Here is a 115,343-nt window from a genome sequence, read left to right as displayed (position 1 = left end):
GCTCGATGCCGGCCGACCGGTACTTCCGCCTCTACTGCCGCGTCGCGGCGTTCCTGTTCGCGGGGTTCACCGTGTACCCCGTGATCACCAAGCTGGCGGAGCACCGGCTGGCGCACGACTGGGCACACAGTGCCCTGCACCTGCTCTTCTGCCTGCTCGCCGCCTACGCCGGGTGGGCGGCTCGGGATGCTCGGGCCGCACGCCTCTTCACTGGCGCGGTCGCGGTCATCTACGGGGTGCTGGGTGTGATCGGCTGGTTCGTCCCGGGCCTGCTGCTCGGCACTCCGGTGGCGATCCCGCTCGATCCCGTGGCCAACGTGTTCCATCTCGTGCTGGCCGTGCCTGCGCTCGTCCTCGTGACCCGCAGCGTGATCGGCAAGGTGTCCGGCAATCAGCAATCCGACCTACCGACCAACTGACAATCCGCCAGGCACCAGAGCTACGGTGGAGGCGTGGCCACCTACGACGACGTCGCCCGGCTCGCCCTTGCGCTCCCCGAGACCTCCGAGGGCACGAGCCACCGCGGCCGCGCCTGGTCCGTAGCGGGGAAGGGCTTCGTGTGGGAGCGCCCATTCAGCAAGGCCGACATCAAGCGGTTCGGCGACGAGCCCGTTCCGGCGGGCCCGATCCTCGGCGTCATGGTCGAGGACCTCGAGGAGAAGGAAGCGGTCCTGGCCGAGGTGCGACCGGGGATCTTCACCATCCCGCACTTCAACGGCTTCCCCGCGGTGCTCGTCCAGCTCGACGTCGTCGGCGACACCGACCTGCGAGAGGCGGTGGTCGACGCCTGGCTGGCAAAGGCGCCACCGGCCCTGGCGAAGCAGCACGCGGACGAACTGCGCTAAAGGTCCGCTCCGAGAACGACCTCAGGCACCGAATCCAGCTCGGATCGGTGCCTGAGGTCGTTCTCGAAGCGGACCTTCGCGCGCGGCTCAGATCACGTACTCGATGAGCTCCGACGGATCCTCGTGGCGCTCCCGCTCCGCGACCGGCGCCTTCGGCACCCGGATCCGCGCGGGAATGCCCACTGCGACAGCCCCGGCGGGGACGTCCTTCACGACGACGGCGTTGGCGCCGATCTGCGCGTCGTCGCCGATCCATACGGGGCCCAGCACCTTCGCGCCGGCCCCGACGGTCACCCGGTCGCCGAGCGTCGGGTGCCGCTTGCCCCGGTTGAGCGACCGGCCGCCCAGGGTGACCCCGTGATAGAGCATGACGTCGTCGCCCACCACCGCGGTCTCGCCGATCACGACGCCCATGCCGTGGTCGATGAACATCCGCTGCCCCAGCCGGGCGCCCGGATGGATCTCGATCCCGGTCGCCGCCCGCGCGAACTGCGAGAGCAGCCGCGCGGGCAGGCGCAGGAACGGGACCCGCCACATGCGGTGCGCCACGCGGTGCGCCCAGAGGGCGTGCACGCCCGGATAGGCGAGGGCGACCTCCAGGCGGGACCGCGCGGCCGGATCGTGGGCGCGCGCGGCGTCGAGGTCCTCCGCGAGGACCCCGAACAGCCCGCGCACCCCCGCCATCAGTCGACCAGACCCTCGAACAGCGGGGTGGACAGGTAGCGCTCGCCGAAGTCGGGGATGATCACGACGATCGTCTTGCCGGCGTTCTCCGGACGCTTCGCGACCTCGAGGGCCGCTGCGAGCGCGGCGCCGGAAGAGGTGCCGACCAGCAGGCCCTCCTCCTTCGCCGAACGGCGCGCGGTGTCGATGGCGGTGGCGAGGTTGATGTCGATGACCTCGTCGTACACCTTGGTGTCGAGGATCTCCGGCACGAAGTTGGCGCCGATGCCCTGGATCTTGTGCGGGCCGGGGGCGCCGCCGTTGAGGATGGGCGACTCCTCGGGCTCGACCGCGACGACCTTGATGTCGGGGTTCTTCGCCTTGAGCACCTGGCCCACGCCGGTGATGGTGCCGCCCGTGCCGATGCCGGACACCAGGATGTCGACGGTGCCGTCCGTGTCGGCCCAGATCTCCTCGGCGGTGGTCTCGCGGTGGATCTTCGGGTTGGCCTCGTTGGCGAACTGGCGGGCCAGGACGGCACCCGGACGCTCGGCGGCGATCTTCTCGGCCGCGGCCACGGCGCCCTTCATGCCCTCCGAGCCCGGCGTGAGCACGAGCTCGGCGCCGTACGCGCGCAGCAGTGCGCGACGCTCCTTGGACATGGTCTCCGGCATCGCCAGGACCACCTTGTAACCGCGGGCCGCGCCGACCCAGGCCAGGGCGATGCCCGTGTTGCCCGAGGTGCCCTCGACGATGGTGCCACCCTCCTTGAGCTCACCGGACGCCTCGGCGGCGTCGATGATGGACACGCCGATGCGGTCCTTCACGGAGTTGGCCGGGTTGTAGAACTCGAGCTTGCCGAGCACTGTCGCCTCGAGGCCATCGGCCAGGCGGCTGAGCTTGACGAGTGGCGTGTTGCCGATGAGCTTGGTCGCGTCTTCGTAGATGCGGGCCATTGTTCTTCCTTCGCTGTGTGGCGGGTCTGGCTGGCTGGAGTCGTGCGTGCCCGACGTCGGCGCCCGGGTCGTGCGGATGCGCGCCTCGGGTCTGGCGTGGAGCGTGTGGGGCTGGGGTCGGGGCTGGAGCGTCACGCCGGCGCCTGGGCCACGGCCGGCGAGCCGGTGTGGTCGGGCGGGGAGCGGACGCTCTACAGACAGCCTCTCGGGCAGCAGCCGGTTGCGCACATCAAGTGCGTGGCGGCCGGGCGGGGGGACATGGGGAGTGCGGAGCGCACGGTGCTCATGACGTCCTCCCTGCGTGTGGCGGACCGAGTGGCCGCGCGGCTGCGTGTTCCGTGGCGAGCAAGTGGCTCGCCTCGTGCAGATTACGCGGGCATGGACTGTGAGACAAGATCTGTCTCAGGTATCGATCATGTCGATGCTTCACGCATCGGCATGCAGAGCCAGTTCCAGCCGCGCGACGGGAAGATCGCGAGCCTGGTGCTCAGCTGATGCTTGCTCAGCTGATGCTTGCTCAGCTGATGCTTGCTCAGCTGGGGCGGGTCTCGCTGCGCATCCATTCGAGGTAGTCGGGTGCGCCGGTCAGGATCGGCAGGCTGACGATCTCAGGCACGTCGTAGGTGTGGTTGTCGCGGATGTGCTGAGCCAGGGCCTGGTACCGCTCAGTCGGCGTCTTGAGGACTACCCGCCACTCCTCCTCGACCTGGATCGCGCCCTCCCACCAGAATGTGCTCGTGATCGGGCCTTCCACCTGCGCGCACGGGGCCAGGCGGGCCTCGACGACGGCCCGGCCCAGCGCCTCGGCGTCGGCTCGTGACGAGCAGGTGGTCATGACTTGGCAGAACTCGAACGTGGCGGCGTCGTCGGTGGCCATGCCTGCCAGGCTACGGGCGCGACCGTTCAACGCCTCGGGACCAGACGGATGGAACGCATGGTTCGCTGGTACCCGTGCTTGTCGCCACAGTGCAGCTGCCGGTCGAAGCCCTCGCAGAACCCGCGGATCTGCGGAACGTCGCGGACCGCTGTGTCCGTGGGGGAGTGGACCTCCTGCTCGCGCCCGAGTTCGCGATCGGCGGTCTGCCCCACACGGAGCGGGACGCGAAGCGGCGGGCGGTCACCGTCGAGCAGCTGCAAGCGTCAGCGACGACCCTGCCGCGCGGCCTGACCGTCGTCCTCGGGTTCACCGAACGCGCCCGCGACGGTTTGTACAGCACGGCCGCCGTCATCACGGCGGGGCGGGTTGTCCACGTGGCCCGGAAGGTCTTCCCGCGGGAGCCCGGACTTAGCGCGGGAGACCTTGCACCGGTCATTCAGATCGGCGGCGTGATGGTCGGAATCCTCATCTGCGCCGACGCCACCCACCCGGAGCTGGCTGCCACCCTCGCGCGGAGTGGTGCGCAGGTCTTGCTGTGTCCGCTGAACAACGACATGAGCGAGGCCCACGCAGACCAGTGGGAGGAGCCGACGCGCACCGCGTTACGAATGCGGGCCCTCGAAGCCCGGTGCTGGGTGGTGTCCGCCGATGTTGGCGGCGTCCGGCCAGGACGTCGGGCGCTGGGTGCGACGCGGATCGTGTCGCCGACGGGTCGGACGGTCGCTGGGGCGGGAGGCCTGCTGGACTTTGTCGTTGCAGAAGTCCCGTGACGGCTCGCCAGGCCAGATTCCGCCGTTGGAGTGTGTTGCCTTTCCGGACGGAACGGCCCTACTCAGGCCGCCCCGTGAACGTCCGCACGTGCCACCAGATCACCAGCGGCACCACGAGCAGCTCGAGCACCAGCGCCCCGATGAACACCGGGTGCGGCCAGCCCGTGACCGCAATGGAGATGAGCCGCGGGATGGCGCCGAGCGACGCGACAGCGAGAATCACGCGCGTCACGGCCGCGCGTTCCTGAGGCCGGCGCAGGCTCCACCAGACGAGCAGTCCGCCGGCGAGCCAGAACACGTTGGTGAACCGGTACTCGCTGTCGACGGTGGCGTTCACCGATTGACCGGCGGGCAGCATCCCCGGCTCGCCCACGATCCCGAAGAGCCCGCTCAGCACGGGTACCGCACCGAGCACCGCTATGACCACGATCAGTGCCCGACGACCCATATGGGCAGTCTGTCACGGCCGTCCGGCCCCCCATCTGCGCAGGCGCGGCGGGCGCCGAGACCGCCACAGGATCTGGGACGACCTTGCTTCTATACGAGCGCTCTGATAGTCGTTCTCCATGACCTCGACCTCGAGCATCGGTGTGATGCTGCCGCGCGACTTGCCCGCGCACCAGGTGCTGAACTTTGCCCGGACGGCCGAGAACGTCGGGTTCGACGAGCTGTGGGTTGTGGAGGACCTCGGTTTCCGTGGCGGGTTCTCCCAGGCCGCGGCGGTGCTGGCCAGTACCGAACGCATCGGTGTGGGCATCGGGATTCTTCCCGCGGCCTCACGCAACCTCGCTTTCGCAGCGATGGAGATCGCGACGCTCGGTCAGCTCTTTCCCCGGAGAGTCGAAGTGGGGATCGGTCACGGCATGCCAGGCTGGATGCGGCAGGCCGGGTGCTGGCCGGAACGCCCGCTGACGTTCCTGAGCCAGTACACGGAAGGGGTACGCGCACTCCTTGCCGGCGGGGTACTGGACGGCATGGTCGCGGGCACTCGCCTTGAGGATGTGCGGCTGGCGCCGTCGTCGCTGCCCCAGGTGGTGCCGCCGCTCCTGCTCGGTGTCCGTGGACCGCGATCGCTCGCGGCGTCAGGGCAGGTAGCGGACGGAACGGTGCTGGCCGAGCCGGTCACGCCCGAGTACGTGGTCGCGGCGCGCGAGCAGATCGCCGCCCAAGGCGCGCATCGCGTCGTGGCGTACAACCTCGCTGCCGTCCATCAGGACCCGAACGTCGCCATCGCCACCGCGCGGCCGGGCCTCGAGTGGATCGGGGAACCGGACTGGGCGCCGCATCTGGAGCCGCTGCCGTTCGCGGCAGAGTTCGCGGCGCTGCGTGCCGACTGCGCCACTCGGCAGGAGTTCGTCGAGCGCCTGCCCTCGCACTGGGTACAGCAGCTCGCGCTTGCCGGAACGCCCGACCAGGTCCGCGCACGGATCGACGACCTGGCCGCCGCGGGAGTGACGTCGAACGTGCTCATACCAGCCGGCCCCGACGCGCTGGCCGCGCTGAAACAGCTCTCGACAGTGCTGTGAACCGCCCCCGGCGCACAGACCCCGGTCGGCGCGAGCGCATCCTGGACGCGGTACTGGACCTGATCGCCCGGGACGGTTCCGCCGGGGCGACCTACCGGTCGGTGGCCGAAGCGGCCGACGTACCGATGGGGTCGATGACGTATCACTTCCCGACCCGTGATGACATGCTGCTGGCCGCATTCGGGCGGCTGGCGGAGCAGATGCAGGAACGGTTCGACCAGATCATGGCCGAGCCGCTCGAGGGCGAGGACCCCCGCGAGCGGGTCGTCCAGCTCATCGCTACTCACGGCGCCGGATACGGACGCGACATGGTGCTGTCGGCAGAGCTTTACGCCCTGGCAGTACGCGACGAACGCTACCGGGTACTCATCCAGTCCTGGATGGAACGTTCCCGTGCATCGCTGCGCCGACACTTCTCCGCCGACGCGGCACCCGTCATCGATGCCCTGCACGAGGGACTGGTGCTGCACAGCCACATCTCGACCGAGCCGTTCGACGTCGACCGCGTTCGAAGCGCCGTGTACCGCCTGATCGAGCCTGCCCCGATCCCTCCCGCCGACGTTCCTGCCCAGGAGACCCCGTGAACATGCGCCCGTCCCCGGGTCGACGCCGGACCGCGCTGTTCATCGCGTTCTTCGTCACAGGCCTGTCCATGGCGTCCTGGGTCTCGCGCACGCCCGCGATCCGGGACGCGATCGACGCGAGCACGGCCGAGATGGGCCTGGTCATCGCCGGACTGTCCGCGGGGTCGATGATCGGCATCGCCGCGGCCGGTGCGCTGGTGGCCCAGCGCGGTGCGCGGTTCGTCGTGCTGTGGGGCATGGTCGCGATCGTCGCGGGGGTCGCGACCGTCGCGGTCGGTTCGGCGGCCGGGCTCGGATGGCTCGTCGCCGCCGGGCTCGCGTTCTTCGGGTACGGGATGGGATCGGGCGAGATCGGCCAGAACGTCGAGGGCGTGGACGTGGAGGCCGCGCTCGGCAGGGTGGTCGTGCCGGGCTTGCACGGGTGCTACAGCCTCGGTGTCGCGATCGGCGGCCTGCTGGGACTGGCCGCCGGCACGGTAGGCCTGCCGGTCGTCGCCCACCTCACCGCGGTGGCGGCGCTCACGGCTGCCGCGGCGATCTTCCTCGTCAGGAACCTCGCCCCGGCGGTCGGTCGGGAACCCGGCTCGGACCTGCGGCGACGGGTCCCGATCACGCAGAGCTTCCGTGCCGCCGTCGCGGTGTGGACCGAGCCCCGCACTGCGGCGATCGGCGTGATCGTCCTCGGCATGGCGTTGGCGGAGGGCTCCGCGAACGACTGGCTGCCGCTGATCATGGTCGACGGGTTCGCGCTGTCCGCGGCGGTCGCCGCGCTGGTCTATGCGCTCTTCGGCCTGTCCATGGCGATCGGCAGGTTCTCCGGGGGCTTCTTCCTGGACCGGTTCGGACGCACTCCCGTGATGATCTCCAGTGCAGTCCTCGCCGTCGTCGGGATCGCGACGGTGTCGTTCGCCCCGGGCGCGGCGCTGGGCGCCTTCGGTGTGGTCCTGTGGGGTCTGGGCGCCGCCCTCGGGTTTCCGGTGGCACTCTCTGCCGCCGGCGACGACCCCGTGGGAGCGGCCCGCCGGGTCAGTGCGGTCGCGACTGCCGGGTACACCGCCTTCCTGGTCGGACCACCTGTGCTGGGACTGATCGGCGAGCACGTGGGCCTGCGGTCGGCGATCATCGTGGTGCTCGTCGCAGTCGCCGTCTCCACCTGCTTCGCCCGGGCGGTCGCCAGACCGACGTCGCCCGTCGAACCAGGCGACCGGATCGATGCCCCATCGGACTGAAGGCGCCTGCGTGCGGGACGCTGAAGGCGACTGGACCGCTCGATCTCGTCCAGGTGACCACGCCCGTGCCTGGGTGAGTGCGTACGGAATGACCGCCCGGTGAGGCCATCGCCGATATCGGGGCACCGCCCGGGTAGCGGCGGGAGTCGTGGGTCGAGCCGGTGCTGTTCGACGGGTTGTCGGTCGAGCCAGTGCGGTAAGAACGGTTGCGCGACATGGTGTGCTCCGGAAGTCGTCGGTACTTGAGTTCCGGGCAGCACAAGTGCGCCGCCCGGCGGAAGCCGGCGGCGCGGGCACGCGCTGGGTGTGTGCGTTCCGCGCCGCTAGCGGGCGGAACGCTGCTTGATCATTGCGTTCATGACGGCGACGACTCTACGAACCGCGTCCCGGAGGGCGCCAAGGGTTTTTTCTGCGGTGGCTTGACACGGCGGATGCGTCGATGGTCACATTGCGCGACTGTTAACGTTCACATCTGCGAGGTCCCCGTGCAAAGAAGCACACGTCCTTCCCGGCTGCCCATTCGTGCGGTTGCCGCGAGCGCCGCCGTCGCGCTGCTCGGAAGCCTGATTCCGTTCCTACCGGGGGCGGCCCTCGCAACCGCCACCGCGGCCGACGTCAACGACGGGCTGCTGTTGAAGTACGACCTCACCCAGACCTCGGGCACCACGGTGACCGACAGCTCGGGCAACGGCCGCGACGGAACGCTGGTGGGTGGTGCCACCTGGACCGGGTCGGACCTGTCCCTCGACGGCGTCGACGACCACGTCAAGCTGCCGAACAACCTGATGACCGGGCTGTCGGCGATCACTGTGTCCGCCGACGTGTACGTCGCGACCGACCAGGCAGCACCGTTCTTCATCTGGGGTCTCGGCAACACGGCGACGTCGGGCTCGGGCACCGGCTACCTCTTCGCCAGCGGCAACGCGTTCCGGGCCGGCATCACGACGACGAACTGGGCGGGGGAGAAGGTGACCGCGAAGTCACCGAGCGGCAACCTTGCCCGCGGCGTCTGGAAGACCGTCACCTACACCCAGACCGGCACCACCGGCACCCTCTACGAGGACGGCGTCCAGGTCGGCGTGAACACCGCGGTAACGGTGCTGCCGAGCCAGGTGGGCAGCGGCGTGACGACGAACAACGTGCTCGGCGAGTCCAGCTACGCCGCTGACAACAGCCTCAAGGGCAAGCTGCGCAACTTCCGGATCTATGACCGTGCGCTCACCGCAGCCGAGGTCTCGTCGATCGCTGGCACGGCCGACAACCAGTCGAAGGCCGACGCCGCAGCCGCCGCGCTGACCATCGTGCACGCCGACGACGTGCGAGGACACCTCACCCTGCCGTCGTCCGGCCTCCACGGCGCGACGGTCACCTGGGCGTCTTCCGACCCTGCCGTGGTCGCCACCGACGGCATCGTGAAGCGCCCCGCGCACGGCGCGGGGGACACCCAGGTCACCCTGACCGGGACCGCCGACGTCGGCGGCGCGACCGCCACCCGCGAGATCGTCCTGACCGTGCGCGAGCAGCCTGCCGCAGCGCCGTACGAGGGCTACGCGTTCAGCTACTTCACCGGCAACTCGATCGCCGGCGAGAAGATCTACTTCGCTGCGAGCCGCGGCAACAACGCGCTCAAGTGGGACGAGCTGAACAACGGGCAGCCGACGCTCGAGTCGACCGCCGGCACCCTCGGCCTGCGCGACCCGTTCCTGATCCGCTCGCCCGAGGGCGACCGCTTCTTCCTGATCGCCACCGACCTCTCCATCGGCCGCAACGGCAACTGGGACGTCGCGCAGCGCCAGGGCAGCAAGTACCTGGAGATCTGGGAGTCCACCGACCTGATCAACTGGTCCGAGCAGCGGCACATCAAGATCTCGCCGGACACCGCGGGCAACACCTGGGCGCCGGAGGCGTACTGGGACGAGTCGCTCCAGCAGTACGTCGTGTTCTGGGCCTCGAAGCTGTTCGCCGAGGACGACCCGAACCACACCGGGAACGCGTACAACCGGATGCTCTACGCCACGACGCGCGACTTCGTCACGTTCAGCGAGGCGAAGATCTGGCAGGACCGTGGCGAGTCGCGGATCGACTCCACGGTGATCAAGGAGAACGACACCTACTACCGCTTCACCAAGGACGAGGGCGGCGGCGGCACCGGCTGCTCGGACATCATCCAGGAGAAGTCCCCGAAGCTGACCGCCGTCGACCTGCCGGGCAACCCGTCGTGGGCGTTCATGGACGCCTGCATCGGCCGGGACGCCGGCACCTCCGCCGTCGAGGGACCGACCGTCTTCAAGGCCAACCCCGGCGACACCTCCGGCTCCCCGTACTACCTGTTCGTCGACGAGTACGGCGGCCGCGGCTACATCCCGCTCGGCACTGCCGACCTCGAGAACCCGAACTGGCAGGTGGCGCCCGCCTACGACCTGCCCGCCAGCCCACGCCACGGCACCGTCATCCCGGTCACCGCGGCCGAGCTCGCGGCGCTGCGCGAGGGCATCGTGATCCCGGAGCCCGTCACGCCGGTCGTGGCTGACGAGAACGGCCTGGTCGCCCAGTACGACCTCGACGAGGCCGCCGGCACCGTCGCGGCGGACAGCACCGGCCACGGGTACGACGGCGTCGTCAGCGGCGATGCCACCTGGGCCGACGGCGCGCTGAACCTTGGCGGCACCAACGGCCACGTGAAGCTGCCGAACAACATGATGGCCGGGCTCGACGCGATCACCGTGTCTACGAAGGTGTGGCTGGACCCGGCCCAGGCGACGCCGTACTTCATCTGGGGCCTGGGCAACACCGACGGCGGCGGCACCGGCAACGGGTACCTGTTCACGACGGGCAACAACTACCGTTCCTCGATCGCGTCCGGGAACTGGAGCACCGAGCAGACCGTGACGTCCGGTTCGGCGCTGGCTCGCGGCGCCTGGAAGACGCTCACCTACACGCTCCAGGGCGGCACGGCCACGCTCTACCTCGACGGCGTGCAGGTCGGCCAGAAGACCGGCGTCACCATCAAGCCCGGCGACATCGGCGAGGGCCGGACCGCTGCCAACTACATCGGCCGCTCCAACTACACCGCCGACAAGTACCTCAAGGGCAAGGTGCGGGACTTCCGCATCTACAACCGCGCCCTGTCGGCCGACGAGGTCCGGGAGCTCGGGGCCGACCCGACCGCCATCACCGGCGCGCAGCTCGCCAGCCTCAAGGTCCCGGCAGTCATCGATGCCGAGACCTCGACGGTGACGCTGCCGGTGAAGCCCGGCACCGACCTGACCGCGCTCGAGCCGGCCTTCCAGGTCGTGTCCACGTCGACGGTCTCGCCGGAGGTGACGGGTCCCGTCGACCTGTCGACGGCGAAGACGTTCACGGTCACCGCCCAGGACGGCGCCACCCGGGACTGGACGGTGCGTGCCGTCGAGATGCGGTCCCCGGTCCTGCCGGGCCTGTACGCCGACCCGAACATCGTGAAGTTCGGCGACTTCTACTACATCTACGCGACGACGGACGGCGTCGCCGGCTGGGGCGGCAAGGACTTCTACGTCTGGAAGTCGGCCAACCTGGCCGACTGGGAGCGCTCGGCCGAGCCGTTCCTCACCCTCGACGGCGCCAACGGCGACGTGCCGTGGGCGAGCGGGAACGCCTGGGCGCCGACCATCATCGAGCGGGGCGGGAAGTACTACTTCTACTTCTCCGGGCACAACCCGACGTACAACCGCAAGACGCTCGGCGTCGCGGTGGCCGACAGCCCCGAGGGCCCGTTCACGGCGCAGCCGACCGCGATGATCCTGAACAACGAGGCGGTGACCTCCGGCCAGGCGATCGACCCGGCGGCGTTCCAGGACCCCGAGACCGGCAAGTACTACCTGTTCTGGGGCAACGGCGGGCCGTCGAACGGGCCGGTCTACGCCGAGCTGAGCGACGACATGCTGTCGATCAAGCAGGATACGCTCGCGAGGATCGGCGGCCTGACCGGCTTCCGTGAGGGCACGTTCCTCAACTACCGCGACGGTCTCTACCACCTGACGTACTCGATCGACGACACGGGATCGGCCAACTACCGGGTCGGCTACGCCACCGCCACCAGCGTCCACGGGCCGTGGACCAACCACGGCGTCATCCTGGAGAAGGACACGACGCAGGGCATCCTCGGGACCGGGCACAGCTCGATCGTCCAGGTGCCTGGGACCGACGAGTGGTACATCGCCTACCACCGGTTCGGGATGCCCGGCGGTGACGGGACGCACCGGGAGACGACCATCGACCGGCTGTCGTTCAACGAGGACGGCACCATGAAGAAGGTGGTGCCGACGCTCACGAGCGTCGACCCGCTCGCCTACGACGGCGTCCAGCCGGAGGCCCTGCGGCCGCCGCTGACACTGGGCAGGACGGTCGTCGGCTCGACGCTCACCGGGACGCCCGGCACCTGGGACAAGGACGGGCTGACGTTCGCCTACCAGTGGCTGCGGGACGGCGCACCGGTCGCCGGCGCGACCGGCCAGACGTTCAGGCTCACGAGCGCCGACGTCGGGCACCGCATGTCGGTCCAGGTGACCGCGGCGCGTCCCGGGGCGTACCCGGGCTCGGCGGTCTCCAAGGCCACCGCCGGCGTGACGGCCAAGAGCTAGCGGCAGGGACACAGCAGCGGAGGCCCTCACGACGAGGGCCTCCGCATGTTGTTCGCCAGAAATGGTAACGTCAACATTCGCGCAAGGAAGCGTACAGGAGCGATCGAATGAGATCTCGAAGCAGCATCCGCAGGGCGGCGGGGGCCGTGGCCCTTGCCGTCGTGGCCGTCACCGGCGTCGTCGTGCCGGCGGGCGCGGACGTGCCCACCGTCCCGGAGCCGGTGACGTACTCGTCATATCCAGCCGTCGCCGACCCCGGCAACACGTCGCCGAGCTACTTCCGGCCGTTCCTGTACGACACCGACGGGCGCCACGTCCAGGCGCACGGCGGTCAGATCGTCACGGGTACCGCCGAGGAGCTCGGGGTCGACGCCGGTGAGGCCGTCGCCGTGGAGGAGGGCGGCACGACGGTCTACTACTGGTACGGCGAGGACCGGTCGAACGGCTACTACGAGAGCCCGGGGGTCTCGCTGTACACGTCGACCGACACGTACAACTGGACGAACCGCGGCGTCGTGATGCGGTCGGTCACGTCGCGGCAGGATCTCGAGTCGGAGTACTTCGACGGGATCTACGACACGGTGGCGGACGACGGCACCCCTCGCACGGAGAAGATCGACGACCTGTTCTACTACCTCAACGTCAAGAGCACGACGGCCACGGGCGAGCCGCAGCTCAACTCGATCTTCGAGCGGCCCAAGGTGCTGCACAACGCACAGACGGGCAAGTGGGTCATGTGGTGGCACTCCGACGGGAGCACCACGCCCGGCGGCAGCAACTACGCGCGCTCGCTGGCCGCCGTCGCCGTCGCCGACTCGCCGACCGGACCGTTCGAGCTCCACGGCGCGTACCGCCTCTACAACGAGACCACGTACAAGACCGCGTGCAACCAGAACAGCGCCGTGCCCGGTGGCGCGCGCGACATGACGGTGTTCCAGGACACCGACGGCACGGCGTACGTCGCGTACTCCTCGGAGGAGAACCGGAGCCTCTACATCGCCCGGCTCAACGCCGAGTACACGAACGTCGAGAAGACGTCGGCGACCGACACGGTCGGCATCCAGTACTCCGCGGACGGGCAGTACCCGCGGATCTTCGCCGACGGGACGCAGGGCGCGCCCGTCGCCGGCCAGGACTACAGCATCGTGCGCCGGTGCGGCTTGCTCGAGGCGCCCGCGCTCTTCGTCCACGACGGCAAGTACTACGCCGTCACCTCCGGCGCGACCGGCTGGCGGCCCAACGCGCAGACGTACTACACGGCCGACTCGCTCGTCGGCTCGTGGATCCGGGGCGTGCAGCCCGACGACCAGTACGAGAACGTCGCGTACGACACGATCCCGGAGGGTGGCGACGGCCTCCTCTCCTACGGCGACACGCGCCGGACGAGCTTCGGGTCCCAGTCCACGAACGTCTTCCCGCTGGACGCGGCCGAGGGCAAGTTCGTCTACATGGGCGACCGGTGGAACAGCGGCGCCGCGGACTCGACGTACGTCTGGCTGCCCCTGACCTTCGGGGAGGGCGGCCGCCTCGAGATGCGTAACCCCGCCGCGCAGGACGCGCGGTGGGCGTCCGGCTGGACGGAGGAGTACTGGGCCGACAAGGGCGCCGGGCGTTACATCTGGCGGGTCACCGACGACCGTCTCCCGGACACGGTGCGCACCAACGAGGACCTCACGCAGGCGCTGCCCAGCACTGTGGCGGTCACCGCGAACGGCGTCACCACGGACGTCCCGGTCGCGTGGAGCCCGAAGCAGCTCGGCACGGCCGGGAAGCAGACGCTCACGGGAACGCTCGCCGGCGACGACCACTTCACGCCCGGACGGACCTTCCGCCGCACCGTCGAGGTGATCGCGCACGGGGTGCACAACTTCGCGCCCACCGCCAAGGTGACGGCGTCGAGCCGCCAGGACCTCGCCGCGACGACCATCGACGGCAGCCTCGGCAAGGGCTGGGACGACTGGGTCGGCGGGGGCAAGTACCCGCTGTCGAGCACCCTCGACTACGCGTGGCCCGAACCGCGGGCACCACGTGAGATCGCGGTCCACCTCTACAAGGACGGTTCGACGGCGACCTGGCCGTCGCGGGTCGCGGTCCAGTACCAGGACGCCTCCGGTGCCTGGCGGGACTCGGGCGTGACGGCCGACGTCGTCCAGGACGCCGCCGGACCCGCGCCGGTGGTTCGCCTCGACACGTCGTCGGTCCCGCCCACGACCGCCGTCCGCGTGCGCCTGACCACCGCGACGTCGACGTGGCAGTCCGTCGCCGAGGTCGAGATCCTCGGCCTCGCCCCGGCGCCCGGTACGGAGCTGGCGAGCCTGTCCGTGGACGGCAAGCCCGTCACCCAGTTCGACCCGGCGGTATGGGATCACACGGTCCTCGCCGAGAGCCCGACGCCGCTGTTGGAGGGCGTGGCGGCCGCCGCCGACGCGACCGTCACGGTCGACCCCGCGACGGCCGAGCGCCCTTGGGCGTTCGTCGTCGTGACGGCGACGGAGGACGGCAAGCCGGTGGCCGAGCGCATCTACCGGGTCCGGGTGCTCCATCCCGACAGCGACGCCCGCCTCGCCGGGCTCGCGATCGACGGTGTGCCGGTTGCGGGTTTCGCCGCGGAAACCCTCGGCTACCGCGTCGAGACCGGGCCGTGGGGCCCCGTCCCGGACGTGACCGCCGAACCGGTCCAGGACGGCGCCACCGTGTCGGTCGACGCGGACCAGGTCTCGGCGCGCGTCACCGTCGGCTCGCCCGACGGGAGCACCACCCGCACGTACACGGTGAGGTTCACCAGCCCCGGCTGCGCCGACCCCACCGTCACCGCGCCCTGGGCGTCGGCCGCGTGGGGCACCCGCCCCGCGTCCTTCTGCCAGGGTGAGGGTGCCTCGTTCCGGATCTCCGACGCCGGCGACGGCGCCTGGACGAACAAGGACAACCTCAGCGTCGTGTACCAGCCCGACCGGCTGCCCGTGGGCGGATCGGTACAGACCTACGCCGCGGCGATGGACCGCGGGCCCAACGGTGACCCGCGCAGCGGTCTGGTCGTGCGCAACGACCTGTCGGCCGCCGGCAAGGGTGCCTCGGACGGGTACGTCACCCTCATGGCGAGCCCGTCCGGCGCGTACCTGCAGTCGGACGCGAACGGCAACGGCTACATCGACACCCAGTCGAGCACCGTCGCGGCCGCGACGTGGCCGGTGTACCTGCGGCTCGAGCGCACGACGGACACCACCATGACGGGGTATTACCGCACCGCCGCCGACAAGCCGTGGACCGTGGTGGGCACGGCGTCGCTGCAGAGTGCGGACGCCCGCCTGGACGCCGGCGTCGTCGCGACCGGCAACAACGCCCAGGGGACGTCGACGGCCACCCTGCTCGGCGCGCGGTTCTGGGACGAGCCGGATGCGGCCGACGCCGTGCACGTCGGGACCGTGGCCGAGATGGCGCCGGTCCTGCCCGGGACGGTCGGCGTCACGCTGGTGGGCGGCGGCCGGATCACCGCTCCCGTCAGCTGGGAACCGATCGATCCTCTGGCCTACGCCGAGGCCGGGACGTTCACGGTCTCCGGACCGGTCGAGGGCACCGGGCTCGTCGCCAAGGCGACGGTGACCGTCGCCCCGCGGCCCGTGTACGCCGTCGTCGGCACCGAGACCACGTTCGCGGCGGGGGGCTTTGCCCCCGGCGAGGTCGTGCGTGTCGAGCTGGTGCCTCGCGACAAGGCGGGGAAGGCGCTGGCGCCGGTCCCGGTGGGCGACGCGACCGCGTCCGACGGCGGGGTGGTGAAGCCCAGCTTTGTTCTGAGCGGCGTCCGCGTCGGCACCCACGACCTGGTCCTCCGCGGAGCCGACTCGGGCACGAAGCTCGTGCTGAAGCTCGTCCTGGTCCGTGAGGAGGACGCGCCCCAGTAGCAGCGCACCCAACCCAAGGCGTGGGCTAGCGCCTGACGACCTGGTTCTCCCAGGCCCACGCCGCGATCTCGACCCGGTTGCGCAGCCCGAGCTTGGCCTGGATCGCCGCGACGTGACCCTTGACGGTGCTGAGCGAGATGAACATCTCCGCGCCGATCTCGAGGTTGGTGCGCCCGTGCGCGATCGCACGGACCACCTGAGTCTCCCGCTCCGAGAGCGGCCGGGCGGCATTCCCGCCGCCCGGCCGGCTCGGCGTCGGGGGCGCGGACGGCGCCGTCGTCAGGTGCCGTAGCAGCCGCACGGTGACCGACGGCGAGACCAGGGCGTCGCCGGCGTGTGCCGCCCGGACCGCCTCGACGAGGAGGGCGGGGCCGCCTTGAGGATGAAGCCGACCGCGCCGCCCCGCAGCGCCCCGTAGACGTACTCGTCGAGGTCGAAGGTCGTGACCACGACGACCCGGAGCGGGTCGGCAACACCGGGCCCGGCGAGCGTCCGGGTGACCTCGATGCCGTCCAGGCGGGGCATCCGGATGTCGACGAGGCACACGTCCGGCCGCAGGCGCCGGGCCAGGGCGACCGCCTCCGCGCCGTCGGACGCCTCGGCCACCACCTTGCTCGATGCGGTGCGGTGCGCCGTACCGCGTGAGGGCCGAGCCCAGCAGGAAGAGTCCCGGCACCAGGGCGAAGTGCCCCGCGCCCAGCAGCAGCGCGGCCGCCAGGCACACGGCGGCGAGGCCGGCCACGACCCATCGGGGCAGCCACGTGGACGGCAGCAGCACGAGCAGCCCGACCGCCGCGTAGACCGTGAGGATGTCGCCCGGCCAGAGCAGGAACATGTGCGCCAGGCCGACCGCGAGCAGCACGAGCAGACGGCGCAGCAGGATCAGGCGCGGTCGCGTCACGCGGGTCGCGGCCGAGTCGACGAGGAGCGAGAACCCGACGCCGAAGAGCAGGGAGAAGATCGGGAAGAAGCGCAGGTCGACGAAGACTTGCAGCCAGTCCAGGCCGGCGCCGGCGCTCGTGGCGGACGCGAGAGCGGTGGTCACCGGTGCGTCGGCGGCGACGGAGGCGCTGATCGGGATGACGTTGGCGACCAGGATCCCGCACAGCGCGAAACCGCGGATGACGTCGAGGGCGACGAGACGGGGGCGAGCTCGAGGAGATTCGACGGTTGTTGGAGGCATGCGTTCATGCCCGGTGCGAGGCGTGCGCCGCGATACCGGCCAAAAGTACTTTCGCGCCCAGCACCCTTTGGCTGTGGGCGCGATCGTTTCGCCCAAAACGGGCGTGTAGTCGCAACGGTCGCGCCCACAACCAAAGGTGCGCTGCTGGACCGGTAGAGTTGGAGGCTGTCGAGCGGGAGATGGGTGTGGGGTTGTTGCAGCGCGAACAGATCGGTGAGTCCCTGTGACGACCCTTACTTCCGACGCCCGTCCGGTCGAGATCGAGGCGGCGCGTCGACGCAGCATCGCCGTGATCTCCCACCCTGACGCCGGCAAGTCCACCTTGACCGAGGCCCTGGCGCTGCACGCCCGCGCGATCGACGAGGCCGGGGCGGTGCACGGCAAGGGCAACCGCGCCGGCGTCGTGTCGGACTGGCTCGAGATGGAGCAGAAGCGCGGCATCTCGATCACCTCGGCGGCGCTGCAGTTCGCGTACGGCGACGTAGTGATCAACCTGCTGGACACGCCCGGGCACGCCGACTTCTCCGAGGACACCTACCGGGTGCTGACCGCCGTCGACGCCGCGGTCATGCTCCTCGACTCGGCGAAGGGCCTGGAGCCGCAGACCCTGAAGCTGTTCGAGGTCTGCCGCCGTCGCGGGGTGCCGGTCATCACGTTCGTCAACAAGTGGGACCGCCCCGGGCGCGAGGCGCTTGAGCTGTGCGACGAGCTCGAGGAGCGCATCAACCTGCGCCCGACGCCGCTCACGTGGCCGGTCGGCGAGGCCGGGCGGTTCCTCGGGCTGCTGGACCGCTCGAACGGCGAGGTGCGCACCTATCGCCGCGCCCCCGGCGGCGCGTCGCTGGCCGAGGAGACGGTCCTGTCCCCCCAGGCCGCCGCCGACGCCCTCGGCGAGGACCACACCGAGGCCGTCGAGGGCGTACAGCTCCTCGATCCCGTCGACCGCGCCTCGTTCCTCGCCGGCACCACGACGCCGATGCTGTTCGGCGCGGCGCTCGCCAACATCGGCGTCCGCCAGCTGCTCGACGCCGTCGTCGACCTCGCCCCCGCGCCGAACGCGCGGCCCGACGTCGACGGCGGGGACCGCGACGTGGACCAGCCGTTCAGCGGGTTCGTGTTCAAGATGCAGGCCGGCATGGACCCGAACCACCGCGACCACGTCGCGTTCATCCGTGTGTGCTCGGGCCGCTTCGAGCGCGGCATGGTCGTCACGCACGAGCGCACCGGTCGGCCGTTCGCCACCAAGTACGCCCTGTCGGTGTTCGGGCGCGAACGCGCGACGGTCGAGGACGCCTACCCCGGCGACGTCGTGGGGCTGGTCAACGCCAGCACGCTCGCCGTCGGCGACACGGTCTTCGACTCCGCGGGCCCGCGCGTGCGCTTCCCTCCGATGCCTGTGTTCGCGCCGGAACACTTCGCCGCCGCCCGCGTCGCCGACCCGGGCCGCTCCAAGCAGTTCCGCAAGGGCATCGCCCAGCTCGAGCAGGAGGGCGTCGTCCAGGTCCTGATCTCCGAGGCGCGCGGCGACGGAAACCCGATCCTCGCGGCCGTCGGCCCGCTCCAGTTCGAGGTAGCCACCTTCCGCATGGAGCACGAGTTCTCCGCGCCGATCCGCATGGAGACGCTCGGCCTCTCGCTCGCCCGCGAGGCGGCGGCGTCCGACATCGAGACGATCGCCGGCTACCCGGGCGTGGAGGTCGTGCGGCGCGGCGACGGGACCCCGCTCGTCCTGCTGCGCGACGTGTGGCATGCCCGGGCCTTCGAGCGCGCCCACCCTGACGTCCCGCTGATCCCGCTGGTCGCCAGCGGCGTCTAGCGGCTTCGGGCCGGCGCGCCGAACCGACCGCGCGGAAGCACTGGCCCGCGGGGGAGCGGAGCACTACGGTCTGGACATGACGTCGCGCAGCTCGTCCGAGACCGGCGTGCCCGGCCCGGACGCGACGACCGGCCCGGACGTGCCGACCCGTCCCGGCGAGCCGGCCAATCCCCGACGGGCCTCGACAGATCAGCCCGCCGCGCCGCCCGGTGCCCCCGACTCACTGCGTCCGCCGCGCTGGCTGCCCCGGGCGCTGTTCATGGCCGTGGTGGCGGTGTTCGTCGGCATCTTCGCGTGGAACGCGATGGGGGCCCTGGAAGGGCTCTTCGTCAACGTGCTCATCGCGTTCTTCGTCGCGCTGGCCCTCGAGCCGGGCACAGTCTGGCTGGTGCGGCACGGCTGGCGCCGGGGACTGGCCGCCGCGGTCACGCTGCTCGGGTCGCTCCTCATGGTCATCGTGCTCCTGGCGCTGTTCGGCAACCTCTTCGTGCAGCAGCTCATCGAGCTGGCGCAGTCCGTTCCCCGGCTCTACGTGGGCCTGCAGGGTTTTGTCGCCGAGCGGTTCGACATCGACTTCCCCGACTCCGAGAACCTGCTGCGGCAGGCGCTCGGCGAGTTCGGCGGCGACGTGGCCTCCGGGGCGCTGGTGGTGGGCACCACCGTTGTGGGCGGGCTGCTCGCGACGCTGACGATCCTGCTCGTCTCCTACTACCTGCTGGCCGCCGGGCCCCGGTTCCGCGCGGCCGTGTGCGGCTGGCTGACGCCGGCGCGGCAGCACGAGATGCTGTACCTGTGGGAGATCACCCAGTCCAAGGTGTCCCAGTACATCGGCTCCCGGGTGGTCCTTGCCGCGGTCTCTACGGTGGTCACCTTCATATTCCTCGCGATCCTGGGGACGCCGTACGCCGTGCCGCTCGCCGTCTTCGTCGGTGTTGTGTCCCAGTTCGTGCCGACGATCGGTGCCTACCTCGGTGGTGCGCTGCCCATCATGGTGGCGCTGACCGCGCAGGGGTGGCCCCAGGCGCTGGGCGTGCTCGCCTTCGTGGTCGGCTACCAGCAGTTCGAGAACCTGTACCTGGCCCCGAAGGTGTCGGCCCAGGCGCTGGAGATGAACGCGGCGGTGAGCCTGCTGGCGGTGCTGGCGTTCGGCGCGGTCTTCGGGGTGCTCGGTGCCTTCCTGGCGCTGCCCGTCGCCGCGACGATCCAGGCGGCGGCGACCACCTATTTTCAGCGGCACGAGCTCGTCGAGTCGCACATGCTGCGGGACCCGGACTCGGCGTCGGGCGCTTGATGCACGCCGCCGGTGGCATGGTTTCGTAAGCGCGCCCAAGTTGGCGAGAATGATGCGTTCGCCGTCGAGCACGGCCCAGAGACGCGGTAACGGCGAGAGGTGACGAGGTGGCCGAGATCGTGCGGAGCGCAGCTGTGATCCAGCCGGGGATGGCGCAGCCCGGATCAGTGCGGGTGCGCGCCTACAGCTCGGGCGAGCTCGTCGCCGACGCGGATCCGCCGCTGCTGGTCTGGGAGCACCGCTACTACCCCCAGTACTTCTTCGCGCCCGATGACCTGAAGGCCGACCTGCGCCCGGCGGGTCCGGGTTCCCGGTCCAAGAGTCTCGGACCCAGCGAGCTGTTCGACGTCGTCCTGGGCGGCCGGCTGCTGGCAGGTGCGGCCCAGCGGTACCCCGAGGCCCCGATCGAGGGCCTGCGCGACGCGGTGACGCTGACCTGGTCAGCCTTCGACACCTGGCTCGCCGAGGAAGAAGTGATCCACACCCACGCGCGCGACCCGTACGTGCGGGTCGACGCGATGCCCTCCAGCAGGCACGTCCGCGTGGTGGCGGGCGGTGAGGTGGTCGCCGAGTCGCGCCGTCCGGTCGTCCTGACGCAGACCGGGCTGCCGCCGAGGTACTACCTGCCGCGGCTCGACGTACGGATGGACCTGCTGACGCCCACCGACACCGTGAGCTACTGCGCGTACAAGGGGACGGCGTCGTACTGGACGCTCAACGTCGGGGACCTGGAGCTGACCGACATCGCCTGGGGTTACGACACCCCGCTGCGCGAAGGGCTGCGGGTCGCCGGGCTGGTCTGCTTCTGGCCGGAAAAGAGCCCCGACCTGCAGTTCTACGTCGACGGTGAGCTGATCGAGGGGCCGTAGCGACGAACCTCGGTCGCAGCCTGCCGGAGACGCGACCGGGCCGGCGGCTACGGGTGGGTGGCGCTGATCTCGATCACCTGGTCGAGGCGCCGCAGGGCGGCCTGGAGGTCGTCGACCTTTGCCTGGATGCGCTCGCGCTCGGCGTGCAGCATGGCCCGCTGGTCGGCGTCGGTGTGCCCGGACTCCACGCACGGGAGCAGCTCCGCGATGTTGCGGCTGCTCAGGCCGGCGGCGTACATCTGCTGGAAGAACTGCACCCGGGCCACGGTGCCCCGCGGGTAGAGCCGCTGGCCGGACGCGCTGCGCTCCGCCACGAGCAGCCCCTGCTGCTCGTAGTAGCGCACGGCGCGCACCGAGACTCCGGCGCCGCGGGCGACCTCGCCGATGCGGATCAGCGGCTCGGTTGCCGCGTCTGTGACGGTCACGATGGCTCCCTTCCAGCAGGCCGGACGACAGGGACTTGCCCCTGACGTCAACGTCAGGTTCTAGCGTAGCCGACATGGACATCAAGAACTCAGTCGCCCTTGTCACCGGAGCCAACCGTGGACTGGGCCGCGCCTTCGCCCAGCGCCTGCTCGACCGGGGCGCACGCAAGGTCTACGCGACGGCCCGCCGGCCGGAGACCGTGGAGCTGCCCGGGGTGGAGGTGCTGCCCCTGGACATCACAGACCCCGCATCCGTACGGGCCGCGGCCGAGGCGGCCCCCGACGTCTCGCTGCTCGTCAACAACGCCGGCATCCAGACGGGGACCGACCTGGTGTCGGGCTCGCTGGACATGGTGCGGTCCGAGCTGGAGACCAACGTGTTCGGCCACTTGGGGATGATCCGGGAGTTCGCGCCGGCGCTCGCCGAGAACGGTGGGGGCGCGATCGTGAACGTCCTCTCCGCAATGTCGTGGTTCGGGGTGAACGGCGCCAACTCGTACCACCTGACCAAGGGCGCCGCTTGGGCCATGACCAACGGGGTCCGCCTGGAGCTCGCCGAGCAGGGCACGCTGGTGACCGCCGTGCATCTGGGCCTGGCCGACACCGACATGTCGGCCGGGTGGTCGGCGGACAAGATCACGCCGTTGGACCTGGCTGACGCCGCGCTCGACGGCGTCGAGAAGGGCTCCGCCGAGGTCCTCGCCGACCAGTGGAGCCGCGACGTCAAGTCGCGCCTACCTCTGAACCCGGACGACTTCAACGCCGCGATGGACCGCGCCCTGGCGGCCCTGGGCGCTGCCTGAGCTGGCCCCTCGGGCCGCGCTGACTTCGGTCGGTTGCCTTGAGATCGGTCAAATTAACCGACCGATCTCAAGGCAACCGACCGAAGTCACGGGATCTAGAGACCTTTCATCCTGGCCGTTGTGTCCGAAGTGTCCGTAACATCACGGGCAGGCTCGCCGGCCGTGAGGTGGGGACGGCGGTCGACTGCACACGCCAAGTTCCACCGAAGCGCGAGGGAGTTCTCATGGGGTTGTTCGGTCGCGGGCGCGCAAGGCGCCAGAGCGAGCACGACGTGGCGATCGCCCACTACGAGGCGATGGCCGCCCAGGCAGGAAACGCCGCAGAGGCGGAGGGTGCCTCCGGACGGTGGGACGACGCCCTCATGCTGAGCGAGGTGTCGCTGAAGGCCGTGGCGGCGTTGGCGCAGCTGGAGCCCGGCGATCCCCGGCACCTCCACGGGGAGGCCGCCTCGTTGTACTTCCACGCGTCGGCCCTCGGTCGCAACGGGCGCGTCGCCGATGCGGTGGACGCGGCCGACCGAGCAGCGGCGTTGTACCGACGGCTGCGGCCCCAGAACCCCGCGAGGTACGACGTGCTGATCGCCGACGCCGAGGAGCGGGGCGAGCGGTGGCGCGCCGAGCTGGCCGGGACGGCGGCGAGCGAGCCCGAGGACGACATCGTCGACCTTCTCCGCTCCGCCGCCGACCGCCTCCTGGGCGGGCAGCCGGTGAGCCCCGAGGTGGCGAGCGGGCTGTCGGCGCTCGGCATCACCCTGACCGGTGCAGGTTCCGGGCGCGCGGGGCTGGCACGGACCAACTTCACGCTCGCGGACCACATGAGCGCCAAGGCTCCCGACGAGGCCCTGACCATCCGGCAGCTCCGTCTGCGTGCGCACCAGCTCTTCGCCGAGGGTTCCGAGGCGCAGGAGGCCGAGATGCGGATCGGCTTCGGCGACTATGGGACGGACTGGGCGCGTACCCTGCTCGTCCTCGCCCGGCAGGACCAGGAGTCAGGCGACACTTCGTCGCTCCAGGAGCACTGCGGATGGCTCGCTGGGGTGCTGGGGCAGCTGAGGCCGTACACGCTCGTCGACGGTCCGACGGCGGCGCTCGTACAAGAGGCTGACGCGTTCCTCCAGGAGGCGGGCAGCTGGTGAACAGCCGGTAGCGCCGCCGGGGGGCCAGTCACTGCGTGATGCGGGCGGGGATCAGGTCGAGCACATCGGGCCAGGCCGCGGCGAACTCGTCGCGCGTCTGCTCATCGGGAAACCCGGACTGCGTCAGCTGAGCCTGGCTGCGATCGCCGGCCTCGGTGATCAGAAGTACTACGGCCGTCTCGTAGGTCCGACCACCCGCCTCGTGGATCGCCGCCGAGTACTCGAGCCGGTGCGGGCGGTCGATGGCCGTGAAGACCCGATGCTCCTGGAACGCGTCTGCGCCCGGCGGTCGAAAGGTGATGTCCCATACTCCGCCGACGCGAAGGTCGCGCTCCGAGTGCAGGACCCAGTCGGGTAGGGGCTCGTCGTAGACGGCGAGAAACGCGTCGAAGACGTTCCCCGCGGCCCCGTCGATGTCGCGCTCGACCTGTAGGTCGTAGTCCTTCGCGTTCATGTCGTCTCCTCTCGACATCAGCGCCGGCTCGGCGTAGTCGGCCTCACCACCACGGTCAGCCGTCGGAGTCGTCGACGCAAGAGATTGAGGACCTACCAGGACAGTGCGGGCTCAGCCGATCTCGGGCTTGCGCGCGGCGAGCCGCTCGACGATGCCCTTGTTGAACCGGTCGTGCCGCAGGATCGCGAGCCCGGCGGCCATGACATGCTCGATCGGCCGGCGCCGGAAGTGCTCGTTCTGGACTCGCACGCTGTACAGCTCGGCCAGGGCCTGGAGCGCCCGGATCGGCGCCGACGTGCTGACCACGTGATCGGCGAGCAGCAGCAGGCCGCCCGGACGCAGGACCCGCACCATCTCGTCGACGGCGCCGCGGTCGTCGGGCACCGCGCACAGCCCGAACGTGCAGACCACGGTGTCGAACGAGGCGTTCTCGAGCTCGAGCCGCTGGGCGTCGCCCACCCTGAGGTCGACCTCGCGGCCCAGCTCGGCGGCGCGCTTGCGGGCCAGGTCGAGCATGGCCGGGCTCAGGTCGATCCCGGTCACCGTGGTCTGCTCGGGGTACAGGCCGAGGTTGAGCCCGGTCCCGACCGCGACCTCCAGCACCTCGCCCGTGGCCTGTCCGCACACCCAGGACCGGGTGTCCCCGAACAACCGCTCGGCACGGTCCATCTTCTTGTCGTAACCCGCCGACTGCCGGTCCCAGTGCCGGCGCAGCCGGTCCAGGTTCGGTGATCTCGCCATGGTGCCTCACTCACAGGTTGATGAGGTCGATGGCTACACGGTAGTGCCGGCCGGACCGCTCGCGGCCGGGGCTTGACGCATGGCGGCGTCAGGTGCAAGATTTGGTCAATCGATTTAGCAGTCTCACACCGCCGTGAAGAGGAGGACGGAATGGCACGGGTTCGGATCTCCGACGTCGCCGCTGCGGCCGGTGTCTCTACGAGCACGGTCTCGCTCGTCCTCAACGATCGCACCGGGGCGCGAATCTCGGAGGAGACGCGGGCTCGGGTGCGGGAGGCGGCGGCTGTCGTCGGCTACACCCCCAACTCCATCGCGCGCGGCCTGCGGACGCAGCGGACGCGAACCATCGGCCTCGTCTCGGACGTGATCGCGACGACTCCGTTCGCCGGCCGGATGCTCGCCGGTGCGCAGGACGCGGCGCGGGAGCACGGGCACCTCCTCATCCTGGTGAACACGGATGCGGACCCGGCCGTGGAGCGGGACGCGATCCGCGCGCTGGTCGACCACCAGGTCGACGCAATGATCTTCGCCACGATGTGGCACCGGGTCGTGGAGACGCCGGAGGGCCTCCCGGACCGGACGGTCTTCCTTGACTGCCGCCCCGCGGACGGGACGCGTCCGGCTGTCGTGCCCGACGAGGTCGCCGGGGGCCGGGCTGCTGTGCGAGAGCTCCTGGCCGCCGGCCACCGGCGCATCGCCTGGCTCGACATCGACGAGCCTGACCCGCCCGTCGCGTCAGGGCTGCGCCACCAGGCTTACCGGGAGGTGCTCGCGGAGGCGGGCATCACACCCGATCCGGCCTGGCACGTCCGCGGTGACGGGACGACGGCCGCGAGCGGGCGGGCGGCGACGGATCGTCTGCTCGACCTGCCGCCGCACCGTCGGCCGACGGCGATCTTCTGCTTCAACGACCGGATGGCAGCGGGGGCGTACGTCGCCGCGCGTCATCGTGGGCTGGAGATCCCGGCCGACCTCTCCGTCGTCGGCTACGACGACCAACAGCTGGTCGCGGGCGAGCTCGACCCGCCCCTGACCACTATCGCTCTGCCCCACTACGAGATGGGGCGGTGGGCGGCCGAGGTCGCCCTCGGCGCCCGGGAACCCCCGGAGCCGGACCAGCCATACCTCATGCCGTGCCCGATCATCCGTCGGGACTCCGTGAGCTCGCCGCCGGCAGCAGCGCCAACTCCAGCCGGCGGCGAGCCTGACACAACCCCCTGACCGCCTCACGGCGGTCGAAGAGCGGTGCCCGACGCGGACGTCGGTCACCAGGAAAGGAATCCACCATGAACCGAGGATCCCTCGCAAAGATCCTATCCGTGTCCGCTGTGGGGGCCCTCGTCCTCACCGGGTGCGGCCAGGCCGGCCAGGGCGGCGGCAGCGCCTCCGGGGAGGGCCCCGTCGAGCTGACGATGTGGACCCACTCCGCGGGCAACCCGGCGGAGCTGGAGGTCTACGAGCAGATCATCGACGACTTCAACGCGTCGCAGGACGAGTACGAGGTGGTCGAGGAGTCGTTCCCGCAGGGCGCTTACAACGACGCGATCGTGGCGGCTGCCGCCGCCGACGACCTCCCGTGCCTGCTCGACATGGACGGCCCGATCGTGCCCAACTGGGCATGGGCGGGATACATCCAGCCGCTCGGCCTGCCGCAGGAGATCACCGACTCGCTGCTCCCGACCGCGGTGGGGACCTACCAGGACGAGATCTACAGCGCGGGCTACTGGGACGCCGCGCTCGCGATCTTCGCGCGCGAGTCGGTGCTCAAGGCCAACGACATCCGGATCCCGACGACGGACGAGCCGTGGACGCTCGAGGAGTTCGACGCCACGCTCGCCACTCTCAAGGCCGCCGGCTATGACACACCGCTCGACCTCGGCGCCGAGGACGCGGGCGAGTGGTGGCCGTACGCCTACTCGCCCATGCTGCAGAGCGCGGGCGGCGACCTGATCGACCGCGACACGATGCTGTCGGCCGACGGCACGCTCAACGGTCCTGAGGCCGTCGAGTACTTCACGTGGTTCCAGGAAGCGTTCGAGCAGGGGTACACGAGCAACGCGGGCACCGTCGGAAACGAGGAGTTCAACGCCGACGAGGTGGCGCTCAGCTACACGGGCGTGTGGAACGCGCTGGACTCGCTCGACACCGTGGGTGACGACCTGCTGATCCTGCCCCCGCCGGACTTCGGCACCGGTCCGAGGATCGGCGGCGGTTCGTGGCAGTGGGGCATCTCCTCGTCGTGCGACTCGCCGGAGGGCGCCCGCGCGTACCTCGAGTTCAGCTTCCAGGACAAGTACATCACCGCGTTCAGCGACAAGCAGGTGGTGATCCCGGCGACCGAGGGCGCCGTCGAGGCGTCACAGCACTTCGGGCCCGAAGGCGACCTGCGCCCGTTCGTCGAGCTGTCGCAGGAGTTCGCGCTGCTGCGCCCGCAGACGCCGGCCTACCCGGTGATCTCCTCGACGTTCGCGAAGGCGGGGCAGGACATCATGAACGGCGCCGACGTGCAGTCGACGCTCGACGGCGCGGTCGCAGAGATCGACGCGAACATCCAGTCCAACGACGGGTACGGCTTCTGAGCCGTCCCTCTTGACCGGCGTGGGCGGCTCGGCCGCCGGCTCGGCGACGCGACTCGCGCCGTCGGGCCAGGCCCTGGGCCGCCCGCGCCCGGACGGAGTCGACCATGACTACCTCTTCCAGCATCCCCACACCGCTCCTCGCGGCGCCCGAGCCCGGCGCCGCGGCGCCGCCCCGCCGTCGGCGCATCGCGGCGGCTCGCCGGAGCGAAGGCCGCTCGGGCCTCGCGATGGTGGCCCCGGCGCTGCTCCTGCTCGTGCTCTTCCTCGTGATCCCGGTGCTGCTTGCCTTCGGGCTCTCGTTCACCAACGCGCGCCTCATCTCGCCGAACCCGCCGAGGTTCGTCGGTCTGGACAACTTCGTGCGCGCGTTCACCGCGGACCCGGCGTTCCTGCGGTCGGCGATCAACACGTTCGTCTTCGCCGTGGTCATCGTGCCGGTGCAGGCGGGCCTCGGCCTCCTGCTCGCGGTCCTTGTGAACCAGAAGCTCCGAGGCGTGACCATGTTCCGGGTCATCTTCTTCGTCCCGGTCGTCACCTCGATAGTCGTGGTCTCGATCCTGTGGAAGTTCATGTACCAGAAGGACGGCCTGGTCAACTCGTTCATCGACACGATCACGTTCGGCGCGTGGCAAGGCACCGCCTGGCTGAACAACCCCAGCACGGCGCTCGGCGCGATCATCGTGCTGTCGATCTGGCAGGCGGTCGGCTTCCACATGCTCATCTGGCTGTCCGGCCTGCAGACGATCCCCGAGGAACTTTACGAGGCCGCCCGGATGGACGGGGCGACGCCGTGGCAGCAGTTCACCAACGTCACCTGGCCAGGCCTGCGCTCGACCATGGTCTTCGTGCTGGTGACCATCACCATCGCCGCGCTCGGCCTGTTCGTGCAGGTCGACGTCATGACGCAGGGCGGGCCGGTGAACTCGACGACGACCCTCGTCTACCACGCCGTGCGCAAGGGCTATCGGGAGATGGAGACGGGCTACGGGGCGACGATCTCGCTCATCTTCTTTGTGCTGGTGCTGATCGTCGCACTGGTCCAGCGGTTCCTCACGCGAGAAAAGGACTGAGCCATGGCCACAGCATCCCTCACGTCCCGGCCCGCTTCCCGGACCGCGGCCGACCCCGGCGAGCACGTCTTGCGCCGCCGTCGCAAGGTCTGGTCCTACGTCGCGATGAGCGCGCTCGCCGTCGTCTTCCTGTTCCCGCTCGTGTTCATGTTCGTGTCGTCCCTCAAACCGGACGCGCAGATCCTCGGGGACGTGGGCTCCCCGCGCGCGTTCCTGCCGGTCGGCGACATCAGCCTGGACAACTACTTCGGCGTGTTCGACCGGGTGCCGGTCGGGCAGTTCCTCGTCAACTCCGTGCTGGTGACGGTGCTGACGGTGGGGCTGGGCCTGGTCGTCAACTCGATGGCCGGGTTCGCGCTGTCGCGCATGCGCTGGAAGGGCCGCTCGGTCGTGCTGGCAATCGTCATCGCGACCCTCATCGTGCCCTTCGAGACGATCGCCGTCCCGATGGTGTACTGGGTCTCCAAGCTGCCGACCCTCGTCATGGAGGGCGGCATCCTGAAGTACGACTTCGGCTGGCTGAACAGCTACCACGTGCAGATCGTGCCGTTCATCGCGAACGCCTTCTCGATCTTCCTGTTCACGCAGTACTTCTCCACGATCCCGAAGTCGCTCGACGAGGCGGCCCGCATCGACGGCGCCGGCTGGTTCACGATCTACCGCCGGATCATCGTCCCGCTCGCCGGCCCGGCCTTCGCGACGGTGGCGATCCTGACGTTCCTGCCCGCGTGGAACCAGTACCTCTGGCCGCTGATGGTGGTCCAGCAGGAGGAGCTCCGCCCCGTGATGGTGGGCATGCAGTACTTCTTCCAGCTCAACACCGCCTGGGGCGAGGTCATGGCGTACACGTCGCTCATCACTCTGCCCGTCCTCATCGTCTTCCTGTCCTTCCAGCGGGCGTTCGTCTCGAGCGTCGCCGCGAGCGGGGTCAAGGGCTAGCAAGCCCGACCCGTCACACCTCCTGAAAGGCTCACATGTTTACTCTGCCCGACTCCTGGGTATGGGACTTCTGGTTCGCCGACGACGGCGAGCAGCACCACCTGTTCTTCCTCTACGCCTCGCGTGCGCTGCACGAGCCAGACGCGCGGCACTACCGCGCATCGATCGGGCACGCGGTCTCCGAGGACCTCGTGACGTGGACGCGTGTCGAGGACGCACTCGTCCGCTCCGATGTCGGTGGGTGGGACGACCTGGCCACATGGACTGGCTCCGTAGTGCGTCACCCCGACGGCACGTGGTTCCTGTTCTACACGGGCTCGACCCTGACGCCGGAGGGGAACGTGCAGCGCATCGGCTACGCGACGTCGTCGGACCTGATGACCTGGCACAAGGCCCCGGAGAACCCAGTGCTCGCCGCCGACGGCCGCTGGTACGAGACACTCGCAGACGGACAGTGGCACGACGAGGCGTTCCGCGACCCGTGGGTCTTCGCCGATCCGGGCGGGGACGGCTGGCACATGCTCATCACGGCGCGCGGCCGCACCGGTCCGGCGGACGACCGGGGCGTCGTCGGGCACGCGTGGTCGCCCGACCTGCGGACGTGGGAGCAGCGCCCGCCTGTCACGGAGCCCGGGCAGGGCTTCGGCCAGCTCGAGGTGACCCAGGTGGAAGAGGTCGACGGCATCCCGGTGCTGCTCTTCTCGTGCCTCGCGTCCGACATGTCTGCGGCCCGGAAGGTCGGCACGACCGGCGGCGTGTGGGCTGCGCCTGCCGTCTCCCTGCTCGGCCCCTACGACGTCGCCGCCGCGCAGCAGCTCACGGACTCCTCGCTCTACAGCGGCCGCCTGGTGCGCGACCACGCCGGGCAGTGGGTGCTGCTCGCGTTCCACCATGACGCGCCGGACGGGTCGTTCGTCGGCAGCGTCAGCGACCCGATGCCGGTGCGCTGGGCGGACGGTCGGCTCGTCGTCGACCGGGCTCGGGCACGCACGGGCAAGGACTGACCTACTTACACGCGGAGGAGAACCATGAGATCCGGACTGTCCACCATGTTGGCCACGGTCGCTGTGGCCGCCCTGACCGCAGTCGTCGGGGTATCGCCCGCGTCCTCCGTCGAGGACGTCACCGGCGACGGAGGAGTCCTGACGGAGGACTTCCGTCCGCAGTTCCACTACACGCCGGCCAAGAACTGGATGAACGACCCGAACGGGCTCGTCTACTACAAGGGCGAGTACCACCTCTTCTACCAGCACAACCCGGACGGCAACTCCTGGGGAAACATGTCCTGGGGGCACGCGGTGAGCACCGACCTCGTGCACTGGAAAGAGCTCCCGCTCGCTCTCTCGCACGACGACAAGGAGATGGTGTTCTCCGGCTCGGCGGTCATCGACTACGGCAACACCACGGGCTTCGGCTCCAAGGACGATCCGGCGATGGTCGCGATCTACACCAGCGCCCTGAAGGGCCGGCCAGGCCAGGACCAGTCGCTGGCCTACAGCCTGGACCGCGGCCGCACCTGGACCAAGTACGAGGGCAACCCTGTCCTCGACATCGCCAATGACGACTTCCGCGACCCGAAGGTGCAGTGGCACGAGCCCACCAAGAACTGGCTGATGACGGTCGTGAAGGCCAACGACCGGAAGGTCGCCTTCTACTCCTCCAAGGACCTCAAGACCTGGACCCACCTGAGCGACTTCGGGCCACAGGGCGCCGTCGGCGGCGTCTGGGAGTGCCCCGACCTGTTCCAGCTCCCGGTAGACGGCAACCCGCGCAAGCAGAAGTGGGTCCTGGTCGTCAGCCTCAACCCAGGGCACCTCTACGGCGGCTCGGGCACGCAGTACTTCGTCGGCGAGTTCGACGGCACGACGTTCACCCCCGACGACGACGGGTCCTATGAGCCACCTGCCGAGCTCGCCGTCGTCGAGGACTTCGAGAGCGAGACCTTCGAGAACTGGACAGCGACAGGCACAGCCTTCGGCACCGGTCCGGTCCCCGGGGCCGCGGCCGGCACCGATCAGGGTGGGGTGAGCGGCTACCGGGGTGAGCGGCTGGTCAACAGCTTCCATGGCTATGACGGGAGCACCGGCGCGCTGACGTCCCCGGCGTTCACCGTGGAGGAGGACTACCTGAACTTCCTCATCGGTGGGGGCAACCACCCGCACACGGCCGGCTCGGTGGTGGACCCACCCGTCCCGGTTCCGGCGACGATGATCGCCGACTTCGAGGGCGGCAGCTACGGCGATGGCTGGACCGCCACCGGTGAGGCGTTCGGCACCGCGCCTGCGACCGGCACCCTTCCCGGCCAGCAGGAGGTCACCGGCTTCGAGGGCGACGGCCTGGTCAACACGTTCGTCAACCAGGACGGCTCGGTGGGCACCCTGACGTCCTCCGAGTTCGAGATCACCAACGACTACATCAACTTCCTCATCGGTGGCGGCCACCACCCGATCTCGGGGGCCAACCCCACGGCGGTGAACCTCCTGGTCGACGGAGAGGTGCTGCGCACGGCGACCGGCAACGACGGCGAACGGCTCGCCTGGTCCTCGTGGGACGTCTCCGAGCTCCGCGGGCAGACCGCACAGCTCGAGGTGGTCGACCAGAACACCGGCGGCTGGGGACACCTCAACCTCGACTCGGTGATGCTCTCCGACACCCCGGCGCAGCCCGCTTCCAACGAGACCACGGTGAACCTGGTCGTGGACGGCGAGATCGTGGACAGCGAGACCGGAACCAACAGCGAGCGGCTGGACTGGGCCTCCTTCGACCTGCGCCGCTACCAGGGCCAGCAGGCCCAGGTGAAGGTGATCGACGCCAACAGCGGTGGCTGGGGCCACCTCCTGGCCGACCACTTCACCTTCTCGGACGCACCCGCGCGGTCAGTGGTGGAGCGTGCTGACTGGGTCGACTTCGGTGCGGACAACTACGCCGGGGTCTCCTGGGACAACGTCCCCACCGGTGAGCGGTACATGATCGGCTGGATGAGCAGCTGGCAGTACGCCGGCGGCACGCCGACCACCCCATGGCGCGGAGCCATGACCGTCCCTCACGAGCTGGCTCTGAAGACCATCGACGGCGAGGCGCGGCTCACCCAGCAGCCGGTCACGTCGCTGCGATCCCTTCGCGACGGCGAGGCGGTCGCGGCCCGAGACGTCACCATTCGTGAAGGGTCGATCCCCTTCGCGGACGGTCGAGCGGACGGCAAGGCGCTAGAGATCGACGCGACCTTCTCGCTGGCCGAGGCGGACCGGTTCGGCCTCAAGGTGGCCACCGGCCCAGGCCAGGAGACGGTGATCGGCTACGACGCCCTGACCCAGGAGCTGTACGTGGACCGCACCCGCTCGGGCGAGGTCGGGTTCAACCCCGGGTTCCCCGGCGTCCACCGGGCCCCGCTGCCTGCCCAGGACGGCAAGGTGCGGGTGAAGGTCCTGCTCGACTGGTCCTCGGTGGAGGTCTTCGGCGCCGACGGCGAGGTCGTTCTCACCGACCAGGTCTTCCCCGACCCGGGCAGCGACGGCGTCGAGCTGTTCGCCGAGGGAGGCACCGGCAGGCTCGAGGCGATCCGGGTCTGGCATCTGGCCTCGTACCGCCGCTGAGAGCGAGGTGGGCGGCGTCGGCCTCCGGTCGTGGTAGCCGATGCCGTCCCACAGCTCGCCCCTGGCCTCGGCTATGCGTTCGGTCGGGTGATGGTCCGCAGACGGCGCTGGAGGTACTGCTGCTCGGCGAGGTTGCGCGTCGCGCGCACGGCTCGGCGGTAGGCGTCGGCCGCCTCGATGCTCCGGCCCTGGCGCTCCAGCAGGTGCGCGCGGACCGCATCGAGCCGGGGGAGCCCGGGGTGCGCCCGCTCGAGCAGGTTCAGGGAGTCGAGCGCGGAGCCGTCGCCGTGCACCTGAGCCTCGGCGACTATCCGGTTCAGGGCGATCGTCGGGTTGCCGCGTCCAGTCACGATCTGCAGGACGTCGTAGAGCGCGAGGATCTCGGTCCAGTCCGTCGAACCGGTGTCGGGCGCCTCGGCGTGCAGGGCGGCGATGCAGGCCTGCAGCAGGTACGGGCCTGGCGCGGCGCCGGGCGCGGTGGCCTCGACCAGGGCGATCCCCTCGCGCGCGAGGAGCTGGTCCCAGCGCGTCCGGTCCTGCTCGTCCAGGGGGATCAGCGAGCCGTCGGCGGCCTGGCGCGCCGGCCCTCGCGACTCGGTGAGCAGCATGAGCGCCAGCAGGCCCGCCACCTCGGGATCGTCGGGCAGTGCCTGGTGCAGGAGCCGCGCGAGGTGGACGGCCTCGGCCGCGAGGTCCGTGTCGCGGGCCGGCGCGCCCGACGTCGTGTGATGGGCCTCGGTCTGCATCGCGTAGAGCACGTCGAGCACGGGACCGAGCCGCTCGGCCGCGTCCCTGGGCCGTGGCAGGTCTCCGCCGAGCTCGGCCAGACGCCGCTTGGCGCGCGTGATGCGCTGCGCGACCGTCGCCTCGGGGAGCTGGTGGACGTTCGCGATCTGCGCCGTCGTCAGCCCGGCCACGGCGCGCAGGGTGAGCGCGACCTGCGCCGGCCTGGGCAGTGCCGGATGGCAGCAGAGCTGCAGCAGGAGCAGGCTGTCGTCGGCGGGGGAGTGGCCGGCGTCCGCGCCGGCCAGGGGCTCGGTCAGCGGTTCGTTCAGGAGAGCATCACGGGCCTCCCGCTCCCGGCGTCGGCTGTCTGACCGGATGCGGTCCACGTACCGCCGTCGGGCAGCGGTGACGAGCCAGGCAAGGGGGTCCGACGGCGGATCGGCCGGCCACTGGCGGTACGCCGCGAGGAGCGCATCCTGGACCGCGTCCTCGCAGACGTCGAACTGGCCCGTGCCGTACGAGCGCACGAGCCGGGCGAGGACCTGCGGCGCCAGGTCGCGCAGCAGGTCCTCGCCCTCGGAGGGCACAGGTGTCACAGGTCCCCGAAGTCGCTGAACATCACCGGACGCACCTCCAGGGCCAGCCCGTCCACGGTGCTGTCCGGGATCATGCGGGCGAGCTCCAGTGCGCGGGCCTCGTCCTCGACGTCCAGCAGATAGAAGCCGCCGAGGTACTCCTTGGCCTCGGCGAACGGACCGTCGCTCGTCAGCGGGGTCCCGGCCACGGACCGCACTACTTTCGACTGGCTCGGGTCGGCCAGCGCCTGCGTGCCGATGAACTCACCGCGCTCCTTGGTGTGCGCCATGAACGCGGCGTGGCCCTCCTCGATCTGCTTGCCCTGCTCGGGCGTGAGCTGCTCGATGACGGTGGGGTCGACCTGCATCAGGATCAGGTACTTCATGGTTCCTCCTGGGTTCGGATCCGGCGGCGCTCTGCCGTCGTCGTACCTTGGTCGACACGGGCGCGCTGGATACGACAGCCGACCAGAAGAATCTTCGCCGGTCCTGTCGAGAACCGGCCACCCGTGACGACCAACGGGCATGAGACAACTCGTGAGAACCGCCCAGCCGCAAGATCCCGTCGCCCGCGCGTGGCGGGGGATGATCCTGCTCCTACTGCCGACCGCGGTCGTCGCCGTCGACATCAACGTCCTGTTCCTTGCGCTGCCCGAGCTCACGGTCGACCTGGACGTCGGCCCGGCAGAGCAGCTGTGGATCAGTGACGTCTACGGCCTCGTGGTGGGCGTGCTCGCCATCGTGGCGGGCGCGGTCGGCGACCGCGTCGGACGCCGCCGCCTGCTCCTCCTCGGGTCCGCCGGGTTCCTGCTGGCCTCCCTCCTGGCGGCGTTCGCGCCCAGCACCGAGGTCTTGATCCTGGCGCGGGTGCTGCAGGCCGTCGCGGGCGCGACCCTGATGCCGTCGACGCTCGCGCTCATCTCCGAGCTCTTCCCGGACGAGAAGCGGCGCGGCCAGGCCATCGGGGCGTGGGCAGCCACCCAGTTCGTGTTCGCCTCCTTCGGACCCGTGATCGGCGGCGTGATGCTGCACCAGTGGTGGTGGGGCTCGGTCTTCCTGATCGCCGTGCCAGTGGGCCTCGCGGTGCTGGTGCTCGGTCCGCGGTGGCTGCCCGAGCACGTCGACCCCGCCGCCGCCCAGCGCGTGGACGGGCTCGGAGCCGGGCTCCTCGTCGGGGCACTCGCCTGCGTGTTCGTGGTGATCAAGGCGGCGATCCCGGGTGCTGGCGCTCCCGGTGTGCTCGTGGTGGCGGCCGGCGTAGGCGCGCTGCTCGCGGGGGCCGGCTTCGTCCGGCGTCAGCTCACCGCCGAGGCACCGCTGATCGACCTGCGGGTTCTGGCGACCCCGGTCGTGGCCAGCACGATCGGCTCGCTCACCCTGGCCGCCGTGGTGCTGGCCGGCACCGGCTTCTGGGCCACCCAGTACCTCCAGTCCGACGCCGGGATGACGCCGCTGGCCGCCGCGATCGCGTTCGCCCCGATGGGGCTGGGCATCGCCGCCGGGACGCAGGTCGCGGGGCTCCTGAACCGCCGGATCCCGGCCGACGTCCTGATTCCCGGCGGGCTCCTGGTGTCTGCCGCCGGCGAGCTGCTGCTCACCCTGGCGAGCCGCGATCAGCCGCTCGTTCCCGTGATCGCCGCGTACACCGTCGCGGGGTTCGGGTGCGCGCCGCTCTTCATGTTCGGCACCCAGCGCCTCATGTCGGCCGCGCCGCCGGAAGCGGCCGCCCGCGCCGCGGCGCTCGCGGAGACGGGAAACCACCTGGGCTCGGCGATCGGCATCGCCTTGCTCGGGACCGTCGGGCTGCTCGCGGTACCCCACATGGAGACCGGGAGCGGCGCGCTCGTCGGGGCCCTCCACCTCGTCGGGCCGGCGGGCGCCGGTGTGCTGGTGCTGTGCGCCGTTCTGACGGTGGGTGGGACGGTTGCGGCGGGGCGCCGCGAGCGGGCGATGGCTACCCAGCGGGCATAGGCGGGCAGGTCGACCTCGGTGGCGAGGAAGCGATGAGTATCGCCGTGTCTTCCGGTCTGAACTCACAGACCGGATCGGCCCCACTCGAGGAGAGCATCATGACCGCTACCTACACGTTCGACGTCTTTACGAGCCTCGATGGCTTCGGTGCCGCCGGCGGCAACTGGACCGGCTACTGGGGCAAGCAGGGCCCCGAGCTCCTCGACCACCGCCTCGCCCTTTACGACCAGGAGCAGCGGATGGTCTTCGGGGCGAACACGTATCGGCTGTTCGCGCAGATGCTGGCCGAGAGCACCGAGGAGTCCGACGTGCGCGACCCGTGGGTCACCCGGATGAGGCACCTGCCTACAACGGTGGTGTCGAGCACGCTGGAAGGGCCGCTCGACTGGCCGGACGCGACCGTCGCGAGCGGGGACGCCGTCGACGTCGTCGCCCGGCTCAAGGAGGAGTCCGACGTGCCGTTGCGCTCGCACGGCAGCCTGTCGATGAACCGGGCGCTGATGGCCGCGGGCCTGGTCGACCGCGTCCAGGTGACGCTCTTCCCCGTGATCACCGGTCAGACCGGAGAGGACCCGATCTTCCAGGGTGCGGCCGACTTCGACCTCGAGCTGATCGAGCACCGGACGCTCGACGGTCGCACCCAGGAGCTCATCTACCGGCCCACGCTGCACGTCTGAGTCGGTCCAAGCTCGTCGACTCGCCCAGTCGCTGGGGACGCCCCGAAAACTGGTGTCCCCACTGGGCCCTTCGAGCAGCGATACTTAACTGGTGACTACGTCCAGTGAGACCCCTGCTGTTGCAGGCGCAGAGATCCCGCTCGAGCTGCTCTACAGGGTTCCTTACGGCAGGGTTCTGCACGGCAAGGACTGCCAGCACATTGCCGCGGATCGTCTGGCATCGCTCCAGCCCGCGACCGAGCTCGATCGCCAGAAGTTCAAGATCTGCAAGACCTGCGTCGACGCTCTCGCCGGTTCCGACCGCGACGACTTCGACTCCTTCGACGCCGCACTCGAGGCGCTCCCCATCGCGATGGCCCAGCGTGCGGCCATGCGGGAGATCGCCGAGGGGCTGGACAAGACCCGTATCTGGATCCCGTCGTCGCGCTCGTACGTCGCTGTCTCGCCCGGGCCAGGACATGAGGTGACGGCCTTCTTCAACAAGGGCTTCGTCGACGTCCAGCAGGCCGGCGGCGGGTACAAGCGCGTTCTGATGGCCGGGTTCTCGGGAACGCAGACGTCCTCGTTCGCGCACGCACCCGACGCGGCTCCGGCGAGCTGCCCGAGCTGCTACATGCAGCTGCCGGCGACGGGTCGCTGCGACAGCTGCGACTGAACGGGGCGAGGCGGGGCACTGCGACCGTTGGGCGAGTCGCGATGACAGAGCAGGGCGTGTCGCTCGGGTAGCTCTCGCCCGCGGGTGAGGCCCGACCCCCTTGATACGCTCCCGCGCGTGATCGTGACGGAGGTCGACGGGCTGCCGGTACGTCTCCGCGCGTCGCACGACCTGTCGTTCACGGCCCGCTGGGGCAGTGCGTTCGCCGTGCTCGACCAGCAGGACTCGGGCAACCTCTGCCTCGGTGTCGAGGGTCCGGCCGGCCGAGTGTTCGTCAAGTACGCGGGCGCGCCGACGGTGCGGTACGACGGCGCCGTCGAGACGGCGGTGGCGAACCTCCGTCGATCGGCTGAGGTCTATCGGGCGCTCGCCCACCCCTCACTCGTGGCGCTGCGCGAGGCCGTCGACGTCGGAGGCGGACACGCCCTCGTGTTCGACTGGACCGACGCGACGCCGGTCGGCAAGCAGTACGAACGGTCGCACGTCGTGCGGTCCCTCGCTCAGCCGGCTCGGGCCGACGCCGTGCAGCAGATCTACGACTTCCACGGGCACGCCGCGGCGCTCGGGTGGGTAGCGATCGACCTCTACGACGGCTCGGTGATGGTCGACGCCGCGACCGGGCGGATCGTCCTCTGCGACCTCGACTTCTATCGGCAAGGGCCGACGACCAACCGGATGGGCCGGATGTGGGGCTCGACCCGGTTCATGTCGCCCGAGGAGTACGAGCTGGGCGCGCCGATCGACGAGGTTACGAACGTCTTCGCGCTCGGGGCCCTCGCGCACACGTTCCTGGGCGACGACGCGACGAAGTCACGTGCGGCCTGGGCCGGCTCGGACGCGCAGTTCGCCGTCGCCGCGCGGGCGATGTGCGCCGAACGGGACGCACGCTGGACATCGGTCGCCGCGCTGGCAGAGGCGTGGCGGTCGGCGAGCGCACCCGCCGCCAGAACGACCTCATGAGCACGCCGATAGGCCCTGCCTGACCGCTCACCGCGATGTCCGAAATCCGCTCGCCGTCCCGGCCCCTCGGAGGTGAGGATCAGCGGGTGACATCCTCCCTGCGCTCCGGCGCCATCGGCTTCTGGTCGGACCTGCCGCGCGACGGCCGCTGGCTCCTGTCCACCGTGGTCGTGCAGTTCTTCGGCCGCGGCCTGACGCTCCCGTTCACGATCATCTACCTGCACGAGGTGCGCGGGTTCTCGCTCGGCCTGTCCGGGACGCTCATGGGGCTGATCGCGGTGATCGGCATGATCGTCACCGGCCCCGCCGGCGCCCTGGTCGACAGGTACGGTGCCCGGCGGGTCATGCTCACCGGCCTGGTCTGCGCAGTCGCCGGATACGCCGTGCTCGGCTTCGCCACGGTCCCGGCCGTGGCGGCGCTGGGGCTCGCGCTCTTCGGCGTGCAGCTCGGCGTCGGGTGGCCGTCGGTCAACGCGCTGGTCGCGACGGTCGTCGACGGCGACCTGCGGCAGCGGTACTACGGCGTGAACTTCGCGCTGCTCAACCTCGGCATCGGCGTGGGCGGCGTCGTCGGCGGGCTCGTGGTCGACGTCGAGCGGCCGGGCACGTTCGTCATGGCCTTCCTGGTCAACGCCGCGACGTTCGTCATCCCCGTCGTCGTGCTGCTGGGGCCGCTGCGGCACCTGCACGGACGCGTCGAGCGGCCGGACGACGCCGACGGCGCGCAGGACGGGTACCTGGCGATCCTCCGTCGGCCCGAGGTGCTCTGGCTCGCCGCGCTCGGTCTGCTCGCGGCTTTCGTGGGCTACGGGCAGATGGAGGGCGGCTTCCCCGCCTTCGCCCGGCAGGTGGCCGAGGTCTCGACCCGCGTGATCGGCTTCGCGTTCGTGGTCAACACGGTGGTGATCGTCGCGCTGCAGTTCTGGGTGATGAACCGCGTCCGCGGACGACGCCGCACGCGGGTGCTCGCACTCATGGCCGTCGTGTGGGCGGCGGCCTGGCTGCTGCTCGGCGTCACGGGACTGATGCCTGGCGGCATGACGGCCGTTGTCATCGTGCTGGCGTTCCACGGCGTGTTCGGGCTGGGGGAGACCCTGCTGCAGTCGGCCCTGCCGGCGCTGACCAACGACATGGCGCCCGCGCACCTGCGTGGCCGGTACAACGCGATCAGCTCTGGCGCGTTCCAGGCGGGCACCATCGCTGGCCCCGTCGCCGCGGGACTCCTGCTCGAGCAGGGGTGGGCGGGAGCCTTCATCGGCGTGGTGGTGGCCGGCTGCCTCGGCATCGCCGCGACGGCGGCTGTCGTCGCGCGGCGGGTGACCCCGGCGGTCGACGGCGTGGAGCGGGCGACGGCGGCGTCGTCGGCCTGAGGACCCCGCGCCTCAAAAGGCGGCCCGACCGCGCGCTGCCAAGGCGCGCCCACCTCCACGAATGCCGCTGCTCCACACACGGAGTGGCGGCATTCGTCCTGCCCTTGACAAGCAGGACTGAGTGGCCTCATTATTGAGTTACCTCAGATTGAGGTCCAGGACAGGAGAGCATCATGAGCAACGAGAACGAAACCGTGATCACGTCGTACGCGCAGGCTCCGGCCCGCACGGTCACCGCCGGCGGCGTGACCTACGCGTACCGGGAGCTGGGCCCGAAGGGCGGGATTCCGGTGGTGTTCTTCGTGCACCTCGCGGCGACGCTGGACAACTGGGACCCGCGGATCGTCGACCCGATCGCGAAGGACCGCCACGTCATCACCTTCGACAACCGCGGCGTCGGCGCCTCCACGGGCAGCGTCCCGGACAGCGTCGAAGAGATGGCTGACGACGCCTACACGTTCATCAAGGCCCTCGGCTTCGAGACGATCGACATCTTCTCCTTCTCCCTTGGCGGCATGGTCGCCCAGGACCTCGTGGTCAAGCACCCCGAGCTGGTCCGCAAGCTCGTCCTGACCGGCACAGGGCCCCGGGGCGGCAAGGACATCGACAAGGTCGTCGGCACCACCTACTACGACGTCCTGCGCGCGACGCTGACCCGGAAGGACCCGAAGGAGTTCCTGTTCTTCAACCGGAACGCCACCGGCAAGGTCGCCGCTCGCGCGTTCGTGAACCGGCTCAAGGAGCGCACCGTCGACCGCGACGCGGACATCTCGGTGAAGGCGTTCCGGACCCAGCTGAAGGCGATCGCGAAGTACGGCCGCTCGGTCCCCGCCGACCTGTCGAAGCTCACCCAGCCCACCCTGATCGCCAACGGCGACAACGACCGGATGGTGCCCTCGGTGCTGTCCGACGACCTGCACCGCCGGATCCAGGGTTCCGAGCTGGTCATCTACCCGGACTCCGGGCACGGCGGCATCTTCCAGTTCCACCAGAAGTTCGCCCCCATCGCAGTCGAGTTCCTCGCCCGCTGACCCCACCCACACGAACCAAGAGACGAAGGCAAGGACATGACGACTACCCAGCCCCCGACGAAGAAGCCGTTCGCCTCCTCGATCCTGCTGTGGATGCGCAACGACCAGCCCCGGCAGACGGGTATGGACCACTGGAAGGGCCCGCACTCCAAGATCATCTCCGCCACGCCCGGGTTCGACGAGTACCGGCAGATCCACCTGGCCGAGCACAACCCCGGACTGTGGCCGACCACCCCGGGCGTCGAGACCGCCATCCCTGCCGACCGCAGGATCGACGGCGTCGCGGAGGTCACGTTCCGTTCGGTGCTGTCGCCGCTGCTGGGCCGCAAGCAGACCGCGCTCGCCTACAAGGACGAGATCAACGTCTTCCGGCGCACTCTGCTCTACGCCGGGCCCCCGAGCTCGGCGCGCTGGTACGACGTGGCCGTGCCCGGCGAGAAGGTCGGCGCCCGCGCCCTGGTCTACCTCCGCAAGCGGGAAGGCGTCACAACCGGCGCGTTCCGCAAGCGCATCGGCTCCCTCGCCGGCTCGCTGGCCGGCTCGGGCCTGCTGCGGGAGCTGCGCACCCAGGTCTTCATGCCCTGGAACGAGAAGCTCTGGGACACGCCGAACGTCGCGCACGACAACCCGGCAGACCAGCGGTTCCACGCCTCCCTCGTCCTCGGCTTCCCCGACCACGCAGCACGCGCGGCCTTCTTCGAGAGCCCCGAGGTCGCGAGCCTCTCGGGCGCGCTGGCTCCGGTCGTCTCCGCCATCCACGCCTACGACGTCACCGACGCACTGACCTACGTCAAGAACGGCAAGGAGCTCCTGCACTACGAGAGATAAGGGCATTCGGACCGACTCCGGGGCCCGTGAAAGAATGAGCGTCGGCAGATTCGAGCACACTCAGCAGCGAAGGAGAGCAGCTATGCCACTCGCCTCCAGGACGCCGTCCAAGACGCCCAGCAGGCGCGAGCGGAACAAGCAGGAAAAGCTGGACCGCATCACCGCCGCTGCCACCGAGCTGTTCGCCGAACGCGGCGTCGACGACGTCACCACCCAGGAGATCGCCGACAAGGCCGACATCGGCGCGGGCACCCTGTTCCTCTACGCCAAGTCAAAGAGCGAGCTGCTCCTGCTCGTGCAGAACTCCACCTACGCCGACGCGCTCGAGCAGGGCAAGGCGGCGGCCGAGGACATCACCAACACGCTCGACGCCGTGATGGCGATCGTGCGCCCGGTCGTGGAGTGCAACCGCAAGCAGGTCGACAACGGGCGGACCTACCTGCGCGAGATCGTGTTCGGCGACCCCGCCGAACCCCACCACCGCGACGCCCTCACCCTGACCGTGCAGACCGAGGAAGCGATCGCCGCCGTCCTGCAAAGGGACCAGCGCACCACCGCGCAGGACGCCGCGGCACGGGCCCACATCGTCTCCGCGATCATGTTCATCAGCATGGCCGCGACCATCAACGCCACCAACCCGGTCGACGCCGTCGTCCGGGAGATCCGAGACCAGGTCGGCGTGCTCCTGCCGGAGTGAGCCGGCCCGGGGCCGACGTGCCGGACCGTTCAGCGCTCTCCCAGCCTGCTGGCGGGCGCGGCCCAGCACCGCGCCCTACCTTCGGGCCATGAAGCCCCGCGACACCAGGCCCAGCACAGGGCACGACCAACACGAGACCCCCGAGGCGCACGACCTCGGGCTCTCGCACGACCTGCCGACGCTCCTCAACCGGCGGCACGCCATCGGCCTGCTGAGCGTCGGCGGTCTCGCCGCGGCTCTCGCCGCCTGCTCTCCCAGCACTGGCTCATCCGGTCCGAGCGGTGCGCCGCTGTCGGGCGCCCCGGGCGGCGGCGGGAGCGGCGACGTCTCGCAGTCGGAAGTCGGCGAGGGAGAGATCCCCGAGGAGACGAACGGGCCCTACCCCGCCGACGGCACCAACGGGCCCAATGCCCTGACCACGACCGGCGTGGTGCGCAGGGACATCACCTCGAGCTTCGGGGACTCGTCCGGCACGGCCGAAGGCATCCCGCTGACGTTCTCGCTGACGGTGGTGGACGTGTCGGGCGAGGGCGACGCCGGGACCCCCGTCGCGGGCGCCGCCGTGTACGCGTGGCACTGCGACCGCGACGGCGCGTACTCCATGTACGACATCACGGACCAGAACTACCTGCGCGGCGTCCAGGAGGCCGACGCCGACGGCAAGGTCACCTTCACCTCGATCTTCCCCGCCTGCTACCCGGGCCGCTGGCCGCACATCCACTTCGAGGTCTACCCGTCGCTGGACGACGCCACCAGCGCCACGAACCGCATGCGAACCTCGCAGCTCGCCCTGCCGCAGGACGTGTCCGAGGCCGTGTACGCGACCGAGGGCTACGAGCAGAGCGTCGCCAACCTGCAGGACGTCAGCCTGGACTCGGACATGGTGTTCTCCGACGGCTACACCCTGCAGATGGCGAGGGTCTCCGGCTCCGTGAGCGAGGGCTACACGGCGACCCTGCGGGTGCCGGTGTAGCAGGCCGCATCCCCGCGGCGTCCGAGGCCGCTGACCACCGTCGGGGCGGTCGTCACGTGCGGAAGCCCAGGTCAGATACGGGCTCTGACCTGGGCTTCCGGTCCGCGAACGTCAGGCCTGCAGTCGGAAGATCGGGAAGACGCGGCCCTCGGCCGTCTTCTCGTATCCGGCGAAGCCGCTGGAGAGCTCCTTGAAGCGGGCCCACATCGCGTCGCGCGACTCGCCGGTCAGTTCCTCGACCTTGGTTCGCACGGTCTCGACCGGCTCACCGGGGACCTCGATGTCGACCTGCTCGGCCCGGCGGAGGCCGTAGACCCACGCGGGGTTCTTGGGCGAGCCGGCGGCCGAGGCGACGACGTGCCAGGCGCCGTCGTCCTGGATGGCGGCGACCGGTGCGATGCGGGTGGTGCCGTCCTTCTTCGGTACGTGCACGAGCACGAGCCCCTTGCCGAACGGGATCGGCTCGTTGACCTCGCCGGCATTGCTGCGGAAGGTGTCGATGATCTGCTGATTGAAGTCCATGCCCGAGGCAACGCCGAGTGCTGCGCGCGGCATTCCTCGCGCCGGGGACGTCGGCTTCGGGGCCGGGGGCACCAGGCGTCCGCCCTGGTTCCAGGCACTGGCTAAAAACCGACTTTCGTTGCCCTTTTCGCCCCCGGCTCACAGAGTGTCATCTGGCACACGCTCGTGAGCCAGTGGTCGCGCCCCCGATCGGGGCGCTTGCACCCGGAGGCACCGAATGCACAGTCGCATGTCAGAAAGACGCGCACCGATCGCTCTGGCGGTGGTCGGCACACTCCTCGCGACCACGGTGAGCGTGGCACCGGCACTCGCAAGCACTCCGGCGGCGGCAGGGACATCCCCTGCCATCGCCGCTGACGTTCCGGAGCGTGCGGCGGACAAGATCACGTCCTCCGTGCGGACCCGGCTCGACGCCAAGGAGTCCGCCGACTTCTGGATCCGGTTCGCCGACCGGCCGGAGCTTGAGCAGGCGAAGGCGATCCTCGACTGGGACGAGCGCGGCCAGTTCGTCTACGACGCCCTGACCAGCACTGCGAAGACCTCGCAGGCGGACGTCGTCGCCGACCTCGAGGCGGCGGGCGTGGAGTACGAGTCCTACTGGATCAGCAACGCGATCCTCGTCGAGGACGGCACGCTGGAGCTCGCGAAGCAGGTGGCCGCCAGCCGCGAGGTGAAGCAGGTCCACGAGCGCGTGGCGGCGCAGCCCATCGAACCCGTCGAGCGGAAGGCCCCGACGGCGCGGGCGCCGCTCGCCACCGAGTGGGGCCTGGACGCCATCGGCGCCCCTGACGTGTGGGACATGGGCTTCACGGGTGAGGGCATCACCGTGTCGAACATCGACTCCGGCGTGGAGCTGGAGCACCCGGCCCTGCTGGAGCACTATCGCGGCTACGTGGGCGACGGCGAGGTCGACAACGACTACAACTGGTTCGACGCGAGCGACTCCTGCGACGGCTCGCCCTGCGACGTCGATGCCCACGGCACGCACGTCATGGGCACCATGGTGGGCGACGACGGCGCGGGCAACCAGATCGGCGTCGCACCGGACGCCGACTGGATAGCGGCCAACGGCTGCGCTTCCTGCTCCGACGCAGACCTGCTCGCCTCCGGCCAGTGGATCCTCGCGCCGACGCGGGCGGACGGCTCGGACCCCGATCCGGCGCAGCGCCCGCACATCGTGAACAACTCGTGGGGCCAGCAGGCACCGGGCGCCATCGACGACTTCATGTCCGAGGAGATCGCCGCCTGGGAGGCGGCGGGCATCTTCGGCGCGTGGGCGGCCGGCAACGCGGGCGAGGCGGGCTGCCAGTCGACGTCGTCCCCCGGGGCCAACGTCGCCACCTACGCGGCCGGCGCGTTCGGACCGGACGGCGAGATCACGGAGTTCTCCTCGCGCGGGCCGGGCGCCGAAGGCGTGACCAAGCCGGACCTCGCGGCGCCTGGTGAAGACGTGCGGTCCTCGGTCCCCGGCGGCGACTACGCCGAGTTCAGCGGCACCTCCATGGCATCACCGCACCTTGCGGGCGCGGTAGCGCTCCTGTGGAGTGCGGCGCCGATCCTGATCGGGGACATCGAGGGCACGCAGGCGCTGCTCGACGAGACCGCCGGCGACGTGGTCGACGACTCCTGCGGAGGCACCCCCTCGAACAACAACGTGTGGGGCGAGGGCAGGCTCGACGTCGAGGCGCTGATCGAGAACGCGCCGATCGACGGTTTCGGCATCCTCTCCGGCACGGTCACCGGGCCTGACGGCGAACCGGTAGGCGGGGCGCGGATCGCCGCCGGCGAGCGCGGCGACACCACCGACTCGAACGGCGTGTACCGCATCGCGCTGGCGGCGGGCAGCTACGACCTTGGCGTCTCGGCGTTCGGCTACCTCGCCGGAACCGGCTCGGCTGAGGTCATCGAAGGCGAGACCGCCACGCGGGACTTCGTCCTGGAGGCCGCGCCGACGACGACGGTGAGCGGAACGGTCACGGACGGCTCCGGTCACGGCTGGCCGCTCGACGCCAAGCTCACCGTGCAGGGCGCGCCGAGCGACGTCGTCGCCTGGACGGACCCGTTCACCGGGGAGTACTCGTTCGAGCTGCCGCAGTCGGCCACGCACACGCTCGTCGTGCAGCCGTCGGTGGAGGGCTACGCGGCGTTCACCCAGGCGGTCGAGGTGGGCACGGAGCCGACGTCTGCCGACGCCGCGCTTCCCGTGCTCGACCAGTGCACCGCACCCGGGTACGCCCTGACTGCGGCGGGCGCCGGGACCGAGGAGTTCGAGTCCGGGTCCGTGCCGGAGGGATGGGTGGTCGAGGACCTGGCCGGCACCGAGGAGGTGTGGACGTTCGACGACACAGCGGACGTTGGCAACCAGACCGGCGGTGAAGGGCTGTTCGCCGAGGTGAACAGTGACGCCTACGGCCCCGACGGGCAGCAGAACACGACGCTGACATCGCCCGCATTGGACCTGAGCGACGTCGAGGCACCGCTCCTGACGTTCGACCAGAGCTACCTCGTGTGGGGCGGGGAATTCGCCGACGTCGGCCTCAGCGTCGACGGCGGCGAGACCTGGGAGACGGTGCTGCACCAGACGTCGGACGCCGAGGGACGCGCGCTCGTCGCGCTGCCCGGCGCCGGTGGTCAGTCCGACGTACGGGTCCGGTTCCACTACGGCGACGCCGCGTGGGCCATGTGGTGGCAGATCGACAACGTCTCCATCGGTGAGTGCCTGCCCGTCGACGGCGGGCTCGTGGCCGGATTCGTCGGGGACCTCAACACCGGTGACGGCGTGAACCGCGCGACGGTGACCGCCGGTGCCGAGGAGACCACCCGGTCCCTCGACCCCGAGAACCCGACGGTTGGCGCCGGGTACTACTCGCTGTTCACCGCGGCGGCCGGCGAGCAGGAGATCGGCTACGCGGCCAAGGACTACACGAGCGCCGAGGCAGCGGTGACCGTCGTGGCCGACGCCGTCACCCGGCAGGACGTGGAGCTCGCGGCCCCGCTCCTGACGGTCTCGCCCGCCGACCTGTCCCGCGAGGTGCGGATGGGCGGCACCAGGTCCGGCACGTTCACCGTGACGAACGAGGGCACGGCGCCCGCCGAGGTCGAGGTGGCCCCGGCGTCGTCCGACTTCGAGATCCTCGGGTCGGCTGCCGGCTCGGGCGTCATCAAGGGGGCGACCCGCGAGGCGACAGAGGTGAGCACATCGTCGGGCACGAACCGCACCAGCGCCGCGAAGGACGGCGACAAGCTCTTCCGGAACGGGTCGCGGCCCGGGGCGACAGTGACACCGTCCGCCCCGTCGTCGCTCCTCGCCGGCGAGGGTACGACCATCACCCACTCCTCGTCGCAGGACGTCACGATGGGCAACTCGGTGGCCTGCGGGGCCGGCCAGACACAGTGGCTGCGGACGTTCACGCTGGAGGACTTCGACATCGCCGGCGAGTTCGCCGTGACCAACGTGTCCTTCGGCGTCGAGTCCGTCTTTGCGGCCACCGACGTCACGGTCAACCTGTACGAGCTCGACGGGGAGTTCGTGTACTCGAACATGACCCTGCTGGGCTCGTCCGACGTGACCCTGGAAGCGCAGGAGCTCACGATGGTCGACGTGCCGGTCACCGGCACCGCGCCGGCGGGCAGCACGCTCGTCGTCGAGGTGGTCGGGGTGGACGGCGAGATATTCATCGGGTCCAACGCCGAGCCGGAGACGGCGCCGTCGTACATCGCCGCCGAGGCATGCGGCAACGCCGAGCCCGCCACGCTCGAGGAGGTCGGCTTCCCGGACATGCACACGGTGCTGAACGTGACGGGCGAGACCACGGTCGACGTGCCGTGGCTCGACGTCCAGCCGCCGGCCTTCACGCTGGCTCCCGGCGAGTCCGACACCGTGTACGTCGACCTCGACAGCAGCCGGGTGGACCAGCCCGGCACCTACACCTCGGGGGTCATCGCCAACGGCAGCACGCCGTACGCCGAGCCCAAGGTGCAGGTGTCGCTGTCGGTGACCCCGCCCCTGAACTGGGGCAAGATCGCCGGCACGGTGACGGGCGCGACCTGTGACGGAGAGACGGTCCCGCTGGAGGGCGCGTTCGTGGTGATCGACGGGTCCGAGTACGACGTCACGCTCGTGACCGGGCCCGACGGCGGCTACGCCCGGTGGATGGGGGTGTCCAACAACCGGCTGACACTGCTCAGCTCGGCGACGGGGTACCCGCCGGAGACGAAGTCGGCACGCATCATCAAGGGACAGACGGTGGTGCACAACTTCGAGCTGAACGAGTTCTGCGGCTAGTCCGCAACGCATAGTCCGCTTCGAGAACACCCTTGGGCATGGTTTCGGCACCGGAACCATGCCCAAGAGTGTGTTCTCGAAGCGGACCGCTGGTTGAAGCTGGTTCGGCTCGGCCAGCCGGGCCGTGTGCTCGCCGCATCGGGACACGATGTGCTGTTTTCGAGAGGTGCCGGGTGGGCTGAACCGTGTTCGGCTGTGCCGCGGGATTACGGGCTGCGCTGAACCATTCAGCCTGGGTGAATCAGGCGGGGTCAGGGCGAACGAAATTCAGCGGTCCTGGCAGGTGCTCCCCGAGGCCACCTCACCTGGCAGGTGCACCCCGAGGTGACCTCGCTTGGCCGCTCCACCCGAGGCCACCTCACCTGGTGGAGCCGGCCGCCAGTGCACGGCAGACGGCGCCGCCCGCTCTCGTGTGATGAGCGTGCGCGGACGGCGAGCTCAGAGCGACGCTTCAGCCGACCGCCGTGTGCGGACCCAGGTCGAGATGCCGAGGGCCAGGGCGAGGGCGGCGCCGATCGCAGGGACCAGGAGTGCGCGCCGGTAGTCCGACCAGTCGGCTGCGCCGACGTGCCCGTTGACGAGCACGATGGTCGCGACCGAGACGCCCAGCGCGGCGCCGAACTGGAACGCCGTGTAGACGATGCCGCCGGCGACCCCGTGCTCCGACTCGTCCAAGCCGGTCGTGGCGGCCGCTGCGAGCGGCCCGTAGACCAGCGCGAACATCACCGCAATCAGCAGCAGGGACGGCAGCAGGTCGAGGTATCCCCACGACCCGTCGATGCGCAGCGCCAGGGCGAAGGCGACGGCGCCCGCGCCCAGCCCGGCCACCATCACCGGGGCATTCCCGAACCGCCTGACCAGCCGGTGCGTGAACAGGGGCGCCAGGATCATGTCCAGGCCCATGACGGCGAACGCCAGGCCCGTGGCGACCGGGGACCAGCCGCGGAACTCCTGCAGATAGAGCGTGAAAAGGAACTGGAAGGCGAAGAACGCCCCGATGAACAACAGGCCGGCGGCGCTCGACCGCACGAGCAGCCCTTCGCGCAGCACCGCGAGGCGCAGCAGGGGGTCACGGACGCGGCGCTCGATCGTCACGAAGACGCGGATCAGCACCCCCGCGGCCACCAGCGCGGCGATCCCGGCGGCGACGTCGTGCCCCTCGCCGACGGCCACGACGCCATAGATGAGAGCGACCATCGCCGACGTGAGGGTGATCGCGCCGCCCAGGTCGAACCCTCCGCGGGGCAGCTCGGCTGCCACGTCCGGCCGGATGAACGCCCGCCCGGCGACCCAGAGCAGGGCGCCTACGATCACGGGCGCGAAGAACACCCAGCGCCAGCCGACGTCGGTCAGGAACCCGCCCGCCACCACACCCAGGGTGAACCCGCCCGCGCCGATCGCGCCGTAGATCGCCAGCGCCCGGTCGCGCAGCGAGCCCTCGGGAAAGCTGGTCGTCAGGAGGCTGAACCCCGCCGGCGTCATGAACCCCGCCGTGGCGCCCGTGACGAACCGGGCGACGATCAGCACCCAGGCCTCGTCGGCGAGACCGCCCAGGCCCGAGAACACCACGAACACGGCAAGGGCCACCAGGAACGTCCGGCGGCGGCCGACGAGGTCGGCCGTGCGCCCGCCCAGGATCATGAACCCGCCGTAGGCGAGCACGTAGGCGCTGATCACCCAGTGCGCATCGGCCGTTGCCAGGCCGATGTCGGCGGCGATGGCGGGCACCGCGACGTTGAGCATCGCGATGTCGATGCCCTCAAGGAAGAGCGCCCCGCACACGACGGCCAGCACTCCCCAGCCCGTTCGGGTCACGTTCGCCGTCGGCCGCTCCACCGCTCTTGTGTCCGTCACAGAGATCTCCTTGCTCACGTCCCGCATGGTTACCACTTGTAACCATGACGATCGTTCGGCACGATCAGCAGATGGCACAAGAAGGCACTTTGACGTCACCCGGTTCCCTCGAGGGAACCGAGGCCGAGGTGGCGGCATGCAGGTCCGAGCGGGACCCCTTCCAGTGGGACGTCCGTGAGGACTGCCAGGTGCGGCAGATCCTGGACCGCATCGCCGACAAGTGGTCCCTGCTGGTGATCGCTCTGCTGGACGAGAAGACGCTCCGGTTCGGGGAGCTGGGCCGGGAGATCGACGGGATCAGCAAGCGGATGCTGACGGTGACGCTCCGCAACCTCGAGCGCGACGGCCTGGTCCTGCGCACCGTCTACCCCGAGGTGCCGCCCCGCGTGGAGTACGAGCTCACCCCGCTGGGGCGCACCCTGCTCGGCACAACTCAGGCCCTGGTGAACTGGTCCGAGGAGCACCAGGACGAGATCGCCGAGGCGCGCCAGGCCTTCGAGGCGCGCTGAGCTTCTTGGTTGTGGGCGCGACCGTTGCGACTATGCGTCCGGTTTAGGCGCAACGGTCGCGCCCACAACCAAGGGGTTCAGTAGCGGCTTGTCAGGACTCGTTCGGCCTCGCGGGTCGTGTCGGTCGTGTTGTTCACCAGGCCGCGGGAGCCGTTGAGCTTGGCCTCGATGTGCTCGCCGACGGTGATCGGGCCGTAGAGCTCCGTCTCGCCCTCCGCGACGCAGCCGGGGAGCGTGGTGATCACGGCGTCGACGTTGCCGTCGAAGAAGAACGCGGCGGAGCGGCGCCGCTTGATGCGCCCGTCGATCACCGGCGGCTTCACGCGGTGCAGCGTCGACTTCCAGCGCTCGTTGGTCCACCGCGCCGTCAGGTCGCCGAGGTTCACGAGCAGGGCGCCGGGCATCGGCGAGACGTCGTTCCAGCCGCCGTCGGCGTCGAGCACCTGGAGGCCCTTCACGTCGTCGGCCCAGAGCAGCGTCACGATGCCGAAGTCGGTGTGCTCGCCCATGCCGATGAGGTCGCCGTCGAGCTCGACCCGCTCGCCCTCCGGGAGGGCGTAGTTGTTCATGCGCAGGACGTCGAGGGAGTGGTCGGTGTACGGGTCGAAGTACCCGGCGGGCAGACCGAGGGCGTCGGCGAAGATCGCCATCATGACCTTGGCCACCGACGTGGCGTGCGACATCCACAGCTCGACGTCGGCCTGGAAGGTCTCGGTCTCCGCGGGCCAGATGTTCTCGGAGTACATGTCCGGATCGACGTCGGCGTGCGGGTAGTCGGCGGCGGACGCGCCGAGGTTGAAGGCCTCGAAGAAGTCGTTCATGCGCTCGGCCTTCTCGACGCCCAGGCTGAGGCTGAGGCGCTCCGACCTGGGCGGGCTGTACCCGCGGTTGACGCCGGCGGGCGCCCGGTACTGCTTCTTCACGTCGAGCGGCAGTTCGAAGAACCGGTCGCTCGCGCGGCCGAGCCGAGCCCAGGCCTCCAGCGGGATCCCGTGGCCGAGGACCTGCATGAAGCCGACCGTGCGGGCCGCCTCGTCGACCCGGCGGGCGACCTCGGCCCTGTCGGCGTCGGTGCCGCCGGCGATGTAGGGGGCGATGTCGATCGCCGGTACGTGGAATGCAGCTGACATGCCGGTCTCCTTCGGTGTTCGGATACCTTCGGTCCTGTTCCTCGGGCCGGCCTCCGGCGCCGAGGTGATAAGTATTGGTTATCAATATGGACCAGGATCGAGCCCGAGGGGTTAAGCCCGTGTTAAAGAATCCGGATGCCACGGACGATGTCCGCGCCGCGGTGGGGCAGGCCATCCGGCGGGCGCGCGAGGGGGCGGGGCTGTCGATGCGCGCCCTGGCGCGCGCGAGCGAGGTGAGCCAGCCGTTCCTGAGCCAGGTCGAGAAGGGCGAGACGAGCCCCTCGCTGTCGAGCCTCTACCGGCTCGCCCACGCGCTCGGGGTGCCGCCGAGCCAGCTCATGCCGCCGGTGAGCCCACCGCGGGGCATATCGGTGCTGCGCAAGGGTGAGGGCCGCGAGCTGCCGGTCTCCGAGGCGCCCGCGGCGGCGAGCGGTCGGCTCCTGTCCGGGGGCGTCGGGCACCTGCTCGAGGTGGTCGAGTACCGCGTGGCCCCGGACGAGGACCTCGGCGGCTGGTTCGAGTCCGACGGCGAGATGACGGTCTACGTGATCGACGGCGAGGTCGAGGTCACACTGGAGCACGAGGGTTCCTGGCGGCTCGGGGCCGGCGAGGCGATCAGCCACCCCGCCGACATCCGGCACCGCTGGGCCGCCGTCGGCGCCGGGCAGGCCCGGATCCTGCTCTCGATAGCGCACGCACGCCCGGCCGATGGGCCCGCTCCGCGCGCCTGATGGCGGGGCCTGTCGCTCGACTCCTGGCGCGGGCGACCAAAACATTATGTGCGTCATACTATGGTGGGTGGTTGGTGCGGGCAACGGCTTGTCGAGCGAATGGAGAAACCAGTGGCGCGCTATGGCAAGGAGCACAAGCAGGCGACGCGGCAACGGATCATCGAGACGGCCGGTCGTCGGTTCAAGCAGGACGGCATCGACGGTTCCGGCGTCGCCACCCTGATGGCGGACGCGGGGCTCACCAACGGAGCGTTCTACGCCCACTTCTCGTCCAAGGACGACCTGGTCGCCCATGTCGTCGCCGACCAGCTGGACAACCAGGTCGAGAGCTTCCGCGCGTTGCCGCCCGGCCGAGCGGGACTCGAGGAGTTCCTGCGCGTATATCTGTCACCTCAGCACCGGGACAACCTGGCCGAAGGCTGCCCCGCTGCCGCTCTGCTCGACGAGTTTGCACGCTGCCCGGTCGGGACCCAGCACGCGTACACCGACGGTGCGCAGGCCATCCTGGACGAGATCGCCGCCCGCCTGGCCCCTGAGGATCCGCAGTCGGCGCGCGCGAAGGCGCTCGGGCTCTACACGATGGCGGTGGGGTCGCTGCAGCTGTCCCGCGCCGTGTCCGACCCGAAGCTCGCCGACGAGGTCCTGGAGATGGGTATCCAGAATGCCCGCTTACTCCTGACCGAACAGTAGGACCCTGACGGCAAGGCCTTCCGGAAATTAAATTATGGTCGTACTCTGAATTGGGTGTGGGACGCGGATCATCAGCGAGCCCGGAACGGAGCATGCGGTGCGGTACAGCAAGGAGCACAAGTGGGCGACGCGGCAGCGGATCATCGAGGCTGCCGGCCGCCGGTTCAAGGCCGACGGCATCGACGGCTCCGGGGTTGCCGTTCTGATGGCCGACGTGGGGCTGACCAACGGCGCCTTCTACACCCATTTCGACTCCAAGGACGATCTGGTCGCCACGGCGGTCGCCCACGAGCTGGACGAACAACGCAAGGGCGCCGCCGAGTTCCCGCCCGACCAAGCCGGCGTCGAGCGCCTCGTGCGTGAGTACCTCTCGGTCGAGCATCGCGACGACCCGGAACACGGCTGCCCGTCCGCCGCCCTGCTGGACGAGATCGGCCGCCGCCCGGACGCCACCAAGCAGGCGTACACCGACGGCGTGCTCGCATTCATCGGCGAGTTCGCGGCCCGCCGGGCGCCGCATGATCCGCAGTCGGCTCACGCGAAGTCCCTCAGCATCTACGCCGCGATGGTCGGGACGATGCAGATGTCCCGCGCGCTGGCCGATCGGCAGCTCGCCGACGACGTCCTCGAGCAGGGCATCCGGAACGTCCTCATGCTGGTGCGCGCCCCGGACGAGGCGTCGGACTGAGTCCGACGGTCCGAGACGCAGACCGCGAGGCCTAGACCCGCTCCCACGGGACGGCGGCCAGGCGTTCGACGACGCCGGCGAGGAGCGGCCCGGCGTCGGGCAGGCTGACGTCGTCGATCGATGCCACGGCCACGACGCCGATCGAGTTCACCAGGAACGCGCCGGCGAACGCCGCGACGTCGTCGAGCGGGACGGGCCTGTGGACCGATGACGTGGTGGCCTCGACCAGCTGCATGGCGACGCCGTGCAGGTGCGGTGCGTCAGGCCAGACGACGCCGCCGTCGGGCACGAGGAACCCGATGTTCGCTATCGACGACTCGGCGACCGAGCCGTCGGGTGCGGTGAGCAGGGCGTCGTCGTACCCGTCCAGCCGGACCCGCCGCGCCCACTCGGCCTGGGCGAAACCGCCGAGGTGCTTGAGGTGGGCGAACGGGCGCAGGTAGGGGACCGAACGCAGCCGCTGCGGCGGGCTCGGCGGGAAGTGCGGCTCGTCGACGGACACCAGGACGCGCTCGGCATCGCGCAGCATGACCCGAACCGAGGCGTCCGGTGTCCCGTCGAGGGCGTGGCGCACCAGGTCGCGGACCCGGTCGCCGTCGAGCGCCTGCCCGAACAGCTCGCGGTGCGCGGCGTCGAGCCGGACGAGGTGATGCTCCAGCCCCTGCACCCCGCCGTCGCGCACCTGCATGGCCGTGAAATGGCCGTAGGTGCTGAACAGGTCGGCTGGTGCCGCGGGCCGGCCGTCGGTCTCGATACGCACCCGGAAACGATACTGGGCGGAAGGCTGCGCCGAACGCAGGCCTGGTCGCGTTCCGAGCGCTGACAGAGCGACCAAGCCTGCGTTCGACCAAGGCCGACGCCGACCAAGGCCGACGCCGGGCAAGGCCGGCGCCGGGCCGGGGTCAGGCCTGGTCGGTGGGCATGACCCACAGCTCGGCGATCGAGGCGCGCCGCGGGCGGGTGACCATGAAGGCGATCCCGTCGGCGATGTCCTGCGCCTCGAGAATCTCGGTGCTCTCGACGAAGGCGTCGATGTGCTCGCGCATCGCGCCGCTGTTGTGGGTGCCGAGCTCGGTGGCGACGCCCCCGGGCTCGAGCACGCCCACCCGGACGCGCCGCTTGGTGACCTCCTGGCGGAGCGACTCCGTGAACCCGTTGACGCCGAACTTGGTGAGGTTGTAGACCCCGTAGTTCGCCCAGGCCACCCGGCCCGCGATCGAGCTGATGTTGACGATGTCGGCGACCTGGCGCGGATCGTCCTCGGCGGCCTTGAGCAGGTGGGGGAGGGCCGCGTTCGTCGTGTAGAGCAGGCCCTGCACGTTGATCGAGAGCATCCGCTCCCACTCCTCGACGTCGGCGCCGACGATCGGGCCGAGCAGCATCAGGCCCGCGTTGTTGACCAGCACGTCCAGGCGGCCGAACTGGTCGATCACCGCCTGGACAGATTTGAGCTCACGGTGCGTTGTCCCTCCGGATCAGGCGTCGTAGGCCAGCGAGGCGGACAGGACGCGGTTGTCCGCGATCTGCTCGCCGATGGTGACGAGGTTCTGCTCGATCGCGCCCATGGCGTCCGAGCCGGCGACGAAGCGCGGCGGCAGCTTGTCCGTGTCGGACAGCGTGACGAGGGCCTCGGCGAGCTTCCTGGGGTCCCCGCCCTGCTGGCCGTTCATGCTCTTCCAGGTCTCGATCGTCTTGGCGGTGCGCTCGGCGTAGTCCTCGATCTGCAGCTCCGGCCAGATGGTCGAGGCGCCCTCGACCAGCAGCTCCGTGCGGAAGAAGCCCGGCTCGACGGCCATCGTGCTGAGCCCGTAGGGCTCGACGTCGTGGCGCAGTGACTCCATCCACCCCTCCAGGGCGAACTTCGACGCGGCGTACGCGGCGGTGAACTCCCCGCCGACCAGGCCCGCGGTGGAGGTGACAGTGATGACCTGGCCGCCGCGCTGTGCGCGCAGGATCGGCAGGACCGCCCGGGTCACATTCAGGGGGCCGAAGAAGTTGGTCTCCATCTGCGCCCGGAACTGCTCCGGGCTGATGTTCTCGAAGTAGCCGGCGTAGAAGTTGCCGGCATTGTTGACGAGGACGTCGATGCGGCCGAAGCGATCGACGGCCGCCTGCGTGGCGGCTGTTGCGGCGTCGGGGTCGGTCACGTCGAGCGAGACGGCGAGCAGGTTCTCGTGCTCACCGACCGCGGCCCGCACCCGGTCCGCGTTGCGGCCCGTCGCGACCACGGAGTGGCCGGCGGCGAGGGCGGCCTGCGCGATGTCGATGCCGAGACCGCGGCCGGCGCCGGTGATGAACCAGACCTTCGTGTTGTTGTTCATGGGTCCAGCAAAGGCCGCTCCGCGCGGGCGAGGGAGTCCCGCTTTATAGGGTCAATGCCAGGGACCCCCTGGAACGGCGCCTGTGACGTACGTTCGAGTCATGGACATCCGGGACGACATCCGTGAGTTCCTGACCACACGACGGGCCAGGCTCACCCCAGACCAGGTCGGCCTGCCCGACTTCGGCGGCCGGCGTCGGGTGCCCGGCCTGCGCCGCGAAGAGGTGGCCCTGGTCGCGGGCATGAGCGTCGAGTACTACGTGCGCCTGGAACGCGGCAACGCCACCGGGGTCTCCGAGGCGGTCCTGGAAGGGATCGTCCGCGCCCTCCGGCTCGACGACGCCGAACAGGCACACCTCTACGAGCTCGTGCGCACGGCAAACCAGGGCGCCCGTCCGCAACGGCGCCACGGACGCGCCAAGCCGCTGCAGGTCCGGCCCAACGTGCAGCACCTGATCGACACGATGGACAACGTGCCGGTGATCGTGCAGAACGGGCGGCTCGACGCCATCGCCACCAACAAGCTCGGGCGAGCGCTGTTCGCCCCCATGTACGACGAGCAGCAGTCGCCTGCGAACCTCGCGCGTCTCGTCTTCCTCGGCCAGAGCGCCGAGCGGTTCTTCCGGGACTGGGACGAGACCGCCCACCAGACCGTCGCTCTGCTGCGCACCGAGGCGGGACGCGCCCCGTACGACCGCGCCCTCAGCGATCTCGTCGGCGAGCTCTCCACGCGCAGCGACGCCTTCCGCGTCCTGTGGGCTTCCCACGACGTCCGCGCACACCAGACCGGGACCAAGCGGGTCCACCATCCCGTCGTCGGCGACCTGGACCTTACCTACGAGGCCATGACCGTCACCTCGGAGCGAGGGCTCCTGCTGATCGCCTACGGCGCGGCCCCCGGCTCGGCGTCCAGTGACGCGCTCCGGATGCTAGCGAGCTGGGCGGCCACCAGCGGGCAGGTGAGCGAAACCACGCTGCCGAAGTAGAACTTCGGCAGCGTTGTCAGCGGCGAGCGGCCGGGCCCGTGGACCGGCGGACCACGAGGCGGGACGGCAGCGTCGTCGTCTCGGGGGCGGTGCTGTGGTTCATGAGGCTCAGGAGCTGCTGGACCGCGTTCCGTCCCTGGGTCTCGAAGTCGACCTGCAGCGTGGTCAGCGGCGGAGTGAAGTAGGCGGCGTCGGGGATGTCGTCGACCCCGGTCACGCTCACGTCCTCGGGGACCTTCAGGCCGCGTTCGTGCAGGGCGCGCAGGACGCCGAGCGCCGTCTGGTCGTTGGCCGCGACGATCGCAGTGGCCGGGATGTCACGGCCGAGCCCGGCGATCGCCTCGTACCCCGATCGGGCCGACCAGTCGCCGTGGATGGTTCCGGCCGAGTGCAGCCCGCGGGCCTCCAGCGCGGACGTGTAGGCGCGGGCGCGGTTGCGGGCCGCCATCCATGCCTCCGGCCCGGCGACGTGCAGGAACTCCCGGTGCCCGAGCTCGGCGAGGTGGTTCACAAGCGCCGGGAAGCCGACGGTGGTGAGCTCCGAGGGATGGGCGCTGAAGGGTTCGTCCTCCTCGGTGGCGATGTACGCCGGGACGCGGAACCTGGCGCGCCCGAACGCCTCGGTCATCTCGTCGTTGGAGGACAGGGCGAGGACGCCCGCCAGGTCGTGCTGGTGCAGGAGGTCGAGGGCCTGCTCTATCTCGGCGACGTCGCTCATGTCGAGCGAGACGATGTCGAGCAGGTAGCCCGACTCGCGCGCCTGCGCGGCGGCGCCCTGGGCGACGCTGCTCGGGCCGAACTGCTGCAGCTCGTGCGTCAGCGCGCCGATGCGGTGCGACCTGCCCGTGGTCAGCGAGCGGGCGGTCAGGTTCGGCCGGTAGTCGAGCCGTTCCAGCGCCTCCAGCACCCGCTCCCGGGTGTGCGGGCGGATGCTCGGGTAGTCCTTCAGCACGCGGGTCACGGTCTGGTGCGACACCCCGGCCTCCCGCGCGACGTCGTAGATCGTCGCCGGGCGCTGGTTCCCGGAGGCGATGTCGCCGGAGGCCGGGTCGGCGGCGAGCTTCGCCGGAGCCGGAGCCGGAACCTGGTCCGGCTCCTCGGCCTGCTTCGTCGCGTCCCTGCCCATGTGCTTGCTCCACGTCTGTTTTGGTGCCGCGACCTGCGGCAGCGCACCCACAGTAGTTCCGAACGGCGGCCGGGTCGGTCCCGACGCCCCAAATGTTGCCGGTAACATTAGGATAACGAGGCGATGTTACCGGCAACATCCAGGGTAGCGTCCTCCACGTTCGCAATGCAGCGCACCGCATCTTTGCTCGACGGAAACGACGGAGTACCGCCCTGATGGAGTCCCGCACACCCCCACCCCTGCCAAGTGGCCTGCTGTTCGGCGTGGCCTACTACGCCGAGTACCACCGGAGTGACCGGCTGGTCGAGGACCTCGACCTCATGCGTGCGGCCGACATCAACGTGATCCGGGTCGGCGAGTCCGTCTGGTCCACGTGGGAGCCGGCCGACGGCGAGCTCGACCTCGAATGGCTCGCGCCGGTGCTCGACGCCGCTCACGACCGGGGCATCCGGGTGATCCTGGGCACGCCCACCTACGCGATCCCGCCGTGGCTGCAGACCGCGCACCCCGAGATCGCGGCCGAGCGGCGCACCGGGGAGCCGATCCCGTGGGGAGCCCGCCAGGAGGTGGACTACACGCACCCGGCGTTCCGGTTCCACGCCGAGCGGGTGATCCGCGCGATCCTCGCGCGCTACGCCGGGCACCCCGCCGTCATCGGCTACCAGGTCGACAACGAGCCCGGCCTGGAGCTGTTCCACAACCAGGGCGTGTTCACCCGGTTCGTGCGCCACCTCCAGAAGCGGTACGGCGACGTCGAGACCCTTAACCGCGAGTGGGGCCTGACCTACTGGTCGCACCGCATCGGGGACTGGTCCCAGCTGTGGCGGCCCGACGGCAACACGTTCCCGCAGTACGACCTGGCCTGGCGGCTCTTCCAGGCCGAGCTCACCACGGAGTTCATCGGCTGGCAGGCCGCCCTGGTCGACGAGTACCGCCGCGACGACCAGTTCGTCACCACCTGCCTGCAGTACCCGCGGCGCGGGCTCGACGACGAGCAGCTCGGCCGGCGTCTGGACGTCAGCGCCGGCAACCCGTACTACGGCATGCAGGACCACCTCGCGGCGGGCACCGACCTCGCGCAGCCCAACGAGTGGACGACGACGGGCGTGGCCGGGCTGTTCCGCCAGGCCGACCGCATGTACGCCTCGCGGCAGGACCGCTACCTGGTCACCGAGACCAACGCCCAGTCGATCGGTACCGCGGACACGAACTTCCCGCCGTTCCCGGGCCAGCTCAAGCAGGCCGCCTACGCGTTCGTCTCGCGCGGCGCGGCGATGATCGAGTACTGGCACTGGCACACGCTGCCGTACGGCACCGAGACCTACTGGGGCGGCGTCCTCCCGCACAGCCTGCAGCCCGGGCGCGTCTACCGTGAGGTCGCGGAGATCGGCGCGGAGCTCGCGCAGATCGGCGGCGGTCTGGACGGGTACGAGCCGGACGCCGACGTGGCGATCCTGTGGTCCGTGCCGAGCCGGTTCGCCCTGCAGTACATGCCGCCCCTGAACTCCGGCGACGGGCCCGACGGCGAGTCCTACGAGCGCATCGTCGATGCCTTCCATCGCGGAGTCGTCGACACCGGACGGCAGTCGCGGATCGTGCACCTGGCACAGGCGCGTGACCTCGGCGCGGCAGAGCTCGCGCGCCGGTTCCCGGTTCTGGTCGCTGCGGGGGCGTACGTGACCACGGACGAGGACCTGCAGCTGCTGCGCGCCTACGCCGAGCACGGCGGGCACCTGATCCTGGGCCCACGCACCGCATACGCCGACCAGGAGGCCCGCGCCCGGGTCGAGATCGCACCAGCCCGCCTGCACGACGCCGCGGGGGCCTGGTACGAGGAGTACTCGAACCTCGACGCCGACGTCCCCGTCGTCGCGGCGTCGGACAGCCCGCTGGACCTGGGCGACGGCGCCTCCGGGCAGAGCTGGATCGACGGCCTCATCCCGACCACCGCCCGGACCCTGGCGGCGTACGAGCACCGCCGGTTCGGCCAGTTTCCCGCAGTGGTCACCGACTCCCACGGGAGCGGACGCATCACGACGGTCGGCTGCCTGCCCGACCCGCGGCTGGCCGGCGCCCTGGTGCGCTGGGCGGCGCCGCAGCCGCTGAACGCCCGGCTCGTCCACGACCTGGACCTGCCGGTGACCGCGGCGTCGGGAACCCTTCCCGACGGGCGCCGCGCGTCGTTCCTCTTCAACTGGGGCTGGACCGCGCAGAAGGTGACCCTCGCCTGCGACGCGACCGACCTCCTGACCGGCGACCGCTACGACAGCGGAACCGTCATCCCGCTGAAGGGCTGGGAGACCCGCACCCTCATCACCGCCTGAAACACCACCTGCATCACCGCCTGAATAACACCTGCTGCACCACGCTCAAGGGAGAGACCCATGTACCACCCATCACGCGCCACCGCCGGCGCACTGGCCGGAGCCTCGATGATCGCTCTGCTCGCCGCCGGATGCTCCGCCGGCGGAGGCGAGGCCCCTGCCGCCGCGCAGGACGCCGTCACCCAGGAGCAGATCGACGAGGCGCTCAGCACGCCGACCGAGCTCACGTTCTGGACCTGGGTCCCGGACATCGACAAGGAGATCGCCCTCTTCGAGGAGCAGTACCCGGAGATCGACGTCACCGTGGAGAACGTCGGCCAGGGCCTCGAGCACTACCAGAAGGTGCGCACCGCGCTGCAGTCCGGCGAGGGGGCACCCGACGTCGTGCAGATCGAGTACCAGTACCTTTCCTCCTTCACGCTGACCGACTCGCTGCTGGACCTGGCGCCCTACGGGGCGGCCGACCTTTCCGGCGAGTACGTCGACTGGGCCTGGAACCAGGTGGCCGACGGCGAGTCCGTCTGGGCGATCCCGCAGGACACCGGCGCCATGGGCAACCTGTACCGCAAGGACATTCTCGACGCCGCGGGCGTCACCGAGCCGCCGGCGACGTACGAGGAGTACGCGGAGGCCGCGAAGAAGGTCAAGGACGAGACCGGCTCGTACATCTCCAACCTCGCGTCCAACGACCCGGCCCAGGTGGTCGGCCTCCTGTGGCAGGCGGGCGTCAAGCCGTTCGGCTACGACGGCGACAAGACCGTGACGATCGACGTGAACAGCCCCGAGGCCAAGGAGGTGCTGGCCTACTGGCAGCAGCTCATCCAGGACGACCTCGTGTCGACCGACGCCGACTTCAACGACGCCTACTACCAGGGGATCGTCTCGGACAAGTACGCGGGCTGGCTGACCGCGGCGTGGGCCCCGATCTTCCTCCAGGGCACGGCCGCCGACACCTCGGGCAAGTGGGCCGCGGCGCCGCTGCCGCAGTGGGAGGAGGGTGAGCAGGTGTCGGGCAACTGGGGCGGCTCGTCCGACGCCGTGCTGTCCAGCACGGAGAACCCGATCGCGGCCTACGAGCTGGCCAAGTGGATCAACAACGACCCGTCGTCGACCACGATGTTCGCGAACGAGCAGTTCCTGTTCCCGGCCGCGAAGAACGTCCTGGAGTCGCCGGAGTTCACCGGCCAGGAGGTCGAGTTCTTCGGCGGGCAGAAGGTCAACGAGCTCTTCGCCGAGATCTCCGGCACCGTCGACACCGAGTTCCCGTGGCTGCCGTTCACCGAGTACGCCTACTCGTCGTTCAACGAGATCGTCGGGACCGCCATCGGCGAGAAGGGCGACCTGGGCGCCGCGCTCGACGCCTGGCAGGAGGACCTCGTCACCTACGCGGAGAGCCAGGGCTTCACCGTGCAGCAGTGACAGCCCGCGTGCGGGCGTCCCCGACGGGACGCCCGCACGCGAGTCCGCCGCTCCGCCAAGAACCAGGGATCACTCATGACCACCACCTCACCGCGCGTCACCGCCGCGCGAGCGCATCCCGCGCCGCGCCTGCGCCCCGCTTCCAGGAGCACCCGCAACCGGAACAGGGCCGCATACACGCTCGTGCTGCCGTTCTTCGTCGTCTTCACTGCAATGCTCGTCGTCCCGCTGGGCTACGCCGCCTACCTGAGCCTCTTCAAGAGCCAGCTCATCGGCGGCCAGGTCTTCGCGGGCCTCGACAACTACGTCCGCGCCCTGACCGACCCTGCCTTTCTCGGCGGCGTCGGCCGGATGGCGGTGTTCCTCACCGTGCAGGTGCCGGTCATGCTCGGGCTCGCGCTGTTCCTCGCGCTCGCGCTGGACAGCGGCCGCGCCCGGGGCGCCAAGGCCCTGCGGCTGCTGTACTTCATGCCGTACGCCGTGCCGGGCGTCGTCGCCACGCTGATGTGGGGCTACCTGTACGGGCCCGACTTCGGCCCGATCGCCCAGGCTTTCGGCGCCCTGGACCTGACTGCGCCGGACCTGCTCAGCGGGCGGACCATCCTCTTCTCGATGATGAACATCGTCACGTGGGAGTTCGTCGGCTACAACATGATCATCATGTACGCGGCCCTGCGCTCGATCCCGGGCGAGCTCTACGAGGCCGCGGAGATCGACGGCGCGAGCCAGTTGCGCATCGCGTGGAGCATCAAGATCCCGGCGATCCGGCCGGCGATCCTGCTGACCGTCATCTTCTCGGTGATCGGCACCTTCCAGCTGTTCAACGAACCGAGCCTGCTGGACTCGATAGCGCCCAACGCGATCTCCAACGGCTTCACACCGAACTGGTACGCGTACAACATCGCGTTCGTGAACCAGGACGTGAACTACGCCGCGGCGATCGCCTTCCTGCTGGGGCTCGTCATCGCCGTGGTGTCGTACGTCGTACAGCTCCGGGGCCAGAGCGCCCAGCGAAAGGGATCATGATGACCGGGACAACCGTGACCGCACCGACCGTCGCCGGTTCACCCGTGACGTCGGCCAAGCCGAGGGGCAGCCGCGCGAAGCGGCGCAGCACCATGCTGACGGTGGTGCTCTGGCTCCTCGCCCTGTACTTCGTCCTGCCGCTGTTCTGGCTGCTGATCGCCAGCACGAAGGACAACGCCGACCTGTTCTCGAGCTTCGGGCTCTGGTTCGGCGACCGGTTCGCTCTCGGGGAGAACCTCGCGTCCGTCTTCTCGTTCCGCGACGGCATCTTCGTGCGCTGGGTGGTCAACACGGCCCTGTACGCCGGGGTCAGCGCCGTCGGCGCGTCCCTCCTGGCCACGGCCGCGGGCTACGCGTTCGCGAAGTACCAGTTCCCGGGCGACAAGCTGCTCTTCAGCATCACGCTCGGCGCCATCATGATCCCGCTGACGGCGCTCGCGCTGCCGACGTACCTGATGTTCAACAGCTTCGGCCTGACCAACACGGCGTGGGCCATCATCCTGCCGTCCCTGATCAGCCCGTTCGGCGTCTATCTCATGCGCGTCTATGCGGCGGACGCGGTCCCGGACTCGATCATCGAGGCCGCTCGGGTCGACGGCGCCGGCGAGCTGCGGATCTTCTGGCAGGTCGGCCTGCGGCTGCTCGGGCCGGGCATCGTGACCGTGTTCCTGTTCGCCCTGGTGGCCACCTGGAACAACTACTTCCTGCCGCTGATCATGCTCAACAGCTCGTCGCTGTACCCGCTGACGGTCGGGCTGGCACAGCAGCAGGGTGCGGCCGCGGCGGGCGGGGGAGCGCAGGCGCTCTTCTCCACCGTCATCACCGGATCCATGATCAGCGTGGTGCCGCTCGTCATCGCGTTCCTCTTCCTCCAGAGGTACTGGCAGACGGGTCTCGCAACGGGCGGTGTCAAGGAGTAGCGCCCGGCGCGTTACCGTGACGCTCTAACCTTCCGGAAGGACGACACGTGAACACGCGCGGCGACGAGGCACCAGTCACGATCTACGACGTCGCGCGCCATGCACAGGTGTCGGTGGCGTCGGTCTCCAACTACCTCAACTGGCCCGAACGGTTGTCGGTGACCATGAAGGACCGCATAGGGGCTGCCATCGCCTCCCTCGGGTTCGTACCGAGCCTGCCCGCGCGGCAGCTCCGCGGCCGGCCGAGCGGGATCGTGGGCGCGTCCTTCGTCAACGCGTCCAACCCGTACTTCGCGGGCATCGCCAGGGCGGTCGAGATGCTCGCCGCGGAGAGCGGGCTCGCGGTGGTGGTGGGCAGCTCGCACGAGTCGGCGGTCCAGCAGAAGCGCTTCCTCGACCTGTTCGAGCAGCTCCGGTTCGACGGTGTGGTCGTCGCGCCGTCCGACGACGACCTCGAGCCGCTGCGCCGCCGCCGTGACCGCGGCACGCCGATCGTCCTCGTGGACCACGAGGACCCGGAGTCCCGGCTGTCGTCCGTGTCGCTCGACCACAGGGCGGGCGGCCGGCTCGCCGCGTCGCACCTGATCGACGCCGGACGGCGGCATCTGCTCTTCGCCGGCGGACCCGAGGGAGTGCACCAGGTCGAGCGCCGGATCGACGGTTGCCGCGGCGCCGTGAGCCAATCGCCCGGCGTGTCCCTCGAGGTCGTCCGCGCTCCCGACCTCGACCTGGCCGACGGCGCAGTCGTCGGCCGCTGGATCGCGGACCTGCCGCCCGCCCGCCGGCCCGACGGCGTCGTCGCCGGCAACGACCTGCACGCGATCGGCATCATCGCCGCGCTGACGTCGGCGGGTGTGCGCGTGCCCGACGACATCGCTGTGGTCGGGTACGACGACATCCCGTTCGCGGCGGTCGCCGCCGTGCCGCTGACCACCGTGCGCCAGCCCATCGCCGAGATCGGGACCGCCGCGGCCCAGCTCCTGCTGGACGAGATCGCCGAGCCGGGCCGGGCGCCGCGTGATGTGGTGCTCGCGCCCGAGCTGGTGGTGCGGGCGAGCGCCTAGCCGACGCTCATGCGTGATACGGCTCGTCCTGGCCGAGGGCCGCGACCAGCCGCCGCGCGTCGTCGGTGCTGACCAGGCATTCGGCAGCCAGCACCCGGCGGAAGAGCTGGATCCGGGCCGGGACCGGCCGGGTGAAGGAGGCGAACACCAACGGCGATTCCGGCGACCTGACCAGCGTCAGTCGGCAGGTCTCGTCGTCGAAACCGACCCCGACCTCCGCCGGCCGGGCCGCCGTCGGCGTGAACGGCCGCGCCCGGGCGATATCGCCCGGGCGGACCACTATCGAGCCGAGCATGCCGAACCGGAGACGGGCCGTGCCGTCGTCGGTCACCGTGTGGGCCGACCAGAGCGGGGAGACGAACGCGAAGAGCACCGCGAGCGTGAGCACGTCGACCACCACATCGAGCGTCAGGGCGGCGGGGCGGGGCAGGAGCGCGCCACCCAACAGGTGGAGGACCAGGGCCTCGAGCGCGCCGAAGGCGACGAACCCGGCGGACCACACCCACCACGCGCCGCGCCTGCCCAGCCCGAGTCTCATCGCGACATTCTGGCGCACCGAGAGGCGGCGGAGCACATCACGGATCGACGTGGACGGATGGCCAAAGGACGCGTCGGCTCAGCCGAGGCCGCGGACACCGTCCGCGTCCACCTCCAGCAGGTGGCCGTCGACCGCGACCAGCGCCGCGGGGAACTCCCTACCGTTGGCGTCGGACGTGGTCGCCTCGCTCGACGTCCAGAGCACCTCGCCCGAGGCGGCGTCGAGCGACACCACGCGCACGGCGCCGGAGTCGCCCTGGGTCAGGAGCAGCAGCACGGCCTGGCCGTCGGTGAAGACCTGGAGCACGCCGTCGCCGAGCTCGCCGGCTCCACGCCACCGCTCGGCGCCCGTGGCTACGTCAATCCCGCGCACGTCCGCGCCTCCGTCGATGACCACCGCCGTCTGGCCCACCTGAGCGAGGAACGGGTGGTCGGAACCCAGCGCCCTGACGTCCCACCGCGGCGTCCCGTCCGCCTCGTAGGCATGCAGTCGCTGCCCCATCTCGTCCGTCCCGAGCAGCGTGGCCGGGCCCGAACCGTCCGCGACCCAGGGGCCCAGCACGAATCCGGGATACTCGCCGACGACTTCGCCGTCGCCGGAGTAGAGAACCGTGCGGGCCGCGCCGCCGTAGTCGAGCCCGGCGTACCCGCCCGCCTCGAGAGCCGTTATGTCGCCCATGCCCGGGTCGAACTCGGTGCCGAGCACCACCCCGTCCGGGGTGACCGCGGCGTCGATGCCGCAACCGTCCAGGTGCACGAGGTCGGCCGCGATCCGTCCGCCGAAGGCGTCGGGGGCGACCTGGCCGCCGAAGTCCATGACGTCGCTAGGGTCCTCCCACGACATCCCCCAGCACTGTCCCGCCTCCGCCGGCCGGAAGGGGACGGTGACGTTCCAGCGCTCCTCGCCGGTGACGGCGTCCTCCGCACGGAGCTCGACGTCGCGGCCGCCCACGACCGTCCCGCCGCACGTGCCGCTGTCGTCGCACCGGGCGTTCCCGAGGTTCACTGCCGACTTGGGCCCGACCCGGGTGGCGCGCAGCACCGTCCCGTCCGGCCCCGGCCTGGGCCCGCCGTAGCGGCGCGTGTCCGCTGGGTCGAGCGCACGCGGGGCGGAGACGGTGCCGTCCGGTGTGACCGCGATGGCCTCGCGGTCGACGCCGCTGCCTTGCACGCACACCACTACCGACAGCGAGGTCATCGGTGCGCCGCCGTAGGCCGAGACGCCCAGCGGTCCGCAGTCCGGGTCATCGCCGAGCGGGACGGCCCAAGCTTCCTCGCCTGTCGCGGGCTCCAGCGCGACCAGCTCACCGTCGGACTCGAACACCAGCACATCGTCGAGAACCGCTACCTCGTCCGCCGCAAAGAACCACTCTTGACCCGCGCCGACGGCGCCTTCCCACGCCCACGTCTCCTCGAGCGGTACAGACAGGTCCGCGACGCCGCCGTGCGCGTCGCGCATCCGCTCGATGCGTGCGCTGTCCCGCGCGCCGTCGGAAGCGATCCCCGTCCCGAGCACGATCGCGAGGACCGCCGCGACGGGCGCGGCTGCTCGCCATCTGCCGCCCTGCGCGGCCGGCGCGGGCGGCTCGCCGGACCCGGAAGTGGCGCCGTCGGCGCCGTCGACGCCGTCCGCGCCGCCGATGTGCGGCTGGGTGTGCGGGGCGCCAGGATCGGCCGCGTCATCGTCGACCAGGTCAAAGACGATTGGAGAGTCCTGGTCCGGGTCGCGCGCCATGCTTAGAGCATAAGGGTGGAATAGAGCAGCATCTCGTTGCGGAGCGGGTGCCGGCAGGCAGGCGGTCAGCGCCCCAGCACGTAGGTCTGGATCGCGATGACGGCGGCCCCTCGCGCCCAGGCATCGAATCCCGCGGCCTGGACGGCCAGCGCCGGCGGCTCGGCGAGCGGGTCCAGGTCGCCCGCCAGCCCGCCGTCGAGCGCGGTGCGTGCGACGACCGCCAGGCGGGCACCCTCGCCGCCGAGCACCACCACCTCGGGCAGCGCGACGTTGGTGACGACGGCGACGAGCCTGCCGAGCGCGCGGCCGGCGTCGTCCACCACCCGCCGTGCCAGCTCGTCGCCTGACTCGGCGAGATCGAGCACCTCGTCGTACGTGGGCAGGTCGCCGCGCACTGCGGCGACCTGGCGCCGGATCGAACCCGTCGTCAGCATCGCGGTCGCGCATCCGCGGTGCCCTACCGGACACAGCGGTCCCAGCGGGTCGAGCGAGTGGTGCCCCAGGAGGCCGAGGCCCGCGTTCGGTCCGTTGAGCAACCGGTCGTGCGCGACGACGCCGAGCCCCACGCCGGCGCCGACGGTGACCAGCGCGAACTGGGCGTGCCCCCGGCCCTCGCCGAACCAGTGCGTGGCCTCGGTCAGCGCGATGACGTCGTTGGCCGCGACGACCGGGCGCTGGGTCCGCTCCTGGAGGAGGCGGGTCAGCGGGACGTCGGTCCAGCCCAGGAATGGCGCGCGCTGCACCGTGCCGTCGGGCAGGACGTGCCCGCCGAGCGAGACGCCCACGGCGGTCACGTTCGGGACCTGGTCGGCCAGCTCGTTCACGAGGTCCGCGACGACGTCCGCGACCTCGTGCGGGGTGCGGGCGTCGAGCGGCCGCCTGCCGGAGCCCACGACGTCGGCCCGCAGCGTGGTGACGACTCCGTGCACGGTGTCCCCGGTGACCTTGACGCCCACGAAGTGGTGGGCGTCGGGAACGATGTCGAGCGGCTGGGACGGGCGACCGGGACGCAGGTCGCCGGCGCCCGGGCCGGCCTCGACGAGGAGCCCCGCCTCCACCAGCGGTTTGGTCAGGCGCGTGAGGCTGCCCGCGCTGAGGTCCGTGCGACGCGCGAGCTCGGCGCGAGACAGGGGTCCGTGCAGCAGCACCTCGAGGGCGAGCCGGTGGGACTGGCCCGCGAGCGGCACCCAGGGCCGCACCGTGCCGGTGGTCACCATCGTTCCTCCGAGTCCGTATCGGTCGCCCGCCGATCGTCGGCGTCTTCGTCATTGTGCCGCGTCGCCACCCTACCGCCGCGTTCCTTGCATGGCGAAACGTAAGGGATGGAGAAATCCGGCTACTTGCCTCTCTTGACCCTCTAATATCTTTCGTAGTAAAACTTACTTCGACGCCGACGTCACTCGACCACAAGGACCCCGATGTCTGTCTCTCTCCAGAACCAGCGCGACGACGCTGCTGACGCTCCCGACGGGGCGAGGCCGTCGTTCGCCCACCTGCGTGCCGGGGGCGTGAGCCTGCTGCTCGACACGTCCGGCCCGCACCTGCCCCGCGTGCTGCACTGGGGCGCGGACCTCGGCGACATCGGGCCCGATGAGGTCGCGCATCTCGTGCTCGCCTCGGTGGTCCCGGTGGTGTCGGGCGTCCCCGACGCCCCCTACGTGCTCTCGCTGCTGCCGGAGCAGTCGGCGGGCTGGCTCGCGACCCCGGGCGTCACCGGTTCCCGGGACGGCACGGCGTGGTCGACGGCGTTCCGGGTCACCGGCGTCACGACCACCGGACCCCTCGTCCGCGACGACGGCACACCCGTCGCCGACCGCCTCGTGGTGACGGCCGACGATCCCGACGCCGCACTCCTGCTCACCCTCGTCGTCGAGCAGTACCCGTCAGGGCTGGTGCGCACCCGCTCCACCGTGACCAACGCGGCCAACGACGTGTTCACCATGGCCGGCCTCGACACCGCTCTGCCCGTGCCGCCCGAGGCCGAGGAGATCCTCGACTGGACCGGCCGCCACCTGCGCGAGCGCTCCGCGCAGCGGCACGCGTTCACCGCGGGCACCCACCTTCGTGAATCACGCCGCGCCCGCAGCCACGACGGGACCCTGCTGCTCACCGCGGGCCGGCCCGGCTTCGGGCACGGCGGCGGCGAGGTCTGGGGCGTCCACGTCGCCTGGTCGGGCAACACCCGCACGTACGCCGAGCAGGAGATGCCCAGCGGCGCCCGCGTGCTCGGCGGGGGCGAGCTGCTGCTGTCCGGCGAGGTGCGCCTCGCGCCCGGGGAGTCGTACACCTCGCCGTGGCTGTACGCGTCCTACGGCGACGGGCTCGACGAGCTCTCCCACCGGTTCCACTCGTACCTGCGCTCCCGGCCGCAGCACCCGGTCAGCCCCCGCAAGACGCTGATCAACGTCTGGGAGGCCGTCTACTTCGACCACGACCTGCCGCGGCTGTCGGCGCTCGCCGACGCGGCGGCCGCCGTCGGGATCGAGCGGTACGTGCTCGACGACGGGTGGTTCCGCGGGCGGCGCGACGACTCCACGGGGCTGGGCGACTGGTACGTCGACGAGGACGTCTGGCCCGGCGGCCTGCACCCGCTGGCCGACCATGTCACCGGTCTCGGCATGGAGTTCGGGCTGTGGTTCGAGCCGGAGATGGTCAACCCGGACTCCGACCTCGCGCGCGAGCACCCGGAGTGGATCCTGCGTACCGGCACGCGCATGCCTCCGGCGTCGCGCAACCAGCAGGTGCTGGACCTCGCGAACCGGGGCGCCTGGGACCACGTGTTCGGGCGCATGGACGCGATCCTCACCGAGTACCCGATCGCCTTCGTCAAGTGGGACCACAACCGGGACCTCATCGACGCCGGGCACCAGCCCACGGGCAGGGCAGGCGTGCACGGCCAGACGCACGCCGCCTACCGGCTCATCGACGCGCTGCGGGCCGCCCACCCGGACGTGGAGTTCGAGAGCTGCTCCGGCGGCGGCGGACGGGCCGACCTGGGAATCCTCGAGCGCACCGACCGGATCTGGGCCTCGGACTGCATAGACGCCCTGGAGCGCCAGACGATCGAGGCGGGCACCGGAATGATCGTCCCGCCCGAGATGATGGGCTCGCACATCGGCTCGCCGCAGGCCCACACCACGGGCCGCAGCCACGACCTGAGCTTCCGCGGCGCGACGGCGTTCTTCGGGCACCTGGGCGTGGAGTGGGACCTGACCCGTGCCGACGAGGACGACCTGACGGGCCTCGCCGCCTGGGTGAGCGCCTACCGGGAGCACCGCGACCTGCTGCACCGCGGTCGCGTGGTGCGCGCCGATCATCCCGACCCCGCCCTGCGCGTGCACGGCGTCGTCGCGGAGAACCGCGACGAGGCCATCTTCGCCGTCGTGCAGCTCACGACCGGAGTCTCCGCGCCGCCCGGGCGCGTCCGCCTGCCGGGCCTCGACCCGGCGCGGACCTACGAGGTGCGCCCGCTCGCGCCCGGTGACGACATCTCGCCCCGGCAGGACGACGGCGTCGAGTCGCCGGCCTGGTGGAAGGACGGCGCGCGGCTGTCCGGCCGCGCCCTCGGCGTCGTCGGCGTGCAGGTGCCCAACCAGTTCCCGGAGCGGTCGGTGCTGCTCCACGTCCGGACCACACCCCCGGCCTGACCACCAGCAAGACCGAGATCGCAACGACGCGACAGGAGAGACACATGGCAGTCATCACCACCGCGGCCCCCGCGGCCGCCCGAGCCCGACCCGGCAGACCGCGACGCCCCCGGTACGGGGACCTGCGCACCGCCCTGATCTTCCTCATCCCGGCAACCATCGGGTTCGTCACCTTCTACCTCGTGCCGGCGGTGCGCGGGGCATGGTTCTCGCTCACCGACTACTCGGTACTTGCCCCGCCCCGGTTCGTGGGTCTGGACAACTACGAGCGACTCGTGCAGGACCCGCTGTTCTGGAACGCGATGGGGGTCACGGCCTACTACGTCGTGATGAACATCGGCCTCCAGACGGTGCTCGCGATCGCGATAGCCGTCCTCATGCAGCGGCTCACCCGCTCGGCGTTCGTGCGTGGCGTGGTGCTGCTGCCGTACTTCGTCGCGAACGTCGTCGTCGCCCTCGTCTGGTTCTTCATGCTCGACTTCCAGATGGGCATCGTGAACGTGCTGCTGGAGCGGGTGGGACTCGATCCGCAGGCGTTCTTCGGCGATCCGGCCCTTGCGCTGCCCACCATCGCGCTGATCAACGTGTGGCGGCACATGGGCTACACGGCGCTGCTGATCTTCGCCGGGCTGCAGATGATCGACCAGCAGGTCTACGAGGCCGCCGAGCTCGACGGCGCCGGGCCGCTGCGGCAGTTCTGGTCGGTCACGCTGCCGCTGTTGCGGCCGGTGCTGGCGCTCGTGCTGGTGGTCACCGTCACCGGGTCGTTCCAGATCTTCGACACCGTGGCGGTGACCTCCGCCGGTGGCCCGGTCGACGCGACCCGCGTCATCTACCTGTACATCTACCAGCTCGCGTTCGGGCAGCTCGACTTCGGGTACGCCTCGGCGCTGTCGGTAGTGCTGTTCCTCGTCCTGCTCGGTGTAGCGCTCCTGCAGCTGCGCCTGACGCGGGCGAGCGAGTCCGACACCAACTGAACCCACACCAACCGAAGGAGGGGGCATGTCGACGACGATCGTGCCCGCCACACCGCCCGCCACCCCGCCCGCAGAGGTCCCCCGTCCCGCCGGCGCACCCGAGAAGGGGTCGCGGCGACCACGCTGGGGCACCGTCCTGGGCTGGGCCACGATGATCGTGATCCTGCTGATCACGCTCTTCCCGTTCTACTGGATGCTGCGCACGGCGTTCTCCACCAACTCCGAGCTCGCCGCCCAAGCGGCGAACCTCGCTCCGGCCGGCTTCACGCTCGACGCGTTCCGGCGCGTGTTCGGGCTCACCACGCTGGAGGAGTCGCTGGCCCAGGGCGGCGCCGGCGGACGGATCAACTTCTGGCTCTACCTGCGCAACTCGGTGATCATGTCCACCGCCATCACCCTGGGGCAGGTCTTCTTCTCCGCGATGGCCGCCTACGCCTTCGCCCGCCTGCGCTGGCCGGGCCGCAACGCCGTGTTCGCGGTGTTCCTGTCCGCCCTCATGGTGCCCGGCATCTTCACGGCGATCCCGAACTTCGTGCTCATCAAGGAGCTGGGCCTGCTCAACACGTTCCCCGGGCTCGTGCTGCCGACGTTCTTCATGACGCCGTTCGCGATCTTCTTCCTGCGGCAGTTCTTCCTCGGCATCCCGCACGAGATCGAGGAGGCCGCGATGATCGACGGCGCCAGCAGGGGCCGCACGTTCCTGCGGATCATCCTCCCGATGAGTGCCGCACCGATCACCACGCTCGCGGTGCTCACCTACATCCAGGCGTGGAACGAGTACTTCTGGCCGCTGCTCGTGGGGCAGTCCGACGGCGTTCGGGTGCTCACCGTCGCGCTCGGCATCTTCCGCTCCCAGACGCCGCAGGGCAGCCCGGACTGGGCGGGGCTCATGGCGGCGACCCTGGTCGCGGCGCTGCCCATCGTGCTGCTCTTCGTCGTGCTCGGGCGGCGGATCGTGAACTCCATCGGCTTCTCCGGGATCAAGTGAGGACATCGACGATGACGACGATGACAAGCAGCAGCAGGACGAGCACGACCGGGCGCGCCGTCGCCGCGCTCGCGGCGGCCGCCGTCGCGCTGGGTGCGGCCGGCTGCGCGAGCACGTCCCAGGCCGCGACGGACGGCACGGTCACGCTCACCTACTGGATGTGGGACGCCAACCAGGTCCCCGGGTACCAGAAGTGCGCGGCCGACTTCGAGGCCGCCAACCCCGGCGTCCGGGTCAACATCGAGCAGTACGGCTGGGACGACTACTGGACGCAGCTCACCGCCCGCATGGTGGCCGAGAGCGCGCCCGACGTGTTCGTCGACCACTCGCAGCAGTTCGGCAAGTTCGCCGAGCTCGACCAGATCCTCGACGTCTCGGACCGGGTCGCCGCCTCGGGGATCGACCTGTCCCAGTACCAGGACGGCCTCGTGGACCTGTGGCGCGGGCAGGACGGCGGCCTGTACGGGCTGCCGAAGGACTGGGACACCGTGGGTCTGTACTACAACGCGGACATGCTCGCCGACGCCGGATACACGCAGGACGACCTGTGGGAGCTGGAGTGGAACCCGGCCGACGGCGGCACGTTCGAGGAGTTCGTCGCCCACATGAGCGTCGACAGCAACGGCGTGCGGGGTGACGAGCCCGGCTTCGACAAGGACAACGTCGAGGTCTACGGGCTCGGGTACAACGAGTCGGGCGGCGGGTACGGCCAGGTCCAGTGGGCCTCGTTCGCGCTGAGCAACGGCTGGACCTACTCCGACCGCAACCCCTGGCCTACGGAGTTCCGCTACGACGAACCGGCCCTGGTCGAGACGATCGGCTGGTGGCGCTCGCTGGTCGACAAGGGCTACATGCCGCCGCTGGCGGTAGCGACGTCGGGCGTGGGCAGCCAGGAGGCGCTCGGCGCGGGGGCGTACGCCAGCCTGATCGAGGGCTCGTGGAACGCCCGGTCGATCAGCGAGCTGGGCGGCGCCGACTTCCAGGTGGCCCCCACGCCGGTGGGGCCGTCGGGGGAGCGGGGCACGGTGTTCAACGGCCTGTCGGACGCGATCTACGCCGGCACGCCGCACCCCGACGAGGCCTGGGCCTGGGTCGAGTACCTCGCGAGCCCCGACTGCCAGCTCCGGGTGGCGGAAGAGGCGCGGGTCTTCCCGGCCGTCAAGGAGGCCTCCGACCGGGCGGTGGCGGCCTTCCAGGAGATCGGCGTGGACGCCGACGCCTTCTCCGTCCACGTGACCGACGGCACGACGACGCCGTCGCCGGTCACCGACCGCTGGGCCGAGCTGCAGACGATCATGCAGCCCACCATGGACTCGGTGCTCTCGTTCCAGTCCGACCCGGAGAGCCTGGCACCGGCGAACCGGCGCGTGAACGAGCTCCTCGCCGAGTAGGAGGGGCGCGAGGGCGCCGCTCACACGTGTGAGTGAATCGTGTGAGCGCTGTAGGGTGCTATTACGGCACAACGCAAGCGACTACGGCGGTGATGTGCGGGTGAGCGGACAACGGGCGACGGCCGCGGATGTCGCGGCGGCAGCGGGCGTGTCCCGCTCGACGGTCAGCTACATCCTGAACGGGAGCAACCGGCAGGCGTTCGCCCCGGAGACCGTCGCCAGGGTCCGCGCCGCAGCGGCAGAGCTGGCTTACACACCGCATGCGGCGGCCCGTGCGCTGCGCAAGGGGCAGTCCGGGATCGTGCTGCTTGCGTTGCCCGACGTGCCGGCCAGCACGAACTTCGCGAAGCTCGTCGCATCCCTGACCGACGCCGTGCGCGCCACCAACCGGTCCCTGGTAGCCCTCGCCATCCGCCCCGGCAACCGCCTGCTCGACTCTCTGCGCGACATCTCGCCACAGGCGCTGCTCGAGGTGCTGCCCCTCCCTGAGGAAGACACGGCCGCGGCCCGCGCGGCGAGCATCCCAGTGATCTCGGTGGCGTCCCCGATCGAGCGGCTGGACCGAGCGGCAGCGACCCTGCAGGTCGAGCACCTCGCGGCCCTGGGCCACCGCCGGCTCGGGATCCTGACGGTCAGCGACGCCCAGGTGCGACCCTTCTCGACACCGCGGCTCGCCGCTGCGCGTGAGGCCGCCGCGGGCCTGGGCCTCGTGGCGCCCCAGGTGATCTCCGTGGCCGGCCCGCCGGACGAGGCCGCCATCGCGACTGTCGCCAGTGCGCTGGGTCGTGTGGCCACCGGCGCGGACCGGATCACCGCCTTGTGCTGCTTCAACGACCTCTTCGCCGCCGTCGCGGTCGCCGCCGCCCGTTCCATCGGACTCGACGTCCCGGGGGACGTCTCGATCATCGGAATCGACGACGAGCCCCTCGCCGGCCTGCTGGGCCCGACACTGTCGACCGTTCGGTACGACTTCGCCGGGACGGGCGTCCACATTCGTGAGCGCCTGCGCCAGGTCCTCGACGACGGCCCGCCCGCGACAGGAATCAGCAGCGACGCCCTCCGGGTCATCGAGCGCCAGTCCACCACGCGACTCGACGACGAGTAGCGCCGACCGGCTCCGGGAAAGAACCGGTTCGCTTGACGCGGTCGCCAGGGTTGCGGCACTCTTGGCGAACCGGTTCGCTGGATCAACGAGGGCACGACAGGAACACCCGGGCCTACGGCGAACCCTTTCACTGATTGCAAAGGAGCATTCGTGGTCACTTCATCCAACAGGAGGAGCGGGCGCATCCGCGCACTGCTGGCCCCGGCCCTGGTGGGCGCACTGGCGGTGTCGATGCTGTCGGCGCCGACGGCGACCGCGGGCGACGAGCAGATCAGCGTCGACTTCGCCGTCTCCGGCGGCGCGCCGCAGTACCTCGCCTCCGGCACCATCTACGGGATGACGGAGTCCGGCGGCCTGCCGCAGGACCACTTCTACACCGACATCAAGTGGAACTACATGCGGGCTGGCGGCGCGCAGCTCGACAACCCGGGCGGCTGGATCGGTGGGACGTACCCGCGCCGCTGGGCCGCCACCGAGGCTCAGGCCGAGCGCACGGCCGACCTCGGCGGCGAGTTCGTCCTGCTGGTGCACGACCTGTGGGGCGCCGACGCCGAGACGCAGGCTTCGGTCTTCCCGGGGGACAACGGCGACTGGGCCTCGTACGACGCGTTCATGAACCAGCTCATCGCTGACGTCCGGGCCAGCGGCGTGCAGGTGCAGTGGGACATCTGGAACGAGCCCGATATCTCAGTGTTCTGGAACCGCTCGCAGTCGCAGTACCTCGAGATGTGGAAGAGGGGCTACCAGCGCATCAGGACCGCCTTCCCCGACGCCGTCATCGTGGGGCCGAGCACCGGAAGGTCGCCGCAGAGCTCGCCGCTGTGGCCCGTCTTCCTGGACTACGCGAAGGCCAACAACGTCCTGCCGGACATCTATGCCTGGCACAACCTCCCGGGCGACCCCGTGACCAGCTCGCAGGGCGCGAGCTCGCTGCTCTCCGCCCGCGGGATCACCAGGACGATGCCCTACCAGATCAACGAGTACGCGTCGACCAGCGAGCAGAACCCAGCCGACGGCGCGTGGTACATCTCACGGTTCGAGCGGGCCGGCACGGTCGGGCTCCGGGCCAACTGGGCCCTCGGCCAGCAGCTCAACGACCTTCAGGCCAAGCTGCTGGTCAAGACGGGCAGCCAGTACCTCCCTACCGGTGAGTGGTGGATGTACCGGTACTACGGGTCCCAGACCGGCGCGATCGTGTCGACGACGCCCAGCCCCAGCTACGACGCGTTCGCGACCAAGACCACGGGGCGCGCGCAGATCCTCGTCGGCGGAGGACGCACGACGGGCAACATAGCGGTCCGGCTCAACAACGTGACCTCGACGACGGGGATCGTGTCGAACAACCAGGTGCGGGTCGTCGTCCAGCGCGTCCCGTACAACAACGGCGGTGCGGTCAAGGGACCCGAGACGATCTCCAGCTCCGTCGTGACGCTGAGCAGCGGAGCGACCACCGTCAACATCCCCAGCGCGAACACCGTCGACGGGTACACGGTCACCCTGCTGCCGCCGGGCAACGCCGAGATCACCACCGTCGCCGTGGCGCAGCACAGCCAGATGTGCCTCGACGACACCAACCTCTCGACGGCCAACGGCACCGTGCAGCAGCAGTACCACTGCGAGGGCGGTAACCAGCAGATCTGGCGGTTCGTTCCGGTGAGCGGCGTCGCCGACACCTACACGGCCGTCAACGAGCACAGCGGGAAGTGCCTCGACGTGTCGGGTATCTCCACGGCGAACGGGGCCGCGGTCACCCAGTGGACCTGCATCGCCGGCGCGCAGAACCAGCAGTTCACGCTCCGCAAGGTCACCTACTCGGGCAGCAGTGCGCAGGACTACCAGCTCGTCGCCCGGCACAGCGGCAAGTGCGTCGACGTGAGCACGATCTCGACGTCGGCCGGCGCGGCGATCCACCAGTGGACCTGCAACCCGGTCGGCCAGAGCAGCCCCCTCAACCAGACCTGGCGTCTGCTCGGGAAGTAGGGGCTGCAAACAAGCTGGGCCCGTGGTCCGGTGGCCACGAGGTAGAGGGGCTCCACCGGGGGCGGCCGACGGCGAATCGCCGTCGGCCGCCCTGCACGATACGGGCGGAGCGAACCGGTACGCTCGCCGAAACGGGGTGGAATCACCCCGGGAAAAGGGGCACTCATTTGGCGACGATCGGTGACGTGGCCCGCGAGGCCGGGGTGTCACGCAGCACGGTCTCCTCGGTTCTGACCGGGCGCAAGTTCGTCTCCCCGGAAACGCGCGAGAAGATCGAGGCGGCGATCACCATGCTGGGCTACTCGGTGAACGCCGGTGCCCGCGCCCTGGCGACCGCACGGACCATGACGCTCGGTGTGGTGGTGCGTTTCCACGAGGCGGAGTTCAGCCCGGCACTGGCCACCTACCTCGTGGCGCTCGCGGACGCGGCACGGGAGAGCGGGTACGCCGTCGTGCTCCTCACCGAGCCGGACGGAGAGGCGGCGGTGAACAAGGCCATCGCGGGCCGTCAGGTCGACGGGCTCGTCCTGCTCAGCGTGGTCGAAGGGGACCCCCGCCTGGGGCCCATCGCCGAGGCGGGGTATCCGGCGGTCCTCGTGGGGATGCCGGAGGATACGCGGGGGATCGACTCGGTCGACCTCGACTTCGCCGCCGCGGCCCGCCTTCTCGTCGACCATCTCGCGGACCACGGCCACCGCGAAGCGACCTTCGTCCGGTGGCCCGACAAGGTGTACGCCGGGGGCAGCACCTACGCGATCAGGTTTGCGAGCGCGGCCGAAAAACGGGCCGGCGAGCGGGGCCTGACTCTCGAACCGCTCTCGTGCTCGGTGGGTCCCGAACAGGTGCGGGCGGCCCTCCGGGACGAGCTGGGACGGGCGGACGGGCCCAGCGCCCTGATCGTCCACAACGATGCGGCGTCCGCGATGCTCCAGTTCGCACTCCACGACACGGGTCTCGACGTCCCCGGGGACCGCAGCGTGGTCTCCCTCCACTCCGCCGAGCTGGCCAGGCTCTACGCCCTGCCCTTCACCTCGGTCGAGTCCGGTCCGGACGTCGTCGCGCATGCCGCCATCGAGATGCTCGTACGCCGGATCGCTTCCCCGGACGCCCCCGCGGAAGCGCGGCTCGTCGGTCCCCGGCTCATCGAGCGCGGGAGCGTCGCGACCGTCGCATAGCGGGTCGGCTGCAAGACGGCGACGCCCAGCACCGCAGGGCGACCGCACCTCGCATCGCAGGTAGGAGGGGCCCCGCCCGGCCGATCGGCTGGGCGGGGCCCCTTCGGTGCCCGGGTCAGGCGAGGCAGCCACCGAGCGCGATCGTCCCGTCGATGACGGCGATGCGGTCGAGAACGGCGGCGTACTGGGCCTGGAGACCTGCGACGACGGTCTTCTGGGTGGCGACAGCGTCACGGTTGGGCTTCTTTGCGCTCTCCAGGGTCCGCAGGGTCGCGGACTGGGTGACGATCTTGGCGTCGAGCGCGGACAGGTCGGCCTTGGCTGTGGTCAGCGCGGCCTCCCTCTCGCTGATCTGCTGGTTGAGCGTGTTCAGCGAGGACTGCAGCGGGGTGAGCTGGTTCTGCAGGGACAGGATCGTGTTCTCCGCCGCGGTGATCGAGCTGTTCACCGCGGCCAGGGTCGTGACCAGCGTGGCGACCTCGCCGTCCAGCCTGGTCACCTCGGCGGTCTGCGTGGTGACCGCGGTGTTCGCCGCGGTCAGGGTGTCCTGGAGGCCCGGCAGAGCGTCCTCGAGGGCCGTCAGCTCACCCTGCTTGGAGGCGATCTCCGCCTTCGCGGCCGCCAGGTCATCGGTCAGGCCCGGCAGGGACGCCTCGAGCTCGGCGATCTCCGCCTCCTTCGCGGTCACCGCGGCGTTGGCGTCGTCCAGGGCGGTGTTCGCGGCGGTCTGGGTGGCCTTGGCGTCGGCCAGCGCCACGGTGGCGCTGGCTACCTGTCCGTTCGCGCCGGCCAGGCTGGTCTGGAGGCCCGCGAGCTGCTGCTGGAGGTCGCTGCTCTCCTGCTGCTTGGCCGAAAGCTGCGAGTTCAGGGTGGCCAGCTGACCCTGCAGCGCGGTCAGGTCACCGTTCAGGGCGCTGATCAGCGCGGTCTTGGCCGCGGCCTCCTGCTCTGCGGCGGCGATCTGTCCCTTCAGCGTGTTGATCTGGGCCTGCAGCTCGGCCCTCTTCTTGGGCACCGCGCCCTTCAGCGCCGCGAGCTCGGCCTCGAGCGCGGCGAGCTGGGCCTGCAGACCGGTCGTGTCGGTGGTCGGCATCGCGGTGGCGGCGGCGATCTCCTCCTGCTTCGCGGTGACCTGCGCGTTCTTGGTAGCGATGTCACCCTGCAGGCCGGCGATCTCCGTCTGCAGCGTGGGCAGCTCGGCCTCGATGGTGCCGATCTGCACGGTGAGGGTCTGCACGCTCTGCTCGGCCAGGCGGAGCTCCTCCTCGGCCGCGACTACCGCTGCGCTCGCAGCGGCGGCATCGGTGGCAGCGGCCTGGGCGGCAGTCTCCAGTGCCGGCAGCGCCGCCCGAGCGTCGGCGAGCTCCTCCTGGGCCGCGTCCACCGCGGCCTGCGCGGCGTCACCCTGGATGACCAGCCCGGCCAGCTCCTGCGTCGCCTTGTCGATCGCGGCCAGCTGGGCGTTGACGGCGTCCTGCGCCGTCGTCGCCTTCCCGGTCAGGTCCTCCAGGCTGGTCTTCGCCGCGGCCAGGTCGGCCTCCTTGGTGGCCAGGCTGCTGACCACGTCGGCCTTCTGGGTGGTCAGGTCGGCCAGCTCGCTCTGGGCGGCGGTCAGCTGGGTCTGCAGCGGGGTGATCTGGTCGACCAGCGTCGCGCGCTGATCCTGGAGCGTCGTCAGCTCGGCGTTCGCCGCCGCGATGGCGGCGGTCAGCGTCGCCTTGTCCGCGTTCAGCTTCGTCAGCGACATCGTCACCGTGTCGATCTCCCCGACCAGCGTGGCGTACTGCGCGTCCAGCGCGGCGATCTCCTGCTCCGCGGCGGTGACCTGCGCCGTCAGGCTCTCCTGCGTGGTGACCAGCGCGGCACGCTCGGCCTGCAGCTTCGCGATCTGCTCGGCGTTCTGGCGCGCCGCGGCCCTGAGCAGGTTCGGCTGCACGGCGCCCCGGTGGGCCAGCTGGTTCGTCACACCGGTGCAGATCCCGGTGGTCGGGCCTGCCGCGGCGGTGGCCGGCGCGGCCAGCACCAGCATCCCGGCGACCATGCCTGGCAGAACTAGGGCGGAACCAACACGGCGAGCGGTCTTCTGTGTACGCACGGACATAAGAGCGTCTCCTCGACAGACGTCCGAGAGACTTCCCAGGTGAGAAGCCGCTCCTTCAACGGGGTGGGTAGGGCTCCGGCTTCCGGAGCTTGCGGTTGGTTGCGTCCTGCAGCCGAGAGCGACGGTACGCGCAAAGATGCGTATGACGCAAGCATGCCTAGCGGGTGAAGTTACGGAGCGCGCATAGACCGAGGTGGTCGGCCTGCTCGACGGGCAGGGACGCCTGGCTCCAAGTGCCACCCCGATCCCGGAGCGGCCCTGCCGGGTGCCGGCGGCCCGCTCATCCCTGGACACCAAACAACGAAACCAAAGCAGCGAACCGGTTCGCCTTGACCTCTCCTGCTTGCGCTGGCATGATCAGCGAACCGGTTCGCTGAGGGTGGCAGCAAGCCGGCAGCGGTGTCGTCGGATGCCCCGTCAGGGGGCAGCAACGGCTCAGGAGTGCCGGGCGCCCCGCTGACCACGAGGACCGAAACGGTCCGTCTCAACGGAGAGGTAACGTGCGATGACAACGACAACAAGGGTGCGTCGAGGCCTCGGCCTCAGCATGGCCCTGGCGACAGGTCTCGGCCTGGCGGCGTGCGCCGGCGGCGGCTCGACCCCGGAACCGGGGGCCGACGGAAACGCGTCCGCTGGCACCACCACGGCCGAGATCACCTTCTGGGACCCGTACCCCCAGCACACCGAGGGCACCCCGTGGGACGAGCACGTCAAGTCGTGCGCCCCTGACGGGTCGACGATCGTGCGCTCGAGCGCACCCCAGACAGACCTGTTCAACCAGCTCACGACCGCGGTCAAGGAGGGGACGGCCCCGGACGTCGTCGTCCTGGACAACCCGATGATGCCTGAGGCGGTCGCTGCCCAGCTGCTCGCGACCGCCGAGCAGGCGGGCATCGCCACGACCGGCATCGACGAGAACCTGATGGGACCCGGCGTCGTCGACGGCGTGGAGTACGGCGTCCCGTTCGGCTCCAACGCACTCGGGCTCTACTACAACGCGGACCTGCTCGAGGAAGCGGGGGTCGACCCGGCGACGATCACCGACTGGGCCTCGCTCGAGGCGGCCCTCGAGAAGACCGTCGCGACCGGGAGCAAGGGCATCACCTTCTCCGGTATCGCGGGCGAGGAGGGCGTCTTCCAGTTCCTGCCCTGGTTCTGGGGATCCGGCGCTGACCTCTCCGACATCGGCACGTCCGAGGCGGTCTCCGCCGGACAGCTTCTGTCCGGTTGGGTCGGCAAGGGCTGGGCTCCGCGCTCCGCGGCGACGGACAACCAGTCGGCGGCCTGGGACCTGTTCCTCACCGGCGAGTACGCGTTCGCCGAGAACGGCTCATGGTTCGCCGCGGCCGCCGCGGACGCCGACTTCAAGACCGGCGTGATCCCGATCCCGGCGAAGGACGGCGGTGTCGCTCCCGTGCCGACCGGCGGCGAGTTCGCCGTCGCCCCGATCCAGTCGACCGACGCCTCCGACCACTACGCGAACGCCGCGGCCGTGATCGCCTGCCTGACCGAGGGTGAGGCGGCGTTCACCACCAACGAGACGCTCGGCTACCTGTCCGCGAAGCCCGACGTTCGCGCCGAGCAGGTTGCGGCAAGCCAGCTCTGGGAGCCGTGGGTCGCGCCGATCGAGGGCGCCGCCGGGCGTACGACAGAGCTCGGGTCCGAGTATGTCGGTGTCTCGGCATCGCTGTCCGAGGCTCTCCAGGGAGCGCTGAACGCCGCGGGTGACGCCTCCGGCGTCGAGACCGCCTTCCAGGACGCGTCCGGCTACTGACGGTCCGCGGGTGCGCTCGCCCCGGCGAGCGCACCCGAATCCTCCGACTCCAGACCTGGTGAGTTACCCATGAGCCTGTTGACGATTCCCAAGCTGGCCGCAGTACGGGCCGCACGCGTCCCCGCGCCCGCGGCCGGCCGACGACCCCGGCGCGAGTCGAGGTGGGTGGCTGTCGCGTTCGTCGCCCCACTCGTGATCTACCTCGTGCTGTTCTACGCCTACCCGTTGGTACAGAACGTCGTGATGAGCCTGCACCGCTTCGACCGGTTCAGCTTCGTCAACGGCGGCGCGCCGTTCGTCGGGTTCGACATCTACGCCGAGGTGGCCTCGCAACCCCGGTTCTGGGACGTGGTGCGGCAGACGGCGATCTTCACCGCGGCGTCCATCCTGTTCCAGTACGTGATCGGCCTGGTGCTGGCCGCTTTCTTCCATCGCGGCGGGTTCCGCATGTCTGCCACGCTGCGCGGCCTCTTTCTGATCCCGTGGCTCCTGCCGGTGATCGTCTCCGGAACGACGTGGCAGTGGATGATGAGCCCCGACACCGGTGTGCTCAACGCGTTCCTCGGGATGTTCGGCGCGGACCCGGTGTGGTGGCTGAACGCCGACAACGCCCTGCTTTCGGTCACGATCGCGAACATCTGGCTCGGCGTCCCGTTCAACCTCGTGATCCTGTACTCCGGCCTGCAGAACATCCCGGCCGACCTCTACGAGGCGGCGGCGCTCGACGGTGCCGACGCGTGGCAGCAGTTCTGGCGGATCACGGTCCCGATGTTGCGCCCCGTCACGCTGATCACGCTGCTGCTCGGCCTCGTCTACACGCTCAAGGTCGTGGACATCATCTGGATCATGACGTCGGGCACGGGCAGCTCTCAGACGCTGGCCACGTGGTCGTACGCGATGGCCTTCGGCAAGGGGACGTCGTCGGTGATCCGCTACTCCGAGGCGTCCGCCGTGGGCACGATCCTGCTGGTCGTCGCCCTGCTGTTCGGGTTCGTCTACATCGCCGTCCAGCGCAAGCAGGAGGACTGACATGAACCGCTCGTGGTGGACGACCCCGGTCGCGATCGCGCTGACCGCGATCATGCTCTTCCCCGTCTACTGGATGCTCAACGTCTCGCTCACGCGACGCGAGAGCATCCGCCGAGGCGACCTCCTGCCTTTCGACCTCACGTTCGAGCACTACACGGTCGTGCTCCGGGAGCAGCTGCCGTACCTGGGCACGAGCCTCCTGGTGGGCCTGGGAACGGTGCTGCTCACCCTCCTGGTCGCCGCGCCGGCGTCCTTCGCGCTGGCCAAGCTGGCGGTGCCCGGGCGCAGGATGCTCAACTTCGCGCTCATCGTGGCGCAGATGGTTCCCGCCGTCGTCATGTCGCTCGGGTTCTACTCCATCTACAACCGCATCGGGCTCCTCAACACAGTCCCGGGGCTGGTCCTGGCGGACTCGACGATCGCCGTCCCGTTCGCGGTCATGCTCCTGACAGCCTTCATGACCGGAATCCCTCGCGAGCTCATGCAGGCCGCTCAGCTCGACGGCGCTTCGGCATGGCGGACGTTCCGGTCAGTGGTGCTACCGATGTCTCGAAACTCCATGATCACCGCCGCGCTCTTCGCTTTCCTGTGGGCGTGGTCGGACTTCCTGTTCGCCTCCACTCTCGACCGGGAGGGCGGGTCGCTGCGTCCGATCACCATGGGCATCTACAACTACATCGGCGCGCAGAACCAGGAGTGGGGGCCGATGATGGCCGCGGCCGTCGTCGCCTCGATCCCCGCGGCGGCGCTGCTCGTCGTCGCCCAGAAGTACATCGCCGCAGGCGTGACCGCCGGAGCCGTCAAGGACTGACAGCACCGGCTGCCTTCTCGCCGGCACCCGAGCCCCCACACCTGGCCGCTGACTCAGCGGCGCCGTGAACCAGATACGAAAGAGAACCGACCCGATGAACACATTCGAGACCGGCCCGGACCACGTCACCTGGCGAGGCGACGGCGAGACTCTCACGGTCCAGGCATGGGGCCGTAGCTCGCTCCGGGTCCGCAGCGCTCCGGCCTCCGACGTGCTCGACACGGACTTCGCGCTGCTCGAGCCGGAGCGGGTTCCCGTGACGGTCTCGGTCGACGACGGTGTCGCGACGCTGACCAACGGCGACGTCACTGCGGTGCTCCGGGCACGGGACTTCTACGACGAGCAGGCGGGGTACCAGGTGTTCCGGTGCACGGTCGAGTTCCGCGACGCCGCAGGGAGGACCGTCCTGCGCGAGCTGGACGAGGGCGGTTCCCTCAAGCTCCAGGCTCGTGAGTTCCGGCCGGTGATCGGCGGCGACCATCGGCTGCGCGCCGCGTTCGAGCCGGTCCCCGGCGAGAAGCTCTACGGCATGGGGCAGTACCAGCAGGAGATCCTCGACATCAAGGGTTCGACGTTCGAGCTGGCGCACCGCAACTCCCAGGCCAGCGTGCCGTTCGTGATGTCCAGCGCAGGCTACGGCTTCCTGTGGCACAACCCGGCCATCGGGCAGGCCACCTTCGCCGCCAACCGGACCGAGTGGATCGCGGAGTCGACCCAGCAGCTCGACTACTGGATCACCGTGAGCAGCTCACCAGCCGCGATCAGCGCCGCGTACGCGGACGCGACCGGGCACGCGCCGATGATGCCCGAGTACGGCCTCGGTTACTGGCAGTGCAAGCTGCGCTACTGGAACCAGGAACAGCTCCTGGACGTGGCACGCGAGCACAAGCGTCGCGGCCTACCCCTCGACGTGATCGTCGCCGACTTCTTCCACTGGCCCAAGATGGGCGACTTCCGCTTCGAGGAGGAGTTCTGGCCGGACCCGGCGGCCATGGTCGCCGAGCTCCGCGGGCTGGGCATCGAGCTCATGGTCTCGGTGTGGCCGCAGGTCTCGGTCGAGTCGGAGAACTTCGCACGTCTGAAGAAGGAGAACCTCCTCGTCCGGACGGAGCGGGGTCTCGACGTGCAGATGGGCTTCCAGGGACCCAGCATGTTCCTCGACGCCACGAACCCGCGTACCCGGGAGGTGGTGTGGGAGATCTGCCGCCAGAACTACCACGACCTGGGCATCCAGCTCTTCTGGCTCGATGAGGCCGAGCCCGAGTACGGCGTCTACGACTACGACAACTACCGCTACCACCAGGGTTCGAACCTGCAGGTGGGAAACATCTACCCGCAGGCGTTCGCGCGGATGTTCTACGAGGGCCAGAGGGCGGCGGGGCAGGACGAGGTGGTGAACCTCCTGCGCTGTGCCTGGGCAGGTAGCCAGCGGTACGGCGCCCTCGTCTGGTCGGGTGACATCCACTCGACCTACACGGACCTGCGCCGGCAGATCACCGCGGGCCTCCACATGGGTGTCGCGGGGATCCCGTGGTTCACCACTGACATCGGGGGGTTCCACAACGGCGACGTCAACGACCCGGACTTCCGCGACCTGCTCGTCCGCTGGTTCCAGTTCGGTACGTTCTGCCCCGTCATGCGCATGCACGGCGACCGCCAGCCCTATGAGGAGGTCACGAGCGCCGACGGTTCTCCCCGCGCCCGTTCAGGGGCAGGGAACGAGCTCTGGAGCTTCGGCGAGGAGGTCTACGAGATCCTCGTCGGCTACACGCGCATGCGGGAGATGCTGCGCCCCTACACGCGCCGGCTCATGACCGAGGCGCACACGAACGGCCAGCCCGTCATGCGCGGGATGTTCCACGAGTTCCCCCGCGACGCCACGTGCTGGGACCTCGCGGACCAGTACATGTTCGGGCCCGACCTCCTTGTCGCGCCGATCGTGGAGCCGCATGCGACCAGCCGACGCGTGTACCTGCCCGAGGGCGCGGCATGGACCGACCTGTGGTCGGGTACCACGTACGACGGCGGCAAGTGGCTCACCGTCGACACTCCGATCGATGTCATCCCGGTGTTCGCTCGCGACGGCGCGCTGCCGGATCTCGTCGGCCAGGTCAGTCGGACAGCGGCACGCTGAGCGGTCGCTCATGATGCTGGGTAGTGGCGGCCCAGCTGGCCAGCAGGGCGAACTTGTCGGCGGAGTCGGTGTTCGGGGGAGGGCTGTAGGTGACGATCATCAGTCCGGCCTCGCCGGGCATCCCGAACACGTCGAACGCGACCGCGATGGGGCCGACCTCGGGATGGCGGAACGTCTTGACCCCGGTGCGGTGCTCGTGGACGTCGTGTCCGGCCCAGTCCTCGCGGAACTGCGGGCTGCGGGTGGAGAGCTCGCCGATGAGCGTCGTGAGCTGCCGGTTGAGCGGGTCCCGTCCGGCTTCCAGGCGCATCATCGCCGCCGTCACGCGGCGGGCCTGGGCCCAGTCGACGTAGAAGTCCTGGGCGCGGGGGTCGAGGAAGATGAACCGGGCGACGTTGGGTGTGCCCTCGGTGTCGAACATCGGGGCGTACAGGGCACGGCCCATGAGGTTCGCGGCGACAAGATCCTGGTTCGCGTTGTGGACGATCGCGGGCAGGGTCATGCTGTCCAGCACGCGTTGCACCGAGGTACGCACCGACTCGGGAGCCGGCCTGGGTTTGCGCGCGGCCGCCGCGGGCGCCGTGCGGGCGAGGTCGAACAGGTACTCGTGCTCGGCGTCGTTCAGCTGCAGCGCTCGCGCGATCGCGCCCAGCACGCTCTGAGAGGCTCCGCGGATGTTCCCGCGCTCCAGCCGCGTGTAGTAGTCGAGGCTGACGCCGGCGAGCATGGCGACCTCTTCGCGGCGCAGCCCGGGCACGCGCCGCTCTCCACCGAAGTCGGGGATGCCGGCCTGCCGCGGCGTGACGTTGGCGCGGCGGGAGACCAGGAACTCCCGCACCTCGTCCTTCGTACTCATGGCTTCAACCATAGGTGGGTGCCCGCATGGGGTGGGAGGCTCCATCGGAACCCCCCACCCCGACGTCCAGCAGCTTCGCTTGCCGCGCCGGCTACTTGACCTGCTCCACCAGTGCTGGCTGGATCTCGGGGAACTTCACGCCGGTCAGGTCCTCGGAGACGGTCCACAGGCGTTGCTGAAGGGTCCCGTCATAGGACTGCGGGCTGGAGGAGACCACGTGTGGGTTCCCACGGAACTCGCTCCTTCCGTCGGGGCCGTAGTACTGCCCGCCGAGGACGGCCGGGTCGGTGGCGGCGCGCAGGCTGGGCAGCGCCCCTCCTGCCGCGCTCTGGCTGACCAGGGGGCCGATGACGGGTGCGATCAGGCGCATGGCGGCGGGAAGGTCGCGAACCAGCTCGGTGCTGGCGAGGCCGGGGTGCGCGGCGACGGAGACCGTGGTGCCCCGCGGCGCGAGGCGGCGCTGCAGCTCGTAGGCGAACAGCAGGTTCGCGAGCTTTGACTGCGCATAGGCCGCGGTCCGGTCGTAGGACCGGTCCCACTGCAGGTCGTCGAAGTGGATCGCGGCGCCCCCGGTGCGGTGGGCGATGCTGCTGACGGTCACCACCCGGGAGCCCGGAACGGGCAGCAGCAGGTCCAGCAGCAGCCCGGTCAGCGCGAAGTGGCCGAGGTGGTTGGTGCCGAACTGCAGCTCGAACCCGTCCCGCGTGGTCTGCTTGGGCGGCATCATCACGCCGGCGTTGTTGATCAGCAGGTCGATCGAGTCGTGCGTCGCGTGCAGCTCTGCCGCCGCGTCGCGGACGGACTCCAGCGATGTCAGGTCCAGTGCCAGCACGCCGACGTCGCCGGAGATGCGGGCGGCGGCCTTCTTGCCCTTCTCGACGTCGCGCACGGCCAGCACCACCGTCGCCCCGCGTTCCGCGAGGGCCCGTGCTGTCTCGAAGCCCAGGCCGGTGTTGGCGCCGGTCACGACGGCCACACGGCCCTTCTGGTCAGGGATGTCGCGCTCGGTCCACTTCTCGGTCATGGTCGCTCTCCTTTTTACGGACCGCTGGTCTCTTGTGCGTCCGACCGTAAAAGACCAACGGTCTGTTGTCAAGAGACTGGCGGTCTGTAAACTGGCGGACATGACATTCCAGCGAGCGCGCAGCGAGGAGCAGCGGGCGATCCGGCGCCAGGCGATCCTCGACACGGCGATGGCGATGCTCGACGAGATGCCGGTGGCCGAGGTGAGTCTCAACGAGCTGAGCCGCAGGGTAGGGCTGGCCAAGTCCAACGTGCTGCGTTACTTCGAGTCCCGTGAGGCGGTACTGCTCGAGCTCCTGACCGGTGCACTGCAGGCGTGGCTCGCGGAGGTGTCGGACGAACTCGCCACCGGCATCGACGCCCATCTCTCGGCGATGGGGCGGGGTGACCAGATGGCCGCAGTCCTCAGCCGGTCGCTGGCTCGCCACACGGTGCTGCTGGACCTCGTAGGCGCGCAGGCCGGGGTCCTGGAGCACAACGTGTCCGTCGACGTCGTCGTGCGCCACAAGCAGTCCGCCCTCACCACCCTCGGGGCCGCGGTCGAGATGATCCGCCGCCGCGTGCCGGAGCTCGGAGACGGTGCCAGGACGGTGTGCATGACGACCCTGATCCTGGCGGGTGCGCTGTCGACGTACTGCCGGCCGTCTGCCAGCGTGCTCGCGGCCTACGAGGTCGACCCCGCGCTGGCCCAGTTCGCACCGGACCTGCGCTCCAGCCTGGAGAGCTCTGTCGCCATGCTGATCAGGGGTGCTCTGGTGCGGTCCGGTGATCCCCTCGGAGCGAGCGAAGCCCAGGCAGGCAGCACGCCCTGACCTCGGCGAATGCCACGTCTCGCCGCCTACGACCCGGTGTACCGCCCTGGCCGGTGGTTGATGGCCAGGATCAGATTGAGCAGCACCGAGCCCGCTGCCGACACGACGACAGTCAGAGGCGCGGCGACAAGCAGGGAGGAGACGATCACCGCGGAGTCGAGCACCATCAGCACGTATCCAGCCCGCGTGCCGAACCGGTCCTGCACGACAAGCGCGACGATGTTGAACCCGCCGAGGCTCGCGGTATGCCGGAACAGGGCGATCAGGCCGACGCCGCACAGGACGTTCCCTGCCGCGGCTGCGTACACGGGCGCGATCCCGGCGAGCGGGACGAACAGCGTGTGCAGGCCCGACATCGTCGAGACCAGAGTGATCGCCACCGCGCTGTAGATGCTGAACTTCCATCCCTTTCCCCGGATCGCGAGCAGGAAGAACGGCAGGTTGATGGCCGCGAACAGCAGCCCGAACGGAACGGGCAAGGCCTGGCTGAGCAGGAGCGACAGGCCCGCGGTCCCGCCGGTCACGACCGCCCCGGCGCGAAGGATGGCAAGCCCGAGGCTCACCACGAAGGTGCCGATCAGCAACCCCAGTGCATCCTCGAGCAGGTTGTGCGGGACCGGGCCGGCGTGGTGTGCGGTGGCGGGAGAACCGCGCCACGTCCTGGTGCTTGTGCTCATCGGGCGGCCGCAAACGTGCTGCGGTCGCCGAGCGCGGTGATCACGCGGTCATTCGTCAGGGTGTCTGCCAGCGAGATGCGCACCCCGTCGCCCCGATAGCCCCGCACCAGGATGTCGTGCATCTCGAGGTGATCGACGATTCGCTCGCGGAGCGTGTCGTCGGTGCGCAGCCAGACGAAGTTCGCCTGTCCCGCGACCACGGCCCATCCCGCACGCCGGAGAGCGCGCGCCACACGGTTGCGCTCGTCGGCCACGAGCGCGACGCGCTCCTGCAGCTCCCTGGTGGCCCGCAGCGAGGCGAGCGCCGCCTCCTGCGCAAGAGCGGTGACGGCGAACGGCAGGCCGACGCGGCGCAGCCCATCGGCGAGGTCCGTGTGCGCGATGGCGAAGCCGACCCGTAGCCCCGCCAGGCCGTGCGCCTTGGAGAAGGTGCGCAGCACGCAGACGTTCGGGTGCGCACGGAAGAGCGCCAGCGCGTCGAGCGGGTCCTCCTCGGCGACGAACTCCACGTAGGCCTCGTCGATGACCACCAGCACGTGTGCGGGCACGGAGCTCAGGAACTCCGACATGCGACCGTGCTCGACCGTCAACCCGGTCGGGTTGTTCGGCGTGCACACCAGGATCACCTTGGTGCGCTCGGTGACGGCGGCCGCCATCGCCTCCAGGTCGTGCGACTCGTCTGCGGCCAGCGGCACCATCACGGATCGTGCCGCCGCGAGCGAGACGAGGATCGGGTAGGCCTCGAAGGACCGCCATGCGAAGACGATCTCGTCTCCCGGGTCGCAGACCGCGGCGATGATCTGCTGCAGAACGCCCAGGCTCCCCGGCCCGACGACGACTTCGTCGGGGACGACGTCGAGGGCGGCCGCGATCCCGGCGCGCAGCGCAGGTGCCGCGCTGTCGGGGTATCGGTTCATGCGCCTCGCGGCGGTCTGGACGACCTCCAGCACGGAGGGCAGGGGGTCGTAGTGGCTCTCGTTGGAGGCGAGGGCGGCGCTGGTCGCGTCGGTCGCGCGTCGCCCCGCCCCGTAGGCGGGCAGCTCGTGGACGAGGGGACGCAGCGCCAGCTGCGGGGAGGTCGTGTAAGCCATGGTCGGCACACTGTGGGCCAGCTAGGCTTCTGCGCAACTGTGCTCTGCCAGACCTGGCAAATTGCTCATCACATTTCGAGAGGGTCGGCAGAATGACCAACGACTACCGGCTGGATGCACTGGACGCGCGCTTGCTGCTCGCCCTCGACGACGACCCGGAAGCGTCGGTGGTCTCGCTCGCCCGCACGCTCGGCGTCGCACGGAACACCGTCCACGCCAGGCAGCGCCGCCTCGAGCAGTCGCAGGCGCTCGGTGACGTCAGCCGCCGGCTGGCTCCAGAGGCGCTCGGACGCGGACTCACGGCCTTCGTGGAGATCGCCCTGAGCCAGGCCGAGGCACCGGCGGCCTACGCGGCGCTCGCGGACATCCCCGAGGTGATCGAGGTGCACGCGACCACCGGCGACGCCGACCTCCTGGCCCGTGTGGTCGCTCGTGACGCCGCCGACCTGCGCGGCGTCACGGCTGCGATCACCGCCGCGCCAGGAGTGCAGAGGACCAGCACGTCCGTGGCCCTGGAGCAGGTCGTGCCCTATCGGCTGTCGGCGATGCTCCAGCGGCTCGCACGCGAGGACGGAGCCCGCGTCAGAGGGTGAGCAGCACCTTGGTGGCGCGGCGCTCGTCCATCGCCTTGTAGCCCTCGGCCGCCTCGTCGAGGGGCAGGGTGAGGTCGAAGACCTTGCCCGGGTCGATGGTGCGGTCCCAGATGAGCCGGATCAGCTCGGGCAGGAACCGGCGCACGGGGGCGGGGCCGCCGTGCAGGTGGACGCCGGTGAAGAACAGGTTCAGGCCGTCGAGCTGCACGCCGTGCGTGACGCCGACGTAGCCCACGTACCCGCCCGCCCGGGCGGAGTTGATGGCCTGCCACATCGACTCCTGGGTCCCCACGGCCTCGACGACGCCGTGGGCGCCGTAGCCGCCGGTGAGCTCCTTGATCTTCGCCGCGCCCGCGTCGCCACGCTCCTCGACGATGTCGGTAGCGCCGAACTCGCGGGCCAGGGCCTGGCGCTCGGGGTGGCGGCTGAACGCGATGATGCGCTCCGCGCCGAGCTGCTTGGCGGCCAGGACTGCCGAGAGGCCGACCGCGCCGTCGCCGACGACCGCGATGGTCTTGCCGGGCCCTGCCTCGGCGGCGACTGCGGCGAACCAGCCGGTGCCGAGCACGTCCGAGGCGGCCAGCAGCGACGGGATCAGGTCCTTGTCGGGCTCGCCGGGCGTCGCCACGAGCGTGCCGTCGGCCAGCGGGATGCGGGCGAGCTCGGCCTGGGTGCCCTCCGAACCCATCATGACGTTGTGGATGCAGCGGGACTGGTAGCCCGCCTGGCAGATCTCGCAGGTGTTGTCGGAGGCGACGAAGGAGCCGACGACGAAGTCGCCGACCTTGACGTTCCTCACCTGGTCACCGACCTGTTCCACGACCCCGATGTACTCGTGTCCCATCGGGGTGGGGCCGTTCAGCGCCTCGATCCCGCGGTACAGCCACAGGTCCGACCCGCAGATGCAGGCCGCGGACACGCGGATCACGGCGTCGGTCGGCTCGATGATCTTCGCGTCCTCGCGCTCCTCGACGCGAACGTCCCCGGGGGCGTACATGACAACTCCACGCATTGATGGCTCTCCTCGTTCGGTGCGCCGTGCCGAGCTGTGCGGCACGGGGGCAGTGCTCTTGCCGGACCCATCAAACGTCGGGCCGCCCGCCGGGTGGGAGGCCCGGACAGAACCCCTCAGGCGTGTAGCACTTGGTTGTGGGCGCGATCGTTGCGCCTAAAACGGACGGGTAGTCGCAACGGTCGCGCCCACAACCAAACGCGCGCCGGGAGGGTCAGTGGGCGATCTCGATCGTGACGCCAGCGCCCTCGAGGCGGTTGAGCTGGTCGAGGGTGGCGTCGTAGGTGCCGAGGTGGAGCGTCTGGTCCGAGTACTCGATGCCCGACGCGTCGTAGTAGAAGCCGAGGTTGCCCCAGGGCGTGTAGTAGATGAGGTCGCCGTCCTCCGGGTCGGAACCAGGAGTGCCCACGACGTCGAGCTCGCGCGGCAGGTAGGCGATCTTCTCCCGGCCGCTGAGCTCTTCGACGTCGAGCGTCAGGGGCAGCATCGAAAGGAAGTCGCGGACGGCGGGGGTGTCCTGGTCGATCGTGACGTCGACCCGTGCGTCGTCCGAGGTGAACCGGACGATCGTGCCCGCGACGTCGTTCTCCGCGGCGTCGGATCCCGGCCTGGGGGACGACGCCGCGGCGGAAGGGGACTCCGATCGGGAGTCCAACGGGGTCGGCACGGCCGACGACGGCGCGGACGTGCCGGAGCCGGAGGACGCGCCGGGCTGCTCCGCCGGTCCGGTCGAGGCGCAAGCCGTCAGCAGGCCGAGCGCCGCGGCCGCGGCCAGGACAGGAATCTTGGGGAACCTCATGAGTGGCCCTTCGAGCCGGGGGACAGGGCGTGGAGCGCCGGCTCGGCGCCGGCCCCGGCGACCGGCGCTGCGGCGAAGCGCCGCGGCCGCGCCGCCAGCGCGAGGTAGGCGGCAGCAGCGAGCGCGATCGAGGCCGTGCTGACGATGCCGAGGGGAAGGATCGTCGCCGCGCCCGCGACGCCGACCAGGGGTGCGGTGACGCCGCCGAACCCGAACCGGACCATGCCCAGCAGTGACGACGCGGTGCCGGCGAGCCTCGGGTACCCGACCAGTGCGAGCGTCGTCGCCGGCGGGGACGTGACGGCCACGCCGCTGGCCAGCGCGAGCAGTGACACGATCACCACCCACAGCGGCATGGCGGCCAGGCCGGCGGCGAGCAGCCCGACGGCGCCGAGGCCCGCCACGACGATGCCGACGGTCAGGGTGCGCGGCACGCTCCAGCGCTCGGCGGCGCGGCCGGCGACGTATCCGAAGAGCATGAACCCGGCGGAGTTCAGGCCGAACGCGAGCGCATAACCCTGCGGGGAGAGCCCGTAGATGCCCTGCAGCACGAACGTGGCGCCCGACAGGTAGGCAAAGAGGGCGGCGTACATGAAGCCCTGGTTCAGCACGGCACCCAGGAACACGCGGTCGGACAGCAGTACCCGGAAGTCCCGCCTGGTCTGCGCGAAGCCGCCGCTGGTGCGGCGCCCGGCGGGCAGCGTCTCGGTGAACGCGAGCGCTGCGGTCACCAGGAGCGCGGCGCCGACGACGGCGAGAAAGACGAACAGGCCGCGCCAGTCGGTGACGGTGTTCAGCTGACCGCCCAGCAGGGGACCGATGATCGCGGCGAGCCCGCCGACCACCGTCAACCGCCCGTAGAAGCGGATCAGCGCTCCGCCTGAGTAGATGTCCCGGCCGGCGGCCTGAGCGATCACTATTCCCACCCCGCCGGCGAGACCCTGCACGAGCCGCGCGAGGATCAGCAGCTCGACGGTGGGGCTGGCCGCGCACAGGGCCGACGTCGCGACGTACGCGACGACGCCGATCAGCAGGATCCCGCGCCGCCCGAACCGGTCGGACAGCGGTCCCGCGAGCAGCTGCCCGATCGCGAGGCCGACCAGGCAGGTGGTCACGGTGAGCTGCGCGACCGAGGTCGCCGCGCCCAGCTCGGCGGTCAGCGCCGGGAGCGCCGGGAGGTACAGGTCCATGGAGATCGGACCGAACACCGTGAGCAGCAGCAGCAGCGTGGGCAGGAACCGGCCGAACGGGGGTCGCGCGGAGGCAGGAATCTCGGGCATGCTCACCAGCGTCCTTGCCCGCGCGGGCTCGTGGGAGCCCCTGACGAGAGGTGTACCGACAGGGACTCGTTCGCCGTGCGGACCCGGCTTAGCCTGCTGACATGGACAACCGGGCCGAGGTGCGCGAGTTCCTCATGTCGCGCCGCGCGAAGCTCACCCCCGCGGAGGCCGGGCTGCCCGCTGGTCAGAAGCGCCGGGTGCCGGGGCTCCGGCGGAGCGAGGTCGCCGTGCTCGCCGGGGTGAGCGTGGAGTACTACACGAAGCTGGAACGCGGCGCGATCGCGGGGGCCTCGGCCTCGGTGCTGGACGCCGTCGCACACGCCCTGCAGCTCGACGACTCCGAGCGGGCTCACCTGCTGGACCTCGCGCGCGCGGCCGACGGCATCCTGTCGTCGGGGCGTCCTCGCCGTCGGGCGGCCAGGCCGTCCGTGCCCAGGGCCAGCCTGGAGTGGGCGCTCGAGTCCATCACCGGAGGCGTCGCGCTGGTCCGCGACGCGCAGCAGAACGTCCTGGCGGTCAACCCGCTGGGCCGTGCGTTCTACTCGCCCGTGATCGGCGACGGCGGGCGCACCCCCAACCTCGCGCGGTTCCAGTTCCTGGACCCCGCGGCCCGGGACTTCTATCCCGACTGGGACCTGTTCGCCGGGATGTGCGTGGCCGTCATGCGCACCGAGGCCGGCCGCAACCCGCACGACAAGGGGCTGCAGGACCTGGTCGGCGAGCTCTCCACGCGCAGCGAGGTCTTCCGCACCCTCTGGGCCGCGCACGACGTCCGCACCCATGGCGCCGGCACTAAGCGGTTCCACCATCCCGTCGTCGGCGAGGTGGTGCTCGCCTACGAAGAGCTCGCCATCACCGCCGAGCCCGGCCAGGTTCTGTTGATCTACACCGCGGAACCGGGTTCCAGCTCGGCCGACCGGCTGGGGCTCCTCGCGTCGTGGGCCGCCGAGACGAGCATTCCCGGTCCGGCCTGAGCGCCGGCAAGAACCCGCCCGTCACTCGGTGACGTCCTGCCGAACGGGTCGCGATGATCTCGAGCGGCTCCAGCGGTGTGTGCGGGCGCGCTGCAAGCGCGTTCCAAGTCTTTCCATAGTTTTCCGCGCCGGTGCCGCTGGCGAGTGCGGTATTCCCTCCAATCAAGGGCTTCCCGGACGTCGAGTCCTCTGCTACCTTCACGGCAATCGCTTTCCGTTTGGTGAATGCCAAGGAGCTCGCAATGTCGCGACCCACGCCCCTGCCGTCTGTCTCCGCACTGCCGACGCCCCGCCGGAACCCCCGCGCAGGAACCGCGCTGGTCGGCCTCGCGCTCGCTCTAGCCGTCGCAGCGGGCGGACTCGCGGTCCCCGCGGCGAGCGCGGACGAACCGCCGTCGGCCGCCGCCGTCGACGCGCCCGCCGGGGCGCTGGACCACCTGGCGCTCGGCGACGCCGCCTCCGAGGAGGCGCACGGATTCGTGCCCGCCGGTTCGGTCATCACCGGCGAGGGCGGGCGGCCCGCGCGCGTGGCCGAGCCCACCACCCCGCCGTCGCGTCACCTGTCCGACCTGACATTCGAGATGACTGTCGACCCGGCCGAGCAGAACTACCTGTCGGTGACCCTGTTCGGCGGTGACGCGTCCGCGTTCAAGACCCTGCTGCTCGTGGACGGCGAGCAGGTGCAGTACCAGAACAGCGGTGACTACCAGGCCCTGGACACGGGCACGCAGGGCGGTCTGCCCGGGCGGTTCTTCCGCGCGACGGCGATGCTTCCCCTGGTGTCCACGCAGGGACACGACCGGGTGCAGGTGACGCTGCGGACCTACCACCCGAGCGTCGGCGCCACGGCGTCCGCGCCGTCGCGCCCCTACTACGCCGTGACCACCCACCTCGAGCCGGCACTGCTCCCGCAGACCGCCGACGGCGAGCTGGACACCGGCTACGCGGTGACGCCTCAGGCCCGCGCGCCGATCGGTGCCGAGGAGCAGCAGGCCAAGATCGACGCCTACCGGGCCCAGCAGGTAGCGGACTTCGACGCGCTCTCCGCCAAGGCGGACTCGGCCCCCACAGCCGTGCTCTCGATCACGAGGTACGTCGAGGAGCTGCGCTTCTACGCCGAGTGCCTGTCGATGGACTGGTGCCCGGCGGACACGGCCCCCGAGAAGCGGGCGGCGATCGACCGCATCCTGCGCTCGATCGACAACTTCACCCGCCAGTACTACGGCGACGTCCGGAGCCTCGCGTCGGGCGGCCACCAGTCCGACTGGGGCGGCTACTACCGCGCACTCGGCGAGGCGCTCTACATCGTGGAGCCGCTGCTCGCGGACCCGGAGATCATGGGTTCCGACGCGTTCGAGGCGTTCCTCGACGAGCCCTTCGTCACGGGCACCACCGACAGACCGAACAGCATCGCCGGAGTCGACTGGTCCGGGGGTGAGCTCTCCCGCCGCGAGGCCTACGAGCGCGTGCTCAAGGCGAACTACGACTTCGCGCGTTCGCGCCTGTCGTACATCTCCAACCAGGTCTACTACACCTACGAGGGGGCCTGGGAGGCGCACGAGGGCCTGCGCGTCATCGGCTCGGAGCACTTCGAGGGCTCCGACCGCAGCCACCAGATCCTCGGTGAGGCGCTCGGCCTGCGTCCGTTCCGTGGCGAGGAGGTCCTCGTCGGACCGGACGGCCGGGACCTCGACCTCTACCACTCGCTCTTCTTCCACGACGGCACCGCCCAGCTCACCGACGACTACCTGCAGGTCGTCATGCGCGGCCTCGCGCGGAGCAAGACCGGCCCCGACGGCGCCGTCGAGCGGCGCCTGCCCTACGGCGAGCACTACCCGATCCTCACGGAGGCCGGCCTCTACCGCGAGAACGGCTACGTCGGCAGCTACGGCGAGACGCCGAACTACTACCCGTCGTGGTTCTGGCGGCTCGCGGACCACCCCGCCGACGCGGGGATCCGCGACGAGCTGCTCAAGCTCGCGCTGAAGAACCTGCACGCCCGCGGGCAGACCCGCTACCAGGGCACGGACACCCAGGGGAACCGCGTCATGACGATGGACCAGATCGTGGACTGGCGGAACAACGCCTACCCTGGCAAGGTGGCGTACTCGACGGAGCCGAACACGCCCCAGATCTTCGCGTACGCCGGCCTCGAGAAGTACCTCGCCGAGAACGCCGAGGCCTACTCCGGACCCGAGTGGAAGGTCACCTGGCAGCACGCTCGCGAGGCGACCGGCTGGCTCCAGCAGGCCCTGGTCGACAACCAGGTCTTCCCGTACTTCGACGGGATCCTCGCCAAGCGCAAGTACGACCTGCGGCTGAGCGAGGAGTACGCGTTCGCCACGGGCGGTCGTGCCGGGTACGAGGCGCTGGGCAAGGCGGCCGCCGGACAGGTGCTGCCGAACACCGACCTCGACCGCTACACCGACGAGGAGCTCGCCACGCTCGGCGTGGACCGCGCGAGCACGCCGGACTTCGCCTGGGTCGACGTCGACAACCTGTTCGTCACGTTCCGCGACGGCGACACCCAGGTCAGCGGCACGCTGAACTTCCGGAACATGGGCGTGACGTCCTCCGCGCGGCTGCACGCACGTACCGCCACCGGGGCGCAGCACGCCCAGGTCCGCACCGAGTCGCTGGTGACCTACGAGGACACGTTCCTGCGGCCCCACAGCGTCGAGGACACGATCATCCAGGACCGGTACACGACCCCCGGCGAGCAGGGGCTCGCGATGACCGGAGAGCTGTCGCCGGTCAGCCTCCAGCCCGGCGTCGGCCCGATGAACCGCGACAACTTCGCCGTGGACACGCCGTTCACGAGCTATCCCGACCTCGTCACGGCGCGCTACGGCGACTACCTCGTCGCGGTGAACACCACCCGGGACGCATACGGGAACGCCGCCAAGCTGCCCGTCGTCGTGCCCGCCGGTGTGGCCGGCACCGTCCGCGACCTCGTCTCCGGGAAGGACCTCAGGCTCACCGGTGGCCGGTACGAGCTCAAGCCGTCGACGGCGGTCGTGCTCGACCTCGGCACCACGGCAGACCGCCCGGAACCGAGCCGCGTGCTCGCGGTCGACGCGACCGTCGGCGCAGGCGTCGTCGGCCTCACCTGGGGCCGCTCGGCGGGCGCCACCTCGTTCGACGTCCGCCGCGGCACCACGGCCGCGATGGCCGACGCCGTAGTGGTCGCGTCGGGCGTGACGGGGCAGTCCGTCGTCGACCCGGTCCCGGGCCCCGGCCGCTACCACTACACGGTCGTGGCGCGGAACTCGCACGGTGCCGCGCAGCCCGCCGTCCCGGTGAAGGTCGAGGTGGCCGCCGCGGTGTCGCACGACCTCCCGGGCGGCTGGCGTGACGACCGCGTCGGCGAGACTGCCGGGTCCGCGGACGTGGACGGTGCTGCCGTGACGATCAGCGGCGCCTCCGGGGCGGGCTTCGCAGGCGGCGACGAGGCGATCACGCCGCGCTGGAACGGCATCGGCCGGCACCAGCCCGACAGCCTGGCGCTCGCGAGCAAGCTGGTGAGCGGCAGTGTGCTGGTCTCCGCCGACCTCGGTGCCCGGCCCGTCGAGGGCGCCGGCGTCACGATCCGTCAGGACGCGGCGCCGACCAGCGAGTACGCCTGGCTCGGTGCCGAGGACGGCCGGATCGTGCTGCGCACCCGGAACCTGGACACGCGCGCCGACATCGGCGTCGGCATCCCCGGACACAACTCGGGGGGCGGCACCAGGAGCCCGTACCTCGTGCCCGGCCCCGACCTGGACGCGGAGCGGTACCGCCACGTCAAGCTGGTGCGCACCGCGCACACGCACCAGGTGGTCGCCTACGCGTCGGCCGACGGAGCGACGTGGACCACCGTCGGCTCCGTCATCATCCCGATGCTCGACGCCGCACTGGCCGGCGTGAGCCTCGCCTCCGGCGACGCGACCTTCGAGGACGTGACCGTCACCAAGCTGCCCGGGACGGCGCAGGCCCTGTGGATCGCCGAGGGTGAGCAGGGCGCACACACCGTGCGCTGGACAAAGCCCGCCCGCGCGGTGGAGTTCGACGTGTACCGCACGACCGACCCCGACGCCGCCGAGTTCGAGGGGCCGGCCGACGGCTGGGAGCTGGTGACGACCACGCGCGCGCTGCGGCACGACGACGTGATCCTGGCGGGGAGCGCCACGTACGCGGTGGTCTCGCGCACGGCCGACGGGACCCGGTCGACGTCGTTCACGGCGCGGGTCGACGCGGCCGGCATCGAGGCGGTGCTCGGCGCCGCCCGGGCGCTCGACGCCGACGGCTACACACCAGGGAGCTGGGCGGCGTTCACGGCCGAGCTCGACGCGGCCGAGGCCCTGTGGACCGCGGGCGGAGCGGACGAAGCGACCCTTGTGCAGCGCGTCTACGACGCCTACGACCTGCTCCTGCCCGTGTTCCGCCACTCGTTCGAGGCGGACGAGCCCGAGGTCTGGCAGCTCGGCGGCCGCGCTCCCGGGACCTACACCGCGGGCATCGTGGACGACGGCGCGCGCACGGGCAACCGCTCGCTGCTCTTCACCAGCACCGACACCACCGGCGACGCCGCGCACAACCTCTGGGTGAACTCCCGCAAGCAGGGCGTCTCCCCGGTGTCGGCGAAGCCGGCGACCGAGTACCGCGTGACCTTCTGGTACCAGCTCACCGACTACACGCCCGGCCTGCGCGTCGGTGCGTACGCCTTCTTCCGGTCGTTCAGCGGCGGCGCGGGGGTCGGGACCGAGCAGCGCAACTGGCTGCCGGTGTCGGCCACGACGGCGCCGGGGGAGTGGAAGAAGTTCGACCGGGTCTACACCACCGCCGACGGCGCGATCGACAACATCGAGGTCTGGATCGGCCTGCGCGGCTCGGAAGGGGTGTTCCGCGTCGACGACCTCCGGGTCGAGCCGGTCGAGCCGGCGCCGCCGACGGAGTGGGGCCACGGCTTCGAGGCTGCAGAGGCGGACAGCTGGCAGCTCGGCGCCACAGCTACGACCCCCGCCACCTACACCGCGGAGATCGCCACGGGCGGCGCCTTCGCCGGCGACCGGTCGCTGCTGTTCACGAGCACCGACACCAGCGGGTCCGCGGCCTACCAGCGGTTCGCGAGCTCGCGGAAACAGGCCGGGGTCTCGCCCGTGACCGCGAAGCGGGCAACCACCTACAGGGTGTCGTTCCGGTACCAGCTCACGGGCTACACACCCGGGGCTGGCGTCGGTGCCTACGCGTTCTTCAGGTCGTTCCTCGGCGCCACCGGCGTCGGCACCGAGCAGCGCAACTGGTTGCCGGCGTCCGCCGCCACCGCGCCGGGGGAGTGGGCCACCTTCGAGCGCACCTACACGACGGTGGACGCGGACGTCGACAGCATCGAGCTCCTGTTCGGACTGCGCGGCTCGTCCGGGCGGTTCCGCGTCGATGACGTCCGGGTCGTCGAGGTCGCGGGATGACGGTCCGCGGGGGCGGTCACTCCTCGCCGAACGAGCCCGCGAACTCCTCGATCGCCGCGACCACCTCGTCGAGGATCGCCAGGTTCTCAGCCCGGTCGTTCGGCACCTCCAGGCAGTGGTCGGCGTTCTCCACCTCGACGACGTCGGCGTCCGAACCGTCGACGAGGTCGCCGTCCCACAGGGGGTCGGCGGTGCCCCCGACCAGGAGGTGGTCCTCGCTCAGGTCGGCGGCGGCCTCTCGCACGTCGAGCGCGCCCTCGTTGGTGAGCACGGGAGTGAGCCACACGCCCGGCAGGCCGAGGCGGACCGCGAGCGGAAGGGCGAGGGTGCCGAGGGACTTGGCCACCACGATGTGCAGCGCGTCCTCGTCGGGTGCGTCCGCGCCCTCGAGCACCTGGGCGAACGCCGCGCGCGCCGAGTCGAAGGTGGGCTTGTCAGTCCACTCCAGGGCGCGGACCGACCAGCCCAGGTCGCTCAGTGCGGCCCGGGTGTACCAGAGCAGCGGCGCCATCGCGGTGTAGCCGCTGCCGGGCAGGATGGTGACGACGCGGGCCGGGTCGCCGTCGGTGAGGTGCAGGGTGTAGGCGGACACATGGACATCATGGCAGTCCCGGGCCGCGTTAGCCTGGGCCGGTGACTGTCAGGGTCTCGCAGGGCGACGTCATAGCGTTTCGCCTGCGTGCCCACCACCTCACCCGACGGCTGGACGAGAGCGCGCTGCTCGATGCCGCCGGCCCGTGCGGCGTCCAGGACAGCCCGCCCGGGTCGGCGCTGCTCGCCCTGCACGCCAGGATGGAGAACCTCACGCGGGAACGGGTCGACGACGCGGTGGCCGAGGAGAAGAGCCTGCTGCAGACCTGGTGCATGCGCGGCTCGCCGTTCTGCTTCCCGGCGTCGGCCGCACCGGTCTTCACCACCGGGGTGCTCCCGCCGACCGAGGAGGCGATGCGACGCTTCCTTCCCGGCGTCGGGCCGGCGCTGGACAAGCTCGACATGAGCCTGACGGAAGCCGCCGAGCAGTGCGGCGCCGAGATCCGTGACGTGCTCTCGGGGCGTCGGCTCGCCATCAACGAGCTGGGCGCGGAGATCGCCGGGCGGATCGCCGGCAAGCTGCCGAAGACGCGGCGCGAAATCTGGGAGGAGGAAGGGCCCTACGCCCCGGGTCAGCCGCTCGGCGAGGGCGTGGTGCACTTCTGCATCCGGATCCTCACGCTGCAGGGCGTGGTCTGCTTCGCACCGCGCGCCGGGAACAAGGCGCCGTTCGTCCTGGTCGAGGAGTGGCTCGGCCATCCGATCTCGGGCATCGACCCGGAGGCCGCGCGCGCCGAGCTGCTTCGCCGCTACCTGCGCTGCTACGGGCCGTCGACCCGCGCGGGCTTCGCCGCCTGGGCGGGGATCCACGCCGGCGACGTCAACCCGTGGTGGGGCGCGATCGAGGACGAGCTGACGGTGGTCGAGTACGGCGGCGCGTCGTGGATCCTGACCGAGGACCTCGACGCCCTGCGCTCGGCGCCGACGCCGAAGGGGGTGCGTCTGCTCCCGCCACGCGACCCGTACACCCAGCTGCGGGACCGCGAGACGATCATCGACAAGAGGTACCACCGGGACGTGTGGAAGACGGTCGGCGAACCGGGCACCGTCCTCGCGAACGGCGAGATCGTCGGCACCTGGCGCCCGCGCAAGAGCGGCCGGAAGCTGACCATCACGATCAGGACGTTCGCCTCGCTACGGGCTCGGGACAAGGGGTCGCTGCAGAGCGAGGCCGAGCAGGTAGGGCCGCTGCGGGGTGCGTCGTCCGTCGCGGTCGAGCTCGACGCCTACTGACTGCTTCTCGACCGGACCCCCGAGCGGTCCCTAGTGTTCGTCCGGCTCGACGACGAGCCCCATGAAGATGTCGAGCAGCTTCAGCGGCTTGCGGCTCGCGGCGAAGGCGGCCGGGGCAGCGGCCGGGATCCCGTCGCCCGACGCCGCCGCGGTCGCCCTCATGATGACCGCCCCCGTCGGTCGCAAAGGCACGCCCGACGACATCGCCCGGGTCGTCTTCTTCTTCTGCGTGAGCGACCTGTCCATGTTCATGACGGGCAGCACCCTGCTGGCCGACGGCGGCGACATCGCGTAGGGGGCGTTCATTGCTTGACCTGCACGAGTGGCTCGACCTGTGCCGGAGGGTCGACCCGCACCAGGCGGATCGCCATGTACGGCCTGCCCGGCAGCGGGACCAGCACATGGCGGGTGTGCGTGCCGGGCAGCGCCTCGACCGTCATCTCCCACGTGTCGATCACGTCGACCCGGAACGTGCCGGGTGGCAGGTCGACGTTGCGGTACCGCGGGCGCGAGAAGCCGAGGTATCCGACGACGTAGCGGCCCGGAACGCCACCCCAGGGCAGGTCCCAGTCCGATGCGAACGGGTCCAGGACGCCGGTCGGCGACTCCGCCACCACACGCTCCAGGAACGCCATGCGCTCCGGGCTGGTGCCGATCAGCTCGCCGCCCTTGGACCACCAGAGCTCTTCCCGCTCGTTGAGGTAGGTCTCGCCGTGGCCCACGTACCCGCCGCGGACGGCGCCCTCCCAGAACCGGCGCACGAGCTCCTCGCCGGTCAGGTTGCCCCAGCCGTACTCGACGTCGCCCTCGTAACCGCACTCGTCGATCACCACCGGCTTTCCCCAGCGCTCCCGCCACTGGTCGGTGTTCTCGGCGGTCCGGTAGACGTCCACGCGCTGGGTGGACGCGTGCGTGATCCAGGGGCGGGTGTGGTCGTAGAACTCGAAGCAGTTGTGGATCGACAGCAGGTGGTCGTGCGGGTCCTCCCGCACCACGACCCGGGCGAGACGCTCCCAGTCGTCGACCGACTTGGCCGCGATGAGGTCGTACTCGTTGGCCATCGACCACCAGACGTTGGAGTACGCAGCCAGGCGCCGGACCGTGTAAGTGACCAGCCGCTCGTCGACCACCGGGCCGAGGTTGGCGAAGCCCCACCGGTCGTACGGGTGGAACAGGATCAGGTCGGCCTGCACGCCGAGCGCGGCGAGCTGCCCGATGCGCGTCTCGAGGTGCCGGTAGAACTTCACGTCGAACCGCGTGTGGTCGAACCCCTCGTTCGTCGCGGGGAACGGGAACCGGTCGGGCTCGTCGGTGTTGAAGAGGTAGGACTTGGGCAGCAGGCACATGCGGATCTTGGTGAAGGGCGACTCGGCGAGCGTCGCCAGGGTCTGCTGCTGGAGGGCGGGGCTCTGGTGCGTCCAGGCGTACGCCGTCGTCCCCCAGGGCCGGTGGCGCGTGCCGTCGGCGTGGCGGAAGTGGAAGCCGTCGGGCCGGACGGGGCCGTGCTGGCGCGGCCGTGCCGCCACGACGACCACGTCGCCCTCGATGCCGTCCAGCGAGGGCGCCGTCGAGCCGGTCGTGAAGTGCCAGGTCCCCTCCTCCTCGGCGAGCATCCGCACCCGGTAGACCCCGTCGCCGTCGTAGAACCCGCCGACACGGACCACTCGGTCCCCGCGGGAGAACGTCGCCCAGAGGTCGACGTCGACGAACGGGTTCCCCTGGGCCGGGCCGTGCAGCTCCAGCTCGACCACGTCCCATTGCGACGTGGGCCCCGGCGCCCGGCACCGCGCCGATCCCTGGGTCACCATGTCTTCCGCGCCGAAGCGGGTGGTCTCGTTGGGCACGTGTGCCGCCTCCTTGGAGATGGTTCTGCACGGGGGCCGAGGGCGCGTCACTCTAGCGCCCTCGGCCCCAGGAGCGCGGATGTGCCACTCGATATGGGCGCGGATGTCGAACGGCGGCCCGTGGTGCCACTGGAACTGCAGGCCCTCCCACGCGGCCAGCAGCATCCGCGCGGCGATGTCGGCGTCGACGTCGCCCGGCACACGTCCCTCCGACCGCCTGACCGCGAGCGCACCGGGGTGCGACGCGGTCGAGGTGCTGATCGCCGTTATGGAGCCGAACGCTGACCGTGCAGTCCCCGACCTAGGCATCGCCCTCAGCCGACGACGTCCACGGCCACCGCGCGCAACGCGTCCAGCACCGTCCTCACCGCGAGGCGTTCGGCCCGGTCGGGTCGCAGGATCGCGACGATCCACCGCGCGGCGTCCATGCCGTGCACCGGACGCAGGGTGAGGCCCGCCCCGGGCGTGGTGCTGTACCGGGGGAGGACGGCCACGCGGTCGCCGGCGGCGACGAGAGCCTCGACCAGCCGGTTGTCACGGAGCCGCTGGACCACGCGCACCGGAGTGCCGGCAGCGGTCTCCACGGCGATGCGCAGGTCGTCGAACGGGTAGCCGAGCGGCACGCCGTACCACTCGTGGAGCACGACGTCCCGGGCGGTGACCCGGGCCTTGGCCGCGAGGGCGTGGTCCGCCCGCATCGCGATGTCGAGCGGCTCGCGGAGCAGGGCCGCGGTGTACAGGTGCCCCGCTCCGGCGGGTACGGGACCGGTAAAGCTGTGCCCGACGACGATGTCGTGGTCGGCGACCATCCCGGAGTACTCCGACTCTGCGATGTCCATGTCGGTGCACTCGAGGTCCACCGCCGTGTCCGCGAGCCGGTCCAGCACCCCGGGCAGCAGGATCGTCGCCGCGCTCGGCAGCGCGGCCAGGCGGACGGTGCCGGACGCCGAGCCCAGGTACTCGTCCCACCTGGCCTGCACCTGGGCGACGGCCCGCGCGAGGTCGCGGCCGCCGTCGGCCAGGAGCCGGCCCGCCTCGGTGAGCCGGACGCCCCGGCCGTGGGCCTCGACGAGCGGGATGCCACCCAGCTCGCGCTGTGCCGTGCGGAGCTGCTGCGATACGGCCGACGGCGTCCGATGGGTCACCTCGGCGACGGCGGTCACCGATCCCCGGTCGGCGAGCTCGCGGAGCAGGTCGAGATGACGAGGGTCCATGCGGGAGAGGTCGTGACCGCGACGACGAGGCTCTGCGTCCATGAAGCCAACCTACAAGGATATGTAGAAGGTTTCGCTTGTCCTTCAGAACGGCGGCCGCACAGACTCGGGGCATGCCGATCTCGCACCGTCTGCTCGCCCTCTCCGTCGCGGTCATGTGGGGACTGAACTTCATCGCCATCGACGCGTCGCTCGACCAGTTCCCGCCGTTCCTGCTCGTGGCGCTGCGGTTCGCGATCATCGCCGTGCCGACCGTGCTGTTCGTGCCGCGTCCGCAGGTGCCGGTGCGCTGGCTCCTGGGCTACGGGATCGGCTTCGGGACGCTGCAGTTCCTGTTCCTGTACTGGGGCATGGCTGTCGGCATGCCGGCCGGGCTGGCGTCGTTGGTGCTGCAGTCGTCGGCGCCGTTCACCGTGCTGCTCGGAGCTGTCGCGTTCCGGGACCGGGTGTCCGCGAGGCAGCTCGTGGGGCTGGGCGTGGCGACGCTGGGGCTGGCCGTGGTGGGCTGGTCCCAGGCGCAGGCCGCGGCGTTCGCGCCGTTCCTGCTGGTGCTGGCGGGCGGGTTCGGCTGGGCGATCGGCAACGTGTCCAACGCGCGGGCCAAGGCGCCCAACCCGCTGCACCTCACGCTGTGGATGTCGGTGGTGCCGCCCGTGCCGATGGCCCTGCTGTCGCTGGTCGTGGAGGGTCCGGACGCCGTCGTCCGGTCGTTCGTCCCAGGGCCGCACCTGGTTCCGGCGCTGCTCGGGCTGGCCTACACCGTGCTGATCGGGACGCTGGCTGGATCCGGGATCTGGACCTGGCTGATGGCCCGGCATCCCGCTGGTGTCGTCGCGCCGTTCTCGATGCTGGTCCCCGTCGTCGGGCTCAGCGCATCGGCGACGCTGCTCGGCGAGAAGGTCGGGGCGCTGACCGCCGCCGGTGCCGTGCTGGTCATCGCCGGGGTGCTCTGGGGTGCGCGACGGAAGGGCACCGCTCGTGGTAGTGACGATCACAGCAGGTCACAGCCGCATCAGGCGGAACTGGCGGGTGTACCGTCGAAATGACCGTTCGGAGGCAACCGTGAAGTCAGGCCTGATCGTGCTCGGCGTCGTCCTCGTCATCGTGGGCTCCGTGTTCACCCTGCAGGGACTCGGCTACCTTGCCGGCAGCGTGATGACGGGCGTGACGCTGTGGGCGATCATCGGGCCCGTCCTCGCCGTCATCGGTATCGCTGTGTTCGTTTGGGGCGCGCGAACAGGCACTTGAGCGTCAGTTGAGGCGCCGGCCGTTGCGGCCCTGTCCACCCTGGCCGGCCTGCGGGTTCAGGCCTGGCGGTCGGCTTCGGCCAGTACGTCGGCGATCATCCGGTGTCCGAGCCTCTCGAAGTCCTCGTCGCCGACCTGGTAGGCCCAGACGGCCGTGCCGATCGCCTCGCGTACCTTGACGCGGAACCAGGTCTCCGCCTCGCGCGGGTCGGGACCGTAGCCCGCGAGGAACGCAGCCTCGAGCCCGGGGTCGCGGTCGAACTCGTTGGCCGCCATCCGGGTGAGGTCCGTGTACGCGGGTCGCAACCCGGCACGGCCGAAGTCGATGGCGAACACGGTGCTCTCGTGAACGAGCCAGTTGCGTGGATGCCAGTCGCCGTGGGTCGGCACGAGGGTCGCCGGCGGTGTCGGGAACTCCTGGAGAAGAGCTTCCAGCCTGGCGGCGACGTCGGACGCGATCTGGTGCGGCTGGTCCAGCCAGTGCAGGGAGCGAGCGATCTCTCGCTCTTCCCATTCCGCGTCCTGGACGGTGTGCTGGGCGTGCAGCATCGCAAGGAGCCGGCCTGCCTGGCGGTACACCTCCGGATCGTCGGCCTGCGGTGTGCCGAGGACCAGCTCGCCGGGTAGGTACCGGGTCACGAGCAGGTTCGCCTCGGCGTCGTGGTGCAACAGCACCGGAGCCCTCCTGGCCCGGGTCCATGGGCCGAGCCACTCCAGGTGCGCCCGGATCTCCCGGGCGAGGTGGTGATCGTCGAGCCCGCCGGCCTTCACCACGACGCGGTCGCCGTCGGCGGACCGGGCGAGGAACACCGTGGTCTCCACCAGGCCCCAGGACAGGTCCCGCTCGATGACAGCGCCCGGGAGCCACTCGTCGACACGCTTCCGTTGGGGTGCGGTCAGAGCGTGGAAGGGGCCCTTCATGGCTGGGTGAGGCTCCCTTCTGCTCGGTAAGCCTGTGGCGGATTGCCCGGCTCGTCGGCGAGCCTAGCGATGATCGCGCCCGTGATCTCGGTCAGCGCGTCGAGCTGGTCCGGCGTGAGCGCGTCGATGACGAGGCGGCGCGCCGTCGCGATGTGACCGGGGACGGCGCGGATCAGCTCGCGCCGTCCGTCGCTCGTCAGGCCGACGTTGGTGGCGCGGCGGTCCTCGGCGCAGGGGGAGCGGACGACGAGGCCGCGCTTCTCCAGGCGTCCGCAGACGTGGGACAGGCGGGGCAGGGTGGCGTCGGTGGCCTGTGCGATCGCGGTCATGCGCAGCGTCGGCTCCGGGCTGAGCTGGAGCGTGGACAGCACCACGAACTCGAAGTGCGTCAGCCCGGAGTCGCGCTGGAGCTGCCTGTCCAGCGCGGACGGCAGAAGGCTGAACATGGCGGTCAGGCCCAGCCAGGCCTGCGACTCCTGGTCGTTCATCCGGGGTACGCGTCGTTTCACGGCCCCATCCTACGCGTTGGTTGACGCGACAAGTAATCGGTGCAAGACTTCGGAGCGTTGGTTGTAGGAACAACTATTAGGAGCACACATGAGCACGGTCACCGTCATCGGAGCAGGAAACCTCGGCAGCGTGGTAGCGGGCATCGCGGCGAAGGGCGGGACGGGCGTCCAGGTCCTTGCCCGCGACCCGGAGAAGGCGAAGGCGGTCGCCGGTCCGCTCGGCGGCACGGCCGGCACGGTCGGCGACGCGATCACGGGGGAGATCGTCGTCCTGGCGGTTCCGTACCCGGCGGTGGCGGACGTGCTGAGCACCTACCCGGGTGCGTTCGACGGCAAGGTCCTGGTGGACGTCAGCAACCCCGTCGACTTCAGCACCTTCGACGACCTCACGGTCCCCGCCGACTCCTCGGCGGCGAAGCTGCTGCAGGACGCCGTCCCCGCGGCGAACGTCGTCAAGGCGTTCAACGCGAACTTCGGCGCCACCCTCGGCACCGGCGCGGCCGGCCCCGTGCAGACGGCGGTGCTCGTCGCCGGCGACGACGCGGCCGCCAAGGAGGCCCTCGTCGACCTGGTCACCGCGGCCGGGCTGCGCGCCGTCGACGCCGGGTCGCTCAAGCGGGCGCGGGAGCTCGAGGCCATCGGCTTCCTGCAGATCACCCTCGCCGGCGCTGAGAAGATCTCCTGGACCGGCGGCTTCACGCTCGTCCACTGACTACCCTGATCCATCTGAGAGGACGCGCCATGTTGAACACGTATCAGGTCATCGCCGGAGGTCTGGCATGAGCGCGCAGAGTCCCGTCCCCGCGTGGCAGCCGCACCACGTCGCCACCGCGGGGACGGCGCCCGACGGCACGCGGATGAACACCGTGGAGCTGCTCGTCCGCGACCTCGACGCCATGACCGCGTACTACCAGCACGCGGTCACCCTCGACGTCCTCGGCCAGTCCGGCGCCACCGCAACGCTGGGCCGGGGCGGTGTGCCGATCATGGTGCTCCGCCAGGAGCGGGACCTGCCGGACTCCGACCCGCGCGGTGCCGGGCTCTACCACACCGCCATCGTCTTCGAGGACGAGCGCCGGCTGGCCGCATCGCTGGCGTCGATGGCTCAGCGCGTGCCGCAGACCTTCACCGGCAGCGCCGACCACCTGGTGAGCGAGGCGTTCTACTTCACCGATCCCGAGGGCAACGGCGTGGAGCTGTACCGCGACCGCCCCCGCGACGAGTGGACCGTTCACGCGGACGGGACGATCGCGATGGCCACCGAGTACCTCGACCCGAACCAGTTCCTGCGGCGCTGGCACGACCCCGAGGCGTCCGACTCCGGCGCCTCCGCCGCCATCGGGCACGTGCACCTGCAGGTGGGCGACATCGCGTCGGCGCGCCGGTTCTACGTCGACACGCTCGGGTTCGACGTCACGGCGCAGCTGGACTCCGCCCTGTTCATCTCGGCCGGCGGCTACCACCACCACATCGGCATGAACACCTGGCGCAGCGCGGGTGCGGCACCGCGCGCTGCGACCCTCGGCCTCGGCGACGTCCGGATCCTCGTCCCCACCCGGACCGACGTCGAAGCTCTCGCCGACCGTCTCCGGTTCCACGGCATCCCCACCGCCGACGACGGCGACACGCTGCGCTTCGCGGACCCCTGGAACACCCGGCTCGCCGTGTCCCCGGAGACGGTCTGAGGTCGGCGGGCGGCGGGCCGTCGTAGCCTGATCGCATGTCACGCGATCCCAACATCCCCGACGCGTTCGACGTCTACACGATCGTGGTCCTGCGGCGGCCGGCGGATGCGCCGGAGATGTCGGACGAGGAGCTCGACGTGCTCCAGGCGCGCCACCTCGCCTACCGCGCCGAGCTGGGCCGGCAGGGTGCCCTCGTCGCGAACGGGCCGTTCGACCGGCAGAGCGACCCGTCCTACCGCGGGATGTCGATCTTCGCCTGCGACCCAGTTGAGGCCGCGCGGCTTTCGGACGGCGACCCGTCCGTCATGGCGGGCCGGCTCGTCTACGACGTGATGGAGTGGTGGGTCGGCGCCGGCTCGCTCGCCTTCCCGCGCACCGACCGCCCGGTGGGCGATCGCCGCTCGATGCCCGACGACTGACGCGGCGACCCAATATGCAAGCGGCGATCTTCTCGGTGCGAGCACAACCGCGACGCCGGTGCCGTACCGCGATCACGGCCCGGGTGCCGTCCTCAGGCTGAGAGGAGCACCCAGGCCGTGTTCGCGGCGTGTGACCTCAGGCGGAGAGACAGTCCTCGATGGCCTCCCCGAGCAGTGATTCCAGCAGGACGAAGTCGGCGTCCGTCAGGTAGTTGAACGGGGGGACGTCCTTGCCCTGGTGCGCGGCGCCGCCACCGACGACCGCCCTGGTGTGGATCAGGGGCTCCTCGGTGAGCCCCTTGGCGGTCATGAAGTCGGCGACGACGCCGTCGACCACAAAGGTGCACTGGGGCAGCCCGAGCTCCTCGGCGACCACCATCTCGCCGAGGTTGCTGAGCGGCTGCCATGGCGTGCCGCCCTGGCTGAGGTGAGCGTACGCGGCGTCGTTCCAGTCCTCCTTGTAACAGTGGAATGCCGACGCCGTGCCGGCAACAGCGATGGTCAGTGCTGCCGTGCCGGCGAGCGTGGCGAGAAGGCGCCCGGTGGAGCGTGCGATTCTGGACATCTTGGTCCTCTCTGGGGGTGGCCGAAAACCGTCGGCCAGAGGGGCCCCGCAGGGGTGCGGCCGGATGGCCCGGCCGCAGCGCGAGGCTGAGGTGTCAGGCGACCGGGGACGACGTCGTCCCCGGCCGTCCGGACCGCCGCGGACTACGTCTGCGGTGAGCGGCTGAGCGCCGATATCGGCGCCCCTTTTGGATCGTGTGCTCACAGCGCGCGGCTGTCCACCGGGGAACGGGTGACTTCGCGGGTGGAGTCGGCGGCGCTCGCGGCCAATGCCGCGATGAAGCCGCCGACGAAGGAGTCGCCGAGCCCGATCGTGGTCGGTGTCGGCGTCGTCAGGACGAGGGCGGGCCGGCAGGCGAGCCGGGCGCCGAACCGGCGCTCGAGCTCGTGCGCAAAGGCGACGCCGCGCTCGGGGACATCCATCGCGGCGGTGCGAGCGTAGTCCTGGGCTGTCTGGCCGTCGCCCACGAGGTAGCGCGTGCTCGCCATGAGGATGCCGCCGCGGACCGCTTCGGCGAACTCCTGGGCGCGCTCGCCCAGGGCCAGGGCCCAGTGCTTCGTGTGGATGACGAGGCAGCGTGCCGGGATGAGAGCCGCGATGTCGCGCAGGGCCTGCTCGACGGCGTCCGCGTCGAGGAGATCGAACCGGCGCCCGAGGTAGGCGAACAGCTCGTCCTCGTTGAGCGAGTACACGGCGACGGCGGGGGCCATCGCTTCGCGCGCGCGGAGGCTGAACGCCGGCTCGTGGTAGCCGGCGTCCTCGAAGATCGAGACTCCGCCGGCCGGGACGGCGCCGAGGAGTCGCTCGATGTGGCGCAGGCGGTCCTCGAGCAGGGCCGGGTCCTGGATCGTGTTGAACCCCGACACCAGGAACACCCGGCTGTCCGGCACGATCGCATCGAGCTCGTCGCTCAGCACGAGCTCGCGGTTGGGCCGGTCGTTGACGTAGATCAGGCGGTTCGGGTGCTCGGTGACGATCTCGATGTCACCAACACGGATCGCCGCGCCCGCCGGGTACTGCACGATCAGGTGCGGGTCGGTCGAGTCCTCGTCGGCGCTGCACACGTACGAGACGCCGTCGGGCAGCAGCCGGCGCACGTGATCGTCGATGCTGACCAGGTGCACGAGCGAGTCGACGCCGAGCGAGCGCATCGCGATCGCGGCCCGCACGCACGTGCCGCCCAGGGTCACACGGGTGTCGAACCGGGCGGCGAACGCGTCGAGGATCTCGGGACTCCCGACGAAGCGCTCGCCGCCGACGCCGTCCTTCAGGTATCCGAGGATCGAGACGACGAGGCTCCGCTCGTCGACCACGGGGATCGCGGCATCGAGCTCGGATGCCACGATCCCGTGGTGCGACGCGAACGATGCGATCACCCCGGCGTCCCAGGCGAGCTCGTAGTCGACGGTCCCGCCGAGTCCCAGCACGATAGAGGCGCTCATGTACGGCTCTCTCAGTAGAGGGTGGCCTTGCCCGCGGCCTCGAACAGGTGGATCTTCTGGGCTGCGGTGGCCTTCAGCGCGATGATCGGCTCGGGCTGGATCGCGTTGGGCTCACGCAGCTTGCGGTCGGTACCGAGGATCTCGCGCATGCGCTCGTGGTAGGCCACCTTGATGTCGCTCGAGATGTTGATCTTGTTGATGCCGAGCTTGACGGCGCGGCCGATCTCGTCGTCGGGGTTCGACGAACCGCCGTGCAGCACCAGGGGGATGCCGACGATGTCCTTGATCTCGCGCAGCAGGTCGAGCTTGAGCTCGGGGCTCTTCTCCGCCGGGTAGAGGCCGTGCGACGTGCCGATGGCGATGGCGAGGCTGTCGACGCCGGTCTCCTGCACGAAGCGCAGGGCGTCGGCCGGGTCGGTGTAGGTGATCTCGGCAGCGCCGGCCTCGCCGTAGCTGTCGTTGGCGCCGATCGTGCCGAGCTCACCCTCGACCGAGACGCCTACCGTGTGGGCGGTGTCGACGACCTTCTTCGTGATCGCCACGTTCTCCTCGAACGGCAGCAGCGACGCGTCGATCATGACCGAGGTGAAGCCGGCCTGGATCGCGGTGAGCATCTGCTCGTACGTGCTGCCGTGGTCCCAGTGGATGACGACGGGCACCGACGAGCGGTGCGCGCGCGAACGGATGGCCTGGATCAGGTCCGTCGTCACGTGGCTCACCTCGTCGGGGTGGATCGCGATGATGACGGGAGCCTGGAGCTCCTCGCTGACGTCCATGATTCCGGTGAACATGGCCCAGTCGCTGATGTTGAACGCCGGAACCGCGAAGCTGTTCGCGTTGGCGACATCGAGCAGGGCCTTACCGTTGATGAGCACTCTCTGTTCTCCGATTTTTCTAGGGGTTGGTCGAGTCGCTGGTCAGCTCTTCACTGATCCGCTGGTGAGGCCGCTGATGAAATAGCGCTGGAAGAAGAGGAAGAGGACGAGCACGGGAATCGACCCGAGGATGCTCATCGCCATGATCTCGTTCCACTCGTACGAGTGCTGGCCCATGAGCAGCTGGATGCCGATCGGGACCGTGCGCATGTCCTGCGTACGGGTCAGCGTGAGCGCGAAGAGGTACTCGTTCCACGCGATCATGAACGTGTAGACGCCGACGGAGACGATCCCGGGCACCGAGACCGGCACGAGTACGCGCCAGAGGGCCGTCAACGACCCCGCACCGTCCATGCGGACGGCCTCGTCGAGCTCTTTGGGGATCGTGTTGAGGTAGCCGGTCATCATGATGATCGCGTACGGCAGTGTGAACACCATGTACGTGAGGATCAGGCCGGGATACGTGTTGTACAGGCCGAGCGCGACCATGAGGCCGAAGTACGGGATCAGCAGCGTGATCGGTGGGACCGCCTGCACGCTGACGATCACCATGTTGATCGGCCTCTTGCCGGGGAAGTCGAACCGGCTGAACGCGTAGGCCGCGTGGATCGCCACCAGCAGAGTGAGCACGGTGACCGAGAACGACACCACGTAGCTGTTGATGAAGAAGCGCACCTTCTCGGGATCGCTGAAGATCGCGATGTACGCGTCGAACGAGAAGCTGTCGGTGATCAGGCGCGGCGGGAACTCGAAGATCTCGGTGTTCGACTTGAACGAGCTCGCGAGCATCCACAGCACGGGTGCCGCGGCGAAGACCGCCCCGAGGACGAGGCCGATGACAACCCCGACCCGCAGGCGCGACCGCCGGCGCTCGATCTCGGACCTGGGCCGGGATGCGGTGTGCACGGTCGTGGTGATGGTTCTGGTATCGGACATGGTCAGTCCCTCGCCCTCTGGTGACGGACGTAGAAGAACGCGAGCACCATCGACATGACCAGCACCAGGACGGCGCTCGTGGAGGCGAGCGCGAACTCGTAGCGGCTGAACGCGAGCTTGTACGTGTAGGTGCTGAGCATCTCGGTCACGTTGACGGGTCCTCCGCCGGTCGTCATCCAGATCAGCGCGAACTGCTGCGAGGTCCAGATGAGATCGAGCAGCGTCAGGCTGATGATGATCGGCCTGAGCTGGGGGATCGTCACGTTCCAGAACCGCTGCCAGCCGTTGGCGCCGTCGACCGTCGCGGCCTCGTGCAGCTGGGCGGGAACACCCTGGAGGCCCGCGAGGAGGCTGACCATGAAGAACGGATAGCCGGCCCAGATGTTGATGAACGTGACCGTGCCGAGCGCAAGGGCCGGCGAGGCCAGCCATTCGACATCGGTGTTCAGCAGAAAGTTGACGACGCCGTTGGGGGCGAGCAGCATCCGCCACAGCACGGCGATCACGGCAGCCGTGAACAGCCACGGAAGGATGTACAGGGCCCGGAAGATCGCGCGGGCGACGTTGCCGATGAGCGGGCTGTTGAGCAGCATCGCGAAGCCGAGGCCGATCACGAGGTGCGCGACGACGCTGACGATCGTGAAGAAGAGGGTGTTGCCGGTCGCGGTCAGGAACACGCTGTCGGTGAGGACCGTGACGAAGTTGTCGATGCCGACGAGCTGCGGGTTCTTGTTCAGGATCACGTTGTCCATGAACGAGTAGCCGACGACGAGGACGACCGGGATGATCATCAGCACGAACATCAGGGCGAGTGTCGGTGCAAGGAACCCGAACGGCTCGGCGGACCTGCGGAACGACCTGCGCTTGCGCGGCTGCTGGGGGGTCGCTGCCGGCGGGGCGGGCGCGACGATCACTTCTTGCATTGCTCGTTGCTCCTCCTGTGGGGTGCCGTGCCGCGATCGGGGACCGCGGCACGGCAGGGAATCGCTG

At 70.4% G+C, this 115,343-nt stretch carries 101 protein-coding genes (1 of these 101 running past the window's edge); 61 read left to right on the top strand and 40 right to left on the bottom strand.

Going from position 1 to position 115,343, the window contains the following annotated elements; translation table 11 throughout:
• Positions 1–419: the 3' portion of a hypothetical protein gene (locus IE250_RS15545; protein ID WP_189670165.1), read on the top strand. 16 nt of this gene lie to the left of the window's left edge; 419 of the gene's 435 nt are visible here — the last part of the coding sequence; the start codon falls outside the window, past its left edge; its stop codon occupies positions 417–419.
• 33 nt (positions 420–452) lie between these two features.
• On the top strand, positions 453–845 hold the full coding sequence (locus tag IE250_RS15540) for an MmcQ/YjbR family DNA-binding protein (RefSeq protein WP_189670164.1): 393 nt from the start codon (positions 453–455) through the stop codon (positions 843–845).
• 87 nt (positions 846–932) lie between these two features.
• Here IE250_RS15540 and epsC read toward each other — a convergent pair whose 3' ends face one another.
• The 3 genes from epsC to cutA all read right to left on the bottom strand — a co-directional run bounded on the left by epsC (position 933) and on the right by cutA (position 3,341).
• A complete protein-coding gene (gene epsC / locus IE250_RS15535) occupies positions 933–1,529 on the bottom strand; it encodes a serine O-acetyltransferase EpsC (RefSeq protein ID WP_189670163.1) in 597 nt (198 codons plus the stop codon).
• Entirely contained in the window at positions 1,529–2,464 is a 936-nt protein-coding gene (cysK, locus tag IE250_RS15530; RefSeq protein ID WP_189670162.1) for a cysteine synthase A, read from the bottom strand. The genes epsC and cysK overlap by 1 nt, the downstream gene beginning before the upstream one ends.
• Before the next feature lie 532 nt (positions 2,465–2,996).
• On the bottom strand, positions 2,997–3,341 hold the full coding sequence (cutA, locus tag IE250_RS15525; protein ID WP_189670161.1) for a divalent-cation tolerance protein CutA: 345 nt from the start codon (positions 3,339–3,341) through the stop codon (positions 2,997–2,999).
• 74 nt (positions 3,342–3,415) lie between these two features.
• Between cutA and IE250_RS15520 the strand changes: the two genes are divergently transcribed.
• Positions 3,416–4,111, top strand: coding sequence for a carbon-nitrogen hydrolase family protein (locus IE250_RS15520; protein WP_189670160.1), 696 nt, complete (start codon positions 3,416–3,418; stop codon positions 4,109–4,111).
• A gap of 58 nt (positions 4,112–4,169) precedes the next feature.
• Here the strand turns inward: IE250_RS15520 and IE250_RS15515 are convergent, their stop codons facing one another.
• Complete coding sequence (locus IE250_RS15515; protein ID WP_189670159.1) at positions 4,170–4,559, bottom strand: DUF4345 domain-containing protein; 390 nt, start codon at positions 4,557–4,559, stop codon at positions 4,170–4,172.
• A 118-nt stretch (positions 4,560–4,677) separates the two neighbouring features.
• On the opposite strand from IE250_RS15515, the gene IE250_RS15510 reads away from it, so the two are divergent.
• The 5 genes from IE250_RS15510 (at position 4,678) to IE250_RS15490 (ending at position 15,968) form a co-directional block, all read left to right on the top strand.
• Positions 4,678–5,637, top strand: coding sequence for an LLM class flavin-dependent oxidoreductase (locus IE250_RS15510; RefSeq protein ID WP_189670158.1), 960 nt, complete (start codon positions 4,678–4,680; stop codon positions 5,635–5,637).
• On the top strand, positions 5,634–6,221 hold the full coding sequence (locus IE250_RS15505; RefSeq protein ID WP_189670157.1) for a TetR/AcrR family transcriptional regulator: 588 nt from the start codon (positions 5,634–5,636) through the stop codon (positions 6,219–6,221). Before IE250_RS15510 ends, IE250_RS15505 begins: the two co-directional genes overlap by 4 nt.
• Before the next feature lie 2 nt (positions 6,222–6,223).
• Positions 6,224–7,450, top strand: a complete 1,227-nt coding sequence (locus tag IE250_RS15500; RefSeq protein WP_189670331.1) for an MFS transporter — start codon at positions 6,224–6,226, stop codon at positions 7,448–7,450.
• 485 nt (positions 7,451–7,935) lie between these two features.
• Positions 7,936–12,069 carry a family 43 glycosylhydrolase gene (locus IE250_RS15495; RefSeq protein WP_229872492.1) on the top strand — a complete coding sequence of 1,378 codons (4,134 nt, stop codon included), beginning with the start codon at positions 7,936–7,938 and terminating at the stop codon, positions 12,067–12,069.
• 107 nt (positions 12,070–12,176) lie between these two features.
• The gene (locus tag IE250_RS15490; protein WP_189670155.1) at positions 12,177–15,968 is read left to right on the top strand and encodes an Ig-like domain-containing protein; all 3,792 of its coding nucleotides are present in this window, start codon (positions 12,177–12,179) and stop codon (positions 15,966–15,968) included.
• A gap of 25 nt (positions 15,969–15,993) precedes the next feature.
• Here IE250_RS15490 and IE250_RS24960 read toward each other — a convergent pair whose 3' ends face one another.
• On the bottom strand, positions 15,994–16,164 hold the full coding sequence (locus tag IE250_RS24960) for a response regulator transcription factor (RefSeq protein WP_308434144.1): 171 nt from the start codon (positions 16,162–16,164) through the stop codon (positions 15,994–15,996).
• 83 nt (positions 16,165–16,247) lie between these two features.
• The gene (locus IE250_RS24955) at positions 16,248–16,574 is read right to left on the bottom strand and encodes a response regulator (protein ID WP_308434143.1); all 327 of its coding nucleotides are present in this window, start codon (positions 16,572–16,574) and stop codon (positions 16,248–16,250) included.
• 800 nt (positions 16,575–17,374) lie between these two features.
• Between IE250_RS24955 and IE250_RS15480 the strand changes: the two genes are divergently transcribed.
• The 3 genes from IE250_RS15480 (at position 17,375) to IE250_RS15470 (ending at position 21,127) form a co-directional block, all read left to right on the top strand.
• Entirely contained in the window at positions 17,375–18,967 is a 1,593-nt protein-coding gene (locus IE250_RS15480; RefSeq protein ID WP_189670154.1) for a peptide chain release factor 3, read from the top strand.
• A gap of 76 nt (positions 18,968–19,043) precedes the next feature.
• A complete protein-coding gene (locus tag IE250_RS15475; RefSeq protein WP_229872491.1) occupies positions 19,044–20,258 on the top strand; it encodes an AI-2E family transporter in 1,215 nt (404 codons plus the stop codon).
• A gap of 107 nt (positions 20,259–20,365) precedes the next feature.
• The gene (locus tag IE250_RS15470) at positions 20,366–21,127 is read left to right on the top strand and encodes a DUF427 domain-containing protein (protein ID WP_229872490.1); all 762 of its coding nucleotides are present in this window, start codon (positions 20,366–20,368) and stop codon (positions 21,125–21,127) included.
• Positions 21,128–21,174: 47 nt separating this feature from the next.
• Here the strand turns inward: IE250_RS15470 and IE250_RS15465 are convergent, their stop codons facing one another.
• Positions 21,175–21,552 (bottom strand): MerR family transcriptional regulator, encoded by a 378-nt coding sequence (locus IE250_RS15465; protein WP_189670153.1) that lies wholly within the window; start codon positions 21,550–21,552, stop codon positions 21,175–21,177.
• A 74-nt stretch (positions 21,553–21,626) separates the two neighbouring features.
• Here IE250_RS15465 and IE250_RS15460 point away from each other — a divergent pair, with 74 nt between their 5' ends.
• The gene (locus IE250_RS15460; protein WP_189670152.1) at positions 21,627–22,355 is read left to right on the top strand and encodes an SDR family oxidoreductase; all 729 of its coding nucleotides are present in this window, start codon (positions 21,627–21,629) and stop codon (positions 22,353–22,355) included.
• A gap of 224 nt (positions 22,356–22,579) precedes the next feature.
• Entirely contained in the window at positions 22,580–23,491 is a 912-nt protein-coding gene (locus IE250_RS15455; protein ID WP_189670151.1) for a hypothetical protein, read from the top strand.
• A gap of 28 nt (positions 23,492–23,519) precedes the next feature.
• Here the strand turns inward: IE250_RS15455 and IE250_RS15450 are convergent, their stop codons facing one another.
• Both IE250_RS15450 and IE250_RS15445 read right to left on the bottom strand, forming a co-directional pair.
• On the bottom strand, positions 23,520–23,945 hold the full coding sequence (locus IE250_RS15450; RefSeq protein WP_189670150.1) for an SRPBCC family protein: 426 nt from the start codon (positions 23,943–23,945) through the stop codon (positions 23,520–23,522).
• A 111-nt stretch (positions 23,946–24,056) separates the two neighbouring features.
• A complete protein-coding gene (locus tag IE250_RS15445; RefSeq protein WP_189670149.1) occupies positions 24,057–24,686 on the bottom strand; it encodes a class I SAM-dependent methyltransferase in 630 nt (209 codons plus the stop codon).
• 150 nt (positions 24,687–24,836) lie between these two features.
• Here IE250_RS15445 and IE250_RS15440 point away from each other — a divergent pair, with 150 nt between their 5' ends.
• The 6 genes from IE250_RS15440 (at position 24,837) to IE250_RS24950 (ending at position 32,867) form a co-directional block, all read left to right on the top strand.
• A complete protein-coding gene (locus tag IE250_RS15440) occupies positions 24,837–25,907 on the top strand; it encodes a LacI family DNA-binding transcriptional regulator (RefSeq protein ID WP_189670148.1) in 1,071 nt (356 codons plus the stop codon).
• Between the two features lie 98 nt (positions 25,908–26,005).
• On the top strand, positions 26,006–27,265 hold the full coding sequence (locus IE250_RS15435) for a sugar ABC transporter substrate-binding protein (protein ID WP_229872489.1): 1,260 nt from the start codon (positions 26,006–26,008) through the stop codon (positions 27,263–27,265).
• A gap of 104 nt (positions 27,266–27,369) precedes the next feature.
• Complete coding sequence (locus IE250_RS15430) at positions 27,370–28,335, top strand: carbohydrate ABC transporter permease (RefSeq protein ID WP_189670146.1); 966 nt, start codon at positions 27,370–27,372, stop codon at positions 28,333–28,335.
• Positions 28,336–28,338: 3 nt separating this feature from the next.
• Positions 28,339–29,274, top strand: coding sequence for a carbohydrate ABC transporter permease (locus IE250_RS15425; RefSeq protein ID WP_189670145.1), 936 nt, complete (start codon positions 28,339–28,341; stop codon positions 29,272–29,274).
• Between the two features lie 35 nt (positions 29,275–29,309).
• On the top strand, positions 29,310–30,278 hold the full coding sequence (locus IE250_RS15420) for a family 43 glycosylhydrolase (protein WP_189670144.1): 969 nt from the start codon (positions 29,310–29,312) through the stop codon (positions 30,276–30,278).
• A 24-nt stretch (positions 30,279–30,302) separates the two neighbouring features.
• Positions 30,303–32,867 carry a glycoside hydrolase family 32 protein gene (locus tag IE250_RS24950; protein ID WP_308434142.1) on the top strand — a complete coding sequence of 855 codons (2,565 nt, stop codon included), beginning with the start codon at positions 30,303–30,305 and terminating at the stop codon, positions 32,865–32,867.
• A gap of 71 nt (positions 32,868–32,938) precedes the next feature.
• On the opposite strand, the gene IE250_RS15410 is transcribed toward IE250_RS24950, so the two are convergent.
• Entirely contained in the window at positions 32,939–34,189 is a 1,251-nt protein-coding gene (locus IE250_RS15410; protein WP_189670143.1) for an RNA polymerase sigma factor, read from the bottom strand.
• Positions 34,186–34,554: a YciI family protein gene (locus IE250_RS15405; protein ID WP_189670142.1), complete on the bottom strand. Its 369-nt coding sequence runs from the start codon at positions 34,552–34,554 to the stop codon at positions 34,186–34,188. Before IE250_RS15405 ends, IE250_RS15410 begins: the two co-directional genes overlap by 4 nt.
• A 151-nt stretch (positions 34,555–34,705) precedes the next feature.
• Here IE250_RS15405 and IE250_RS15400 point away from each other — a divergent pair, with 151 nt between their 5' ends.
• The 9 genes from IE250_RS15400 to IE250_RS15360 all read left to right on the top strand — a co-directional run bounded on the left by IE250_RS15400 (position 34,706) and on the right by IE250_RS15360 (position 43,330).
• Positions 34,706–36,139, top strand: a complete 1,434-nt coding sequence (locus IE250_RS15400) for an MFS transporter (protein WP_189670141.1) — start codon at positions 34,706–34,708, stop codon at positions 36,137–36,139.
• 98 nt (positions 36,140–36,237) lie between these two features.
• Complete coding sequence (locus tag IE250_RS15395) at positions 36,238–36,816, top strand: dihydrofolate reductase family protein (RefSeq protein ID WP_189670140.1); 579 nt, start codon at positions 36,238–36,240, stop codon at positions 36,814–36,816.
• A gap of 91 nt (positions 36,817–36,907) precedes the next feature.
• Entirely contained in the window at positions 36,908–37,471 is a 564-nt protein-coding gene (locus IE250_RS15390; protein ID WP_189670139.1) for a hypothetical protein, read from the top strand.
• A 117-nt stretch (positions 37,472–37,588) separates the two neighbouring features.
• The gene (locus IE250_RS15385) at positions 37,589–38,431 is read left to right on the top strand and encodes a serine/threonine-protein kinase (protein ID WP_189670138.1); all 843 of its coding nucleotides are present in this window, start codon (positions 37,589–37,591) and stop codon (positions 38,429–38,431) included.
• Between the two features lie 86 nt (positions 38,432–38,517).
• A complete protein-coding gene (locus IE250_RS15380) occupies positions 38,518–39,801 on the top strand; it encodes an MFS transporter (protein WP_229872488.1) in 1,284 nt (427 codons plus the stop codon).
• A 173-nt stretch (positions 39,802–39,974) separates the two neighbouring features.
• Positions 39,975–40,832 (top strand): alpha/beta fold hydrolase, encoded by an 858-nt coding sequence (locus tag IE250_RS15375; RefSeq protein WP_189670136.1) that lies wholly within the window; start codon positions 39,975–39,977, stop codon positions 40,830–40,832.
• A 36-nt stretch (positions 40,833–40,868) separates the two neighbouring features.
• A complete protein-coding gene (locus IE250_RS15370) occupies positions 40,869–41,660 on the top strand; it encodes a strictosidine synthase (RefSeq protein WP_189670135.1) in 792 nt (263 codons plus the stop codon).
• Between the two features lie 82 nt (positions 41,661–41,742).
• On the top strand, positions 41,743–42,357 hold the full coding sequence (locus IE250_RS15365) for a TetR/AcrR family transcriptional regulator (RefSeq protein WP_189670134.1): 615 nt from the start codon (positions 41,743–41,745) through the stop codon (positions 42,355–42,357).
• Between the two features lie 88 nt (positions 42,358–42,445).
• Positions 42,446–43,330: an intradiol ring-cleavage dioxygenase gene (locus tag IE250_RS15360; protein WP_189670133.1), complete on the top strand. Its 885-nt coding sequence runs from the start codon at positions 42,446–42,448 to the stop codon at positions 43,328–43,330.
• A 111-nt stretch (positions 43,331–43,441) separates the two neighbouring features.
• Here IE250_RS15360 and IE250_RS15355 read toward each other — a convergent pair whose 3' ends face one another.
• Positions 43,442–43,885 carry a nitroreductase/quinone reductase family protein gene (locus IE250_RS15355; RefSeq protein WP_229872487.1) on the bottom strand — a complete coding sequence of 148 codons (444 nt, stop codon included), beginning with the start codon at positions 43,883–43,885 and terminating at the stop codon, positions 43,442–43,444.
• A gap of 196 nt (positions 43,886–44,081) precedes the next feature.
• Here IE250_RS15355 and IE250_RS15350 point away from each other — a divergent pair, with 196 nt between their 5' ends.
• Entirely contained in the window at positions 44,082–48,137 is a 4,056-nt protein-coding gene (locus tag IE250_RS15350; protein ID WP_189670132.1) for a S8 family serine peptidase, read from the top strand.
• A gap of 438 nt (positions 48,138–48,575) precedes the next feature.
• Here the strand turns inward: IE250_RS15350 and IE250_RS15345 are convergent, their stop codons facing one another.
• Positions 48,576–49,991, bottom strand: coding sequence for an MFS transporter (locus IE250_RS15345; protein ID WP_229872486.1), 1,416 nt, complete (start codon positions 49,989–49,991; stop codon positions 48,576–48,578).
• 71 nt (positions 49,992–50,062) lie between these two features.
• On the opposite strand from IE250_RS15345, the gene IE250_RS15340 reads away from it, so the two are divergent.
• Positions 50,063–50,500 carry a winged helix-turn-helix transcriptional regulator gene (locus IE250_RS15340; RefSeq protein WP_229872485.1) on the top strand — a complete coding sequence of 146 codons (438 nt, stop codon included), beginning with the start codon at positions 50,063–50,065 and terminating at the stop codon, positions 50,498–50,500.
• 77 nt (positions 50,501–50,577) lie between these two features.
• Here the strand turns inward: IE250_RS15340 and IE250_RS15335 are convergent, their stop codons facing one another.
• Positions 50,578–51,630: an isopenicillin N synthase family dioxygenase gene (locus IE250_RS15335; RefSeq protein WP_189670131.1), complete on the bottom strand. Its 1,053-nt coding sequence runs from the start codon at positions 51,628–51,630 to the stop codon at positions 50,578–50,580.
• A gap of 119 nt (positions 51,631–51,749) precedes the next feature.
• Here IE250_RS15335 and IE250_RS15330 point away from each other — a divergent pair, with 119 nt between their 5' ends.
• The 3 genes from IE250_RS15330 to IE250_RS15320 all read left to right on the top strand — a co-directional run bounded on the left by IE250_RS15330 (position 51,750) and on the right by IE250_RS15320 (position 53,739).
• Positions 51,750–52,361: a helix-turn-helix domain-containing protein gene (locus tag IE250_RS15330; protein ID WP_189670130.1), complete on the top strand. Its 612-nt coding sequence runs from the start codon at positions 51,750–51,752 to the stop codon at positions 52,359–52,361.
• A gap of 111 nt (positions 52,362–52,472) precedes the next feature.
• Positions 52,473–53,051, top strand: a complete 579-nt coding sequence (locus tag IE250_RS15325) for a TetR/AcrR family transcriptional regulator (protein ID WP_189670129.1) — start codon at positions 52,473–52,475, stop codon at positions 53,049–53,051.
• A gap of 97 nt (positions 53,052–53,148) precedes the next feature.
• On the top strand, positions 53,149–53,739 hold the full coding sequence (locus IE250_RS15320) for a TetR/AcrR family transcriptional regulator (protein WP_189670128.1): 591 nt from the start codon (positions 53,149–53,151) through the stop codon (positions 53,737–53,739).
• Between the two features lie 31 nt (positions 53,740–53,770).
• On the opposite strand, the gene IE250_RS15315 is transcribed toward IE250_RS15320, so the two are convergent.
• From IE250_RS15315 to IE250_RS15305, 3 genes are all read right to left on the bottom strand, one after another.
• Positions 53,771–54,499: an aminotransferase class IV gene (locus IE250_RS15315; RefSeq protein ID WP_189670127.1), complete on the bottom strand. Its 729-nt coding sequence runs from the start codon at positions 54,497–54,499 to the stop codon at positions 53,771–53,773.
• A 142-nt stretch (positions 54,500–54,641) separates the two neighbouring features.
• A complete protein-coding gene (locus IE250_RS15310) occupies positions 54,642–55,172 on the bottom strand; it encodes an SDR family NAD(P)-dependent oxidoreductase (protein WP_229872484.1) in 531 nt (176 codons plus the stop codon).
• A 42-nt stretch (positions 55,173–55,214) separates the two neighbouring features.
• Positions 55,215–56,060, bottom strand: coding sequence for an SDR family oxidoreductase (locus IE250_RS15305; protein WP_189670126.1), 846 nt, complete (start codon positions 56,058–56,060; stop codon positions 55,215–55,217).
• Between the two features lie 100 nt (positions 56,061–56,160).
• Here IE250_RS15305 and IE250_RS15300 point away from each other — a divergent pair, with 100 nt between their 5' ends.
• Positions 56,161–57,045, top strand: coding sequence for a helix-turn-helix transcriptional regulator (locus IE250_RS15300; protein ID WP_189670125.1), 885 nt, complete (start codon positions 56,161–56,163; stop codon positions 57,043–57,045).
• Between the two features lie 16 nt (positions 57,046–57,061).
• On the opposite strand, the gene IE250_RS15295 is transcribed toward IE250_RS15300, so the two are convergent.
• Entirely contained in the window at positions 57,062–58,171 is a 1,110-nt protein-coding gene (locus tag IE250_RS15295) for a LacI family DNA-binding transcriptional regulator (protein ID WP_189670124.1), read from the bottom strand.
• A 215-nt stretch (positions 58,172–58,386) separates the two neighbouring features.
• Here IE250_RS15295 and IE250_RS15290 point away from each other — a divergent pair, with 215 nt between their 5' ends.
• From IE250_RS15290 to IE250_RS15270, 5 genes are all read left to right on the top strand, one after another.
• Complete coding sequence (locus IE250_RS15290) at positions 58,387–60,495, top strand: beta-galactosidase (RefSeq protein WP_189670123.1); 2,109 nt, start codon at positions 58,387–58,389, stop codon at positions 60,493–60,495.
• A 60-nt stretch (positions 60,496–60,555) separates the two neighbouring features.
• The gene (locus IE250_RS15285; protein ID WP_189670122.1) at positions 60,556–61,914 is read left to right on the top strand and encodes an extracellular solute-binding protein; all 1,359 of its coding nucleotides are present in this window, start codon (positions 60,556–60,558) and stop codon (positions 61,912–61,914) included.
• Positions 61,915–61,989: 75 nt separating this feature from the next.
• Positions 61,990–62,940, top strand: a complete 951-nt coding sequence (locus IE250_RS15280) for a carbohydrate ABC transporter permease (protein WP_189670121.1) — start codon at positions 61,990–61,992, stop codon at positions 62,938–62,940.
• Positions 62,940–63,860, top strand: coding sequence for a carbohydrate ABC transporter permease (locus IE250_RS15275; RefSeq protein WP_189670120.1), 921 nt, complete (start codon positions 62,940–62,942; stop codon positions 63,858–63,860). Before IE250_RS15280 ends, IE250_RS15275 begins: the two co-directional genes overlap by 1 nt.
• 47 nt (positions 63,861–63,907) lie before the next feature.
• Positions 63,908–64,924 (top strand): LacI family DNA-binding transcriptional regulator, encoded by a 1,017-nt coding sequence (locus tag IE250_RS15270; protein WP_189670119.1) that lies wholly within the window; start codon positions 63,908–63,910, stop codon positions 64,922–64,924.
• 7 nt (positions 64,925–64,931) lie between these two features.
• Here the strand turns inward: IE250_RS15270 and IE250_RS15265 are convergent, their stop codons facing one another.
• From IE250_RS15265 to IE250_RS15255, 3 genes are all read right to left on the bottom strand, one after another.
• Entirely contained in the window at positions 64,932–65,462 is a 531-nt protein-coding gene (locus IE250_RS15265) for a hypothetical protein (protein ID WP_189670118.1), read from the bottom strand.
• A 78-nt stretch (positions 65,463–65,540) separates the two neighbouring features.
• Positions 65,541–67,196 carry an outer membrane protein assembly factor BamB family protein gene (locus IE250_RS15260; RefSeq protein ID WP_189670117.1) on the bottom strand — a complete coding sequence of 552 codons (1,656 nt, stop codon included), beginning with the start codon at positions 67,194–67,196 and terminating at the stop codon, positions 65,541–65,543.
• A 65-nt stretch (positions 67,197–67,261) separates the two neighbouring features.
• Positions 67,262–68,410 (bottom strand): ROK family transcriptional regulator, encoded by a 1,149-nt coding sequence (locus IE250_RS15255; RefSeq protein WP_229872483.1) that lies wholly within the window; start codon positions 68,408–68,410, stop codon positions 67,262–67,264.
• A 204-nt stretch (positions 68,411–68,614) separates the two neighbouring features.
• Here IE250_RS15255 and IE250_RS15250 point away from each other — a divergent pair, with 204 nt between their 5' ends.
• The 7 genes from IE250_RS15250 to IE250_RS15220 all read left to right on the top strand — a co-directional run bounded on the left by IE250_RS15250 (position 68,615) and on the right by IE250_RS15220 (position 78,459).
• Positions 68,615–70,843, top strand: coding sequence for an alpha-galactosidase (locus IE250_RS15250; RefSeq protein WP_189670115.1), 2,229 nt, complete (start codon positions 68,615–68,617; stop codon positions 70,841–70,843).
• Positions 70,844–70,887: 44 nt separating this feature from the next.
• Entirely contained in the window at positions 70,888–71,820 is a 933-nt protein-coding gene (locus IE250_RS15245) for a carbohydrate ABC transporter permease (protein WP_189670114.1), read from the top strand.
• Between the two features lie 25 nt (positions 71,821–71,845).
• Complete coding sequence (locus tag IE250_RS15240; RefSeq protein ID WP_189670113.1) at positions 71,846–72,808, top strand: carbohydrate ABC transporter permease; 963 nt, start codon at positions 71,846–71,848, stop codon at positions 72,806–72,808.
• Between the two features lie 11 nt (positions 72,809–72,819).
• Complete coding sequence (locus tag IE250_RS15235; RefSeq protein WP_189670112.1) at positions 72,820–74,199, top strand: ABC transporter substrate-binding protein; 1,380 nt, start codon at positions 72,820–72,822, stop codon at positions 74,197–74,199.
• 100 nt (positions 74,200–74,299) lie between these two features.
• Positions 74,300–75,304, top strand: a complete 1,005-nt coding sequence (locus IE250_RS15230) for a LacI family DNA-binding transcriptional regulator (RefSeq protein ID WP_189670111.1) — start codon at positions 74,300–74,302, stop codon at positions 75,302–75,304.
• Positions 75,305–75,454: 150 nt separating this feature from the next.
• Positions 75,455–77,284, top strand: a complete 1,830-nt coding sequence (locus tag IE250_RS15225; protein ID WP_229872482.1) for an RICIN domain-containing protein — start codon at positions 75,455–75,457, stop codon at positions 77,282–77,284.
• Positions 77,285–77,451: 167 nt separating this feature from the next.
• Positions 77,452–78,459: a LacI family DNA-binding transcriptional regulator gene (locus IE250_RS15220; protein WP_189670110.1), complete on the top strand. Its 1,008-nt coding sequence runs from the start codon at positions 77,452–77,454 to the stop codon at positions 78,457–78,459.
• Positions 78,460–78,574: 115 nt separating this feature from the next.
• Here IE250_RS15220 and IE250_RS15215 read toward each other — a convergent pair whose 3' ends face one another.
• On the bottom strand, positions 78,575–80,560 hold the full coding sequence (locus tag IE250_RS15215) for a coiled-coil domain-containing protein (RefSeq protein WP_189670109.1): 1,986 nt from the start codon (positions 80,558–80,560) through the stop codon (positions 78,575–78,577).
• Positions 80,561–81,065: 505 nt separating this feature from the next.
• Here IE250_RS15215 and IE250_RS15210 point away from each other — a divergent pair.
• The 4 genes from IE250_RS15210 (at position 81,066) to IE250_RS15195 (ending at position 86,308) form a co-directional block, all read left to right on the top strand.
• Positions 81,066–82,334, top strand: a complete 1,269-nt coding sequence (locus IE250_RS15210; protein ID WP_189670108.1) for an ABC transporter substrate-binding protein — start codon at positions 81,066–81,068, stop codon at positions 82,332–82,334.
• A gap of 69 nt (positions 82,335–82,403) precedes the next feature.
• On the top strand, positions 82,404–83,363 hold the full coding sequence (locus IE250_RS15205; RefSeq protein ID WP_189670107.1) for a carbohydrate ABC transporter permease: 960 nt from the start codon (positions 82,404–82,406) through the stop codon (positions 83,361–83,363).
• Between the two features lies 1 nt (position 83,364).
• The gene (locus IE250_RS15200; protein ID WP_189670106.1) at positions 83,365–84,174 is read left to right on the top strand and encodes a carbohydrate ABC transporter permease; all 810 of its coding nucleotides are present in this window, start codon (positions 83,365–83,367) and stop codon (positions 84,172–84,174) included.
• Between the two features lie 94 nt (positions 84,175–84,268).
• A complete protein-coding gene (locus tag IE250_RS15195) occupies positions 84,269–86,308 on the top strand; it encodes a glycoside hydrolase family 31 protein (protein WP_189670105.1) in 2,040 nt (679 codons plus the stop codon).
• On the opposite strand, the gene IE250_RS15190 is transcribed toward IE250_RS15195, so the two are convergent.
• Positions 86,286–87,164, bottom strand: coding sequence for a helix-turn-helix transcriptional regulator (locus IE250_RS15190; protein ID WP_189670104.1), 879 nt, complete (start codon positions 87,162–87,164; stop codon positions 86,286–86,288). The two genes, IE250_RS15195 and IE250_RS15190, sit on opposite strands and share 23 nt — an antisense overlap.
• Before the next feature lie 91 nt (positions 87,165–87,255).
• Positions 87,256–88,188, bottom strand: coding sequence for an SDR family NAD(P)-dependent oxidoreductase (locus IE250_RS15185; RefSeq protein ID WP_189670103.1), 933 nt, complete (start codon positions 88,186–88,188; stop codon positions 87,256–87,258).
• Positions 88,189–88,288: 100 nt separating this feature from the next.
• On the opposite strand from IE250_RS15185, the gene IE250_RS15180 reads away from it, so the two are divergent.
• Positions 88,289–88,999 (top strand): TetR/AcrR family transcriptional regulator, encoded by a 711-nt coding sequence (locus IE250_RS15180; protein ID WP_189670102.1) that lies wholly within the window; start codon positions 88,289–88,291, stop codon positions 88,997–88,999.
• Positions 89,000–89,025: 26 nt separating this feature from the next.
• Here IE250_RS15180 and IE250_RS15175 read toward each other — a convergent pair whose 3' ends face one another.
• The gene (locus IE250_RS15175) at positions 89,026–89,676 is read right to left on the bottom strand and encodes a YitT family protein (RefSeq protein ID WP_189670101.1); all 651 of its coding nucleotides are present in this window, start codon (positions 89,674–89,676) and stop codon (positions 89,026–89,028) included.
• Complete coding sequence (gene hisC, locus IE250_RS15170; protein ID WP_189670100.1) at positions 89,673–90,767, bottom strand: histidinol-phosphate transaminase; 1,095 nt, start codon at positions 90,765–90,767, stop codon at positions 89,673–89,675. The genes IE250_RS15175 and hisC overlap by 4 nt, the downstream gene beginning before the upstream one ends.
• 92 nt (positions 90,768–90,859) lie before the next feature.
• On the opposite strand from hisC, the gene IE250_RS15165 reads away from it, so the two are divergent.
• A complete protein-coding gene (locus tag IE250_RS15165) occupies positions 90,860–91,360 on the top strand; it encodes an Lrp/AsnC family transcriptional regulator (protein WP_189670099.1) in 501 nt (166 codons plus the stop codon).
• Here the strand turns inward: IE250_RS15165 and IE250_RS15160 are convergent.
• The 3 genes from IE250_RS15160 to IE250_RS15150 all read right to left on the bottom strand — a co-directional run bounded on the left by IE250_RS15160 (position 91,350) and on the right by IE250_RS15150 (position 94,451).
• Complete coding sequence (locus tag IE250_RS15160) at positions 91,350–92,372, bottom strand: zinc-dependent alcohol dehydrogenase family protein (RefSeq protein ID WP_189670098.1); 1,023 nt, start codon at positions 92,370–92,372, stop codon at positions 91,350–91,352. The genes IE250_RS15165 and IE250_RS15160 overlap by 11 nt on opposite strands.
• Positions 92,373–92,586: 214 nt before the next feature.
• Positions 92,587–93,171: a cyclophilin-like fold protein gene (locus IE250_RS15155; RefSeq protein WP_189670097.1), complete on the bottom strand. Its 585-nt coding sequence runs from the start codon at positions 93,169–93,171 to the stop codon at positions 92,587–92,589.
• Positions 93,168–94,451 carry a multidrug effflux MFS transporter gene (locus tag IE250_RS15150; protein ID WP_189670096.1) on the bottom strand — a complete coding sequence of 428 codons (1,284 nt, stop codon included), beginning with the start codon at positions 94,449–94,451 and terminating at the stop codon, positions 93,168–93,170. Before IE250_RS15150 ends, IE250_RS15155 begins: the two co-directional genes overlap by 4 nt.
• 101 nt (positions 94,452–94,552) lie before the next feature.
• Between IE250_RS15150 and IE250_RS15145 the strand changes: the two genes are divergently transcribed.
• Together IE250_RS15145 and IE250_RS15140 are read left to right on the top strand one after the other, a co-directional pair.
• A complete protein-coding gene (locus tag IE250_RS15145; protein WP_189670095.1) occupies positions 94,553–95,425 on the top strand; it encodes a helix-turn-helix transcriptional regulator in 873 nt (290 codons plus the stop codon).
• 242 nt (positions 95,426–95,667) lie between these two features.
• Positions 95,668–100,872, top strand: a complete 5,205-nt coding sequence (locus tag IE250_RS15140; RefSeq protein WP_189670094.1) for an RHS repeat domain-containing protein — start codon at positions 95,668–95,670, stop codon at positions 100,870–100,872.
• A gap of 16 nt (positions 100,873–100,888) precedes the next feature.
• Here IE250_RS15140 and IE250_RS15135 read toward each other — a convergent pair whose 3' ends face one another.
• On the bottom strand, positions 100,889–101,464 hold the full coding sequence (locus tag IE250_RS15135; protein WP_189670093.1) for a hypothetical protein: 576 nt from the start codon (positions 101,462–101,464) through the stop codon (positions 100,889–100,891).
• Between the two features lie 41 nt (positions 101,465–101,505).
• Between IE250_RS15135 and IE250_RS15130 the strand changes: the two genes are divergently transcribed.
• The gene (locus tag IE250_RS15130; RefSeq protein WP_189670092.1) at positions 101,506–102,696 is read left to right on the top strand and encodes a winged helix DNA-binding domain-containing protein; all 1,191 of its coding nucleotides are present in this window, start codon (positions 101,506–101,508) and stop codon (positions 102,694–102,696) included.
• Positions 102,697–102,726: 30 nt separating this feature from the next.
• On the opposite strand, the gene IE250_RS24865 is transcribed toward IE250_RS15130, so the two are convergent.
• Positions 102,727–102,858, bottom strand: coding sequence for a hypothetical protein (locus tag IE250_RS24865; protein ID WP_268247832.1), 132 nt, complete (start codon positions 102,856–102,858; stop codon positions 102,727–102,729).
• On the opposite strand from IE250_RS24865, the gene IE250_RS24580 reads away from it, so the two are divergent.
• Entirely contained in the window at positions 102,857–102,991 is a 135-nt protein-coding gene (locus IE250_RS24580) for an SDR family oxidoreductase (protein WP_229872481.1), read from the top strand. The two genes, IE250_RS24865 and IE250_RS24580, sit on opposite strands and share 2 nt — an antisense overlap.
• 7 nt (positions 102,992–102,998) lie before the next feature.
• Here IE250_RS24580 and IE250_RS15120 read toward each other — a convergent pair whose 3' ends face one another.
• Together IE250_RS15120 and IE250_RS15115 are read right to left on the bottom strand one after the other, a co-directional pair.
• Complete coding sequence (locus IE250_RS15120) at positions 102,999–104,741, bottom strand: DUF5605 domain-containing protein (RefSeq protein ID WP_229872480.1); 1,743 nt, start codon at positions 104,739–104,741, stop codon at positions 102,999–103,001.
• 113 nt (positions 104,742–104,854) lie between these two features.
• Positions 104,855–105,796, bottom strand: a complete 942-nt coding sequence (locus IE250_RS15115; RefSeq protein WP_229872479.1) for a LysR family transcriptional regulator — start codon at positions 105,794–105,796, stop codon at positions 104,855–104,857.
• Between the two features lie 71 nt (positions 105,797–105,867).
• On the opposite strand from IE250_RS15115, the gene IE250_RS15110 reads away from it, so the two are divergent.
• The gene (locus IE250_RS15110; protein ID WP_189670090.1) at positions 105,868–106,800 is read left to right on the top strand and encodes an EamA family transporter; all 933 of its coding nucleotides are present in this window, start codon (positions 105,868–105,870) and stop codon (positions 106,798–106,800) included.
• Positions 106,801–106,816: 16 nt separating this feature from the next.
• Entirely contained in the window at positions 106,817–107,002 is a 186-nt protein-coding gene (locus IE250_RS15105; RefSeq protein ID WP_189670089.1) for a hypothetical protein, read from the top strand.
• Between the two features lie 56 nt (positions 107,003–107,058).
• Here IE250_RS15105 and IE250_RS15100 read toward each other — a convergent pair whose 3' ends face one another.
• On the bottom strand, positions 107,059–107,922 hold the full coding sequence (locus tag IE250_RS15100) for an aminoglycoside phosphotransferase family protein (protein WP_189670088.1): 864 nt from the start codon (positions 107,920–107,922) through the stop codon (positions 107,059–107,061).
• Positions 107,919–108,431, bottom strand: a complete 513-nt coding sequence (locus IE250_RS15095) for a MarR family winged helix-turn-helix transcriptional regulator (RefSeq protein ID WP_229872478.1) — start codon at positions 108,429–108,431, stop codon at positions 107,919–107,921. Before IE250_RS15095 ends, IE250_RS15100 begins: the two co-directional genes overlap by 4 nt.
• A gap of 88 nt (positions 108,432–108,519) precedes the next feature.
• Between IE250_RS15095 and IE250_RS15090 the strand changes: the two genes are divergently transcribed.
• The 3 genes from IE250_RS15090 (at position 108,520) to IE250_RS15080 (ending at position 110,535) form a co-directional block, all read left to right on the top strand.
• The gene (locus tag IE250_RS15090; protein WP_189670087.1) at positions 108,520–109,143 is read left to right on the top strand and encodes an NADPH-dependent F420 reductase; all 624 of its coding nucleotides are present in this window, start codon (positions 108,520–108,522) and stop codon (positions 109,141–109,143) included.
• A 67-nt stretch (positions 109,144–109,210) separates the two neighbouring features.
• Positions 109,211–110,116 carry a VOC family protein gene (locus IE250_RS15085; protein ID WP_189670086.1) on the top strand — a complete coding sequence of 302 codons (906 nt, stop codon included), beginning with the start codon at positions 109,211–109,213 and terminating at the stop codon, positions 110,114–110,116.
• 35 nt (positions 110,117–110,151) lie between these two features.
• A complete protein-coding gene (locus IE250_RS15080) occupies positions 110,152–110,535 on the top strand; it encodes a YciI family protein (RefSeq protein ID WP_189670085.1) in 384 nt (127 codons plus the stop codon).
• 136 nt (positions 110,536–110,671) lie between these two features.
• On the opposite strand, the gene IE250_RS15075 is transcribed toward IE250_RS15080, so the two are convergent.
• From IE250_RS15075 to IE250_RS15055, 5 genes are all read right to left on the bottom strand, one after another.
• On the bottom strand, positions 110,672–111,100 hold the full coding sequence (locus IE250_RS15075; RefSeq protein WP_189670084.1) for a hypothetical protein: 429 nt from the start codon (positions 111,098–111,100) through the stop codon (positions 110,672–110,674).
• A 200-nt stretch (positions 111,101–111,300) separates the two neighbouring features.
• Positions 111,301–112,542, bottom strand: a complete 1,242-nt coding sequence (locus tag IE250_RS15070; RefSeq protein WP_189670083.1) for an ADP-dependent glucokinase/phosphofructokinase — start codon at positions 112,540–112,542, stop codon at positions 111,301–111,303.
• 11 nt (positions 112,543–112,553) lie between these two features.
• A complete protein-coding gene (locus IE250_RS15065) occupies positions 112,554–113,417 on the bottom strand; it encodes a ketose-bisphosphate aldolase (RefSeq protein ID WP_189670082.1) in 864 nt (287 codons plus the stop codon).
• 42 nt (positions 113,418–113,459) lie between these two features.
• Positions 113,460–114,353 (bottom strand): carbohydrate ABC transporter permease, encoded by an 894-nt coding sequence (locus IE250_RS15060; RefSeq protein ID WP_189670081.1) that lies wholly within the window; start codon positions 114,351–114,353, stop codon positions 113,460–113,462.
• 2 nt (positions 114,354–114,355) lie between these two features.
• Complete coding sequence (locus IE250_RS15055) at positions 114,356–115,276, bottom strand: carbohydrate ABC transporter permease (protein ID WP_189670080.1); 921 nt, start codon at positions 115,274–115,276, stop codon at positions 114,356–114,358.
• Between the last annotated feature and the right edge of the window lie 67 nt (positions 115,277–115,343).

Source organism: Promicromonospora soli, assembly GCF_014653785.1.
GTDB classification, from domain to species: domain Bacteria; phylum Actinomycetota; class Actinomycetes; order Actinomycetales; family Cellulomonadaceae; genus Promicromonospora; species Promicromonospora soli.
Note: the sequence above shows the minus strand (reverse complement) of the source record. Positions and strands in the feature narration are given on the sequence as shown.

Coding starts and splice junctions, on each gene's coding strand:
- IE250_RS15165 (WP_189670099.1), top strand. CDS start 90,860: ATGACCAACGACTACCGGCTGGATGCACTGGACGCGCGCTTGCTGCTC.
- IE250_RS15180 (WP_189670102.1), top strand. CDS start 88,289: ATGACATTCCAGCGAGCGCGCAGCGAGGAGCAGCGGGCGATCCGGCGC.
- IE250_RS15160 (WP_189670098.1), bottom strand. CDS start 92,372: ATGCGTGGAGTTGTCATGTACGCCCCCGGGGACGTTCGCGTCGAGGAG.
- IE250_RS15365 (WP_189670134.1), top strand. CDS start 41,743: ATGCCACTCGCCTCCAGGACGCCGTCCAAGACGCCCAGCAGGCGCGAG.
- IE250_RS15245 (WP_189670114.1), top strand. CDS start 70,888: ATGGCAGTCATCACCACCGCGGCCCCCGCGGCCGCCCGAGCCCGACCC.
- IE250_RS15350 (WP_189670132.1), top strand. CDS start 44,082: ATGTCAGAAAGACGCGCACCGATCGCTCTGGCGGTGGTCGGCACACTC.
- epsC (WP_189670163.1), bottom strand. CDS start 1,529: ATGGCGGGGGTGCGCGGGCTGTTCGGGGTCCTCGCGGAGGACCTCGAC.
- IE250_RS15235 (WP_189670112.1), top strand. CDS start 72,820: ATGACGACGATGACAAGCAGCAGCAGGACGAGCACGACCGGGCGCGCC.
- IE250_RS15055 (WP_189670080.1), bottom strand. CDS start 115,276: ATGCAAGAAGTGATCGTCGCGCCCGCCCCGCCGGCAGCGACCCCCCAG.
- IE250_RS15355 (WP_229872487.1), bottom strand. CDS start 43,885: ATGCCGCGCGCAGCACTCGGCGTTGCCTCGGGCATGGACTTCAATCAG.
- IE250_RS15140 (WP_189670094.1), top strand. CDS start 95,668: ATGTCGCGACCCACGCCCCTGCCGTCTGTCTCCGCACTGCCGACGCCC.
- IE250_RS24580 (WP_229872481.1), top strand. CDS start 102,857: ATGATGACCGCCCCCGTCGGTCGCAAAGGCACGCCCGACGACATCGCC.
- IE250_RS15145 (WP_189670095.1), top strand. CDS start 94,553: ATGGACAACCGGGCCGAGGTGCGCGAGTTCCTCATGTCGCGCCGCGCG.
- IE250_RS15150 (WP_189670096.1), bottom strand. CDS start 94,451: ATGCCCGAGATTCCTGCCTCCGCGCGACCCCCGTTCGGCCGGTTCCTG.
- IE250_RS15210 (WP_189670108.1), top strand. CDS start 81,066: ATGACAACGACAACAAGGGTGCGTCGAGGCCTCGGCCTCAGCATGGCC.
- IE250_RS15375 (WP_189670136.1), top strand. CDS start 39,975: ATGAGCAACGAGAACGAAACCGTGATCACGTCGTACGCGCAGGCTCCG.
- IE250_RS15335 (WP_189670131.1), bottom strand. CDS start 51,630: ATGTCAGCTGCATTCCACGTACCGGCGATCGACATCGCCCCCTACATC.
- hisC (WP_189670100.1), bottom strand. CDS start 90,767: ATGGCTTACACGACCTCCCCGCAGCTGGCGCTGCGTCCCCTCGTCCAC.
- IE250_RS15285 (WP_189670122.1), top strand. CDS start 60,556: ATGTACCACCCATCACGCGCCACCGCCGGCGCACTGGCCGGAGCCTCG.
- IE250_RS15075 (WP_189670084.1), bottom strand. CDS start 111,100: ATGTCCAGAATCGCACGCTCCACCGGGCGCCTTCTCGCCACGCTCGCC.
- IE250_RS15420 (WP_189670144.1), top strand. CDS start 29,310: ATGTTTACTCTGCCCGACTCCTGGGTATGGGACTTCTGGTTCGCCGAC.
- IE250_RS15175 (WP_189670101.1), bottom strand. CDS start 89,676: ATGAGCACAAGCACCAGGACGTGGCGCGGTTCTCCCGCCACCGCACAC.
- IE250_RS15190 (WP_189670104.1), bottom strand. CDS start 87,164: ATGAGTACGAAGGACGAGGTGCGGGAGTTCCTGGTCTCCCGCCGCGCC.
- IE250_RS15460 (WP_189670152.1), top strand. CDS start 21,627: ATGGACATCAAGAACTCAGTCGCCCTTGTCACCGGAGCCAACCGTGGA.
- IE250_RS15445 (WP_189670149.1), bottom strand. CDS start 24,686: ATGGCGAGATCACCGAACCTGGACCGGCTGCGCCGGCACTGGGACCGG.
- IE250_RS15300 (WP_189670125.1), top strand. CDS start 56,161: ATGGACATCCGGGACGACATCCGTGAGTTCCTGACCACACGACGGGCC.
- IE250_RS15280 (WP_189670121.1), top strand. CDS start 61,990: ATGACCACCACCTCACCGCGCGTCACCGCCGCGCGAGCGCATCCCGCG.
- IE250_RS15215 (WP_189670109.1), bottom strand. CDS start 80,560: ATGTCCGTGCGTACACAGAAGACCGCTCGCCGTGTTGGTTCCGCCCTA.
- cysK (WP_189670162.1), bottom strand. CDS start 2,464: ATGGCCCGCATCTACGAAGACGCGACCAAGCTCATCGGCAACACGCCA.
- IE250_RS15305 (WP_189670126.1), bottom strand. CDS start 56,060: ATGAACAACAACACGAAGGTCTGGTTCATCACCGGCGCCGGCCGCGGT.
- IE250_RS15405 (WP_189670142.1), bottom strand. CDS start 34,554: ATGAAGTACCTGATCCTGATGCAGGTCGACCCCACCGTCATCGAGCAG.
- IE250_RS15260 (WP_189670117.1), bottom strand. CDS start 67,196: ATGGCGCGCGACCCGGACCAGGACTCTCCAATCGTCTTTGACCTGGTC.
- IE250_RS15455 (WP_189670151.1), top strand. CDS start 22,580: ATGGGGTTGTTCGGTCGCGGGCGCGCAAGGCGCCAGAGCGAGCACGAC.
- IE250_RS15440 (WP_189670148.1), top strand. CDS start 24,837: ATGGCACGGGTTCGGATCTCCGACGTCGCCGCTGCGGCCGGTGTCTCT.
- IE250_RS15370 (WP_189670135.1), top strand. CDS start 40,869: ATGACGACTACCCAGCCCCCGACGAAGAAGCCGTTCGCCTCCTCGATC.
- IE250_RS15185 (WP_189670103.1), bottom strand. CDS start 88,188: ATGACCGAGAAGTGGACCGAGCGCGACATCCCTGACCAGAAGGGCCGT.
- IE250_RS15205 (WP_189670107.1), top strand. CDS start 82,404: ATGAGCCTGTTGACGATTCCCAAGCTGGCCGCAGTACGGGCCGCACGC.
- IE250_RS15250 (WP_189670115.1), top strand. CDS start 68,615: ATGTCTGTCTCTCTCCAGAACCAGCGCGACGACGCTGCTGACGCTCCC.
- IE250_RS15295 (WP_189670124.1), bottom strand. CDS start 58,171: ATGGGCAGGGACGCGACGAAGCAGGCCGAGGAGCCGGACCAGGTTCCG.
- IE250_RS15490 (WP_189670155.1), top strand. CDS start 12,177: ATGAGATCTCGAAGCAGCATCCGCAGGGCGGCGGGGGCCGTGGCCCTT.
- IE250_RS15080 (WP_189670085.1), top strand. CDS start 110,152: ATGTCACGCGATCCCAACATCCCCGACGCGTTCGACGTCTACACGATC.
- IE250_RS15395 (WP_189670140.1), top strand. CDS start 36,238: ATGACCGCTACCTACACGTTCGACGTCTTTACGAGCCTCGATGGCTTC.
- IE250_RS15195 (WP_189670105.1), top strand. CDS start 84,269: ATGAACACATTCGAGACCGGCCCGGACCACGTCACCTGGCGAGGCGAC.
- IE250_RS15290 (WP_189670123.1), top strand. CDS start 58,387: ATGGAGTCCCGCACACCCCCACCCCTGCCAAGTGGCCTGCTGTTCGGC.
- IE250_RS15060 (WP_189670081.1), bottom strand. CDS start 114,353: ATGTCCGATACCAGAACCATCACCACGACCGTGCACACCGCATCCCGG.
- IE250_RS15200 (WP_189670106.1), top strand. CDS start 83,365: ATGAACCGCTCGTGGTGGACGACCCCGGTCGCGATCGCGCTGACCGCG.
- IE250_RS15110 (WP_189670090.1), top strand. CDS start 105,868: ATGCCGATCTCGCACCGTCTGCTCGCCCTCTCCGTCGCGGTCATGTGG.
- IE250_RS15515 (WP_189670159.1), bottom strand. CDS start 4,559: ATGGGTCGTCGGGCACTGATCGTGGTCATAGCGGTGCTCGGTGCGGTA.
- IE250_RS15510 (WP_189670158.1), top strand. CDS start 4,678: ATGACCTCGACCTCGAGCATCGGTGTGATGCTGCCGCGCGACTTGCCC.
- IE250_RS24950 (WP_308434142.1), top strand. CDS start 30,303: ATGAGATCCGGACTGTCCACCATGTTGGCCACGGTCGCTGTGGCCGCC.
- IE250_RS15090 (WP_189670087.1), top strand. CDS start 108,520: ATGAGCACGGTCACCGTCATCGGAGCAGGAAACCTCGGCAGCGTGGTA.
- IE250_RS24865 (WP_268247832.1), bottom strand. CDS start 102,858: ATGAGGGCGACCGCGGCGGCGTCGGGCGACGGGATCCCGGCCGCTGCC.
- IE250_RS15275 (WP_189670120.1), top strand. CDS start 62,940: ATGACCGGGACAACCGTGACCGCACCGACCGTCGCCGGTTCACCCGTG.
- IE250_RS15500 (WP_189670331.1), top strand. CDS start 6,224: ATGCGCCCGTCCCCGGGTCGACGCCGGACCGCGCTGTTCATCGCGTTC.
- IE250_RS15085 (WP_189670086.1), top strand. CDS start 109,211: ATGAGCGCGCAGAGTCCCGTCCCCGCGTGGCAGCCGCACCACGTCGCC.
- IE250_RS15430 (WP_189670146.1), top strand. CDS start 27,370: ATGACTACCTCTTCCAGCATCCCCACACCGCTCCTCGCGGCGCCCGAG.
- IE250_RS15265 (WP_189670118.1), bottom strand. CDS start 65,462: ATGAGACTCGGGCTGGGCAGGCGCGGCGCGTGGTGGGTGTGGTCCGCC.
- cutA (WP_189670161.1), bottom strand. CDS start 3,341: ATGGCCACCGACGACGCCGCCACGTTCGAGTTCTGCCAAGTCATGACC.
- IE250_RS15240 (WP_189670113.1), top strand. CDS start 71,846: ATGTCGACGACGATCGTGCCCGCCACACCGCCCGCCACCCCGCCCGCA.
- IE250_RS15155 (WP_189670097.1), bottom strand. CDS start 93,171: ATGAGGTTCCCCAAGATTCCTGTCCTGGCCGCGGCCGCGGCGCTCGGC.
- IE250_RS15340 (WP_229872485.1), top strand. CDS start 50,063: ATGGCACAAGAAGGCACTTTGACGTCACCCGGTTCCCTCGAGGGAACC.
- IE250_RS15100 (WP_189670088.1), bottom strand. CDS start 107,922: ATGAAGGGCCCCTTCCACGCTCTGACCGCACCCCAACGGAAGCGTGTC.
- IE250_RS15450 (WP_189670150.1), bottom strand. CDS start 23,945: ATGAACGCGAAGGACTACGACCTACAGGTCGAGCGCGACATCGACGGG.
- IE250_RS15115 (WP_229872479.1), bottom strand. CDS start 105,796: ATGGACGCAGAGCCTCGTCGTCGCGGTCACGACCTCTCCCGCATGGAC.
- IE250_RS15475 (WP_229872491.1), top strand. CDS start 19,044: ATGACGTCGCGCAGCTCGTCCGAGACCGGCGTGCCCGGCCCGGACGCG.
- IE250_RS15360 (WP_189670133.1), top strand. CDS start 42,446: ATGAAGCCCCGCGACACCAGGCCCAGCACAGGGCACGACCAACACGAG.
- IE250_RS15425 (WP_189670145.1), top strand. CDS start 28,339: ATGGCCACAGCATCCCTCACGTCCCGGCCCGCTTCCCGGACCGCGGCC.
- IE250_RS15070 (WP_189670083.1), bottom strand. CDS start 112,542: ATGAGCGCCTCTATCGTGCTGGGACTCGGCGGGACCGTCGACTACGAG.